The following is a 115,343-nucleotide window of genomic DNA, read 5'->3' on the forward strand; positions in this document are numbered from 1 at the left end:
GCCTTCTGATATTGATTGACGGGATACAGTCTTGGATGATCCGCCCCTTTAATACTGGACACTCCGTTAAGCAACATTCACACCGGTAGTTATTCGTAATTTATTAAGGTGGTAAGGTCACCGAAACATTAATCTCGATAGTCGAGTCAGCCTATTGCTAGCAAGCATCTGTTGCTCACTATTATGCGTATAATGTTTAGTAGTCTCGCAATAGCCTATAGCACACTAATTTAAATGATTTGGATAGTTATATTACTTATGATCGCGCTGTGCGTCTTCCTGCCGGGCCTGTGGGTCAGGCATGTGATGGACAAGTACAGACAGCCCACTGATCGCTACCGTGATAAGGGAAGTGGTAGTGAGCTTGCTCGCCATCTTTTGGACAGCTTTGGCTTGGGGAACGTTGATGTAGAGGAGACCGCTACCGGCGATCATTATGATCCGGTCGCTAAGGCTGTGCGTCTGACGCCGGACAACTACTCAGGATACTCACTAACGGCGGTGACGGTGGCCGCCCATGAAGTGGGGCATGCCATTCAAGATTCACGCCGCGAGACCTTGTTCCTAGCGCGGCAGAACCTCGTAAAGGCCGCCATGGTCGGTGAGCGTATTGCCGGAATGATGCTTGTGGCCGCTCCGCTTGTCCTAATGCTCACCCGCGTGCCGCAAGCGGGCGCGATAACGATATTGATTGGCGTTGTCTCAATGGCATTGAGTACTCTGGTACATCTGTTGACGCTTCCGGTTGAATTCGATGCCAGTTATGGCAAGGCTTTGCCAATTTTGCAGAAAGGTGGTTATCTGCATGAGGGTGATCTGCAGCACGCAGAGAAAATTCTTAAGGCGGCGGCGCTGACCTATGTCGCTGCCTCACTCACTAGCTTGCTAAACCTGGGGCGATGGATCGCGGTGCTTCGTCGCTAATGGTGGCGCGGTGGCGTTTGCTTTTTGTGGAGAGATTGCGCTATTGCGTTGTCTCAACGATCACACCGAGTGCCTGTGCCTCTCTCAGGGAGAGCTTATTAGTCACAACCGCTTGCAAGGCAGCCTCGGACATCAAAAACACTTGTCCTGCAGCGGTTGGCTCTGGCACATGGATATCGATGCTGCTGTTGGCGGTGACTTGCGACCATAAATGGCTATCCACCAAGTAAATGTAAGCTTTTTCTGGCAGTGTGGGCTCCTGATCCGCGATGAGTTGTAACCACCAGGTGACTCTTCTCAAGCCTTGATTACCCGGTAGGGCCTCTGGGTTCGCCAGTTGTCTACCAAGGACGGCATGTTGGGTGGCGATCGCGACTTCTATCGAGCCTGGATAGCTTTGGGTAAATGGGTTAGAAAATTGCCCATCATAGCTGCAAGCCCACGTCAGTGAGCTTGCAGTTAGGCTTGCCACTAGGGCAAGGGTCTTATTCATTTTTTTGACCTTACGGGGTTACGATGTTGAACCAGAAGTTGAATGTATCAAGCATCTCGACAAACTGCTGAAACACTTCGGGCTTGCCCTCAAGTTGAATATCACCATCAGCGATAGCCTTCTCTAAAGTCAGCTTTCCAAGCTGGATATCATCGAGGGTGGCCTTGGTAAGAGTCAGTGCGACATCGGACTCCGCGGCTTGCTTACGGGTGTGGTTAAGGACAGAATTTTCAACCATCAAGCTGTATTGTTCGTCGAGATCGGTGAAATTAACATTAATAACAAAGGTTTGCCCAGCGGCTTTGTCGGGTAATATACGCACTGCGAGGTAATCAAACAACATTTCAGGTGGCATATTACGGATGATATCGGGTGAGGCAGTGTTGGTTCCGCCCGCGCTCGGAGTACCGTTGCGCAGCTCAAACGCCCCTTGCAGGTAGACTGAGCGCCATGGGCCAGATTCTGCTTGGTAGCCCAATTGCTCATAGCTGTCAGCAAGCAGCGCTTTGCCCTTTTCGCTATCAGGGTTGGCGAACACTACGTGTTTCATTACCTCAGCGACCCAACGGTAATTTCCGGCGGCAAAGTCTTTTTGTGCCTTGTCTATAGTTGCTTGTTCACCCCCCATATACTCGACGTATTTAATCGCGGCTTCAGTTGGCGGAAGGTTGTTTAAATCGGAAGGATTGCCCGAGTACCAGCCCATGTATCTTTGATAGACTGCTCGACTGTTATGGCGCAAAGTACCGTAGTAACCCCGCGTGCTCCAATTATACTCGAGCTCATCAGGGAACTGGATGAGCTCAGAGATCTCAGAACCAATGTAACCTTGGTTCATCAAGCGCACGGTTTGGTCGTGGGTGTATTTGTACATGTCGCGTTGCTTTTTGAAGTAATCAACGATGTTGGCTTGTCCCCACTTCGGCCAGTGGTGGCTTTGGAACTTAACTTCAACTTCATCGCCCCACATCTCGATAGTTTCTTGCAGGTAGCTAGACCATTTGAGTGCATCACGGACCTGCGCCCCGCGCAGAGTGAGAATGTTGTGCATTGTGTTGGTGGTGTTTTCTGCCATCCACAAGGCTTTCTTGTCAGGGAACCAAGTGTTGATCTCTGTAGGAGCCTCAGAGCCTGGGGTGTACTGGAATACCATTCGCACACCATCAATCGTCAGCTCATCACCAGTTTGCTCAATGATATCAGTGGGTTTGATTAATGTTGCCAGCCCAGTTGAAGTTGTTTGACCCAATCCGCCATTCACTCCACCAAATTCGTTCCTTGGCAGCAGCGCGCCATACATGTACACGGCACGTCGCCCCATGGCATTGCCGGCAATCACGTTCTCCGATACGGCGTGCTCGGTAAAGCCATGGGAGGCGATGATTCTGACGTTGCCATCAAGGACAGCTTGTTCATCAACAATGCCGCGTACTCCACCGAAATGATCGATGTGGCTATGGCTGTAAATAACCGCGACAACAGGTCGCTCGCCAAGCTGCTCATTGATAAAAGTCAGTGCGGCTCTTGCAGTCTCTTGTGAAATAAGTGGGTCGAGGACAATCCAGCCGTTTTCGCCTTGAACAAATGTGATATTGGAAAGATCGTAGCCTCTGACTTGGTAAATACCCTCGGTGACTTCAAACAGTCCATTCAGCATATTTAACTGAGCATTTCGCCATAGACTGGGGTTAACACTGTTTGGCGCATCTGCTTCAAGAGTGATGAACTTTTTGTATTCTTCGAGATCCCAAACCACGTCATCTTGATCGTTGGTAATGGTCACGACACGTTGACTGGCGATAAAGCCCTTTTGCGCGTCTTCGAAGTCTTGTTGGTCATCAAACGGCAGCGTCGACAACAATTGCTGATTGTAGGCTTTGGTGACTTCGCTTGCAGGCTTCGGTGACTCAGCACAAACTCCAGCTGAGAGGCTTGCAATCACAAGTAGGGAGGTGATCTGCCTCATAGGGTTGCTCCTGGTTAATGAGTTAATTAGCAGTAGTATCAACTATAGATTGCTTTAGTCAGTCTGGATCACAACGGGTGGAAATTAACGATGAGTGAGATAGGGAAGGAGAGAATTGAACTTGATGGCAGCCAGATTAAGGCTGCCATCTCAGGCTAGATTAGCCAAGGAAAGTAATGTACCCCTGAAGAATAATCAGGTTGACAATATCAATGAAAAACGCGCCAACAATTGGCACAACCATAAAGGCTTGTGGTGATGGGCCAAAGCGATTAACGATGGTACCCATATTCATTACTGCTGTTGGCGTTGCACCAAGACCAAACCCACAGTGACCACCGGAAATGACCGCCGCATCGTAATTCTTGCCCATGGCTTTGTAAGTCACGTAGTAACAGAACAGACCCAATATAACCGATTGCACACTGAGGATCACTAGGAACGGAACTGCGAGGTCAAAGATGTTCCATAGACGCAGGCTCATTAGTGCCATCGCAAGGAACAGCGACAGAGATACCGTACCCAGCATATCTATGGTTTCAGTATCAAGTTTGCGTACCTTGGTAATTTCTAGGAAGTTGGTAATGATCACACCAATAAAAAGGGCATAAACAAAGTCAGGGATCATTAACCAGCTGATTTCATAGGTCGAAACCCACTGTTCAACATAGCGCGCACCGGTGACGCACAGCAGCAAAAAAAACAGATTCTCGACCACTTTTTTCGCCGTTACCTTGTCTTCTTCGTACTCATTGTACGTGACCAGCTCAGGGAATTTTTCGTGGGTATGAGTGCTGCAACCATACTCGGACTCGATCTTGTTTTTCTCGATCAAGCGCTGGGCAACGGGTGAGCCAATGATACCACCGATGATCAGGCCAAATGTGGCGGATGCCATGGCAATCTCGAGTACGTTCTCAAAGCCATACACCTCCTGGAAGGTTTGTGACCACGCGGCACCAGTACCATGTCCACCAGATAGGGTGATGGAGCCAGCGATCAGACCCATAAGCGGGTCAAGGCCGAGCAGGGAAGCCAGCGAGACCCCTACACCGTTTTGAATAATGATATACACCGATGCGACCCCAAGAAACAGGAACACCTTCGCGCCACCTTTCATTAGCTGGGTGTAATTTGCCGCCAAACCAACGGTAGCGAAGAACATCAACATAAAGGTATTTTGTAGAGGTAGATCGAATTCGAGGTCGACACCGTTGAAGTGCAGACCTGTGATGATACAGGCGATGATCAAACCGCCAACAATGGGCTCAGGAATGTTGAATTTCTTCAGGACAGGAAGCTTGGTGTTGATAAAGTGACCTAAGAACAGGACCAAGATTGCAATGAGAAATGACTCTAGTGCACCGACAGAAATTAGTTGATTCATATAACCTCTTTTTATTGTTGCTCGGTCATCCTCCTTAATGAATGAGCGTTAGTCTAATTTGTTCAACCGTATCTCGCATTATTTGTATGCGCCTGAAGCTAGTTTCTGCGCGTAGGTGGCGATGCTTTTTTGTGCCATTTTGATGCTGCAAAAACGTAAAAAAGAGCTCAGTGAGCTCTTTTGTTGCGAGAGTAAGTGTTTGTTATTAATAACCAAAGAGCCTAATCCAATCTCAATTCCGTGGAAGTTGGCACCCTGAGCGGCTGAACAAACATTTTTCCTCTGAGGCACATAGAGCACACGGTGGCGTTCACGCCAATCCTCTGCTTATGCGTTTAAAAATAGACCAATTCAAGCGCTTTTTCTTGATTCATCTGGACCCATCTCCTCAGAGAGCGCGGCACTATACCATATGATAACTGGTTTGACCTGATCGAATTGTTGCTAAGTGTTTGAGGAGGCTATTGCAATATCCCAGAGTGGACCGCTATACCGAGCAACGTCAGCGAATAGATCCGTCCAACTCGAGATCGATTTCACAATCGCTGCAGCTCTGCAGGGCAATTTCATGTTCAAACGCGGCTGTGTCGTGATCAGAGCCCATCAGCTGATTGATTTCATTCGCAACTTCTTGCTCATCTTCCGGCTCAATTTGAGCAGCAAGTTCGTCTTCTGAGTAACCGAAGAAGTTCAACAGCAGATACACGCGAGCCTCATCTTTGTCGCATGTGACGTTGACGGTAAGGTCAGGCTCAACATTACCTTGGCTGATCATGGTGTCGACCTGCGCTAGAACATCTTCTTTCATCGTGGCGGTTAGCCAGCCCAAGTCAGTGCTTACTTTGGTTTTCTTACAGTTAAAGCAAGGAAGTTGATGGAAGTAGTATTGAAAATCGTTCATGGTGCTTTCTTCTTTAGGAGTTTTCTTCAGTGTTAGACGCTACGATTATGCCGTTTTTCTTGCAAAATGCCATCCCGTTGCCTTTTTCACTCTGGGCAGATGTTTTTCAATTTGGCTACCAATTAGCTCAACAGTGCAGGATAACCACTCTGTCACAACCAAGAGCAAACCTGTGTACGGATCTCTGCTGCTTTTTGATTTGCATCAGTGAATTTAATTAGAATTGCGCCATCTTAATTTTAACCGTCGCTGGCTGTGGATAAAGTAAGAATCATGGAGTGTGGAGGGCTCGTTTTTACCATCTGCTCTTATGGGTCTATACCTAATTTAATGTGTTTTAAACGACCGACGGTAATATGACGCTCAAACAGATCCTTCAAATCGATAATGTTCGCTACTTCTTGATTTTTCGCAGCAGTTATTTTGCGCGCTTTTACTATCCCGTTTTTACCCTATTGTATTTAGATTATGGACTGACCCTGTCGCAGTTCGCCATGCTCAATGTCGTATGGGCGGCCACCATCGTGATTTCCGAGGTGCCCTCTGGGGCTTTTGCCGATACCTTGGGGCGCAAGAAGCTGGTGGTGCTTTCATCGTTTGCGATGTTTATTGAGATTGCCATGATTGCCTTTGTGCCAACCGGTAACCCGACTTTGGTGTTTGTGGTGTTTTTTATTAACCGTGTATTGAGCGGTTTGGCAATGTCTTTGGCCAGCGGTGCAGATGAAGCTCTAGCGTACGACACGCTCAAAGAGCAGGGGAAAGAGAACGCGTGGCCACAGGTACTGCAGATCCAGTTGCGAATTGCTTCGAGCGTGGGCATTTTTGTCACCCTGATCGGGGCGGCGATGTATGATGTGGATTTTATGGCAAGCGTGTTTTCTCTACTTGGACTGCCAGTGCCAGAGAGTACACAGGATCTGATGCGTATTCCGGTGATCGCCACTTTGTTTGTCGCGCTGGTGGCGATTTACGCCGCTTTCAACATGCAAGAGGACCAAAAGCACGTTGACAATGAAGGTGAGTACACCTCGAGTGCGATGGAGAGCCTCAAACTGACGATGGCGACATGTAAGTGGGTACTCTCGACCCCTTATGTGCTGTTTATCTTGCTGTACTACAGCTTATTTGAGCACACATCACGGATGTTTTTGACCATGAACAGCCAGTATTACCACGCAATTGACATACCAATCCTCTATTTCGGGTTCATTGGCGCTGGGATCAGTGTGCTGCAAATCCTACTTGCAGGTCAAAGTCGGCTATTGGCAGAGCGTATCGCTCCCAAGCCATTTATTGCACTGGCGGGAATTGCGACCATGGGCACCTACTATTGGATAGGTTTGGGCTGGCCGATTTATGGGGTCATTCCAGCGTTAATTTTAATCTTCATCATTATGACGATGAACATTTTTACCAGCTATCACCTCAACAAAAATACCGAATCGCATAATCGCGCCACGGTGCTCAGCTTTAAAGGCTTGATATTTAATTTAGGTTATGGACTTATTGGTATGCTATACGCTTATTACTATAAGTTGGTTTCGAGCGGTTACAGCGAAGTGGAGATAGAAGAGAACCTAGCATTTTTGGCCTCACTGTCGTCGTTCTTCTACTATTTTACATTGCTGTTTGTCGCTATTAGCGTGTTTTTCTATTTCAAGAACAAACAGTGCTCTGTGTTTTAGATCCGCCGTTACCAAGGGATGACTCTTCCTTCGTAGTCATAGCACAGCCCACTAGCGCGTTGGTCCCACTGGCAGATCAAACTGCACAGTTTATCGGCAACCCACTGGGGTGACTTGAGTTGTCCTTCAGGCAAGTGCCTTTGGAAAGGCTGCGATAGCGATGTATCTATGGTGCCTGGGTGAAAGGCCACCACACAGCATTGCGGGACTTTGATCTGCCACTCAATCGCGATGTTCTTTATTGCCATATTCAGCGCAGCCTTGGAGCAACGATAGCTGTGCCAGCCACCTCGTTGATTGTCCGAGATGCTACCTACGCGTGCAGAAAAACTGATCAAAAATGTTTTGTGTTTAGTATTAAGCTGGCGATGAAAATGCTTCGCCAGTAGCAGGGTGGGCAGGGTGTTATGTGCTATCGAGTTTAAGAATGCGTCAGGATTGAGCTGAGTGATCGTTTTCTCTGGCTTTTGCTCGCTGGCGTGTAGAATACCTACTGTGTTGATCAGTATGTCGATGGATGTAAAGTGGCTGGCGAGGCTCTCAATTTGATCCTCGCAGGTAACATCACACTGATACCACTGAATTGATGTAGTGCTTTTAGGCTTGCCGTCACAATCGGAAGTGCTTACAGGAGAGGTGTGATGATAGGTTGCGTGGACATCATAACCCATCGACATTAATGTGTTTGCCAGTGCCTGCCCAATGCCGCCGCTTCCCCCAACGATCAACGCAATCATAGTGAGTCCTCTTTCACACTTAATGCCCATTAACTACGCGCATTGGAGTAAAATGTTCAGGTTTGATTGCGGGCTTTAAACCAAATATTGCAGGGCTTGCTGATCACAAGCTGTTCCGCGTCATGACCGACGATACGTAGCCAACTTAATGGTTGCAGCTCTTGTCCTTTGAAGATTAATGCACCAGTGAGCAACAGTAGCTCGACATGGGTGAAGCTCTCAAAGGCTGGCAGTGATTGAAACACATCGATACTCACTAAGCCGACTTGCTCGCTATGATGTTGGTGTAAGACGATGGGAGTGTCAGTTGCGTCCAATTGCGTATACTGTCGGACAGACTCGGTATCATCCTGATTGATTTGATTGAGCTTGACGAATAACAAGCAGCCAGGTTGGCTATAGGGAGTGTGGTGACTGCCTGGTGGGTTTCTAAGGTAAGTCCCTGCTGGGTAATCGCCTTGTTCATCAGAAAAGACACCGTCGAGGACAAGGATCTCCTCTCCTTGAGGATGAAAGTGTTGACTAAAGTGGGAGCGGGGATCATAGCGGACAATGCTGGTGACATGGCCGACCTCGGCAGCCTCACGCTCAAGCGGCTTGCGCCATACTCCAGGCAGTGGCGATGGCTGCCAGTCGATTGAGTTGGTATCAATTGCGACCGATTGAGAAAAATTCATGTTGAGCATGATGTGAGCCCTTGTGTCACTCTATTTCTCTTAGCATCGGCGCTTCCGCTGTGTTTGGCAACTATGCTGTGCTGTAATGACCAGTGGAGGTTTAGGGCTGCTGCGATTGCTCTACTTGCGCTGGTTGTGGTGAGAACGGGTAGTTGGACTCTACCGTGCCAGGCTGAATGGGCTCCTGCGGACCAAGAAATCTGGGTTCAGTGTTGAAGATAAAGAGGTCGAGCACGGCCTTGACCCTCGCGAGCAACTCACGCACTCTCAGGCGAAAAGATGGCAGTTCCCCTGGGGTTTGTGCGGCAAAACACGCCGCGTCCATGCCGATATTATTGGCGATGAACAGGGCGCGCTCACAGTGGAACTGCTGAGTGATGATCAGGACTCGGTTAGTACCAAAGATCTTTTGCGCTCGAATCACCGAGTCGAGCGTACGAAAGCCAGCATAATCCAAGTGGATGAAATCTTCGCTTACTCCGTGTTTAAGTAGATCACGTTTCATTGTCCACGGCTCGTTATAGGAGCGGTGAGCGTTGTCACCACTAACTAGAATATGCTTGATCTTGCCGCTATCGAGCAGGGCATAGGTTGAGTCCATTCGATATTGATAATAGAGGTTTAATGTTCGGCCCAGGTACTTACTTGTGCCCAAGATCAAACCAACGTCGAACTCGGGGACTTGCTCGAGATCATGGTAGATGAAAGCTCTGTTTTTTTCGGTTATCCAGGCATCAATGCCAATGACCAAGGTGAAGGCAAGCGCTATCAGCAACAAGGCGGTATTTACAGCTTTTAGCACAGTGCCAAACATGAAATCAGAATCCTTTCCTTTAGACGTGACGATTATCTTGCGCCCACATGCCAATGATAATAAACGCCACGAGTATCGATGCAAGCATATACGGCGTTGGCATGGAAAGTAGTCCTTGTCTCAGATACGGAACGCATTTAACGATCAGCAGCCCATAGCCAAACGAGTTAATAAAAATAAAAATTAAAGTTCGTACGATGAAGTTTTGATCGCGTAGCACTTTGCGTAGAAAACGGTTGATTTCACCGCCGGCCATCACCAACAAACAGGCGATCATTGCGGTAGAGATATCATTGAGGTAAGGGACAACGCGATCCCCAACTGGATTAAGAAAATCTAACATACTTACCTAAAACAACTACTTGAAAAAAACGCCTGGGCAAATAAGCCGAGGCGTTAATAAGATTAAAATTTAGAACGAAGTACGCTTGTACTTACGGTAAACAGGTTGCCAGAAATGCTGATCAATTGCTTGTTCTAGTGCCTCATCAGTGATCTCGAGCGCAACACCTTGCTCAATCGCCTTTTTAGCCACCGCGAAGGCAATCTTCTTAGATACTAGGTGGATCTCTTCTAATGGCGGGAGTAAGGCACCCTTGCCATTTTTAGCCAATGGCGAGCAGGTGGCTAGCGCACGGCTTGATTCCATCAGCATCTCGTCGGTGACGCGATGCGCACCCACCGCCAATACACCCAGACCAATACCAGGGAAGATGTAGCTGTTGTTACACTGAGCAATCGGGTAAGTTTTGCCATCAATCACGACTGGAGCAAACGGGCTACCTGTTGCCACCAAGGCGTTGCCTTGTGTCCAGGTCAGAATATCTACCGGAGTGGCCTCAACACGGCTGGTTGGGTTGGAGAGTGGAAAAACGATTGGACGCTCACAGTGCTTATGCATCTCTTGGATGATCTCTTGGCTGAATAGTCCAGGTGCACCCGATACGCCCACCAGCACGGTCGGCTTGGCGTTTTTGATCACGTCAAACAGTGAGAAGCCGTTGTCGTCAGATTCCCAATTCGCCGTATCCGCTTTCTTTTGTACCAAGCGTTGCTGGAAGTCGAGCAAGTTAGGCATGCCTTCTTGCAGTAGACCCCAGCGATCGACCATAAATACCTGCGAGCGTGCTTGTTGCTCAGAGATACCCTCGGAGATCATTTGCGCTACGATAGCTTCGGCAATACCACAACCCGCAGAGCCTGCACCGAGGAAGGTGACACGCTGATCAGAGAGCTTGCTGCCTGCAGCTGAGCATGCTGCTAGTAGAGAACCAACGGTGACCGCCGCAGTGCCTTGGATATCATCGTTAAAGCAGCAGATGCGGTCTTTGTAACGCTCAAGCAGTGGCATAGCATTTTTCTGGGCGAAGTCTTCAAACTGAATCAAGGCATCTGGCCAGCGGCGCTGAACGGCTTGGATAAACTCTTCAACGAACGCATCGTACTCTTGACCTGTAATGCGCGGGTGACGCCAGCCCATGTACATAGGGTCAGCAAGACGTTGAGGGTTGTTGGTACCCACATCCAATACGATAGGCAGGGTGTAAGCCGGGCTGATACCACCACACGCGGTGTAGAGCGCAAGTTTACCGATAGGGATACCCATACCACCGATACCTTGGTCACCCAGACCCAAAATGCGCTCACCATCGGTCACTACGATGACTTTAACATTGTGGTTAGCAGCGTTGTTGAGCAGATCGTCGATGCGATCACGATTAGCGTAAGAGACAAACAGACCACGACCACGGCGATAGATGTTAGAGAAGTTTTCACACGCCGCACCCACTGTCGGGGTATAGATGATCGGCATCATCTCTGAGATGTGGTTTTGCACCAAGCGATAAAACAAGGTCTCGTTGGTGTCTTGGATGTTGCGCAGGTAAATGTGCTTATCCATATCGTTTTCGAAGTTGCAGTACTGTTGGTAAGCACGCTCTACTTGCTCTTGAATCGTCTCAGTATTCTCTGGTAGCAAGCCTTCTAAGTTAAAAGAGATACGTTCTTCGGCGGTAAAAGCACTACCTTTGTTTAACAGGGGTGTACTTAGAAGTGCAGGACCAGCATAGGGGATATAAAGCGGGCGCTTATCGTTATTCATCGGGTACCTTTCGTGGTTGTGGAGTGGGAGAACCTTAAGGTTGGTAAAGCTCGCTGTTGACAACGTCCAATATCATCAAAAAATCGGATAAATTTTAAATATATAGATAGCGAACTGCAACCCGCGTTACTGGGTTTAAGGACAAAAAAAGGTCAACTTTGAACCAAGTTGACCTGAAAGGTTAAGTTTGTAGCACAAAATTAAGTTAGCTAACTACAGAACCGCAGCGATACCTTTACACAGCGGTCCCATATTCGCTTTGGTCATCCCTGCCACACTAATACGGCCAGAGCCAACGATGTAGATAGCAAACTCTTGCTTCAGGCGATTCACTTGCTCTTTACTCAGTCCTGAGAATGAGAACATCCCATTTTGACGTTCGATAAAGCTAAAGTCACTGTCAACACCCTCGGCTTTCAGAGTGGCAACAAACAGCTCACGCATTTGCTGGATGCGATCGCGCATCTCAGCCACTTCTTGTTCCCACTCAGCACGTAGGTCCGCATCGTTGAGGATGTAGGTCACGACAGCACTACCGTGCGCTGGTGGGTTAGAGTAGATAGAGCGGATAATCGCTTTGACTTGTGAGAAAGCCGTGGTGGCGACGTCAGTGGATTTTGCCACCAAAGTAAATGCACCAACGCGCTCATTGTACAAACCAAAGTTTTTCGAGAATGAGCTAGCGACAAGGATCTCATCGCAATGCTTGGCAAAGATACGTAGACCTGCCGCATCTTCTTCAACGCCTTTAGCAAAGCCCTGATATGCAAAATCAAACAGAGGAAGAAGTTTCTTCTCTGCGACTAACTTTGCCAAGGTTTCCCACTCTTCAACCGTTGGATCGATGCCGGTTGGGTTATGGCAGCAGCCGTGTAGCAGCACGATGTCGCCCTCATTGGCATGGCTAAGGTCGGCGACCATGCCAGCAAAATCTTTATCTTTGGTTTCTGGGTTGTAGTAGCTGTACTGGATGGTTTCAATGCCCGCGGCGGTGAACACACCGTTGTGATTCGCCCAAGTTGGGTTGCTGATCCAGATCTTTACATCGCCCAGCTGGCGCTTGATGAATTCACCAGCCACACGTAATGCGCCCGTGCCACCGGGGGCTTGAGCTGTTTTTGCGCGCAGGTTAGTTACGATATCAGAGTCTGCGCCAAACAGCAGCTTTTGCACCGCAAGGCCGTACTCCGTGGTGCCTTCAATAGTGAGGTACGATTTGGTCTTTTCTGTTTCCAGTATTGCTGCTTCGGCTTTCTTTACCGTAGTCAGTACCGGAGTCTGACCGTCTTCGTTCTTATAAATACCGACGCCAAGGTTAATTTTTTCAGCGCGTTGATCGTTTTTGAACTCTTCGGTTAGACCAAGGATAGGGTCTGCCGGAGCTGCGATTACTTTTTCAAACATCAGTCTCGTCCTTGTAAAGAAGATTGGTTGCTTTTTTTATACCTTTTACGTGGCGAATAAACAACATAATCCGTCACTAAACTATCATTTTTAATCACTTTGCATAGATAGATATTGAGGTCCGTCCAATCTGATCTGAATGCCTGCTAAAAAGTGGTCCAATAATACCATAATCCTTCTAATCCTTGATGTTGTGCTCAGTTAACAAAATTGTCATCTCAAGTTGGTGCTGTATCACTAAAGCTTATGAATTTTATGACAATCCTGACTTAAACCTGATATCTCTAGTAGTAAAAGGGAAACACGGTTTTCTGAAAGATTACCGTTGCTATCTCTGTACTTTGCTATGGACATAACCGCCAAAAGTATTCACCCCGATTTGGGCAGCGGCATTTAATCTTCAGTTGCAAAGGAGCCCCCAATGACAGACAAAATATGGAATGGCCATTCGCATGGCTTTGTCGCCGATAAGCTGTCTGAAGTGGTCAAGGACAGGCAGCGTCGTCAGGAGTTGATGGTCAGGGTATTGGCGATTCTTGGTATTGCCTTCTTACCAGTATTCTCGATCAAGTCCTTTTGGGTCGACCGAGATGATATGGGCTTAGTATTGGCGGGATTCAGTGGGCTCGGGATCGTGACGCTGTACTTGCTCAGCCGTAGGCGACAGCTAGGACTCATTGGTTTGACAATGATCATCTACTCACTGTCCATCTACTTAATTGTGTCAGGTGGGCACGCCAATACCGGGGCGATGTGGGTATACCCCCTTACAGCAATTGCTATCTTCGTTAATCGTTTTCATCTTGGCGTTGTTGTTAACACTGCATTTTTAACTTCTGTGATCATTGTTCTTTATCATGATCTGGTGACGACGGAATATGCAGATGTGTTTAAGCTGCGCTTTATGTTGGCCTTGATGGCACAAAGTGGCATGTGCCATATCTTGATATTTTTCCAAGAGAGGGTTGATGACTATATCTTGCGCATGCATCAGGAGGATATTCACAAACTGGCCTATTTTGACTCTCTCACTCAGTTGGCTAATCGAGCGGCGTTTTGTTCCGTGTTGTGCAGAGCAAAACAGCACAGAAGTAAAACTTGTGGCGCACTGATCTACATCGATCTCGATAACTTCAAACAGATCAATGACGATTATGGTCATGACAGCGGGGATCGATTATTAGTCGAGTTCGCTGTTGCTCTACGTCAACTGGTCTCGGATACGCTTACCGTGCAACCCGGCCCATATAATATTGCCCGATTGGGCGGGGATGAGTTTGTCATTTATATCGATACCCTTAACACCAAAGCAGAGGTTCATCTGCTGAGCGGCAAGGTTGTTGAATTGTTTACTCGGTCTCGACTACCGATACTTGAGCGAAAACAACATAATGTCAGTGCCAGCGTTGGAGTGGCGTTTATTCCAGTGCATCATATGGACTTGGAACTCAGCCTCAAGCAGGCCGATCAGGCAATGTATCAAGCCAAGAGTGCAGGCAAGGGCGCGGTGAGAATTGCGTGTTGATAAGGGAAGCGCAAACGGGGCTAACGACATCGCCAACCCCAGCGTGGATCAAGCATTAAGCGTTCAGTGCTTGCTCTAAGTCAGCGATAATATCGTCAATATGTTCAATGCCGACCGAAAGGCGGATCATCTCAGGGTAGACACCCGCTTGGTTTTGCTCGGCCTCACTCAATTGGCGGTGCGTGGTTGACGCTGGGTGACACGCGAGTGACTTGGCATCACCAATGTTGACCAGGCGTTTAAAGATCTGCAATGCATCGTAGAAACGCACTCCAGCCTCGTAGCCATCTTTAAGACCAAATGACAGGATTGCCGAGGGTTTGCTATCCATGTATTTCTCCGCCAGAGGGAAGTGATCAGAGCTAGGCAAACCAGCGTAGCTTACCCAGCTGACCTTTTCATGTTGCTCAAGGTACTGAGCTACTTTGAGCGCGTTCTCTGTGTGGCGCTCCATACGTAGCGACAGTGTTTCCAAGCCTTGTAACAACATAAAGGCATTCATCGGTGACAGAGCGGAACCCGTATTGCGCAAAGGCACTGTGCGAGCACGGCCGATAAACGCGGCTGGGCCAAACGCTTCGGTGTACACCACGCCGTGGTAGGACGGCTCTGGCTTGTTGAGTACTGGGAAGCGCGCTTTGTGCTCTGCCCATGGGAACTTACCAGAGTCGATGATCATACCACCAAGGCTGGTGCCATGGCCGCCGACGTATTTGGTTAATGAGTGCACCACAATGTCGGCGCCAAACTCGATAGGCTTGCACAGGGCAGGGGTGGCGACCGTGTTATCGACAATGACCGGCACGCCTTGTGAGTGAGCAAGCTCTGACAGACGCTCAAGGTCAATAATGTTACCTGCAGGGTTACCAATACTCTCACAGTACACCGCTTTGGTGTTTTCATCGATAAGCTCAGCCAGGCTCTCCGGTTTGTCGTCTTTAGCAAAGCGCACCTCAATGCCTTGGTCAGGCAACATGTGCGCAAATAATGTGTAGGTGCCACCATATAGTTGTGGGGTTGAAACGATGTTGTCTCCCGCTTTGGCAATGGTCTGGATTGCATAGTTAATTGCCGCGCTTCCGGCGCTGACCGCGAGACCGGCGATCCCGCCCTCCAACGCCGCCATGCGCTTCTCCAACACATCATTGGTTGGGTTCATGATACGCGTGTAGATATTTCCAGGCACTTCGAGATTGAATAGGTCGGCACCGTGTTGGGCGTTATCAAACTCATACGCCACGGTCTGATAGATAGGCGTAGCCACCGATTTTGTCGTTGGGTCGGTCTCATAGCCAAAGTGGATGGAAAGCGTTTCGTCTTTCATGGGTCTTCCTTGAGCGTTGATTTAAAACTGACTCAACATGATGCCGAGAAATTGTGCGAAGTACTGAGGTTGAGGTCACAGATAAGTGTCATTAGGACGGGGAGAATAAAGAAAGCCCCGCGAGTGCGGGGCTTGGAATATAAGCGATGATAGAGTTCAGCGATTAGTTAGGTTGGTTCGCGTAGATACAACCTTGGTATAGCGCGTCACCAGTTTCACCTGCAGTATATGCTGGGTTTACAAACCAAGTTGAATCTTCACCGATGTTAACTGATTTGTGGATTGATGAGCGAGCACCTGCTTCAGCGCGTAGGATACAAATCTCTTTATCCTGAAGACGACGCCATAGTTCAGCACCTTCTTCGCTTTCGCGAGTATCAATCATGCTACCTTGGTTCGTGATGTTGCCTTTGCTGTCAACTTCACCGTACTGCTTGATGTACCAGTTGCTGTAGTCAAACTCAGAGCGGTCTAGTGTGCCGTGTGCTTCAACGTACTCAGTTAGCATGTCACGTACTGCGTATATTGGCTCGTTTGTTGACTGCCATAGGTTGTCTTCTTCAGAAATCCAACCTTTCGCTAGCATGGTTGTGCCGTAGCGGTAGTCGTTAACTGCTAGCACGTACTCAGCTTCTAGGTCAAAGTCAGTACCTGCAAGTTCAGTGATAGTAATGCGCTCACCTTCCGTGATACGGTTACCTTCAGAGTCTTCTACACGACCTTGCTTGCTTAGGTCAACAACGTACTTGATGCTGCCACCAAAGATGTCGTAGTTGAATGCAGGCATATCAGGGTTGAAAGAAACCGTGATGTCACCAGGAGTGTACTCGTTGAAGTAGCTGTAAGACCACTCCATGTAATCAAGTAGTTGTTTACCCTTGATCTTAACCGCAACTAGCTCGTTGTCGTACATGTATAGGTTAGCACTGTCTTTCTTCTTGTACTCTTGACCGTCGAATAGGTTAGAGCCATCAGAGAAGATTGCAGCAGCCGATACGTCAACCTTGATTGGGTTGTCGTTTGCATCTGTGCCTTTTTCTTCGATGTTCATGATTTGAATATCGTTGATTAGAGCACTTAGAGGCATATCAACTAGTTTAGCTGCGTGGATCGTGGTGTAAAGACGCAGGCCATCAGTGTTCAATACTTGCTCTTCTTTAGTTGCTTCATCCGCACCACCGTTAAAGGTGTTAGTGAAGTTACCGTCTACTGTACCGATCAGTGTGTTTGCATCTTCAACAGAAGCATCGTGAACGTACTGCATTTCGTTTTGTAGTGCTGCATCTTCATGAACTTCGTCCACTTTCAAGTTAGAAAGCGTTGTATCAACGATGTACCACTCGCCTTTGCTGTCTTTTTCAAGCTCAATCTCAGCTTTAGCAAGAGCCCAGCCCCAGTTACCCGGTTCAATCACTTTTACTTTAGTGTGGCGGTTCTTGGTGTTGTAAAGACCTGAAAGTGCTTTGTCTTCAAATTCAGCTTCGCCTTCAATTGAGATTTCAAGCATCTCAGCAGTGTAATCAGAGTCTTTCTCAACTTGTTCGATAAAGCGTGCGTGTTCGTGACCCATGAAGATTACGTCAAACTTGTCAGCAAGCTTAGAAGCAATTTGGTGTACACCCTCACCGTTCTCTTTACGGCCGTAGTGAAGAGCACCAATCACAACGTCTGGGTTGTGAGTTTCGATGGCTAGGTTAACTGCCGCTTCTACCGATTCAAACTCATCTTTGAAGTCTAGGTTACGGAAGTTGTCAGGTGATGCTGCCTGCCAAATTTTCACCCATGAAGGTGTAAGACCAACCACTGCGACTTTAGCGCCGTTGAAATCATAAATTTGGAAAGGAGGAAGGAAAGGTACTTCTTCTTTGTCGTGAGGTACTTTACAACCCGTTGCGTTTTCATCCCAGATAATGTTTGAAGAGATGATTGCGCCTTCGAAGCCCTCAAGGCTACGGAATAGGAACTCACGCTCAAAATCGAACTCGTGGTTACCTGGAACCCAAAGGTCGTAGTTCATGAAGTTCATGGTTTCTACAACAGGGTGCAGTGGTTCGTTGTTGAATAGTTCAGCTGAGTTACCTTGAACGGTATCACCAAGGTCAATCATCAGCATGTTGTCAGCTTTAGCGCGCTCTTCTTTCAACAATGTAGCGATTTTTGTGAAGCCTGCGTTCACATCTTCACCGTCTAGTGCGTAGTCGTAAGCAAAGATACGGCCGTGCATATCACCGGTTGCGCCGATAGTAATTGTTTGAGTTCGTAGATCAGGGTTATCAGCTAGAACGATTACTTCGTCAGTTTTTTTGTAAGTAATACACTCATTAATCGGTGCCGTACTTGCAGGTGGACGTGGTATGTCAGTTACTTTGTCATCGCTGCTGCTGCTGTTGCAGCCAGCAACAACTAGCGCTGCTGCAATCAGCGAAAGTGGTTTTGAAAATTTGTACATTGTTTTAGCGTCTGCTTAGTGGAAAGTCGCTGCGCAATATACTCAAGAAATTTTTTTGGAAAACCTTTAATTTAATCCATTTGTAACAAGGTGTGTAAAATGTAAGTTCTGAAACATATATCGATTGCGCAATCGTTTACATGTGTTTTTTTTGTGTTGTACTTTACACAGGTGTAACCAGCTAATCGGTTGCGCAATCGTCAAAATGAATGATTTATGTGATGCACATCACTATGTAGTGTATTTCATATACACAATTACATAAATACTGTGATGTGGTTCGCGTCACATTTTGACTTATTAAATTGCTTGAAGAATCTAGCTAAATGTAGCATGAAAAGAAAAAGCCCACCAAAAGTAGTGGGCTTTACGTGAGCTGGTATGGAGATGAAAATCAGTTAGCGACGGTAGATGTAGCTAGCAATAGCGACAGAAAATGGCACAGTGAGAATAAGACCGATACTACCCGCGAGGGCATGGATCATAGCGAGAGAGATCGCTGGGATATTCATAAACTGCATACTTGGCATCTGAAACCCCCAAACCATCATGATAGTAGTAAGGCTACTACCTACGAACGCCAAAACTAACGTATTCGTCATTGTTCCCAAAATATCACGACCAATTCGAATTGTTGCCCAAAGACGCTCGCGTTCACTTTGCTCTGGACTTGCTTCTCTTAGCTCGTGATAAGACGAGACCATTGAAATAGCAACATCCATGACAGCACCCAATGCTGAGATCATGATCGCAACGAAAAGCAGCCAGCGTATCTGGATTTGTGCCCCGCCACCCAAATAGAGCAAATCCTCCCCTTTCTCAAGATATAGACCATTAAGCTGAGCCATCTCACCGAAGAATTGAGCGGATATACCGGCAGCAACAACACCAGCAAGCGTCCCCAACATAGCAGCGAGTGATTTTCGATTCCAACCCACACAAAGCAGAAAGTTGACGATAATCTTGATAGACATCAAACCAAGCGTGACCGGCACAGGGTTGAGCCCGGCAAAAATGGCGGGAATCAGTACCCCAATTAACAAGGCGCCAGTGAAGTACAGTGACACGACAGAGTTAAAGCCTTGGAAACCGGCGAGACCGATGATCAGTGCAATAATTATCCCTAGCATCCAATATACCGCGTCGGCACGATCATGGTTAAAAGGCCAATAGATCATACCGCTCGCGCGCTCACGTAATAGGAGGATAAACTGATCTCCTGCTATGACATGGACATTGTGCAGGCGGCTGAGGCTATTCTCAACATCCACTTGTTCACCCGCTTGTTCACCTTCAAGAATGGTTACTCTCAATCTTTGGCGACCAGTTACCACACTTGGGACCATAGGGTCAGCATAGGTTTCTTCAATAAGCACCTCATCAACAACGGCCTTGACGAACGTTTGTGGGTTATAGGTTGAGGGTCTAAAGCTATCACTGATAATCGGCGACAGGTAAAGAATTAGCGTTGCAATGGCAATAATTGCACAAGGAAAAAGGTATCGATTCAATCTCATGGTCGAAAAATGTGGCTAGGAACTAGGGGGGCACATGATAACGATCACGAATAATAGTGCAATACCTAACCGATTTTTGAGATTTACATTTTTGTTGCAAAGTTTATGTGAGACGAGTCTGGTTTGGTTGGATAAAATGGTCGAGAATAGAGCTGCTAATTTAAAGCTACTGAATTTTGGAGAAAAATAAGCCTCATCGAAATGAGGCTTTAGGCGAAAAAAGGGTTAGCACTTAGTCTCGAGCAGTACTTTTAGCTTTATATTTTCGCACTTGTTTATGGCGAGAGTTTTTACTCACTGGCTTATTACCACGGCGCTTGCTCGATGAACGCTGGCCATCCGCATGCTCACCTTTATTCGGTGTTTTCTCACCCGCTGGCTTTGGTTTTTTCGGTTTCTTGGGCTTTTTAGCCTTGATAGGGCGGGTATCAAGCTTGCTTTCTGGTACGACGTTGACGGCTTTGTACTCGGGGTGCTCTTTTCTTGGTAGTAATTTCTGGATTAGACGCTCGATAGCAAACAGCTCAGCGCTATCATCGTTACACACCAGTGAAACCGCTTCGCCAACCGCGCCAGCACGGCCGGTGCGGCCGATACGATGCACGTAGTCTGCTGCGACGTGTGGCAGGTCGTAATTCACCACAAAGGGTAAGTGGGAGATGTCGATGCCGCGCGCAGCAATATCAGTCGCTACCAAGGTTTGGATTTCACCGTTTTTGAAGCCCTCCAGCGCTCGAGTTCGCGCACCTTGGCTTTTGTTACCATGGATTGCTGCCGAGGTGATGCCTTGTTTTTCCAGGTGGAAGCTCAGGCGGTTTGCGCCATGCTTTGTTTTAGTAAAAACAAGCACTTGATTCCAGCTATTCTCTTTAATCAAGCTTACCAGAAGCGGCGCTTTTTTACGTTTATCTGTGGTGTAAATTGACTGAGTCACGGTTTCTGCGGTGGTATTGCGCGGTGTCACCGAGATTTCGACCGGATTGTTGACGAGGCCTTTTGCTAGATCACGGATCTCATCAGAGAAGGTGGCAGAAAACAGTAAGTTTTGACGGTTTTTCGGCAGCAGGGCCAAAATTTTCTTAATATCGCGAATAAAGCCCATATCCAACATGCGATCCGCTTCATCAAGGACCAGTACCTCGAGCTGATCGAACTTAACCGCATTTTGCTGATACAGGTCCATCAAGCGCCCTGGCGTCGCAACCAAGACATCCACCCCTTTACGCATCGCCATCATTTGTGGGTTGATTTTTACGCCCCCAAAGACAACGGTTGAACTCAGATTAGTATAGCGGCTGTACTTATCTGCATTGTCCTGTACCTGTGCTGCCAGCTCACGGGTAGGGGTGAGTACTAGCGCTCGCACCTGATTACTGCGCACGCGCGGTCCGCTTGCAAGCCTTTCAAGGATCGGTAGAACAAAGCCCGCGGTTTTGCCCGTGCCGGTTTGCGCAGCAGCCATCACATCCTTGCCTTCAATAACAGCAGGAATGGCTTGAGCCTGAATTGGTGATGGCTCTGTGTAGCCTTGCTCATCAACTGCTTTGAGTAAGGGTGCGGATAATCCGAGAGAAGAAAAGCTCATATAAGGTGCTCTTAATAGGATAGGGCAGAGTCATTAAGCATACTCTACGATAATAAAGGCTGCGTATTGTGAAGATAGTCGACTGATTATGCAAATCTAACTGATGAATTTAGAAAGAAAAATAGCCAGCGTTACGGCTGGCTATATTCGATAGGGGGTTGTATTAGTGCTTACTGAGCAATCAAACCGTACTCTTTATCAAGCACATCGATGATTTCTTGTTTAGGGTTTGCACTTAGCACGATAGGCTGCCCGGTAATCTTCTCAGCAATGCCAGTGTATGTCTCTGAGATCGCCATCAAAGCATCAACTGGCAGCTGATTATCACGAGCCAGTGCCTCACGCTCAGGCATACGCTCTTTATTCAGTAGAATATCTGGGTCTGGGAAATGGTTAAGTAAGAACTGACGGAAGCCTTCTTTCGAGTTCTCAACGATATTGCCCTTTTGGTACTCCTTGGTATCCCAGATGCGTGATGAATCAGGGGTGCCAACTTCGTCCATATAAATCAGCTTCTCAACACCTTGAGAATCAGTGACATAACCAAACTCAAATTTAGTATCAACGAAGGTTTGCTCGACTTTCTCAAGTGCATCGCTGATCACGCCAAAGCCTTCTTTAAGCAGCTTTTCATACAGCGCGATGTCGTCCGCTTTAGAGAAATTGAAAGCCGCAAAATTGTCGACGATGTTGTCGCGCGTGATATTGACGTCATCCGCTTCAGGTACGCCAGGGATGCCTTTCAGAATACCCTTAGTTGAAGGAGTCATTAGTAGTTCAGGCAGCTTCTTATCTTTTTCTAGACCTTCTGGCAGCTCAATACCACAGAATTCTCGCTCACCTTTAGCGTATGAACGCCACATTGAACCGGTGATGTATTGGCGACAGATTGCCTCTATCATCACAGGCTTGGCTTTTTGTACAATCCACACAAATGGGTGAGGGATATCAAGGATATGGCTATCCGCTAGACCATTGTCTTTAAACAGTTTAAACCAGTGATTTGAGATCGCGTTTAGCGCTGCGCCTTTACCAGGAACACCCTTTAGGCCACCTTCTGCATGCCAGATGCAATCGAAGGCGGAGATACGATCGCTGATCACCATGATCGCCAGTGGTGCATCTTCTGCAACGTCGTATCCTTTTTCCTTAATTAGGCGACGGCTGTCGGCTTCGGTTAGCCAATAAACAGAACGCACCTTGCCACTGTGGACCGGTTTATCAGTGCGAATGGGAAGATCATCATTAACGGCTAGAACTTGATCAGCAAGGCTCATCTAGGGCATTCCTATCGTGATTTATTTCGCTCAAACGAAATAAGATGGTTAATCTGATACCCCAAATTCTTGATTGGGATAGTTACAACGCGGGAATAATACCAGAACCAAAATGATGTTCCAGAGAAAAAGCAAACGTTTGCCTTTTTCTCAACCATTCTTCTCCTAAACCAACCTTTCCTAAACCAATATTATTGCTGTCTGACTCATTTAATGGATAAAAAGTACGTCAATCATCACTCCTTTAGTGCACAGTTTCACCAATTACGGAGTAGCTACTTATGTCACTAAGAAAAACCAGCTGACAATGTGCGTCTTGAGCTAGATGGATCAGGCAGTTTTTCTCGACTTGGCTAAAGTGTCCTGAGCAGACAATAGCGCTCGCATTACCAGACTGAAGTGCTCTTGTGACGACTTCGAGCTCTGAATAGCGACACGAGTTCTTAAGCTGCATGACTTTATCAACATCTACGGCATGATGAAGGCACTCGCCATAGGTCGGGCGAGGGCATTGTGCGGTAAAGAATATCCACTGGTTAGATTGAGAGGCAGGAGACAGTCGAGCAAAAACAGGCTCAGGGATGTCACGTAGCGATTGGCGAGGTTCAGCGGTGTTTGAGTGATGCTGTGGTGCTTCCAAGTGATACATAATACTGTCTCCATATACATGCTGTATGAGTATACAGTAGTACTGTTTGCATAAGAGATCAACCCCTAATACCCAAGCAGTTTCAAGATTCAGTTTCTCGTCGACATTTTTGCCGTGCTTGCCTCGCGTTCGTTGACTCGAAATACAGACGCTGAAACGAAAAAACGCCCGAAAATCGGACGTTTTTAGTTGGTTTTGTTAGGCGTGGGATTCGGTTCTTGTCAGCGAGCACGTAGAAACTGAGACTGCCTAGCCGCGAGCCTGTTCTCTTAGCTGGCTTTTTTAAGTAGGCGCTCACGGTATGCTTGTTCACCTTGGTTGAAAAGCTGCACATCCAAGCGAGCAAGTTCCATGCACTCTTCACAGGAGTGGTGGTGTTTGCCATCCAAGTAGTTAAGCTGCTGTAATCGGCGACGTTGTTTACACCAATCGCAGGTGCCATAAGTCGTGGACATAAAAGTCTCCTTTTGAGGTTGAGCTGAGCGGCTTGCATAGAGCCGCTCTTTGTTGGTTCGAGTATGGCACTAACACGATTGAGTTTAGCGACAACTATGTGAACAAAATGTTAAATTTCAAATGTTGACACCAGTATAGAATAATCAGCGACTTAACAAGGAAAATATCAGCCTTATGTGCACGCTTGTGCATAATTAAGACGCAGTTGCATAATGGAGTGGGGCACACCTTGGTGTGCCGGTCACGCAGAGAACACTATTTCTCGAGCATTTTAGGCGCTTGGGCACCATTGATTGGGCGGTTGACGGAGACTGTGCGACCTTTTTTTAGCCCTTTCTCGTAGTCAGCAGTAATATTTTTCATTGCTTCCTTGAGTTGCTTTTTGAAAGTTTCACGGTCAATGTTTTGAAACTCTTTATCGATGTAGTCATTGATCTTGTTTGCTGACTCTTCATCAGGCGTGATCACTGGGAGTTTTTCAAGAGCGCCCTCGACCCAACCAGAGACAAAGCTATTTACGCGACGAGTGACTTCTTGGCTTGAGGTGCCGCTTCCGGAGAAACCATTACGAAACTGCCCAGTCTGCTCGTTCATCTCTCGGTAGATGATATCAAACGCAAAGGCCGCAAAAATCGCACGATCGGCCTCACCAATAAACTCGACTTTTTTAAGGCCTTTATGGTTGAGTAGCACCGCCTCAACACCAAACTTGGTATTGATGCCACGAATGATGCGCAGCAGCGTCGAGCTGACGTTGGCCGGCAGCAAGTGAGAAGATAAGGTCTTACCCAGCTTGATAAACTCGATATCATCCTTGTCCAGACCATACTTCAACATCAAACGGTGAGCCATTTTGATCGCATTGGCTGCTTCATTGACGTTAGCAGAATTGCCCAGCTCTAAACACTTTGCAATTTTCTTTAAGGCTTTTTGTTTACTCATGGAGACTTTACAACAGACAAAAATGAAAGCCGCTAGTCTACCTTTTTTTGTCATTAAACGGAAATATTGCCAGCAAAAACCTCGATTGCTATGGTAGTTGCTTGGCAGATATTCCGAATAAACTTCTGATAATTAGCTTATATTCCAAGTTCATCTAGAAGGTCAGCAGATTCTTCACGAACGTTGGACGCTACAGGCATTTCAACCGAAGATTCACTCTGCGCTTGCTCGATGATGGCGTCGGGGCAGATCTCGTCGTCGGCCTCAAACTCCTCCATCTGGATAAATTCGGTTTTATCCATTGCTAGCTCAAGATAGAAGATGTTGTTCTCCTCAGTAGAGAAGGTCACTCGACGAACTTGCGGGCGGTCTAGATTGGTATCGACAGAGAGGATGACTTGCTTATTGATGGCCAACATTTTCGGTTGGTTTTGGGTGATATTGGTGCGCAGTTCATTGCGAATTTTAACCGTAAAATCGCCCACCAGTTGGTTCATCAGCTCACCAAGCACGTCGCCGACATCGTCGGAAGTATGCAATACCGCCAGATCATCTGCTGGCATACCCATGTTGATCATATATTTGCGGTATAGTTCAAGTGCCGCTTGAGAGGTAAAGTTGATCACGACTAAGCCGGAAAAACCACCATCAAACAAGACAAAACAGCCCAGATCGGGTTTAAGCGCCGTTTTATGGATTTTTTGCACCATTGCGGAATAAGAAACATCGGATGATGTGGCAGAGGTAAAGACTTGAGAGACCGATTGGCAGAGTTTGAGGAGGATATCTTCAGTAGTTATAACTTTGTTTTTTCGCATTTTTCCGCTCATGTTCTACGGCGATGATTGCCGTTTTTATCCATTTTTCGTCGAGTTGACGTACATATTAATGACAAGATGCATTTTGGCATCGTAATAGTGTTTTGAACACCTTTTTAAATGTTGTAAAGTGACGGAAATCAACATTTAAATACACATGGAAGCTTGGACCGACGTGTGTCCAAGGAGCAGGAAGCCTATGTTACCCAGACTGGATACCCAAATTGATATCGACCCGTTCGTGATGTCGTTTCTCGAACAACTACAACAGCATGGTTTTAGTGGTGATATCGAATCCCACTACTCTAGCCGCCTTGCAGTCGCCACCGACAATAGTGTATATCAGCAACTCCCGCAGGCCGTGCTGTTCCCACGCACGACGACGGATGTCGCGCTGATCGGCAAGCTAGGTAGTCAACCTGAGTTCGAACGCGTGACTTTCTCCCCTCGAGGCGGAGGCACGGGTACCAATGGTCAGGCATTGACTAAGGGCGTGGTAGTGGATCTTTCTCGTCATATGAACAAGGTGTTGGAGATTAACCATGAACAAGGCTGGGTTCGGGTACAGACCGGCCTGATTAAAGATCAGCTCAACGACGCCGTTAGACCGCATGGTTTCTTTTTCTCGCCAGATTTATCAACCAGCAACCGAGCAACGATAGGCGGGATGATCAACACGGATGCATCGGGTCAGGGGTCGTTAAAATATGGTAAGACGTCCGATCATGTCTTATCGCTGCAAGCCGTTTTAGCCGATGGCTCAGTAATTGAGTCTGACGCTGTGTCTGGGCTTATCCCTGACCAAGATGGCTTTGCCTATCAAGCAGTGTCTGTCACCGAATCCATCTGCCGCGAGTATCGTCCACAAATTGAGGCCAAGTTCCCAGCTCTCAATCGCTTTTTGACTGGTTATGACCTCAAGAATGCTTTGGATGAGCATAACGACTTTAACCTGACACGAGTGTTGTGTGGTGCAGAGGGATCACTGGCATTTATCACCGAAGCCAAGCTCAACCTCACCCCAATTCCTAAAGCGCGTACCCTGGTTAACGTTAAGTACGACAGCTTTGACTCTGCACTACGTAACGCATCAGTCATGGTTGAAGCCAACGCATTGTCGGTTGAAACTGTCGATTCCAAAGTTCTTAATCTCGCCAAGCAGGATATTGTCTGGCATACCGTGTGCGATCTGTTTACTGAGGTGCCGGGGCAGGAGATGCTTGGCATTAATATGGTGGAATACGCCAGTGACAGCATCGAGGATAACCAAGCGCAGGTTGCTAAGTTGTGCGCCAAGCTTGATGAGCTGATGGCGGCGAATCAGGCCGGGATCATCGGCTATCAGATCTGCGATGATTTATCTGGCATAAACCGTATCTACAATATGCGCAAGAAAGCCGTCGGACTTCTCGGTGCTACCAAGGGTAAGGCGAAACCGGTGCCGTTCGCTGAGGACACCTGCGTGCCACCTGAAAACTTAGCGGACTTTATTGCCGAGTTTCGTGACTTATTAGACAGCCAGCAGCTCTACTACGGAATGTTTGGTCACGTCGATGCTGGGGTGTTGCATGTGCGACCAGCATTGGATTTGTGTGACCCGCGTCAAGAGGCCTTGATGCATGAAATCTCGGACCAAGTCGTTGCGTTGGTGGCGAAATATGGCGGTTTGATGTGGGGCGAGCATGGCAAGGGGTTTCGCTCTGAGTATGGACCTGAATTCTTCGGTGAAGAGCTGTTTACGCAATTGCGCCGCGTTAAAGCAGCGTTTGATCCACAAAATAAAATGAACCCTGGCAAGATCTGCACACCGCTCGATAGTCAAGCCGAGCTGGTTAAAGTCAGTGACACCAAGCGAGGGTATTTCGATCGTCAGATTGACGTGAAAGTACGTGACAGCTTCAAGGCGGCAATGGAATGTAACGGCAACGGGCTGTGCTTCAACTATGACGTGGCCTCACCGATGTGTCCGTCGATGAAGGTGATGGCCGATAGACGACATTCGCCCAAAGGACGAGCTGGCTTGGTTCGCGAATGGCTGCGTCAACTGTCTGAGCAGGGGATAGATATCCTTGACCTCGAGCAGCGCAGCCTAAATGCCCCAGTTAGCATCAAGAAAATGCTCAACCGGGTGCGCAATACTCTCAATAAACGCCATGAGTATGACTTTTCACATGAAGTTTTTGAGGCCATGAACGGGTGTCTAGCCTGTAAGGCGTGTGCCAGTCAGTGTCCGATCAAGGTCGACGTACCAAGCTTTCGCGCGCGTTTCTTGAATGCTTATTACACGCGCTATCAGCGCCCGGCCAAAGATTATCTAGTGGCGAATATCGAAGCCTTGCTGCCAGTAATGGGGGCGATGCCAAAGGTAACAAATACGGTGTTGCGTCAGCCATGGGTGCAAAAGCTCACAGAGAAATCGATTGGTTATGTGGACACGCCGCTGTTATCCGAACCGAATTTGAAACAGCGTAATCATGCTTATCAAGAGTTTGATCTTCAAGCGATCCGCAAGACGCCTGTGAGTGAGCGCGACAACTATGTTCTGGTGGTACAAGACCCGTTTACCAGTTACTACGATGCTGAAGTGGTCGAAGACTTGTGTCTGTTGATTAGGAAATTGGGTAAACAACCGGTGTTATTGCCGTTTAAACCTAACGGTAAAGCCCAACATATCAAGGGCTTTTTACGCCAGTTTGCTAATGGCGCACAGGACACGGCAAGCTTCTTACAAAGCCTATCGGGTCTAGGCATCCCGATGGTGGGTGTCGACCCGGCTTTGGTGCTTTGTTATCGCGATGAGTATAACGAGATATTAGGGGATGAACGTGGCGACTTTGAGGTACTTACGGCTCATGAGTGGTTGTTGCCACGACTAGAATCGTTCAGTCAGCATGTTGCTGCAGATGAGCCTTGGTACCTGTTCGCCCACTGTACCGAGAAGACCAAGCTGCCCAATGCAGAGAAAGAGTGGGGGACGATCTTTAGTCATTTTGGTGCGGCGTTGATATCCGTTCCGGTTGGCTGCTGTGGTATGGCAGGGACGTTTGGTCATGAGTTGGATAAACTTCAAGCCTCCAAAGATATCTTTGGCCTGAGCTGGCAGGGGCAACTAGAGCGCTTACCGAAAGATCGTTGTATGGCGACTGGCTACTCTTGTCGCAGTCAAGTTAAGCGTCTGGCGCACGCTAAGCTACAGCATCCAGTTCAGGCATTGCTGCAGCATCTTACTTAAGGCGTTCATTCTCAAAAACAATAACGCAAGCCGCTATCCGTCTGTAGCGGCTTTTCTATACTTGGAAATAACTCGTATTTAGTTAGGTATCAAAAAGGCCATTGGCACCTAACGCAGTCTGTCACCAAGCATCACGGCAATGGTAGCGACCTTTGCCTTGCCGGTGACTAAATTTCTAAGGATAGAATAATGAAGCAGCAAGTTTATTGGCTACCCGCCGTTTTAGGCCTGGGATTAATCGGTCCATTTGCTTTGGCGGAGGGCGTTTCCGTCGAGGCTCCACAAGCGAGGATTATTAGCGGCGAGGACGCCCCAGACAATGCCTATCCCTACATCGGCGCCCTAATATTTAACGGTCTCAGTGCGAGCAGTGGCTTGCGCTGTGGGTCGAGTTATCTCGGCGGTCGATATGTACTCACCGCAGCCCACTGTGTCGATGATGTCAGCGCCGATCAAGTGGATGTGCTTTTTGGCGTCAACGATTTGGACAGAGAGGCCCAGGGAACTCGTGTCTCGGTGGTTAACATCTATCTGCATGAGAACTTCAATGCCAGCCGCTTGTTGTATGATATCGCGGTATTGGAGCTAGAGCGCAGTCTGTTACCCAGTGAGGCAACACCGACCACTCTCTCCAATCAAGGCCGCCTGAATGAGTTGTATATGAACGGTGATGTGACTTTAACAGTCGCTGGATGGGGAACCACCACCCCTGAGGGGCCTACAGTGTTGCCCGACACTCTACAGCAAGTCGATGTCAAGTTAGCCAGTCTCCAAGAGTGTCGCAATGTGTTTGGCAGTGTACCAGAGCAGAATTTTTGTGCTGGTACGCCCACGGAAGGCGAAGATAGCTGTCGGGGAGACAGCGGTGGCCCGATTGTGGTCAAGGCAACAGGCGAGCAGTTAGGCTGGGTCAGTTGGGGTGATGAGCGCTGTGGCCGCGCGGGCACCTACGGTGTTTATGCTGATGTTGGGTATTTTGAAGACTGGTTGTCGCGCTTTCGAACTGGCCTGAGCTATACCCAAAGCGAACATCTGGGTTTTCAGAGCCTATCGTCTACTAACCACACTTTTGAATTTAGTAACATTGGCAATAGTGTTGTTGAATTTGAACAGTTCAATTTGAGTAGTGATGGTGAGGGGCAAGCGAGCATTACAGAGAACACCTGTGACACCTTCGGTTCGTTACAAGTAAATGAGAGCTGTCAGGTCGTGGTGCGGTTTGAAATTGATACACTAAGACAGTATCAGAATGAGTTGACGATCAATTATCAAAGCAATGGAGAAAGTTTTAATATTGCCAGTGCGGTGAGCTATGAGGGAGTTAGGGTTGCCGATCAGTCTCTCAAAGATTCAGTTGGGCAACTGGGCGAGCAGGTCTTTGTCAACGGTAACCCATGGCAAGCGGTTGAAAATGGTATGCAATCGGCATTGATTGGTGATAACCAAGAATCTGTTGTGGTGCTTGATGGACTGCCGATGGGGTACTTGAGCTTCGATGTTGACGTTTCGAGCGAGCTAAACCTCGACGAGTTAAACATTGATGTGAATGATTTCGAGCAATCCCGTCTCTCTGGAACGCAGCAAACTCGGCTTGAGCTGGACCTTCCTCGAGAGAGCAACTCAGTACGCTTTGCTTATCTCAAGGATGCAAGCGGTACGGTAGGTGACGACCGCGCGGCAGTGACCAATATAACTTGGAGTCGAACATCATCAAGCAGTTCTGGTTCGTCTTCGGGGGGTGGTGGAGGTGCCATCAACTACTGGTGGTTTATGCTCCTCGGCTTCCCAGCGCTGCGCAGAGTACGCGACTGGCGCAACAAGCAAGGATAACACAAGGGCTCCGAATCGGAGCCCTTGTGTTATGTGTTGGGGGGATGTTTAGTCAGTTTAGAAAAAGCAATTTAAGCGGCGTCGTCAACCTGAGCTAGAAACGCAGCTTTACGCTGATTAAAGCGCTCGACAAGCTCATCGACCAATTCGGCGCAATAGGGCTTTAGTCCGCTCGCTACCATACGTTTTTTCCCGCGACCGATGATCTGTTGATCTTCTTTAAAGGCAAAATTCATTGTGACAACACCGCGTTTGCCCTCAACGTCGAAGGTTGCACCGGTAAACTCAACCTCAGGGTGACTGATATCAAGGCGGTCAAATTCCACTTCCATGCTCTCGTAAATGACCAGTGGACGTTGGCAGTTGATCATCATCTTCTGCTGCTCCATTAGTGGCACCATGATATGTGGAAAATTCATCCCTGAGAACTTTACATAGCTTTTAATCACATGCTCGATCAGGTCTTGGCTGCGTGAGACCTCGCCACCGCGCGACATGTGCAGGTACTCTTTACCTTGTTTATCGACCAGTGAAGCGTCGTTATCACCTTTATCAACAACACTGAGTTCGACCCCGTCATTCACCATACCGGCAAAGTCGAAGCGCATCTTTTGGCTGATCCCTTCTTTTTGCAACAACACTGAAAACAGTAGATCGCCTGGCACACAAAAGCGCTTGTTATCCTCATCGTGGATTGGGTTAAAGTCCCCGGCGACGAGTTTGGCAAAGTGACTGGCTTGTTGGCGCGTGAAGACGACATTTTGGTCTTGCGTTGAAAAATAGGGCTCTAGAAACATAATCCGTTCGTATCGTTGTATTGTGACAGAAAGATTATAACCAGATTATTTCGGTAAATGGTCTATCCAGTAAGAGCAGAGGCGGGAGGCGAGATCGGGCTTTGCCCTGCGAGAGGCGAGGAGTGTGGTGTAGGTGGATAGTTTGTTTGAGCCTTGGAGTCTTACGTGCGTTGAGTATTTTTGCTGTAGAAAAGGAGGCTGGCGCCTCCTTTTCGGGGTGCTTGGGCGCTAATCACGCTTCCATAGCATGTGACAGAACTTATTCTCTGGGTCACGACTGACAAGCATACGAGCAAAGACGTCATCGAGCTTATCATCCGCCTCATTCACCAGGCCAATACGAACCTCGGCAAAAGTCTCATCGACCTCAAAGCCTACGTGAGCGACCCAGTCATCGCCGGTTTCGACGATTTCGGCTGCGCCGCGGTCATCGAACTGAGCGGTGAATAGGATCACGTCGGCTGGCTCAAGGTTATCAGGGGCCATCTCTAAGAAGATGTCGTAGGCGATGTCGATGACGTCATCGTAAGAAATCAGTTCGCTCATAAGATTAAGCTCGGCTCATGTATTTGCGTTCTGCCGTGTTGATCACAATGCGATCACCAGTAGCAATGTATTCAGGTACTTGTACAGTGAGACCCGTCGGTAGGCGAGCAGGTTTAGTACGTGCTGACGCTGATGCGCCTTTGATTGAAGGGTCAGTCTCTTCAATCACCATCTCAACTGAAGATGGCAGTTCAATCGCGACGGCATTACCATCAACGAGAACAATGTGTAGACCTTGGATCTCTTCGGTAATGAACAGTAGGTCATCAGCAATGTCTTCTTCTTTGAAGGTGTATTGAGTGTAATCTTCATTGTCCATAAAGATGTACTCGTCGCCGTCAACGTAAGAGAAAGCAGAAGCGCGCTTGTTCATCTCAACGGTATCAACCACGTCATCAGATTTGAAACGCTCGTCGACACGTGCACCTGTGTTTAGGTCAGTACAACGAAGCTTGTAGATCTTGGCGCCACCACGGCCACCAGGAGTGGTGACTTCGATGTCTTTAATCAGTAGGGTTTTACCGTTAGATTCGATTGCGAATCCTTTTTTAAGTTCACTTGCCCTTGGCATGGATATTACCTCTTGTTATCGATGGGCTAAGTATAACCCTGAGTATTAGCAATAGGAAAGGCTTGAACAAATAGCCTTTCTGATTCACCATTAATTACTAGTATTATTAGCCGCTTAGTTTGTTCAATGCTTGCTCAATCCCAGTTTACATTTCAACCAGAATACCAATCGGCTGTCGAAGACGCGCTGCGTTTTTTTAAGGCTGGGCTTGGGACCAATTTGCATAGCTTTTATGTGTACGGCAGCGTTGCGCGCCAGCAGGCCGTCGTGGGTCGCTCCAATTTGGATATTGTGGTGATCACCCATCGCCCCTTTGATGATCAGCGCACAACCTTACTTAACACTATCCAGTGGCGCTTTCAGCGCAGCTTTGGTCATATCAAAGGGCTCAACGTAAAGACAGTGTTAGCCAAAGAGGTGGTGAGTTTAGACAGCATCTTCTCTTGGGGGTTTCTGTTGCGCCATTGTTGTCAGTGCCTCTATGGTGAAAACTTGGCGGAGTGCTTTGGCGATTATGTCCCGAGTTGGGAAATAGGCAAGTTCTGGAATAATGATGTCGCTAGCTGGGTAAAGATTTATCGACAGAAAATCGCCCAAGCCAGCACTGGGGCGGCGCAAGCACAGGCGCAGGTCATGATCGCCAAAAAGTTATTGCGCGCGAGCTACAGCCTGGTTATGCATAAACACCAACGCTGGATTGATTCACCAGCCGAATGCGGCGAAGTATTCTTGAGCTATTACCCTGATAAGCAAGTTGAGATAGAGCGGTTGGGGATCTTGCTCTCTGGCAGAGTGATCCCCAAGCGGTCGGTGGTCGGGCTATTGGATAGTTTTGGTGACTGGCTCGTCAAAGCCTATCAGCGTACTGAGTTCAAAATTGGCTAGCCCTGAACATAGTACTACCAGCTTATTGTTCGCTACCAGCGTTAGAACAAGCCTAACTGTGGCTCACTAAGCTGCTTAAAGTCATAACCAACAAACGGCAAAATAGCATCGGCAACCGGTTTTAACTGCTTGTCGATATAGTGTTGGTAGTCAATCGCGCTTTCGAGATAATCCTTGGGCTCGGGGCCATTGATGGTGATGAGATATTCGATCCGGCCACGATTTTGATACTGTAACGGTCGGCCGAGCTGTGCATTTTTCTCATCGGCAATGCGCGCGGCTCTCACCTGTGGTGGAATATTCTTTTCATAATCTCCAAGCTTACGTCTCAGGCGCTTTTGATACACCAGTTGATGGTCAAACTCTCCAGCTTGAGTGCGCTCAACCATCTCTCGTACATAACTTGAAGGGTCCTGGTCGTTAAATACCATCATATACAGAGTGTGTTGAAAATCTTGTGCCAGCGGCGTCCAGTCAGATCGTGCACTCTCTAACCCTTTAAAGATAATTTCTGCTTTACCTTGCTTGTCGATAAGCCCAGCGTAGCGTTTTTTCGAGCCAGTCTCAGAGCCACGAATGGTGGGCATAAGAAATTTACGATAATGGGTCTCATACTCCAGCTCGAGATAGGAGCTAATACCAAAGCGCTGACTGAGTTCAGACTGCCACCAGGCATTGATCTCTGTCACCAACCGCTGGCCGATTTCATTGGCTTCAGGCTGCGAATAGGCACGATTAAGCGCAACAAAGGTTGAATCGGTATCACCATAAATCACCTGATAGCCGCGCTCTTCAATCAGGTGCTTGGTGGTTTTCATGATCTCATGGCCGCGCATAGTAATGCTTGAGGCGAGCCGGGTGTCGAAAAATCGGCAACCGGAGGAGCCGAGTACGCCGTAAAAGGAGTTCATAATGATCTTTAGTGCTTGAGAAAACGCAGGCTCGTTATTACGCTTGGCGACATCACGAGCTTGCCAAATCTGTTCCACCATCTTGGGTAAAAAGTGTTTTTCACGATGAAATTGACCACCCCGAAAGCCCTCGATTGCCGTATCAGGTTGATTGCCGATGTCGAGTTTAAGCCCCTCGATCAGCCCAAGTGGGTCAATTAAAAATGAACGAATAATGGAAGGATAAAGACTCTTATAATCGAGCACCAATACCGAGTCATACAGATTGGGCAGAGAGTCCATCACGTAGCCCCCAGGCGATGCGATCCAATTCTCGGGGTGCAGGTTGGGCGCCACATAGCCAGCACGATGCAGTTGTGGCAGATATAAGTTGGTAAACGCCGCCACAGAGCCGCCGAAGCGCTCGAGTTCAAGACCTGTGAGCCGAGCGCGCTCAATGGCGAACTCAAGAAGGTGCGTGTGAGAAAAAATGCGATTAACCAGCACGCAATCTTGCAGGTTGTATTTTGCCAGTGAGGGTTTGTCGTGGCGATACATATGATTGATCTCTTCCATGCGGTCAAACACGTTGTGGATCGCCTTTCCCTCTCCAAGTAGCTCCTGAGAGACCGACTCCAGTGACCATGAACGGAAGTGATAGGTGGCACTCTTGAGCATATCGATGCCATCAATCACGACTCGGCCCGGTATCGAGATGAAACCTTGTTGATTGTTGCCAGAGCGGAAAAAGGCCTTGCGACCGCTGCGACCGAGTGACAATGTCACGCTATTCCACTGTGCGCGTCGATCAAGCAGGCGAAAATCAAAATCAACTACGTTCCAACCGACGATAACATCAGGGTCAAATTGGGCAAACCAGCGATTAAGCGCATGCAAAAGTGCCTTTTCATCGGCGACCCACTCAATCGCTGTGTCAGCCGGCTCTGGTGTGCCGACCATGATCACACGGCTATCACGCTCACAGTCTAGCCCGATTGAGTACAAAAGACCTTTCTCCGAGCACTCGATATCAAGTGATACCACACAAAGGTCAGGCTTATAGTCACCACTGCGACACCTCGCTTGAGTGATCCTTTGATAGCCGTGGCGTTGCTGCCCATGGCCAGTAAACTCGATGCCGCCTTTGATAAACCGTTCCATAAGGTAACGTTCGGCAAGGCGAATATCAGACTCAAAAGTAGGGATATCGTGACTTTCAAGCTGCTGAGCCGCAGCTTGCGCTTGAGAAATAGTGCTGAAATAACAAGCGCAAAGAGTTTCGTCATCAAACGTTCGCAGTGCAAGTGGCTTAATCTCGCACTCGATGCCTTGTGCGGTAAACAGTGCGTCGGCATCCAAACGATGCACTTGGGTAATAAAAAACGTCGGTTTCTCACCCTCGATCTCGAGTTGGACAGGGCCGTTGGCAGTTGCGAGCCACAGCTCAATAATGGTTTGATTGCCGCGATCACGGGCTTGTCGGGTTAGCACGAAGCCTTGGTTGATGTTCAATCGTATCTCAAACTACACTTAGGGTATTCTCTTGGTGGATGGTATCAAAAATAATTGATCAAAAGCGATTTTTTGTCGGTATAAACAGCCCATACAAAACGAGTTTGTCGACACTTTTGCGCAGTAAAGCTTGCTAAAAAGTGCATTTAGGAGCATAGTCGATGGAAGCAAATTCTTTCCAATGGGTTTATATGGCGAACCAAACTGCCGACCATTCTTTGCGGTTAGCGGTGCCAAACCAAAGTATTAGTGTGGAGATACAAGAGTGATTAGTGTTTTCCTTGTAGATGATCACGAGCTGGTTCGCACAGGGATACGACGTATTATTGAAGACGTCCGTGGAATGAACGTAGCAGGGGAAGCTGAAAGCGGTGAGGAAGCAGCAAAATGGTGTCGTAGCAATCATGCAGATGTCATTTTGATGGATATGAACATGCCAGGAATCGGCGGTTTAGAAGCAACGAAGAAGATTCTGCGCTTCAATCCAGATGTGAAAATCATTGTTCTTACCGTTCATACAGAAAATCCGTTCCCAACTAAGGTCATGCAAGCTGGTGCTGCAGGATACTTAACCAAGGGAGCGGGGCCAGACGAAATGGTCAATGCGATCCGAGTGGTGAATAGTGGTCAGCGCTATATCTCGCCAGAGATCGCACAACAGATGGCGCTGAGCCAATTTTCTCCAGCGTCGGAAAATCCATTTGAGGATCTGTCTGAGCGTGAGCTACAGATCATGATGATGATCACCAAAGGGCAGAAGGTGACTGATATTTCGGAGCAGCTCAATCTGAGCCCGAAAACGGTCAACAGTTATCGCTACCGATTGTTTAGTAAGCTAAACATTGGTGGTGATGTTGAGCTGACCCACCTTGCCATCCGTCACGGCATACTGGATGCTGAGACGCTGTAGTATTAAATAACGACCGCTATTCCTAGCGGTCTTTTTTGTTAAACGACCCAACCAATGTCTGATTCTCAATCCTCACCTCAAGCCAATCTGCCATTTGACTCGACTGCGTTTTTAAAAACGGTCACCAGTCAGCCGGGCGTCTATCGTATGTATAACCTCGATGCTGAGGTGATTTATGTTGGTAAGGCAAAAGACCTTAAAAAACGCCTATCGAGTTACTTTCGCGCCAAGATCGACAGCGAAAAAACCCGTGCTTTAGTCAGCCATATCGCCAAGATTGATGTAACAATTACCCATACTGAAACCGAAGCGCTAATCCTCGAGCATAACTACATCAAGCAGTATCTGCCTAAGTACAACGTCCTACTTAGGGACGATAAATCCTATCCATTTATTTTTCTTAGTGGTCACCAACATCCGCGGGTATCGATTCACCGCGGCGCCAAAAAGAAAAAAGGCGAGTACTTTGGTCCCTACCCAGATTCTGGTGCAGTGAGAGAATCCCTCCATCTGGTGCAAAAAATCTTCCCAGTGCGTCAGTGCGAGGACACGGTTTACAGCAATCGCACCCGGCCTTGCTTGATGTATCAAATTGGTCGCTGCGCTGGGCCTTGTGTGTCATCGGTGATCTCCACTGAAGATTATCAGGAGTTGGTCAGCGATTTAAGGCTGTTTTTGCAGGGCAAAGATCAGCAGGTACTCAGTTTGCTGGTGGATAAAATGGAGAAAGCCAGTATGGCGCTGCGTTTTGAAGACGCGGCGCGCTACCGCGATCAAATCCAGGCAATCCGTCGAGTGCAGGAGCAGCAGTTTGTCTCTGAGGACTCGAGTGAAGATATGGATGTGCTGGGCTTTGCGATTGAGAGTGGCGTGGCGTGTGTGCATATCTTGATGATTAGACAAGGTAAGATCCTTGGTAGCCGCAGTCATTTCCCCAAAATACCCGCCAATACCGATCGCAGTGAGGTGTTTGATAGCTTCCTGACTCAGTACTATCTCGCTCACAATGAGGCGCGCACACTACCTACTCGAGTGCTGCTTACCTCAGGTTTGAGTGATGATATTGATTCCATTTCGCAAGCGGTGAGTGAGATTGCGGGCCGCCGAGTGTATTTTCAGGTCAACCCAACAGGAACGCGTGGTCGTTATTTAAAGCTGGCCAATACCAATGCACTGACTGCGATTACCACTAAGATTAATCACAAAATGACGATTAATCAGCGTTTTACTGAGTTGCAAGAGGTGTTAGGGACAGAGTCACTCACCCGTATGGAGTGTTTTGATATTTCCCATACCATGGGAGAGAGCACCATCGCTTCATGTGTCGTCTTTAATCGTGAGGGGCCATTGAAGCAGGAGTACCGCCGCTACAACATCACCGGGATTACCGGTGGAGATGATTATGCCGCGATGGCGCAGGCGCTTGGGCGCCGTTACTCAAAGCAGCTTGATGTTGATAAAATTCCTGACGTGATTTTTATTGATGGCGGTAAGGGTCAGCTGAATGCTGCACTGGATACGATTGAAAAATTTTGGCAAGACTGGCCGAAACGTCCAAGTTTGGTGGGTATTGCTAAAGGGGTAACGCGTAAGCCAGGGTTGGAAACCTTGATCACCGATCATGGCGATGAGTTCAATCTGCCATCCGATGCGCCCGCTTTGCACCTAATGCAACACATCCGCGATGAGAGCCACAACCATGCGATTGCAGGTCACCGAGCCAAGCGTGGAAAAACGCGCCGAACCAGTGCGTTAGAGGGCATCGAAGGAATAGGCCCGAAGCGTCGTCAAGCGTTGCTGAAATACATGGGCGGTTTGCAAGAGTTAAAACGTGCAACTGTCGAAGAAATCGCCAAAGTGCCGGGGATCAGTCATTCTTTGGCAGAAAACATCTATCAGGCATTGAAACAATAACGAAAATCTCGCACCATAACGCGAAGTTGATAAGAGCCCAAAAAAATTATGCGTTTAAATATTCCTAACATTCTGTCTTTACTACGACTCTTTCTGATCCCAGTATTCATTGTCGCTTTCTATCTGCCTTACAGCTGGGCGCCGTTCGCTGCAGCGATGATCTTTCTAATCGCGGGAATAACAGACTGGTTAGATGGTATGTTGGCAAGAAAACTTGGCCAAACCTCTCGTTTTGGTGCTTTTATCGACCCGGTTGCTGATAAAGTCTTGGTAGCCGCCGCGCTTATCTTGATCACAGAACACTACCACTCAATCTGGGTGACCATTCCAGCTGTTACTATGATTGCCCGTGAAATTATTATCTCAGCACTACGCGAGTGGATGGCAGAAATAGGCAAACGCGCTAGCGTCGCGGTCTCATGGGTAGGTAAGGTTAAAACGGTCTCACAAATAGTGGCCCTGTTGTTCCTGATCTGGCGATTCGACGAGTGGATGGTTTGGATTGGCTACGTCGGCCTCTATGTCGCCACCGTCCTCACTTACTGGTCGATGTTCCAGTACTTAGCGGCAGCGAAGGATGATTTGCTGAGCGAAGAGAATATGTAAAAAAGCGAGCCGAGATGGCTCGCTTTTTTATTCCCCTTTGGGGAAGAGGCGAGAAGCGAGATCGCGTTGCTGCGAGAGGCGAGGGGTACTAATCTCGATTCTCGGCTCTCGCTTCTCGACTCTCAAAAGTGTTTTCCTCCACACCCACAGCGCCCGCTAACTGTAGGTAATTCAAGCAAAATGTGTGATTTTTATCACTTTTGATTGGATATTGTTCAAACGGATAAAAAAAACAAAAAAACGTTTGACTCGAACCGCGGTTTCCGTAAAAATGCATCCCGTACCCAAGAGGAGCGGTTAAGTTTCTCGAAGCGGTTTGAAGGCGTGTTGGCAGAGTGGCTATGCAGCGGATTGCAAATCCGTGGACCTCGGTTCGACTCCGGGACGCGCCTCCATTTGCGACACTAGCTCAGTTGGTAGAGCGCAACCTTGCCAAGGTTGAGGTCACGAGTTCGAACCTCGTGTGTCGCTCCAATTTTGTATTGGAGTGGATAAAGCATCACTTCAATAATGATAGCGATTCCCATGAGGGTCGATATCAAGGATGGTGTCAACCATCGCAAGACAGAGTTTTGCGTGCCCTGGTGGTGGAATTGGTAGACACAAGGGATTTAAAATCCCTCGACGTTCGCGTTGTGCCGGTTCAAGTCCGGCCCGGGGCACCATCTTACAAATTGGCCATACAATTTGTACCAAGCATTTATGCGACACTAGCTCAGTTGGTAGAGCGCAACCTTGCCAAGGTTGAGGTCACGAGTTCGAACCTCGTGTGTCGCTCCAAATCTACAAAAAAGCCCACTCGTTTGAGTGGGCTTTTTTGTTTCCTGTGGAAAGAGGCGAGATCGTTGCACTGCGAGAGTCGAGAAGCGAGTGTCGATGCGGTTGAGGTTTGCTCTCTCCTTATAGAGAGAGCATCTCGGTTGGTTAGAATCTGTAGCCAAGTGTGAAGGAGAGTGTATCGAGATCCTCGTTCTTCGTTGCTTTACTATCAAAGCGGCCATCAAAATAAAGGTTTTGTTGCCACCAGCGGAAACCAAAACCAAAGTTTACGGCTGTTTTCGTATAGTCATCTTGTTCACAAGTGTAGTTCCCACAAATCAACTTTCCTTCTACGTTCATTGATGTAATGCTAATAGCTGCATACGGCTTGATTTGTGAGCCCTGAAGATCGAAGACGTAACCGATATCGCTACCAACGTCTATCATACGTACGTCGAGAGTTGCTTTACGTGAGCCGCCCTTCTCTTCTTTATCTAAAAAGCCAATGCTTCCATATAGGCCAAACACTCTGTCTAAGTCGTATCCGACTTCTAGCTTAAATCCAGTGTCTAAGGCTTCACCATCGATTTCTCCGGTGTTAAAGCCGCCTCCCAAACGAAGTCCGTCGATTGCTAGTGCTGGTGTAGAAAGGACAGAAGCAACGACTAAAGTTATTATGCGGTTTTTCATCATCATCCCATTGATATTTAGAAATATGTTAAACATATAAAAGCTTTATGCTGAATGTACTGACGATATATCGGTATTTTGCTAAGGATCTTTATATTAAATTTCTATAAAACAGATGTTTACGGCGTTTTATGAGCTTCAAGGTAGGCTGTTGATTAGCTAAAGACGATGAACATAAGTCAGTAGGCCGTGGCGTTAATTAGGAGCGAGAGAATTTTTCGCCATAGACGGTGAGCTGAGTGTAGTAAGTTCCTTTTCACCTATTACAGAAATATTTTTCCTTTAACCCGCTCTATTGGTGCGGTTTTAATCGAAATGACATTGGATTTCTAGACGTCTTTCGCTACTATGTACAGCTACTTGAAAAACCGGAAATCCCTACGGGGAAACGTGGGTCAGGGCACTCCTGGCTGACGGACACTACCACTTATGCCTATTTGATGATGGGTGTAGGTAGATGAGGAAACGATGCAACATCTAGAAGAGATCATTGCTAATGCGGGCGCAGCAATCGACGCTGCTGAATCGCTAGTCGCACTTGATGAAGTGCGTGTTCAGTATCTAGGTAAAAAAGGTGAGCTGACGGCTCAACTTCAAAGCCTAGGTAAACTACCACCAGAAGAGCGCCGCAGTGCTGGTCAAGAGATCAACAAAGCGAAAGGCGTGGTTCAACAAGCGATTGCAGCGCGCAAAGACGCCTTGCAGCGTGCTGAGCTTGAAGCGAAACTGGCAGCAGAGACGATTGACGTGACGCTACCAGGTCGCCGTATCGAGAACGGTGGTCTTCACCCTGTGACTCGCACGGTTGAGCGTATTGAACAGTTCTTTGGTGAGCTAGGCTTTAACACCGAATCAGGCCCTGAGATTGAAGATGCATTCCACAACTTTGATGCACTGAATATCGCAGAGGATCACCCAGCGCGTACTGACCACGATACCTTCTTCTTCAACCCAGACTTGATGCTGCGTACTCACACGTCAGGCGTGCAGATCCGTACGATGGAAAATGGCAAACCACCATTCCGCTTCATCGCACCGGGCCGTGTATACCGTAACGACTACGATCAAACGCACACGCCAATGTTCCACCAGGTGGAAGGCATGCTGGTTGATGAGAACGTTAACTTCGCCCAGCTAAAAGGTATTCTGCACGACTTCCTATGTAACTTCTTTGAAGAAGAAGTTGAGGTGCGTTTCCGTCCTTCTTACTTCCCGTTCACTGAGCCTTCGGCTGAGGTTGATGTGAAAGGTAAGAACGGTAAATGGCTAGAGATCCTTGGCTGTGGCATGGTTCACCCAGAGGTACTACGTGCCGTAGGCATTGACCCTGAGAAATACTCTGGTTTTGCATTTGGTATGGGTATTGAGCGTCTGACTATGCTGCGTTACGGCGTAAACGACCTACGTGCGTTCTTCGAGAACGATCTTCGTTTCCTAAAACAGTTCAAGTAATCCAGAGGGTTCATCACAATGAAATTCAGCGAATCATGGCTTCGTGAGTGGGTAAACCCGTCTGTATCAACTGACGAGCTTACGCACCAAATTACAATGGCTGGCCTAGAGGTAGACGACGTTCTGCCTGTGGCGGGCTCTTTCACTGGCGTTAAAGTCGGTCAAGTGGTTGAGTGTGGCCAACACCCAGATGCAGACAAGCTGCGCGTAACGAAAGTCGATGTTGGCGCAGAAGAGCTGCTAGACATCGTCTGTGGCGCTTCTAACTGTCGCCTAGGGCTAAAAGTTGCGGTTGCAACGGTTGGCGCAGTTCTTCCAGGTGATTTCAAAATCAAGAAAGCAAAACTGCGTGGTCAACCATCACACGGTATGCTTTGTTCCTTCTCAGAGCTTGGCATCGATGTAGAATCAGATGGCATTCTAGAGCTAGCAGAAGATGCGGTTATCGGCACTGATTTTCGTGAATTCCTGGGTCTTGACGATGTGACTGTCGATGTTGACCTTACGGCTAACCGCGCAGACTGCTTCAGCATCCGTGGCCTTGCACGTGAAGTGGGCGTACTTAACCGCGCTGACGTAACCGAGCCAGCAGTAGCAGCAGTAGCGAACACTATCGAAGACACTGTGTCTATTGATGTGAAAGCACCTGCAGCGTGTCCACGTTACCTAGGTCGCGTGGTGAAGAACGTCAACGTTCAAGCCGAAACACCACTGTGGATGCAAGAGAAACTGCGCCGCTGTGGTATCCGCTCGATTGACCCTGTAGTTGATATCACCAACTACGTGCTGCTAGAGCAAGGCCAGCCAATGCATGCCTTCGATCTAGCGAAGATTGAAGGCGGCATCGTGGTACGTATGGCAGAGCAAGGCGAGAAGCTGACTCTACTAGACGGCAACGAAGTTGAGCTAAACGCAGGTACACTGGTTGTGGCTGACCACAACAAAGCCCTAGCTATCGCGGGTATCTTTGGTGGTGAAGAGTCTGGTGTAACCACTGAGACAAAAGATGTACTGCTTGAGTGTGCGTTCTTCGCACCAGACCATATCCGTGGTCGCGCACGTAGCTACGGCCTGCACACTGATTCATCAATGCGTTTTGAGCGTGGTGTGGACTTCGCACTGCAAGCGAGCGCTATGGAGCGTGCAACAGAGCTTCTAATCGAAATCTGTGGTGGTGAAGTGGCGCCAGTGGTTGGCGTTGAGTCAGACGCAGACCTACCAAAAGCGAACACTGTTTCTCTACGTCGCACTAAGCTAGATAGTCTACTAGGTCACCACATTGCCGATAGCGACGTGGTTGAGATCCTAGAGCGTCTGGGTCTAACTGTTGAAACAACCGACATGGGCTGGAGCGCAACTGCGCCAACATGGCGTTTCGATATCGCGATTGAGCAAGACCTGATTGAAGAAGTGGGTCGTATCTACGGTTACGATAACATTCCTAACCAGCACCCAGTAGCTGCACTCAAGATGCACAACCACGTTGAAGCGGACCTGCCACTTAAGCGTGTGCGTAACCTGCTGGTTGATCGTGGCTACCAAGAAGCAATCACTTACAGCTTCGTTGAGCCAGAGCAGCAGAAACTAGTTGTTCCTGGTGTTGAGCCATTGATCCTGCCTTTCCCAATCTCAGTGGAAATGTCAGCGATGCGCCTAGGTCTAATCCAAGGCCTGCTTAACACAGTCGTGCACAACCAGAAGCGTCAGCAGCCACGTGTTCGTCTGTTCGAATACGGTTTGCGTTTCATTCCGTGTGAGTCTGCAGAAAACGGCATGCGTCAAGAGCCGATGTTGGCGGGTGTGATTGCCGGTACGCGCAGCGAAGAGCACTGGGACATCGAGACTAACACGGTTGATTTCTTTGACCTTAAAGGTGACCTAGAAGCGGTTCTAGAGCTGTCTGCAAACGAAAAAGCCTACTCGTTCGCAGCGACTAAGCACCCAGCACTTCACCCAGGTCAATCAGCGGCAATTATCGTTGATGGCAAAGAAGTGGGCGTGATTGGTACGGTTCACCCTGAGCTTGAGCGTAAGTTCGGTCTTAACGGCCGCACTATCGTGTTCGAGATCGAGTGGTCAGCAATCAACACTAAAGTGATCCCAGAAGCGGTACAGCTGTCTAAGTTCCCTGCCAACCGTCGTGATATCGCGGTTGTAGTTGACGAAGCAGTGGCATCAGGTGACATCGTTAAAGCGTGTCTAGAGCAAGGCGGCGAGTTCCTAACCGACGCTAAGCTGTTTGACGTGTACGTTGGTAAAGGCGTTGAAGAAGGTAAGAAGAGCCTAGCTATCGCCCTGACTCTACAATCACTTGAGCGCACGCTTGAAGACGCAGATATCGCTGGTGCGGTTGATGCTATCGTTGCACACGTTTCAGAGAAGTTTGGCGCATCACTGCGTGACTAGACTTGACTCATAATGTAGTGACTAAGCCCAGAAGACTCTTCTGGGCTTTTTTTGTAGGCAATGGAAAGGGCAGAAAGATGTTTAGCAACCATCAAGAGTACTATGAAGAACAATATAAGGCTGAGGATGCTTCGGGGTTAGTATTGCGAGATGTAGAGTTTGAAGAGTGTCAATTTATCGATTGTGACTTGTCCAACAGTGAATTTATTAACTGTAAGTTCGTTAACTGCGATTTTTCACAATGTAATTTGAGCCTGGTTAGGCTGACCAATAGTACGCTGTTTGGACTCAATTTTCGTGACTGCAAGCTTGTTGGGGTGGATTGGACCCGAGCATCATGGGCAAGCTATCATGTTGACTTTGAGTTGGCATTTACCCGCTGCATTCTCAATGACAGCTCGTTCTTTGGTCTGACACTCCACGATCTTTCCTTAGAAGAATGCAAGGTGCATGACGTTGATTTTCGCGAGGGCGATTTTTCTCAATCAAGCATGACACTCAGTGATTTTAGTCACAGTCAATTTATGCGCACCAACTTATCTAGCGTGGATTTTTCTGATTCACACAGTTTTGCTATCAATGTATTAGAAAATCAGCTCAAAGGAGCGCGCTTTACCCGCTATGAGGCTTTAAGTTTGCTCGAGGGACTTGGTATAGACTTAGTAGATTAAACTGGTCGATAAACTACTTCACTTATCCCTTCAATGTCATCTTAGCCAATGGAAGTGTCAAATATCCGCTGTTAAAAAGGGCGTGATAACACGCCCTTTTTAAACGTTTCTGACTGCTTGACGGCTACATATGGGCACCGGCGATCAATACCGTTGACGCCGCCATAATCGCATTCGAGATAAAGTGCACCCAATGTAACTTAACAAAACTCTTTTCGATAAACGCCTGTGCATAATAACGGCAGAATGAGAAAAAATAGCCTGCGGTTGAGATCAGCAACAGCCTGTGAGCCCAATCAGCATGGTGAATGGCAAGATCGAGTGAAGCCCACGTCTGAAGGAAAAAGACCAAGGTATAGGCGCGCAGCAAATCCCTTCCCTCAGTGAAGTTCGGATAGACAATCATCCACACCAGCACACAAATCGAAATGATAAATGCAGGTATGCTTAGCTCGATTCCATTGGTGACATCATGATAGATCAAAAGCCATAGTGCAGCGCTGCGGCAGAAGCTGGCAATGACCATTAGGTAAAACGTCGCTGAGATGATCGCTTTACGGCGACGGAAAAAAATAAAGAACTCACCAGCGGTGTTGAGCAAAAATGAGATCTGTACTAGACGCTGATAGGTGCTAGGCTCGGCAAACAGTTCTATGCCTAAGACAAGCAGTAGCCAGCAGCATGCGCGAATGCTCGCTAGTTTGATCAATGATTTCTCGCGCTGACCATATTGACCAAAACAGTAAACCAGCGAAAGTGTTGCGTATAAAAACGAAATAGCCAAACCCATGAGCTTCTTTTACATCCTTGTTTGAGTCGCCCTAGTTATAGATAATCACCTTTACGGTACGAGTGCAAGAGCCTTGTTGGCAAACGAGAAATGGTTCTCAGAGATATTTAAAGTGTTGTAATTGCTGTGTAATCTTGTCGTACAATATGTTAAATGATTGTACTGATTGCACCAGTGTAGATCACGGTTATTACCACAAAGAAAAAGGCTCAGCAATTGCTGAGCCTTGAATACCATACCTTGAAAGTGGTACGTGAGCGACAATTAGAAGTTGGCGCTACGAGGTGTACGTGGGAATGGGATCACGTCGCGAACGTTGCCCATACCTGTTACATAAGACACCAGACGCTCGAAGCCTAGACCAAAGCCAGCGTGTGGCACTGTGCCGTAGCGGCGTAGGTCGCGATACCAGCTCATGTGCTCAGGATCGATTCCCATATCACGCATGCGCGCATCAAGCACGTCTAGACGCTCTTCACGTTGCGAGCCACCGATGATCTCACCGATACCTGGTGCAAGTACGTCCATCGCTGCGACCGTCTTACCATCGTCATTCATACGCATGTAGAAAGCCTTGATGTCTTTCGGGTAGTTCTTAACGATAACCGGTGCTTTGAAGTGCTCTTCAGCTAGGTAACGCTCGTGTTCAGACGACATATCGATGCCCCATTCAACTGGGAACTCGAACTCACGACCAGAATCTAGCAGGATCTGAATGGCATCGGTGTAATCCACTTGAGCAAAATCAGACGCCACAAACTGCTCTAGGCGAGTGATTGCTTGTTTGTCGATACGCTGAGCAAAGAATTCAAGGTCATCACGACGCTCTTCTAGAACCGCCTTAAAGACATACTTAAGCATGTCTTCAGACAGCTTAGCCACGTCATCAAGGTCAGCAAACGCAACCTCTGGCTCAACCATCCAGAATTCAGCTAGGTGGCGGCTGGTGTTTGAGTTTTCTGCACGGAACGTTGGACCGAAGGTGTAAACCTTGCTTAGTGCACACGCATAAGTCTCTGCATTCAGCTGGCCAGAAACGGTTAGGAACGTCTCTTTACCGAAGAAATCTTCGTTGTAATCGACGTTGCCTTCTTCAGTGCGCGGCAAGTTCTCCATATCCAGCGTCGATACGCGGAACATCTCACCAGCGCCTTCCGCATCTGATGCAGTGATCAGAGGTGCAGATACCCAGATGTAGCCTTGCTCGTGGTAGAAGCGATGAATTGCTTGAGATAGGCAGTTACGTACGCGAGCCACAGCGCCAATTACGTTAGTGCGAGGACGAAGGTGAGCCACTTCACGTAGGTACTCAATTGAGTGGCGTGTTTTTGCCATTGGGTAGGTGTCTGCGTCTTCAACCCAGCCGACAACCTTGACGCCAGTTGCTGCAAGTTCAAAGTCTTGCCCTTTAGCAGGAGATTCAACAACCTTACCCGTTACTTCAACAGAGCAGCCAGTGGTTAGCTTCAGCACTTCGTCTTCGTAATTATTAAGATTATTAGGGACCACGGCCTGAATCGGGTCGAAACAAGAGCCGTCATAAATGGCAAGGAAAGAGATTCCAGCTTTGGAATCACGACGTGAACGGATCCAGCCGCGTACAGTCACTTCACTGTCGACCGCGAGCTTGCCGCCAAGTACGTCTTTAACAGGCGCGTAAGTCATGTTGATTTCATTCTCCATTAAGGGATGCATATTAACCAGATGCCTTGCTACAAAAATCACCAGTTATTGGTTGAAAAATAGGCAAAACATCAAGTTAGATTAAAATTTTGAATCAAACGACCATATTACCTAGCAAATCCTCAGCTTCAAGCCCTTATTGGCTTATCCGTTAGGATTTTTTTCCCCTTGAGTAACAGGTGAGCTGAGATTCGGTTTAGATTTAAGAATAGCAACAAATTTACTGCGTGATGAACTTGTGATCAGGCCGAGAGCTGCATAGAATTGCGCTCTTTTAACGTTTCTAGGTAATAAAATGAGATCCGAGCTGTACAAAGAATTTATGTTCGACGCTGCACACCATCTACCACATGTGCCAGAGGGTCACAAATGCGGTCGTCTTCATGGGCATTCGTTTTTAGTTCGTCTGTACGTCGAGGGGGAAGTTGACCCTCATACAGGTTGGGTGGTCGACTTTGCAGAAATCAAAGCCGCATTCAAGCCAATTTATGATCGTTTGGACCACTACTACCTAAACGATATCGAGGGTTTGGAGAACCCAACCAGTGAGGTTCTGGCAAAATGGATCTGGGACCAACTCAAGCCCAGTTTACCGTTGCTGAGCAAAGTAGAGATCAAAGAGACCTGTACTGCGGGTTGTATCTACACAGGCTAATTGCGCTTTTCTTAATCGAAAAAGCCAGTCAATGTATAAAGGTTAATCTAGGTTAACCTTTATACATCCAATCACACTCTTGATGACCGAACTTATTCCAAGGTCTGTTACTGGGTTTGTCCATAGCGCGACCAGAATAACTCAACGGTTTGCTGAGCGAGCATACGAGCGGCTTTTTCATCAAGCGGATCACAGATACCCATCAGTTGAGGCCAATAGGCCGTACCTTTCAGCAGGCTGTGCAACTGCTCAGATGCCAGTGAGACTTCGTCTCGCGCTAAGGCGATACGCTTGTGTTTGCACTGGTGATCTAGCCACTGGTAAATCACACTTTGTTGCTTGTCGATGGCGGCTACTTGCAGCTTAAGCTCTTCAGGTTTGAACAGATAGTGACCAAACGCCACTCGTGACAACTCAACATAGCTTGGGTCACTAATTGTCATCACTTGCTCAAAGATAACATCCGTCAATTGTAGTTTTAAATCGGTATCTTGGGTCAGATAACGCTCCGACAGTGCTTGAGGATTGCTCCACAGACATGAGAGCAGTGCTACGACTAGCTGCTCTTTAGAAGAAAAATGATTGTATACGGTGCGTTTTGAAACACCCGCCAAGGCTGACACCTTATCCATACTGGTATTTGCTACGCCAAACTCTAGAAATGACGCTCTTGCAGCCTCTAGGATCGCTTCTCGTTTTAGTTCACTGCGACTTTTTTTTGTCACCGTCATGTCATTCGTCCGTCTCATAGGTTTGCGAAAATCCATTCTACACTAGCCGGTTTACTTTTGGTATTCCTGTGTGTAAACTGTCCAGTGTAGTTTACTTGTATTGACAGTGATTACTTGTTTACCTCTTGCTACTAGGAGCGAAAATTATGGCGTTAACTCAAATGTCTTGTGCAACTGCAGGTGATGCGGTTTCAGTCCAGTTACCGAAGAAATTCAAAAATTCGGAAATGGTGTACAAGTCGGGTCTAAAGAATCTTTACGACATCACCAAGATGTATTTGACCGCACAACGAGACGAGCCAGAGCCAAGCTTTGATTTACCCGTTATGTCGATGAGTCGTGAACAAGTAGAAACCGAGCAAAAAAACAGTGTGTTTCGCCTTGGGCATTCCAGCGTGCTGTTGAAACTTGATCAACAATTAGTGCTGACCGATCCGGTATTCAGTGACCGTGCCTCACCCGTGCAGTGGGCCGGACCAAAGCGATTTCATCAAGCACCAATAACCGTCGAAGAGTTACCCAGTATCGATGTGGTGGTAATAAGCCACGATCATTATGATCACCTTGATAGAACTGCAGTCAAGCAGTTGGCAGCCAAGGTCTCACTGTTTCTTGTACCGCTTCGAGTTGGCAAACATCTGCGTAACTGGGGCATTGAAGAGGATAAAATTGTCGAGTTGAGCTGGTGGGAGTCGCATGTATTCAATGGCATTGAGTATACGCTCACCCCAACTCAGCACTTTTCTGGACGTACCGGGTTGGATAGAGACCACACATTATGGGGAAGTTGGGTAATTGCAGCGACCAGCCAGCGTGTTTTCTTTAGTGGAGATTCTGGTTATTTCTCAGGTTTTAAGCAGATTGGTGACAAGTACGGCCCGTTTGATCTGACCCTGATTGAAACCGGTGCCTACAACCAAGCATGGTCACAGATCCATATGTTCCCAGAGCAGAGTGTCCAAGCGCACCTAGACCTCAAAGGCAAGGTAATGTTCCCCATCCACAACAGCACATTCGACTTAGCTATCCACGATTGGCAAGAGCCGATCAACCGCGCACTTGAACATGCTAACCAACAAGGCGTAACTATGGTATTACCACAAATGGGCGAGCGCCTGATTATTGGCGAGAATCAACCACTCAGTTTTTGGTGGCAGAAAAAATAATCAGGGGAGGGAAGCGAGTAACACTTCTTTTCGAAGAGCGAGTGGCCTACCGCGTCAGCTGCCTCGCCTCTCGCTTCTCGTCTCTCAATTATCGTTGCTGACCAAAACCCATTTCAGCGCACCATTGAGTTCAAAGTCATTGTCGGCTTGGCACTCAAGTAAGTGGTTGGCGGTCTCAATGATAGAGCCGAGTGAGTACTTTTGCCCTTCGTAGTAGCAAACGCGCTGGCTCATCTGAGCATTATCGACGACAACGACTGGGCGATTGGCGGAGTTTCCCACTGACGCTCGGGTTACTGTAGAGTTAGCAAGGGCAGAGCCCGAATATACACACGCGGCAATCAGCGCCATTGTTGCTGAGCGTTTAAATCCTACCATGTTGATTTAACTCCATATTCACGTTGGTATCTAGGTAACATGCTCTCATTTCCTAGAATACCACCTTGGTGAATATAGAGAAGCTCTCGATCGTGATTTGCAGCCCAGCATTGTTGTAAACATCGCCACATCAGTGGATCATACAGCAGATCGAATTCAACTCGAGTCTGCTCTTCTAGCTGGCACCAGATCTCGTAATCATCAGGGTTTAAACGGCCAAAATGGTGCTTGTGGTCCAACTCAAGAATGGTTGGATGATCATCCTCACCTAGCTGACGAAATTGCTCGGTCAGATACTGAGCATCACCAACACACGCACAAGTGAGTACTTCGATTCCAAAAGGTTTCAGGTGTTTATGCAGATAGAGTGCCGTGGTTCCAGTCCCGGACGGAAGAGCAACGGCAAATGGTTTTCTTTGGCAGCAGGTGTATTCAAGGATCTCTTGCGCGAGCTGTTTTATGCCTTCTTCTGCCAGCGGAGAGTGCCCACCTTCGGGGATCACTAGGCAGCGCTCATTGGGCTGGCGGATCTGACGAATATACTCAGCAGGATGCAGCGCATGCTCGCTTTCGTTGACGGGGATGATCGTCGCATCAAGCTCGAGTGCCCCACGATAATTACCGATTGGCTGCCTTTTAAGCCAATCAGGAATGTTATGCACATAATACTCTAGTGACCACCCATGGATCTTGGCGAGCCCTGCTAAAGAGTAGAGTGAATTAGCCTGAGCTGAGCCGTACGAGATGATGGTATCGATATTGGCTGGCGGATTGCTAAGTAAGCGACTGAATTTACGTGCCTTGTTACCACTAAAAAGGGGGTGGAGCTTATCATCTCGCTTTAGATGAAAAGACAGACCATCAAATTGATGCAGGGTAACCGGGCTGTGTTTTAGTTTCATAGTGCTGCACAGGGGCATATCCACCCCTCAGAAAATCGGCCGCACATCATAGCGATCAACCAAAAAGATCTCAAACCCCGAGCAACAAAAAGTGTTTTTCACCGATAGGTACAGCGACCACAATCAACTCGCCTCTCGACTCTTTATTTAACGCCTGGCGCTTTACTAAAGTGGCTCTCAATCAGCCTTTGAGTCACCGGATGTTGTGGATGAGCGAAAATCTCTTGCGTATCCCCGGCTTCAACCACCTCACCATCGTGCATCACCATCAATTTATCGGTGATGTGTTTGACGATACCGATATGCTGAGACACATAGACAAACGCCACACCCATCTCTTCTTGCAGCTCAAGAAACAGGTTAATGATCTGCGAGCGCATCGCCATATCCAGACCGTTGAGGGCCTCATCAGCGATGATCACTGAGGGTTGTAATACCAAAGCGCGCGCGAGACAGACACGCTGCTTTTGGCCGGCTGCTAACATTTGTGGGTAAAAATAGGCGTGCTCTGGCAGCAGTCCCACCTTAAGTAAAGTGGCCTTAACGCGCGCCATCCTGGCTTCTGGTGACATGCTAGTGTTGCGTTTAAGCGGTCCCTCCAGGATCCGGCCAATCTGAATGCGTGGGTTGAGGGAGGTGTTTGGGTCTTGAAAGATCATCCGAATGAGCTTGCAGCGGGTAGAGAAGTCCTTGTGAGCCAACTCCTCACCATTTACCGAGATGGCACCAGATGACGGCTCGACTACACCCGCTAGCATCCGAGCCAAAGTAGACTTGCCTGAGCCGTTTTGACCGATAAAACCTATGGTTTGACCTGCTTCTAAAGTGAAACTGACTGGCTTGACCGCGTGCTTGACTGATTTGCGAAAAAAACCGGAGCGGTTGGTGAAGTGTTTGGTTAGCTCTTGAACCTCAAGTAAAGCGCTCATGCTTTCTTCTCCATTTTCTTTTCGATATTGAGCGGGAAGTGACAAGCGAACTTGTGGTCACGCAGGTGAGTTGTACGTGGCATCTCGACACAATCACGCTGAGCATAAGGGCAGCGTGGTCCTAGGCGACAACCGATCGGTAAGTGTTTCAATGGCGGGATTGAGCCAGGCAGTGATTGCAGCTTCTGCTTATGGGGCACCCACTGACTAAAGTCAGGGATCGCATTAAGCAAAGCGACCGTGTAAGGGTGCTTAGGCGCCTGAGTCAGGCGCTTGGTGCTGGCGGACTCAACGGATTGACCACAGTACATCACCGTGATGCGATGTGCCCACTGAGTAATGGTGGATAAGTCATGCCCAATCAACAAGATTGAGGTATTTTGCAGTTGGTTCATCCGGCTTAGTAAGCGCAAGATCTGCGACTGAGTGATGGGATCGAGATCGTTGGTTGGTTCATCAGCGATCAGCAGCTTAGGTTTGTTGGCGATGGCCATCGCGATCATGATCTTTTGGCACTCTCCATCCGTGAGCTGATAGGGGTAGCTGTCCATGACGCGCTTGTGATCCTTGATACCTACTTTGTGTAGCAGAGCGACCGCTTGCTTACGTCGCCATTGAAAGCGCTCCCACCAGCGTCCTTCAAACATGCGTGAAGGGATAGACTCAATCAACTGACGACCAATACCCTCGGATGGGTCCAAACAAGTAGAGGGCTCTTGGAAGATCATTGCGACCTCACGTGCGATCACTCGACGACGTTCACGTGGCGTCAGTTGCAAAAGGTCGATATCACCCAGGCGCATTCTATCGGCGGTCACGCGCCAGTTTTCCTTACACACGCCAACAATGGCTTTGGCGACCAAGCTTTTACCTGAGCCTGACTCACCCACCAGGCCGCGGATTTCACCCTCTGAAAGGGTTAAACTCATGCGATCAACCGCGCGCACTATCCCTTGTGGAGTTTCGATCTCTATCGTTAGGTGTCGAATATCAAGTAACGGCATTATTCAACTCCAGCGTTGAGGGCTTGGCGAACACCATCGCCCACCAAGTTAATCAAGATTACAGTAAACATGATCGCAAGTCCTGGCAGGGTCACTGTCCATGGAGCGATAAAAATCAGTTCCACCGAGTCACCCAAGATTGCGCCCCACTCAGAACTCGGTGCCTGAGCCCCAAGTCCTAAAAAGCCCAGTGCGGTGATATCTAATATGGCCGCAGACAAAGCAAAGGTAAACTCGGCGGCAAACACGGGCAGGATATTGGGCACGATAGAGTTGCCAAGCAAGTAGAAGTGATTGGCCCCGTCAAGGCGCGCGGCCATCACGTATTCTTTTTCCATCTCATTGTGCACTGAGATATAGACTGAGCGGATAAAGCGTGGGATCAGTGCCAGCCCTATTGCTAGGAGGATGGTTACCTCACCAAAGCCGAGAAACGCGCAGAAAATCACCGCCAGCAGCAGAGACGGGATAGACATCACGGTATCGAGCAAGTGGTTTAGTGTACTCGAGAGCAGGCCAGAAGTCATTCCGGCCAGCACCCCAATCAGTGAGCCAGCGATGGCGGCAATAACAGTGATCGCGACTGCGCCACCAAAGGTCAGTTGTGCCCCTTTGATCAAGCGTGACAAGATATCGCGACCGAGATCATCAGTGCCCAAGAAGTAGTCGATGGTCCCCTCAGGGCTCCAAGAGGGTGGTAACAGCAAAAAGCCAGACTGAGCTTGTGGATCGTGCGGTGTCAGCCAGTTAGCACCGAGAGTAATAATGCTGATAAATAGCAAGCACCACAGACTGAACATCGCCAGGTTGTTGGCGCGGTAACTACGCCAAAAGCGCTCAAACTGGGTTGGGATCTTCTCTTCTTGATAGATATTACTGCTTAGCATCCCATTCCTTCCTTACCAGTGGATTGATCATTGCGCCGAACAAGTCAGAGAGGATATTGGCACTGAGTACAAGGGTGGCGATGACAATTACACCGGCTTGAATGGCGACAAAATCTTGATTGTTCAGTGCCTCAAGGAGCCAACGCCCGATACCTGGCCAGTTAAAAATCGTCTCAGTGATGATGGCTAACGTCAGCATGCTCGACAGGTGGACGCCGACTTTAGGAATAATCGGTGGAATCGCGTTACGTAAGACATGTTCAGTGATGATCTCATAAGCAGAGAGACCCTTGATCCGCGCTGCGCGAATGTAGTTTTTCTTCATCACCTCAGCGACCGAGGCACGCATTAAAACGATGACTTGCATAGTAGGGGATAAGGACAAAACCAGACCTGGCAAGATCAAGTGGTCGACCACACTTTGCAAGGCATAAGCGCGATACTCACTCTCCATCATGAATGCATCGAGGATCGCAAATCCGGTCACATGTGGGATCTCATACAACAGGTCATAGCGCCCAGAAACGGGAAACCATTGCATATTCAACGACAGCACCATGATGAGTAGCAGGGCAACCCAAAAGACGGGCGCGGATTGGCCCGCCATGGCTGAAAATGAAATTGAGATATCCTGCCACTTTCCTTGACGCATACCGGCCAGAGTGCCGAGTGGGATCCCGACCACAAGCGCTAAGATGAACGCCATCAGGCACAGCTCGATAGTGGCTGGGAAAACAGTCGCTAAATCTTCGGTGATCGGCACGCCGGTTTTACTCACACCAAAATCAAGCTGAATCAGCTCGCCAAGATAGCTTTGCCAACCGGACCAAAAGTCGGCCTGACTCCATGGCGAGAGTGGGTCAAGGCGCAAGATACTGAACCCCACCATGGTAATGATCATCATGGTGATCACGAACAAGTTAAAGCGACGAATGGTGTAGATAAACATTACTTGACTCGCTCCACTGCATTGAAAGGTTGGACATTAAAAGGGCTCATACGAAAACCTTGCAGTGATTGATGGTGCGCTTGAAAGTGCATGCCGTGCGCGATTGGGATCACCGGTACCTCTTGATTGAGCAGGTTTTGTACCTGACGGTAGATATTAGTGCGATAGCGTGGTTTATCGACTTCGAGTGCTAGGTTAATCAAAAAATCGAAATCCTGATTGCACCATGAAGAGAGATTCACCCCGGCCTGTTTTGCGTCACAAGAGAGTAGTGGGCGTAAAAAGTTGTCTGGATCGCCTGTATCGCCAATCCATCCTGTGAGCATCAAATCGAAGCGTCCCGCTTGCGCAGTATCACTGCGCCCATAGCGCTCATCGGTGATGATATGTAACTCAACCCCGATATCAGCAAAATTGGCTTGGATAAGCTCGGCCGTTTTTCTGGGGCTTGGGTTATAGGCTTTGGGCTCAAGTGGTACTGACATAACCAGAGTCAGCCCACTCTCGTAACCAGCGTCGCGCAACAAGCCAAGGGCATAGTTACGATCATAACGCACCTGCACGCTATCCTCTTGATAAGCCCAAGAATTGGGGGGCAAAAGAGTATACGCCTGGGTACCTGTGCCGTAATAGACTGAATCGAGGATGTTTTTACGATTGATGGCTAGGCTCAAGGCCTTGCGTACACGTGGGTCGCTGAGCGCTGGGTGTTGGGTATGCACTGAGATGTAGGCCACATTCATCGCAGGCTTGGTTTCTAGGACTAACTCATCTTGCTGCTCTATCACGGGTAGCTGACTTGAGATAGGAGAGGTCAGTACGTCGCACTCTTTACGCAGTAATTTTGCTAAAGTACCGGTGCCGCGCACTGAGATATCAAACACCACTTGTTCCATCTTAGCCGGACCGTTCCAATAACCATCGTGACGCTTGAGGCGAACCAAGTCATTGATCTGATGGTCGTCGAGATAAAATGGACCGGTACCAACCGGATGGCTGTCCAGTTGGTGTTTGTTGTCAGTAATCTCAAGTGTCCGTGCGTACTCCTCAGAGTGGATCACCGCAAATGAGGTCGCAATATTAGACAAAAAGGCATTATCAGGGCGGCTCAGGCGAAAAATGACCGTGTGCGAGTCGAGCGACTCAACCGAGTTAACCAAACCGGCAAAGTTGATACTACTGAACCAAGGGTAGAGCCCGCCACCGGTATAATGAAACGGGTGCTGACTATCAAAGATACGTTCAAAACTAAACACCACATCATCTGCATTGAGTGGCCGGCTTGGAGTGAACCACTGGGTGGTTTGAAACTCAACATCCTCGCGCAGGTGAAAAATGTACTCGGTGCGATCGGCGTTGGTGCTCCAGTGAGTAGCAATATTCGCTCTTGGTTGATAAGACTCGGCGTCGAGGACCAGCAAGGTATCAAACAGCTGCGGGCTGATCGCTTCGGCAGTGATGCCGTGATCAACCAATTGTGGATTGAAGGTTTCAGGGATCCCTTGACCACAAAAAGTAAATCCTTGTTGGCGGATTTTAGTGTGTTCGATTGGCTTCCCGCATCCAGCGAGTGTGCTGGCCCCAACTAGGGCGAATGTCAAACGAGTCAGTGCTTTCATAGCGCAAACAGATAAAAATGAGATAAGTGATCGATTATGCCCTAATCATTTGAGGAAAGGCTAACAAATTTGTTACCTAACCTTAGTTTTTGGTTATGACACAAACAGTTGGGCTTAGGACTGGCTGACTTTACTCAAGCCGTGCTTTCTTACCAAGCCACGTATTTGATCATAGCTCAAACCGAGCAGACTTGCTGCTTGTCTTTGATTAAACTGGGATTTAACCAATGCTTGCTTGACTAACTGATACTCTTTTTCCAACAAATGAGCCTTCAAGTTGATGGGTAGCACGGTGTCTGTAGTGTCGGTGACCACCACTGCGCGTTCGGCGGGTTGTCCATTGGTAGTGGGTGCTTGATTCGACGAATTCCGATCAGGCGGTTGTTCAGCCGTTACCCACGGTGAGTGAAAAGGGTCAAGTACGAGGTTGGAGACAGGCGCGCTCGCATTACCATGCTGGTAGATGGCGCGCTCGATAACATTTTTTAGCTCGCGCACATTGCCCGGCCAAGGATAGTCAAGTAACTGGCTTTGCGCGCTGGCTGAGAAACCCGTGAAATAGGCCAGCCCCAGCTCATGACACATCTTGATCGCAAAATGCTCAGCAAGCTCAAGGACATCATCTTGACGAACACGCAGCGGCGGAAGGTGAATCACATCAAACGCGAGCCGGTCGAGTAAATCGGGACGAAACTCTCCGTCTTGACACGCCTTGGGCAGATCGGCATTGGTCGCGCAGATCAGGCGCACATCAGCGGTCATGAAACTTGAGCCACCGACTCGCTCATACTGGCCATATTCAATCACACGTAATAGCTTCTCCTGCACCGTCAGTGGCATCGTGCCCAGTTCGTCAAGGAACAGACTGCCTCGCTCAGCACGCTCAAAGCGACCCATATGGCGTTTACTGGCACCAGTAAAGGCGCCAGCTTCGTGGCCAAACAGCTCAGAGTCGATGAGCCCATCCGAGAGGGCAGAGCAGTTCATTGATACCAGAGCTTGATCCCAGCGCTTAGAAAGGTAATGCAGACGTTGAGCCACCAACTCTTTACCGGTGCCACGCTCGCCAACAATTAACACTGGACGATCTATGGTTGCTAGGCGTGAAACCTGATCGAGCACCGCCAAAATAGCGCTTGAACTACCGCGAATATTAGGAAGCATGAATTAGCCTTTTTGAGGTTATTTTAACCAATAGTAGGTAAAATTTACCAGATAGGGTAGGGTGTGAGCGTCTTTTTTCTAGTTAAGTTGCTGTATTAACGAGCATAAAAAAGTTGGCATACTTCTGGCTAAATCAACAGCAGGTATCAAGGTTATCTACTCAGTGACCTAGAGGGTCAACAGCAACAAAAAGGGGAACCACTATGGGCATTTTTTCACGATTCACCGACATCATTAACTCTAACATTAGTGCCTTGCTCGATAAGGCAGAAGATCCAGAAAAGATGATCCGTTTGATCATTCAAGAGATGGAAGACACTTTGGTCGAGGTGCGCAGTAATCTAGTCAAAGCGATTGCTGACAAAAAAGAGCTCAGCCGCCGCATTGAGATGGTAGAGGCGCAGGTCAGTGATTGGCAGGCTAAAGCGACCTTGGCACTGACCAAGAATCGTGAGGACCTCGCTAGAGCGGCGCTAATGGAAAAGCAGAAAGTCACCGAGGTGCACAAAACGCTACTTGATGAGCAACTGCTTGTTGATGAGAACATTGATAAATTGAAAACCGAGATTGATAAGCTTGAGAGCAAAATCACCGAGACCCGAGCCAAGCAGCAGGCACTGCTGATCCGAGTGAAAACGGCGGTCAATCGCAAAGACGTTCAGCAACACTTGAACTCGCGTAAAACCCGAGAGACGATGGATAAGTTCGAGCAGTTTTCTCGTCGCATCGATGAGCTTGAAGCGGAAGCGGACTTGCACTTAGATACGCAGTCGTCACGTGATCTCGAACAAGAGTTTATGGAGCTTCAAGTCGAGGATGAAATTGAGAATGAGTTGGCCAAACTCAAACAAGAATTAAACGAGAAGGAGTCAAAATAATATGAGTTCATTTTTTATCTCAGCGCCACTGGTTCTGTTTATGATCTTTGTGGCTCCTTTGTGGCTGTTTCTTCATTACCGCAGTAAAAAACACACGGCGGAAGGGCTATCGAGTGATGACCTTGAGCAGCTACAGCAGTTATCGCACAGAGCCGATAAACTCAAGCAACGAGTCTCTTACCTTGAGCGTGTGCTCGACAGTGAGACGCCGGAATGGAGGCGACGTTATGATGCGTAAAGAGCTGTACCGTGACCCGATTAACGGCAAACTGACCGGTGTGTGTGCCGGTCTAGCCAATTACTTCAACGTTGAGGTGTGGTTAGTACGAATTGTTGTGATCACGATGGCCCTATTAGGCGCTGCTTTTCTGGTGTTAGTCGCGTATGTTGCCATGTCACTGATGATTGAGAAGCAGCCAAGCGGCTTTCAATCCCACTGGGAAGAGAAAAAAGACCACACGCTAAAAAGCAAAGCCTGGCAGCGCGGCACCAACCCAAGCGATCTGCTGCGCACCGTCGCCCGAGACCTAGACTCCGTCGAGCAACGAGTCACTGAGATTGAGGGTTATGTGACGTCAGATCGATTTAAGTTTGATCGGGAGTTTTCCAAGCTTTAAAAGCAGAAGCGAGAGGCTCTGCAGAGACGAGAATCGAGATTGGGCTCTGCCCTGCGAGAGGCGAGGGGGAGTGTGTTGTACTGTCTGGTGAAAAAACAAGCCTCTCAAGTTATTTCAATCATCGGTATGAAAAGAGGTTGACATGGTTACGTCAATCCCGAACGCTTTTCTCGCCTCTCGCCTCTCGCCTCTCGCCTCTCGCCTCTCGCCTCTCGCCTCTCGCCTCTCGCCTCTCGCCTCTCGCCTCTCGCCTCTCGCCTCTCGCCTCTCGCCTCTCGCCTCTCGCCTCTCGCCTCTCGCCTCTCGCCTCTCGCCTCTCGCCTCTCGCCTCTCGCCTCTCGCCTCTCGCCTCTCGCCTCTCTAAGTTACGGAATCCCTGAGAAAAGTAACAGGCCGTTAACTAGATAATACCCATTTGCGCGTCTATCTTTGTTGGGACAAGGATATAAACAAAGATTGGACCGGCCATGTTGAAAAAGTATTTTTTGCTGGTGGCGAGTTGCGCAGTTGCCATCGGTTGCGGTAAAGAGTTACCCCCCGTTCCTGAGCCTGAATCTCGCCCCGTCAAGATGACGGTGGTTTCAGTGGGAAATAGTCGTTTTGAGCGCAGCTTTCCGGCCGTCTCAGAGGCAGGGGATCGCGCGGTACTGGCTTTTCGTGTACCGGGGCTTCTGATGAGTATCGATGTGCTGGCCGGGCAAGAGGTGAAAAAAGGCGATGTTCTCGCTCAGCTTAACCCCGATGAATACACCCTACTTGCAAAGCAAGCACAGGCCAATTTTAACCTGGCCAATGTGCAGTTTCAGCGTAATGCTAAGCTGCGCGAAGATAAAGTAGTCTCAGAGCAAGACTATGACGAGGCCAAAGCGAATCTCAATGTCGCGCGTGCCACTCTCAATCAAGCTAAGGCCAACGTCGGCTACACCAAGCTGATGGCACCTTATGACGGCACGATATCGATTGTTCCCGCCGAAAATCATGAATTTGTTGCTGCCCAAGAGGGGGTGATGAATATCCAGACCAACCAGCTACTCAAGATCGTTTTCCAACTACCGGACCAACTGCTCAGTCGTTATACCCAAGGCGCGAATATTGAGTCGACAATGCGCTTCGACGCATTTCCCGATGCGACTTTCCCGGTAACTTTTCAGGAAATAGACACCGAGGCTGACCCCACAACAGGGTCATACAAGGTCACTATGGTGATGGAGCGCCCCGATGACATTGGCATTTTACCGGGTATGGCAGGTAGCGTCACTCTAGTCGCGCCGCAATCGTCCGCCAGTCGGGTTCCATTGACCTCCATTGAAGAGAGCGGTGGAGAAAACTATGTATGGCGAGTGAATGACAGTGGCATTGTTAAGCGAATACCAGTGGAGTTGGATGCACGACGTCACGTGATATCGGGCCTCAATGATGGTGATCAGATAGTGGTGTCCGGTATTGCGGGCTTAGAAGATGGGATTAAGGTTCGCCCATGGGTTAAGGAGCGAGGATTGTAATATGAACTATACGTCTATTTGCTCAGTCTTGGCGGTCTGCGCTGTGCTAGTGGGGTGCGAGCGGCCTACCGTTGAACCACGCTTGTTCATACCTAAGGTCTCAGTGGTTGCCGTTGGGCTTAACCAAGAGATTGATAACTTATACTTTCCTGCTGTAGCGCATGCAGCGGATCGCTCTCATTTGAGTTTTCGTGTTGCTGGTGAGATAAGCTCTCTTGCTGTCAAGGAGGGCGACTTAGTCAAGGCGGGCGATGTGATTGCCATGATTGATCCCACCGACTACAAGATTGATGTCGACAATGCCAAGGCGCGTTTTGCGGTGATCGACAGTCAAGTACGGCGCTCAAGACCTCTTGTTGCAAAAGGCCTTTTGGCTCAATCTCAGTTTGACGAAATCGCCGCAGAGCGCCAAATTGCCAAAGCTGAACTTGATTTGGCCGAACTGCGTCTGTCTTTTACAACGCTGCGTTCGCCGATGGAAGGCATAGTTTCGCGCGTGTCGGTCGATCAGTTTGAGAATATCCAGGTGGGTCAGTTTATTGTCAATGTCCACAGTATTGATACCGTTGAAGTGTTGATTCAACTGCCCGACCAGCTCTATCAGAAAAAGCCCACCACAGAGGTCCTGAGTCGTATCCAAGCCCAGGTACGCGTGCCAAGTGGCAACGAGTATGATGCGCGGGTCAAGGAGTTCACCACCCAGCCCGACCCTGATTCTGGCACCTTTTCCGTGACACTCTCTTTGCCGATGCCAGATGATGAGGTGATCTTGGATGGGATGGCCGTTGAAGTGACCTCAGATGCTCAGGAGACCTCGCTTAACCTCAATGCAGGCTTAAAAGTGCCGATTGAAGCGGTGTTTAATGCCGATGGTGATAGCCTAGATCGCGCCAACAAGTTTGTCTGGGTGCTAGAGGGCGATAGTGTGACCAAGCGTCAGGTGGTGGTAGGCAATGCATCGCAGAGTAATCTACAGATATTGTCTGGTCTAACCCAGGGCGAGCAGATCGTGATAGCGGGGCTATCGCGACTGCGTGATGGAATGAAAGTCGATGTGATCGAACCACTAAAGCAGCGGGAGGCTGGTAATGAGTGAGGAGAGTTTGCCCAAGCAGGCGATGGAAGGGGATGATCAGGTTACTGGCATAGCGGCGTATTTCATTCGCAACCGTGTGATCAGTTGGATGATTTCGTTGATTTTTCTCATTGGTGGCACGGCGGCTTTTTTCGGTCTTGGCCGACTCGAAGACCCAGCATTCACCATCAAAGATGCCATGGTGGTGACCTCGTATCCCGGAGCAACACCTCAAGAGGTGGAAGAGGAGGTGACCTATCCAATAGAGAAGGCCATCCAGCAGCTCTCTTATGTGGATGAGGTCAATTCAATCTCCAGTCGAGGTCTGTCTCAGATCACGGTTACGATGAAGAATAACTATGGACCGGATGATCTACCCCAGATCTGGGACGAACTGCGGCGTAAGGTCAATGATCTAGCACCGCAGCTTCCCCCCGGGGTTAATGATCCCCAGGTGATTGATGATTTCGGTGACGTGTTCGGTATCTTGCTCGCCATTACCGGTGAAGGCTACTCCTATAAAGAGCTGCTCGATTACATTGATTATTTGCGGCGAGAGCTGGAACTGGTTGATGGGGTGAGTAAAGTTTCGGTCTCAGGCGATCAGCAAGAACAGGTGTTTATTGAGATCTCGATGAAGAAGATGAGCACCTTGGGCCTAGCACCAGACACAGTGTTTAATTTGCTTGCCACTCAAAATATAGTTTCCGATGCAGGGGCAGTGCGCATTGGCAGCGAGTATATACGTATTCACCCAACGGGTGAGTTTCAAGATGTTGATCAACTTGGGGATTTAATTTTAACCGGGGGTAGCTCGGATGGCCTGATTTATCTACGCGACGTTGCAGACATCAAGCGCGGTTTTGTCGAAGTACCCTCGAACATAATCAGTTTTAATGGTAAAACCGCGCTCAATGTCGGGATCTCTTTTGCTCAAGGGGTCAACGTGGTTGAAATTGGTAAAGCATTCGACCGCAAATTGGCTGAACTGAAGTTTCAACAGCCGGTAGGTATTGAGATTGATAGAGTTTACAGCCAGCCGACTGAAGTCGACAAATCAGTAAGTGGTTTTGTGATCAGTCTGGCTCAAGCTGTCGGTATCGTGATCATAGTTTTGCTGTTCTTTATGGGGCTGCGATCGGGGATCTTGATCGGGCTTATCTTGCTCCTCACGGTATTAGGCACCTTTATCTTTATGCAGTACCAAGGGATTGAGCTACAAAGGATCTCGTTGGGTGCATTGGTTATCGCGCTGGGGATGCTGGTGGATAATGCAATTGTGGTGGTAGAGGGTATCTTGATCGGTACGCAAAAAGGCAGAACTCGACTTCAAGCTGCGACCGATATCGTTACTCAAACTAAATGGCCTTTACTAGGCGCTACCATTATTGCCGTAACCGCGTTTGCACCAATCGGTCTTTCTCAAGATGCGACGGGCGAATACTGTGGTACCTTATTCACGGTACTGCTTATTTCCCTGATGTTGAGTTGGTTTACTGCTATTTCACTAACACCATTTTTCGCCGATATGTTCTTTAAAGGGCAGAAAGTACCTGAGGCGTCCGAGGATCACGATCCCTATAATGGGATGATTTTTGTGGTGTACAAAAACTTCCTCGAGTTCTGCATGCGACGAGCTTGGGTCACGGTGATTGTGCTTTTGGCAGGTTTAGCTGCGAGTATCTACGGCTTCACTTTCGTCAAACAGTCGTTTTTCCCTTCTTCGACCACACCGATGTTCCAAGTGGATATTTGGATGCCTGAGGGTACAGACATCCGCGCGACCAACGATCAGCTACAGGCGTTAGAGGAGTGGATCGCCAACCAAGATCACGTTGAGCACATCACCACCACAGCAGGTAAGGGTTTGCAGCGATTTATGCTGACCTACGCGCCAGAGAAAAGCTATGCAGCCTATGGCGAGATCACGACGCGTATAGACGACTATATCAACCTTGAGCCCTTGATGGTGCGATTTAGAGAGCACGTTGAACTTAATTACCCGCAAATCAACTACAAGCTCAAGCAAATCGAATTAGGACCAGGTGGAGGCGCTAAGATTGAAGCGCGGATTATTGGCTCTGACCCTACAGAGCTGCGCCGTATCGCAGCACAAGTTGCTGATATTATGCATGCCGATCCGGGTGCGACCAACATTCGCCACGACTGGCGTGAGCGCACCATGGTATTAGAGCCTCAGTTCAACGAGAGTCAGGCTCGTCGTTACGGCGTCACCAAATCAGATGTTGATGATATCCTCAATATGTCGTTCTCGGGTAAAGCGGTCGGTATCTATCGTGACGGCACCACCTTGATGCCAATAGTCGCGAGGCTGCCAGAGAACGAGCGCGTAGATATTCGCAGTGTTGAAGGGATGAAGATCTGGAGCCCGGCTCAGTCGGAGTATATCCCGCTTCAGCAAGTGGCACTGGGTTATGACACCTATTGGGAAGACCCAATTATCGTGCGTAAGAACCGAAAGCGTATACTCACCGTGATGGCAGACCCTGACTTGCTGGGCGAAGAGACGGCCGCGACCTTACAAGCACGTCTGCAACCGCAAATAGAGGCAATTGAGTTACCTCCGGGTTACTCGTTCGAGTGGGGAGGAGAGTATGAATCATCGGGAGATGCGCAAGAGTCCCTATTCACTACTATGCCGCTCGGCTATCTGTTTATGTTCTTGATCACAGTGTTTTTGTTTAACACGGTTAGAGAGCCAATTATCGTATGGTGCACGGTGCCACTGGCTCTGATTGGGGTAACGACCGGTTTGCTGGTGCTCAATACTCCGTTTGGCTTTATGGCGCTACTCGGCTTTTTGAGCCTCTCAGGCATGATCTTAAAAAACGGTATCGTCTTGCTTGATCAGATCAATATAGAGATAGAGTCGGGCAAGGAGCCGTACATTGCGGTGGTGGATGCAGCGCTAAGTCGCGTGCGTCCTGTGTGTATGGCCGCCATCACCACCATTCTCGGTATGGTGCCGCTGCTACCCGATATCTTCTTCAAGCCCATGGCGGTGACCATCATGTTTGGGTTGGGTTTTGCTACGGTGTTGACCTTGATTGTGGTGCCGGTTCTTTATCGCTTGATGCACAAGGTGAAGGTTCCCGTATCTGCGTGATACTATGCCGGCATCGTTCGCGCAATCAAGCGTTTAGAAGTAAATAGGACAGTACAATGAAACGATGCCAGTGGGTAGATGAGAGTAAACCGGATTATGTGGCATATCACGATAATGAGTGGGGGCGTCCAGTAACCGACGATCGACGTTTGTTCGAGTTTCTTGTGCTCGAATCGGCGCAGGCTGGGCTCAGTTGGTACACGATTCTCAAGCGTCGCGAGGGCTATCGCCAAGCCTTCGCGAACTTTGACCCTCGATTGGTGTCCAAATTTGATGAGCTTAAAGTAGAACAGCTGCTGCAAAACACCAGCATTATTCGTCACCGCGGTAAGATTGAAGCAGCCATCAATAACGCCCAGCAATTTCTATTGGTGCAGGAAGAGTTTGGCAGTTTTGCTGACTACCTGTGGGGATTTGTTGACCACCAAATCGTGGATAATCGCGACAGTGAAAACTTCCCCCCAGCCACCACTGGCTTGTCAGATATCATCGCCAAAGACTTAAAGAAGCGCGGATTTAAGTTTGTTGGCAGTACTATAGTGTATGCATACCTTCAGGCCGTTGGGGTGGTCAACGACCACGATCTTGAGTGTTTTTGTCGCTCCTAGGTTTTTGCTGACAGTTTAATGGCTTTAGGCTGCTTTACTTGGCTCATAATTGCGTATGATTAAGTAAGTAAACAAAATTAAGAGGTTGCGTGATGCTACAATCACTCAAAAAAATGTCTATCGTCACTATGGCGTCTTTGGTCGTCGCTGGGTGCGCGTCAAGTGTTGCCACTGACTACAACGCAAGTGCCAACTTCGCCAGCTATCAGACCTATCAGTTTGAAGATGCCGGCGGCGAGCCTTTGGGGCTTGATGGTCGTCGAATTCAACAAGCGGTAGACAAAGAGTTAAGCCTCAAGGGGCTCGAGCGCACTGATGACAGTAATGATCTGATGGTGCGCTTTGATATTTTAGAGGCGTCAGAGCTGCGCGCTGACGGTCCAACATTCAGTGTCGGTGTCGGCAGTGGCAGTCGCCGCAGTGGTTTTGGTTACGGCTTTGGTGCAAGTACACCAACGCGCGTCACTGAGATTAAATACGGCAAGATCGCCGTTGACCTAGTCGATAGTGAAAGTAATGAGGTCGTGTGGCGCTCAGTCTCGCAACGTCAACTCAGAGAAACTATGAAGCCCGCCGATAGAGAAAAGTTCATCGCCGAGCAAGTGCAAAAAATGTTCGAGCAATACCCTGGGAGATAAATAAAGGGTGCGAGTAGCGAGGACGGGCTTTGCCCTTCGGGGAGCGAGGGGTTCTGCGTTGTTGGTTGGTAGTGCAGAACCAATGCGACCGACCGCCTCGCTGAAATATAGAGGTTCCGAGGGGGACCTGAATGGTTGGTTAGGTACGCAGACCCAACATCAACCACTAAACCCCTCGCACCTCGTAGCGCAGCGTACCCGCGTCTCGAACCTGTTTTTACACGGCAGCCATGTCTTCTAGGATTACCGCATTGTAACGTTCTAGGCCCTTTTCTAGGTCATGTAGCAAGTCTTCGACATCTTCGAGGCCGATGTGGAGGCGGATTAGGGTGCCGGAGAAGTTGGGGTTGGCGATGGTGCGTAGGCTGTTAAAGCTTTTTGGCTCGTTAGCTAAGATCAAGCTCTCGAAGCCGCCCCATGAATACCCCATGCTGAAGTGCTCCATACCATCGAGTAGGGCAGTGGTTGCCTTGCTGTTTGATGTGTTGAGTACGAATGAGAATAGACCATTGCCGCCAGTGAAATCTCGCTTAAAAAACTGGTGACCTGGACACGTCTCAAGTGCAGGGTGACGAACATGATCCACCTCTGGGCGAGAGGCAAGCCATTGGGCGACCTTCAAGCTGCTCTCAGCATGCTGTTTAAGACGCACGTCCATGGTACGTAGGCCACGCAGACCCAAGTAGGCATCATCTGGTGACACGCATTGACCTAACAGATAGCTCTGCTCACGCAGTTGATCCCAGTATTTCTCTGACGCCACTGCCGTACCAAGCATCACATCCGAGTGACCAACAATATATTTGGTTGCCGCTTGGATAGAGATATCCACGCCGTGCTCAAACGGTTTAAAGTTCACACCCGCAGCCCATGTGTTGTCTAGCATAACAATAATGTCGTGCTCGTGAGCAATACTGGCTAGAGTCGGAATGTCTTGGACTTCCATCGTGATTGAACCAGGAGATTCGGTAAACAGAACCTTGGTGTTGGGCTTGATATAGTCGCGGATGCCAGCGCCCACTTCAGGTGGGTAATAGCTGGTCTCAACTCCCATCTTTTTGAGCATCACTTCGCAAAAATCGCGTGTAGGCTCATAGCAGGTGTCAACCATCAAGATGTGATCGCCACTCTCAACAAAAGACAGAATTGCAGAGGTGATCGCAGCCGTGCCACAAGGGTAAAGGGCACAACCTGCACCGCCTTCAACCTTAACCATCGCATCTTGCAGCGCGAAGTGAGTCTCGGTGCCACGGCGTCCATAGAACAATGTCTTATCGGTGCGCTTGAGTGCAGCCTGTTGCTTCTCTGCAACCGATTCAAACACAATGGTCGAAGCGCGCTGAACAGGTGGGTTGACTACACCATGAGTCCATTTTTTGTCTCTTCCTGCGGTGACGAGTGTCGTTTTTTTGCCTTCAGACATTGAAATTCCTTTATTCACTTGAGGTTACTTATAGTCAGCACCTTCTCATAAAACCAAAATAATGCAAGCTCTGGCTACAGAAGCGGGTTGAACAGATAAAAGAACCGCTCAAGTAAGCGATGCATGATTGGGCGCTTTTGCCACTGCATCAAGTCCACTTGGTAAGACTGCTCAACGTAACTGTCTTGTAGTTGATGCATCTTTTCAGTGAACTGAAGATCTTCAATCGCAAGTGACACCTCGAAATTGAGCCAGAGACTGCGCATATCCATATTGACGGTACCCACGATACAGAACTGATCGTCCACCACGACCGATTTGGTGTGCAGGAGGCCACCATCAAATTTGTGGATTTTGACCCCGGCGGCGAGCAGTTCAGTATAAAAGGCTCGTGAGGCCCACTGTACCATGATGGAGTCATTCTTGTGCGGAATGATAAGCTCAACATCAATGCCACGTTGGGCGGTCATTTTTAGTGTGTCAGTGAGATCGGCGCTGGGAACAAAATAAGGCGTGGTAATACGCACTCTTTGTCTAGCTTGGTGGATTGCCAAAGTTAAGACTTGAGAAATCAGGGTATCTGGCATCCCAGGACCTGAGGGGACAACCTGAATTGGCAGGGGCCTCTCAGGCTCAATTAACGGGCACTCAGGGATATTCGGCATTGAGCGATCTCCCGTTTCGACTTCCCAGTCCCAACTATGAATAGCTGAGAGCACGTTGACCGTTGGGCCACTGACGCGCACCATCATATCAATCCACTGTCCGACCCCAGAATTTTGCTTAAAATAGCGCGGGTCAACGAGGTTCATCGAGCCTGTGTAGGCGATTTCATCATCAATCACAATGATTTTACGATGTTGGCGTAAATCAAGTCGGCGCAGAAAAATACGCCACGGCTTAACACCAAGCGCTTGTTTTACCTCGATGCCTGCTTCTTTCATCATCCGATACCAAGAGCTGCGGAAAAAGCGTGGACTGCCAGCGGAATCAAGCATAACTTTGATATCGACCCCCCGTTTTCTGGCTTGAATTAGCGCACTAGCAACCGCATCCGCCATCCCGCCCGGGTGCCAGATATAAAACACCATCTTGATAGAGGTCTTAGCTTGGTGAATATCATCAATGATCGCTTTTAAGATCACCTCAGGGTCAGTTTTCAGTTGCAGATTGTTACCACAAAGGGCTGGGATCCCCATGCGGTGATTACACAACTTATCAATCGAGGTGATATGATCATTCATTTGCTCGGGGACATGCGCCTGACACTCATTGAGCAACTTAAACCACTGCTCAAATGGAGTGAACATCTCACGTGTACGCTCAGCCCGTTTGCGACCCAAGTTGAGCTCGCCAAACATAAAGTAGGCAATCACGCCAACAACTGGAACTATGTATATGATCATCAGCCATGCGAGCGAGACACTAACGGCTCGGCGTTTAAGCACGACGCGTAAGGTAACACCGGCGACAAGAAACCAATAGATGCCAATCAGTGAAAAGGTAAAAAAACTGTAGAAAGTGCTCATGAATCCCTGCAAGCCAAAACGCGACCCTCATAATATACTCTATTCAGCCAAGATAAGAATGACTTTTACGTGCTCATTCAGCGGTATATATATATACTCCACAACCCAGTTCGAGAGGGTTTATGTTTGATATAGTTTCTGAAACAGCGGATTTCGTTGTTATCAACAAGCATCCTAATGTATCGGTGCACAAAGATGACGGAGAGACCATGCTGGTGGAATCCGTTGCGACCGCGTTAGGGTGCTCAAAGTTATTCCTTGTCCATCGCTTGGATAAGATGACCTCGGGCCTGTTGCTATTGGCAAAAACCAGTCAATCAGCAGCGGCACTGGCTGAGCTGTTTGCCAAGCGTAAGGTAGAAAAGTTCTATCTGGCGATCGGAGATAAAAAACCCAAGAAAAAACAGGGGCTGGTGTGCGGTGATATGAGCCGCTCAAGACGTTCGGCGTGGAAACTCAACACCAGTCAAGAAAACCCAGCAGTGACGCAGTTTTTCTCAAAGCCAGGCGAGCCTGGTCAGCGGGTGTTTTTGTGTAAGCCGTATACGGGCAAGACTCATCAAATACGTGTGGCACTGAAGTCAGTGGGATCAGCGATTGTGGGCGACCCTATTTACGCGCCAAGCAGTCAGGCTGACAGAGGTTATTTGCATGCTTACAGCTTGGGGTTCGAATACCTTGGTGAGCAGCATCGTTTTCACGTTGACCCGACTCAATATTCGCTCGGTGAATTGTGGCGAACTGAGCCAGTAAAAAATGCGCTTACAGAGTGGCAGCAGCCATGGCAACTCCCTTGGCCAACACTGCCTCAATCCATAACAGGTTAAAAATATATGCAACAACAGAGTATCTCTACCTTTATTAACGTCACCCAACAAGCTCTGGTGAGTGTGCCTAATGAAGTGCGCCGCTTGTTCCATGGTCGTGGCAAACGTTTCGAGGGGCTTGAGCAAATCACCAGTGATTGGTTAGCGGGTCAGTTAGTTATCAGCCTTTTCAAAGCGGTGGATGAAGGTTTTCTCGCCGAGTTACGTCGCCAGTTGTTGATCCTATCCGAGAGCGAGGTGTGGCAAAGCCAGCAGGGGCGCTGCATCCTTCTTCAGCACCGTTACGAATCGGGTGCGCCGGCAGAGGTGGTATGGGGTGAGCTTGAGGCAAATCCTGTGGTAGAAGAGGCGGGTTTAAAATACCAACTGCACCTTGGTGCGAACCAAAACTCAGGGTTGTTTTACGATATGCGCCTTGGGCGCGAGTGGGTTGGTGCCAACGCAAAACATGCCAACGTGTTGAATTTATTCTCCTATACTTGCGGTTTTTCAGTGGCGGCGATTGAAGGTGGTGCTGATCAAGTGGTGAATGTCGATATGGCACGCTCATCGCTTAATAAGGGGCGCGAAAACCATAAGCTTAATCAGCATAACCTGCAGCAAGTGAAGTTTATGGCTCACGACATTTTTAAGTCGTGGGGCAAAATAAAAAAGAGTGGGCCTTATGACTTGGTAATCATCGACCCGCCGTCCTTTCAAAAAGGCAGTTTTGCCCTAACGAAGGATTATAAGAAGATCCTTCGCCGTCTGCCTGATCTATTGACTGAGTCTGGCAAAGTGATGGCATGTGTCAATTCACCAGTGGTTGGCAGTGACTTTATTATCGAGTCGATGCAGGAAGAAGCGCCACAGATCACGTTCGTTGAGCGTCTGGATAACCCTCCAGAGTTTGCTGATGTTGACTCAGAGGCTAGCCTAAAAGTGATGCTGTTTGAGCGTGAACACGCAAAATAGACCAGGCATAGAAAACCTCGCTGCGGGCGTTTGAAACACCAAGCGGCGAGCTTTTCAATGTGATCAACTAATTTAGTTCACCCAGTCGCGCAGGTTGAAGGTTAGGGTGTGAAGACCGTTGGTTAGCGTAAGTTGCGTGTCGGTGAGCGTCACATCGCTCCACTCCATGAGCGTTTGTGACATCGCTTGTTCAATTTCCATTTGTGCATCGGGACACATTTTCATAGTCATACCCATCTTATCAATGCGCAGCTGATTGTCTTTAAGCTCAGCCTGACCGAAAAAGTTGTTACAGCCAGCATAACCATTGGCTGTCATATTCTCGCCAATCTCTAAGCGAGGGGCTTTCATATTATCGGTCAGTTCAATGTCTTGGCCGTCAATTTGGGCAAGCTCCCAATTGTGGTGCTGAAAGTCAGTAGCCGTCATTTGTTTAGTTTCACCGTTAGATTGGCAAGCCGCTAGGAGCATAGGTAGCGTGATTGCAGCAAGTAGGTTTTTTGAACTAATCTTCATAATACAGAACTCCATTGGGGGTGATAGTATCACACGGCTTACAGCTCGCGCTTATCGCGAGTTGCTGCCAAGTAATAGATTGAATTATATGAAATAAACGTGTCTTATTGTTAGTTTAGCGTTATGGGCGCTAAACACAGGGTAAATTTGTTGTCATTATTGCGAAGGATTAGAAGCGCTGTCATGATGAAAAACCAAGGACACGAAACAGGATGGTGAGCATGGAGCAATTAGAGTTTTTTCGCATTCCCAACCCGTGCGTCGGTGTGTGCACTACCGACGAGCGTGGCTATTGCCAAGGGTGTATGCGAAAACGCGAAGAGCGTTTCCAGTGGCTCGAGTTCACACCCAAGGAGCAAAAGCACATCATCCAGCTTTGCCGTCAGCGCTATCGGCGCAAAATCATGAAGAACCGTGCTAACCAATCCAGGCCAGAAGAGCCAACCAGCCCACAACAATCTCTCTTTGATTAAACACAGGTACGAGGCTCGAGGACGGGCGTTGCCCTACGAGATGCGAGGCGTGCGGTGAGTGGTGTTAGTAGTGAGGAACCAATAGGTTTTTGGCACCAAAACAATAAATACCTAAGTTCAGTTGTGGCGTAGAAATGCCCAAGATCAATGAAACTCCTCGATACCCGGAGCGGAGCGTCCTCGAACCTCGCTCCTTAAACAACGAAACCCTCGCTTTTGGAGGGTTTCGTTGTATTAACAAAATCAGATGAGCTTATTGATTCCCATCCCACATATCACTCACCCAACCACCTGCTTGCTCGTCAAAGTGCAGGCCGTTGTAGCGGGAGGTATTCTCAGCGGCTTTGTCCACATCGGGTCTCTCTTCCATCAGGTGGTGGATATAATTTGCCATCGGATCGTTTGGACGCACTCCTTGCGTTTTTAAAGCGGCTTCTTTAATTAACTGCAAACGATACGCAGAACTCGCACGTCTCATAACCATCTCCTGAATGTTTTGGTGGGCTGAGACTTAAACTTAGATGGTGGTTTTTTGACCGTCAAATGCGCTAGCACACAAAAATGACCTTAAGTTACACTTGTGTGAAACTTAGGCGATAAACAGATGAATGTTAGATGAAATTTATTTTGTGAAATATTTATGAATCGAAAATATGGCGCCACTGTGAAGCTGCTGAAAAACAACAAACTTTAGACTAATTGGGTATACTATGTGCCTCTCTAATCCCAAGGTAGTAGGCTTTGATGGCTATCAGTAAACATTACATAGATTTAGTGCAAACACGCCGCTCGGTACGAAAATACGACTCCAGTGCTGATTTTAATCACGATGACGTGCAGCATGCCTTAGAGCTGGCACTCATGAGCCCAAATAGCAGCAATATGCAGTTATGGCGTTTTCATCGCGTGATCGATAGTGAAAAGCGGGCACGCTTGGCTGACTATTGTATGGGCCAAAACGCCGCTAAAACGGCTAATGAGCTGGTGGTTGTCACTGTGACCCCCCAGTACTGGCAACAGCGGGCCAAGATGAATGCTGAGCAGGTTCGTCGTGCCTTTGCAGGAAGAGAAGATGCAACCGCTAAGCGGGCACTCAAATACTACGAAAAGTTGATCCCAACCCTGTACAACAATGATCAGTTTGGCGTGCGTGGTTGGATACGCAAGGCGTTTACCTGGTGGATTGGACGTAAAAAACCCATGGTCCGTGAGGTGAGTAAGCAAGACTTGCGAGTCTGCTTGCACAAGAGTACGTCGCTGGCTGCGATGACGTTTATGCTGGCGATGCGTGATATGGGTTATGACACCTGTGCAATGGAAGGATTTGACTCAAAGCGAGTGAAGTCACTGCTTAGTTTAGACAATCATGATGAGATCACCATGATCATCTCTTGCGGGGTGCGCGCTGAAGATGGCATCTATAGCGAGCGCCACCGCGTCGATAATCAAGCAGTGATCACTTGCCATTAATTTAATTGAATGGGTTGGGTAACCTCAGGTTGCGGCTCTGATGGGGCCGTAATTGAGCGTGCTAGGCGCTCAAGATAAGACATGCGATATTGCTTTTCGCACCACGATTTAGATAATCTGCGGCGGTTAAACTCAGCCCCAATTGCCGCTTTAGTTTGCGTCGTAGGGCGGCCAAAGTAGAGCGTCTCACACAGCTGCATGTTGCTCATGTTCTGTGGGTAGGCATAAATCACACTGCTGCGCATGCCCATTTGTGCCGATTGGCTGTTTGAGCAAGCAGTAAGAAAGAGTAGGGCACCAGTGGCCAGAAGTTTATTTTTGAGCATTGTGAGAGTATCGATTAATTGACGCTGTAACCTAGTTTGCGTGTCATTCTACTACAGGAATGTGTCATTTGTTATTAGTCTCAGGCCATTCTCAGCGCTAGTGCACAACAAAGTGAGTAAAAAACTTCAGCCCGCAAAATCGAGGGCTGAAGCAGTTATATTCGTTTACTCGGTGTGGAACTGCTCACAAGCAATAATGGTATTCTCTATTAAGCTTGCCACGGTCATCGGACCCACCCCACCAGGCACAGGTGTGATAAAACTTGCGTGCTGCTTTGCAACATCATACTCAACATCACCCACCAGTGATCCGTCATCAAGGCGGTTAATGCCAACATCGATCACAACCGCACCAGGTTTGATCCAATCACCCGGGATAAAATTGGGTTTGCCCACCGCTACGACCACGATATCGGCTTGGCGCACGTGATGCTCAAGGTTTTTAGTAAAGCGGTGACACGTGGTAGTGGTGCTGCCGGCCAATAAAAGCTCCAAGCTCATTGGGCGACCTACGATGTTCGATGCTCCCACTATCACAGCATGCTTGCCGCGCGTTTCAATGTTGTAACGCTCGAGTAGGGTAATAATGCCTTTTGGCGTGCATGAACGCAGCTTAGGAATACGTTGTGCAAGTCGTCCAATGTTATAAGGATGGAAGCCATCTACGTCTTTTTCAGGCGTGATGCGCTCAAGCACCTTAGTGCTATCGATGCCAGCTGGAAGCGGTAACTGAACCAAAATACCATCGATTTCCGGATCGTGATTTAGCTGCTCAACAAGCGCTAGCAGGTCTTGCTCACTGGTCGTGACTGGTAGATCAAAAGATTTAGACACAAAACCCACTTCTTCACATGCGCGGCGCTTACTACCGACGTAAACTTGTGAAGCCGGGTCTTCACCGACCAATACAACCGCCAGTCCAGGCGCACGCAGTCCCGCATCCAAACGTGCCTTCACACGTGCGGCAACTTCTGAGCGAACCGTTTGAGAAATCAGTTTTCCATCAATATTTTGAGCAGACATGGCATTCCTTTCGATTATGGTCACATTTCGCCGCGTATTGTGGCAGATCTAATTGTTAACTTCTACAGGCAAACGTTTGCGTTGTGCTGAAATTAAGCAACCAAAGCAAACGTGATTTAAAAGTAAGCACTTGAATCCTAAAGTTGAATAAATCCATTGATTTACTGATTTATCGCCTTATACTACTGCCCTGTAACGCGCCCTTAGCTCAGTTGGATAGAGCACGTGCCTTCTAAGCATGTGGTCGCAGGTTCGAATCCTGCAGGGCGTGCCATATTCCCGATAAAGCCCTGATAAATCAAAGATTTAGCAGGGCTTTGTTGTTTCTGTGGTGCCTCTGTGGTGCCGCTGGAATCAACTTTCGTTAACTTTCCTCAACTTTCGTTAAACTTTCCCGATTCGTTTTTCCCGAAAAATCCCCACTTTCTGTAAGTGCTCGATCCCGATTTTAATTCAAATAGAGTGCGTAGCCATCCCGACTTGTTTACAGTACTTATTCCACTAGTTTAGTTACGGATGGGTGCATTTGTTTCGAGATAGGCAAAAAAGGGATTTACAAGGTCTTGGGCTTTGTGAGGAGCAGATTGCGGCATGCGAGGGAATCATTGCTAGCATTCCAGCTCATTTAGACCTAAAGCTTGTTACGAACACCGCCAAGCTAATTGTTCAAGCTCAAAGCGCTATTGACAAGATTGAGGTGAAAGACCCCCGTTTTTATCATGAAATCACCGAAAGGCTGAGTAGCTGTGTGAACTGGTCACCCAACTTGTTGAGCGACATAGCTAGGGTCCTCAATGATGTGGTTACTCATCAAGATGGGGTGCATGTGTCAAAGCTCGAACTAGACACCAACAAGGCTACGATCAGTGTGACTACACCTAAGAGCAAGAACTTCTACCGTTATGACTCGTTAACGGCTCTTTGGAAGGCTTGGGGCAGGGAGCCGAGCACTTCTAAAGAGTCCGAGTTTATAAATTTCCTGACAATATGTTTAGAAGATGGCTTTTCATTGAAGGGTGCGAATCGAATCCGGTCGCATTACCTTCGTTACTACCAAGGGCAACAGGTTGAAAATTCAATGAATGAACGGCTGAACGATATGAGGGTGGAAATCAAGACCACATCTAATGACAAACTCGGGCCAGTAGTGATGACTGGTGAACTGAATGTGCCCAATTCAGCTAATTTGGCTAAGGACTTAGCGAAACTAAAAAAGAAGCGGAGCTAGCTGAGTAATTTACAGAGTCAAGCAAACTCATTTTGTTTTAGGTGCTTTCTAGTTGATTTTGGTTGCGTTTGTGCCTCAATTAAACGAGTTTGGGGTGTGCCGTTACTCAAAATACTGAGGTGCGGTTTGCGCTACTTTTATTCATATGTTGCAGGTGTCTAGAGAGTCAGAGCCACATTAACTCATCATACTGGAGATTGTACTTTTCGTATAGTGACACGATGCATAGAAGCTTCAATTTTTCTCTGAAAAAGTGAATGATATCGCATTGGGCTGTACTCGTTACATTGGTTGAATGGAGTCTAGGTCGCTGACTGATTTATAGTTGGCAATATGCATTATATTGAGATGCATGTTTGATTGAGTCGCTTGATAATCTACTAAAATGTAGGGATTATGTTGATGTAGGTTTGATTTTGTTGGTGGGTTAGGTGGCGATGCTCAAGGGTATTATGCGGCAGGTTACCGCATAATAAGCGTTAGCTTTCTCGAGGATAAATATGGAATTCACAGATACAAAAATCATTACAGCGGTAATTGCTGGGACGGCTGGTATCTTAGGCGCTGTGATTGGTGGTTATTACAAAACGCTATCCGCGAAGCAGAAAATCTTAGAATTAAACCAAAACTACAACCAAAAGCTTCAGGATAACTATCTCGAAAAAGCGAGAGAATATACTGAATCAGTTTATGCGCCGTTAAGTATAGCGTTAGCTAAGGTGTCATATGCCTTTCGGCAGTATCAAATTAATACGGGTAAGAGTGATGAAAACGAGTTATTGACTCAATTTTCAACAGCAATTGTAGAATTCAATTCTGTCGTAATGGAGTTAATGTCAAAGGGTGCAGGCGCTTTTCTTACCACTGAGCTCGATGAAAGGTTGCAATCATTTGGTGCATTCTTAGATGCATCAAAAAATGCTGAGCATGCAACTTTGAAAATGATCTTTGGTTTTGCACTACCTTTTTTTGGAAGTGGTTTCCAAGAAACAGAAGGTAGACTTTCAGGTCGATTTGCTCGAACTTTATGGAGTCCACGACTGGCTATTTCTTTGGGGGGGCTTGGTATTAGTTACGAAGCAAAGGAAATTTTGGCAGCTCCGCTTAGTAGTCGTGACTTTGAAGAGCGTTTTGTCAGGGACTCTCATATTATTAACGTATTAATAAAAGAAGTTACACTTGGCGCCAAAGCAAAGCACACTTTGGAGAGCAAAAGCTAACAAGCGTTCATGTTTGTTATCGGTCTCTCGATAGAGGAGCCAGCGTTTAAACGAACTGTTACATAGAAAGCTTTAGTTGCAGCTAAAGCCTGGGTCTAACTTTACCTGATTGGAGTGGTTATTATCCATACAAAGCATTTAAGAGTGATTCGCAATGCTTGGCAGTTTCGCTTTGCTCAAGTATAGCCAAGCGTCGCTCACACCTTAATGCGGCATTATGTCTCCGAGTACCCCACGTTTAGAAGACGCTTTACTTAGCTAAGTCGAGTATCTAATTGTAATTTCGTAGTTCTTTGACTTTAATTTATGTTGCCGCTCGTTTGAGAGGGTTGATTGCAAAGTTAAAATACGTTCTGGGGGCTAACATGGATGTTGAAAGTTAGTCGATACTGCTACATTACCCGAAGCTAGCAAATCTAGATGAAAACCTTGAAAATTTAGATGAAGTTGGCGTCGCGCTGATAAGGAAGTATGTTCACGGGAAAAAATCTAAAGCTGCGTTTTACTCATCGGGAATGTATGTATATTACAATGAGAAAAATCACTCTTTAAGCTCATGCTTCAACAGCAAAAAATCTCAATTGTGGCAGTGTATAAAGAATGAGTTTTATGACTTGTTTTGTACAAATAGTAAAACATACGCTGCGGTAAGAAATAGAATGACTAAGGCTAATGGCGCCGCTCTGGCAGCGATTTCCACAGCTGCTGCAATTGCGATTTCAAAAGCTATTTGCGTTTCCTTTGGGGCTATCATAGGAGCAGTCATAGCATTAGTTTGGGCAATGTTTTCTGTAGGGAAAAATGCGTTTTGTAAGCTCGTTGACAAATAGACATAACAAGCGGTTCAAGTGGATTCGTAACGCTTGGCACTATTGGCTTCAACTTTAGCTTGTGTGATTAGGGTGCATAATTTTGGTTCGGTGGCGCGTTACTCACCACTTAACCGGGCGTTAGGTGGTTCAATAGTGTCGTAAGTCAGTTGATAAGGTTTAGATAATGAGTACAAAAAAAATATATTATCCGAATAGTTGCTCTATAAAGGCAGTCTTAAAATTTTGCGCAGATCTAGACTCATCAAATAATGTAGAAGAATTGATTGTAGACTTTTCAAACATGGGAAGAGTAGAGCCATTTGCCATGTTGTTTGTAGCTCGTAGATTGCGAACTTTCGAGGTTGATAATCGCCAAGTTAAAGTAAGTTACCGAAATTATGAAACTCAATCGTATGTCGGTCATATGGGCTTTTTCAAATCATTTGGTCTGGATTTTGGAAAAAAACCGGGTGAGGCTTGTGGAAATAATACTTATCTCCCGCTAACCATTTTGCGCACACAAAGTATACGTGATGAAGCAAATAAAGAATGGAAAAGCGAACAAGATATAATTGAACGTAGAGCTGAAGAGTTAGCCGTGATTCTCTCTCAGCAAAAAGATGGTAACTTAGTTGACGTATTTACATACTCAATCCGCGAAATCGTAAGAAATGTTGTAGAGCATAGTGGTTCAAAACAAGTCGCATACTGTGCCCAATATTGGCCAGCCTATAAAAAAGTAGAAATTGCTATATTAGACGCTGGCGTAGGATTGAAAGAATCCATATTGCAAAACCCTTTCGTTGAAGTTACCTGTGATTCTGATGCTATACAACAAGTATTAATGCCGGCCATCTCTAGTAAAAACTATAAGGGTGCAATCATTGATACTGATGATCCATGGCATAACTCAGGTTTCGGTTTATACATGACAAACCGTTTGTGTCGTAATGGCGGTGAATTTTTTATTTGCAGTGGAGATCACGGTATCTTGCTAAATGATAGCGGAAAACTGCATATTGATTTGGGTTTTCACTATGAGGGTACGGTTGTCAAATTGGTTCTCAATACGGAAAAGTTAGACGAGCTAAAAACCATGTTGAGCCAATTCCAAAAAGACGGTTTCGAGGTAGCTAAACAGATAAAAGGGGTTGGTGTTTATAATGCGTCAGCGGCTTCCAAAATGTTATCTAGAGACTTTAAAACCACCGCCGAACAAGGCGTTTAACAGCGACCAAAACCGCATGGGATTTTTACTAGGTGAAAATCCCATGGTTTTTGGCTCGTTAACTTTGGTTTATTACTCACGGATGAGATACTGCATGTGCTGCATGATTTCTAATTGTCATACTATATGTTGTGCCTTTGGGTGGTTTGACGCTTTTTATCTTGATATGCATCACAGAACTATGCGGTAAATTTTACTAGATTGGAGTGTGTCACATGTTGTGACATCAAATTGACTGATGTGGGTGAATAATGAACTTTCAACATTATGATTTAGGTCAGCTGAGGCAAGGTGCAACAGTCGAAATTACTTTGCAAGGCCATGCGGCTAATGTTCAACTTATGGATTCAGCAAATTTTCAACGTTATAAAAACAGGCAACGTTATGAGTATTTCGGGGGCCATGCTACCACCTCTGTGACTCAACTAGCTGTTCCACGTACGGGGCACTGGCATGTGGCAATTGACTTAGGTGGTAATGGAGGACAAGTTCGTTCAAACGTGCAAGTTTATGGATGATGAAAGACCATTGTAGCAAGCAATTTGAGCTGTCCTAAACACATGGAGTTTTTGTTTGGGTCAGCTTTTGTGTTTATTAAGTAATTGTTGAGGTAACTAGTAGTGTTCATAGTCTGAGTGAACAGTAGCCAAGTCTAAAATAGAAATAGGTACTCATAATATGGCAATGATAGATACGTATCGTAATAATGTTACGAGGAAGCAAAATGAAATTGCTCGCTTCACTGTTCAGAAAGCAAATGAGCAAGCCAAAATCGCTAATATAAATAGAAAAATTCAAACTGCTGCACGTCAAATGAACTCTTCCAAAAATTTTAATACTATACAGAGTCGTCAAAAAGATATTTATCGCTGTCAGGAAGATATAGCTAAAGTCGAGAAGAAAATTGCTAATTTAGAGTCTAGAATTGCAAAGAAAAATATTGATTTACAAAATGATCTAAAGAAACTAGCTAATGAAGAAATAAAAGAACAGAAAAGAGTACAAAAAATGCAAGACAACTTTCAAAGAGAGCAATCTAAAGCATTTAGTCAAGTAAATCAGAAATTGGTGGAACATTCGGAAGCAATATCTGAAATTCAAGGGTTACCTGATGAAATTACGGTACTATTTTTTGCTTCAAACCCTAGAGATCAAGCCCAATTAAGCCTTGATGAAGAAGTTCGAACCATCAAAGAAATGATCATGAAATCTAGGCACCGTGATGTGGTGAAGTTTGAATCATGTTGGGCTGTGAGGCCTGGTGATATTCTACAATATATTAACCAATATCAGCCTACAGTGGTTCACTTCAGTGGCCATGGAAGTAGTAATGATGAACTAGTATTAATGGATAATAATGCCAATACTAAACTTGTGTCTTTGAATTCTATTGTACAGGCAATGAGTGTTGCAAATGATAATCTGAGATTGGTTTTTTTCAATACTTGTCATTCAAAAAATCAGGCTAATAAGGTAACTGAGTACATTGAATGCGCTATTGGTATGAATACATCAATAACGGACAATGGTGCTAAAGTATTTGCAGCGCAGCTTTACTCCTCGTTGGGCTTTGGCCTTTCTGTTGAAAAGTCATTTAACCAAGCGAAGGCAGCGTTGATGCTTGAGGGTATTGAAGAAGAGAATACTCCAGTTCTATTTGTAAATAATGATTACGAACCAAGTGATATTTATATTGTATCAGAGGGTTAGTAGGTATGCCTAACTCATGATTATCGCGAAGTGGGTTATAACAATGCAATCAAGGTTATGCCTTTACACTAGGCATTTTTGTTATCGAATTTAGTGCGCTTGATTGGTTCAGAGGGGCACACCTCATTGCAGGCGTTAAGCGACAAGGGTGAAATATGATAGAAATCGATGTTGAAAGTGTAAAGCCAGTCGTAAGTAAGACAGTGACAGACACTGCTGAAAAAATGGAGTCAATTCATAGCTCATTTTGGGACACAAGGATAGATGTCTGTAAAGCATTACTCACGATTACTAGTGCAGTACTTGTTGGTACTATTTCATTCTCTGGTTCGTTAATAGCTCCGGGTAAAGAAGAAATGGTTTGCTATCAAGCTTTAATTGCCTCTTGGGGCTTTTTTGTATTATCGATTATTGCGGCTGTATTAAGTCTCTGGTGTTCTTACCACCTTAACTCTTACAAGGTCCTTTTTTTCAATAGTAAAGGCATTATCGGGGAAAGGCTCAGGTCTATAGGTCCCCAAGAAAATAAGAAAAAACTAACTGGAGCTCTTGACGAAGCTGTACTTGATTTAACATCGCAAACAATCAACTCCTTGAAAAACTATGATAAGTGGTCGCACTATTCGACAGCTACGCAACTGTTAATGTTTGTTCTTGGGGTCATTTCTTTTCTGGTTTTTGGCGTTGTACAAGTCGTTTAACAACCGTCATTCCGCACCTAATTTTAGAATTAAAATAGTGTGATCCAGTGAACATTTAGCAGTGAAAAGGATGATAACATCTTGACCGCGATCTGCAGGTTTGATCTATTACTGTTATTTGACGGTTTTAAACTATGCCTACTCAGCAACCTGTTATTAAGCGTTTGGATCACCTCGGGCTCATTGCTGCATTTTGTCACGAGATTGGCCTATCAAAAATGATAGATTCAGTCATTCCCAAGTACTCTAATCACAACGTTTCCCATGGTGATGCAGTCTTAGCCATGATTCTCAATGGGTTAGGCTTTCACAGTAGAACATTGCATATGTTCTCTGACTTCTTTGAAACCAAACCCATCTCTAAGTTGCTTGCTAAGGATATTGAAGCGCACCATCTCACCGATGATGTACTCGGCCGAACCTTGGATGCGCTGTATGAGGCCGATGTCTCAGCGCTTTATCAGGTCATCGCCGAACGTGTGGTCGATAAACTTGGCCTCGCTAGCGACTCTGTACACCTTGATATCACGAGCTTTCACGTTGATGGTGAGTATGCGCACGAGGAAGATACCAAGGCAATCAAGTTAGTGAAGGGCTATAGCCGAGATCATCGTCCTGAGCTCAATCAGGTGGTTCTTGAGCTCATTTGTGAAAACCAAGCTGGCCTTCCTGTTTATATGCAGGCGCTTAGTGGCAACACCAATGATGCCAAGGCATTCGCTGAAGTCACTAGTAATCATATCCATTGCTTAAAAGCGGCACAGAATAGTCGATACTTTATCGCTGATGCAGCCCTATACACTGAAGAAAGTATCTGCTCACTTGATGAGCAAAAACAAAAGTTCATTACCCGTGTTCCAATGACTATCAAGCAAGCAAAACAAGCACTACTTAGCCTAGAGCCAGAGCAGTTAAGTAAGATTGTAGATGGCTATTCAGGATGTTGGGTAGACTCAAACTATGGCAAGGTTGCTCAGCGGTGGTTGTTGGTTCACAGTGAGCAAGCAACTAAACGAGAAGAAATTACCTTCTACAAGAACTTAGAGAAAAACATCGCCAAAGAAATCAGAGCGTTGAACAAGCTCAGTAAAAAGCCATTTGCATGCGATACTGATGCTGAGCATGCGCTTAAGGAGTTCAAGGCGCAGTGCCTGTTACTAGGCTTTGAACACTCCGCTATCGTCAAAGCTGCTATTTATGCCAATCCAGGTCGTCCGAAGAAAGGCGATGAACCCTCAGGATATCAGTATTTTATAGAGGCCGTGCCGTACACCGACCTAGAAAAAGTGAAGCTAGCAAAGCTCAAAGTAGGCATGTTCATTCTAGCCACTAATGACATCGGCAACGAAAGTCTGACAATGGCAGCACTTCTAGATCACTACAAGTCTCAACAAAAGGTTGAGCGTGGCTTCCGTTTTCTAAAAAGTCCCGAGTTTTTGACCTCTTCAATATTTTTGAAAAAGCCCCAACGCATTGAAGCGTTACTCATGATAATGACATTGAGTCTGCTAGTTTATGCCAGCTTAGAGCACAAGATCAGAGAGCAACTGGGACAAACCGAGGAGTTTTTCCCGAGTATGGTTAAGAACAAGCAAACATCGAAACCGACTGCACGCTGGGTCTTCTTGAAGTTCGAGGGAATAGATACCTTAGATATTAACGACCAACGATTCATTACAGGGCTTCAAGAGCACCAAACTCGGCTGCTTAGTTTACTGGGTAAGTTCTATGAAGCGGTTTATTCCTGAATAAGGTGCGGAATCTCGGTAACAAGTCACTAAAGTGGATGCCATGGAGTGACGTATTTTTGGTTTGTAGAACGGTGGGCTTTGTGGCTTGGGTGTCCGGCACCACTTAGTTCAGCGTGAGAGACTCTGGTCAATGATATGTATATTTTCGATACTGAAAGTAATCCGTAATCTTCTAATTTAGCAAATCCTATAAAATGCTTTTGTCCAAAAATGTGCCGATGGAGTGATATAACGTCATAAAGGACACACTCTACAAAAATGCTTGCGGAATTGTTATTTCTAGCCCGCAGGAAAGTTCTGTCAAAATAGCGGACGCTTGGCAACGAAGGGTCACTATCAACAGTGCTGTTGATAATATCTCTTCATTTCAGTTAAATTGAGAAATCTTTGTCCGACTTCCTCATTGACACAAGGCTTACAAAGTAGCCCTTTTCCATAAATACCTACCCGAAGCCCACAACGGGCGCATAAACTCTGATCAGAAGAATGAGCTGGGGTATTGTCGATATCTTCCCTAGCTATATTGGCTTGATCTGTACATGTGGAGTCTTCTATTTGCTCAGTCGGCAGTTCAAGGTCTGGACCTCGCTCAACAGTCACCCAATCTTCCCAATGCTCAAGCAATTGTTCGAATATTTCTTCGGCACGATAAAGCACATTAGGAGTGGTCTTAGAGTATAGGTCACGGCTCATAGCATGAGTATCGATACGTAGTATCAAGTCGAACTCTGTGGAACACTCATTGAGATCGTTACCTTGATCATTGGCAAAGGGTATCTCAATGATTGCCGTTCGCATAGTAGTCGGGTCTAGTGCATACGCGTCGACTCTGACACCGTTTTTTAATACATCGATTTCCCACTCAGGTACGTCGAAGTCCCAACCGTTGAGATTGAATGACCTCAACTCAGAAAGTTGCTGACGGATAATAAGTGCAATGGCGGTTACGGGTGAGAATCGGCATTCTGTAGCAGTTGAGTTTTCATTCACTCGATGACTAAAGTGCCACTGGTTAATATTGGCTTGCCTTGCCGTCACAGGTGTATTGCAACATAGACAGCGACAATCGCATTTATCGCCTCGTTCTACTTGCTCAATACCAATGATCTTTCCCGTTTTATTGCTCCGAGCAAATGGCATTTTTACTAGAAGTTCAGGCACTAGTTGGTCTCCCTATCCATGGTTTAGCCAACAAAATATTAGTATACATTTGGTGCCCCAAATTTACTATCCGTACTCAGTTTATTCCAATAAATTCAATGGCTAGGGTAGTGTCTGCGTTATCTTGCTGTTGAAACCCGTACCCCCAATCCAATTGTGATCAACTTCAGTCCACTTTAAGTTAAACCTGTCCAATCGGGGCATAACTTAGAAAGGAAGATTAACAATGATTAATAGCAATTCAACTTCGAAGTTTGGTAACAAACTTAATCGCAAAATGGCGGCTGAGTATCTAGGTGTGACTGAGGGCACTCTCGCAGTGTGGGCGTCGACAGGCCGTTACAAACTGCCGTTCATCAAGGTCGGTCGCAAGGTGTTTTATACCGTTGCTGACTTAGATGCATTTCTCGAAAGCCGTATGTGCACACAGACCGCATAGTTTTATTGATGAACCAGTACGGAGAATAGTATGAGTAACTCAAACAGAGAGGCTCTTGTACAGTCAAAGCCTAATCGATCCCAACAGAATAAGTGCCGAGACAAAATACCAACGGAGTATCCCGATCTCGACGCAAGCTTAAAGCCTTTGGGAACGTCCAGTAACTTAAAGGTGGTGCTTTCCAACGCTAACCTAGAAATCGCTGTAAACTCAATGAACACCGAAATTGAACTATTCGAGAACGGAATTCTGGTAGATAAGAGCCAAGACCACAAGCGTAGTCGCCTATTAGACGAATGCTACAAAGCGGGTTTTAAAAAGACCTTGATTGATGACCACCTTATTGCATTAGCTGAGAGCAATAAATACCACCCGTTTGCCGATTACCTAAAAGGTGATAGCTGGGATGGAATAGGGCGGATTGACCAACTCATAGAAGCCATGAATGCCAAAAACAGACCATTGGCCCATAGCGTGATGAAAAAGTTCTTTATCGCAGTGGTTGCTGCGGTCTATCAGCCCAACTTCAGCTCTAAGTTGATTCCCGTGATTCAAGGCGATCAATCATTTCGCAAAACCGCGTTTATCAGACGTTTTGCTAATATGCTTGATGGTGCTTTCTTAGAAGGTCAAGAGCTGAATCCGGATCAAAAGGACTCAGTGCTTAGCTGCATCAAATCCATGATCGTTGAGCTAGGGGAACTTGAACGAACGTCGAGAAACAGCCAGGGTGGCTTGAAAGCTTTCTTCACCAAATCGATTGATTCTGTTCGCCCCCCTTATGGACAGAAAGATATCAAAAAGCCACGGCAAACCTTGTTCATTGCCACCGTCAACGGCACTGACTTTTTCCGCGACGAAACAGGGTCTAGCCGTTATGCCGTAATTGAGCTGGCCGAACGTGTCGATATGGACAGGGTAAACGACATTTTAGGCTGGGACTATGACAATGGCCGCTTAACCTTGATTGAGCCATACAGGCTTAAGCAGTTCTGGCTTGAAGCCTATCAGCTGTATAAAGCAGGTGAGTCATGGGAGCTGTCAGAAGATGAACTGGCAATGGCGGCAGAAGCCAACAAGAGCCATGATTTCAAAAGCTCGTATTATGAGATCCTCCGTGACAAGTTTATCGATGTTGATATGGATAATCGGTCATTTGAAAACATGACCGCTACGGCTGTATGCGAGTATGCCAATATCCCAACTTCCAATGTGAGAGCGGTCGGAAAGGCTTTAAAACGCTTGGTCACAGAAGGCTTGTTGGAAAGCAAGCCGGGTAGGTCGAACAAGACCCTCTATAAAATGCCAACCATTAGTTGCTTTTCTTAACACTTGTGGGCAAAAGTGAAGCGGAGTAGTTTGCCAAGTTAGGTCTGAATTAGTACAGATTACATGGTGTTTTAAACGATGATACAAAGTAAACTCTTGAGCGATTCATCATAGTGAAGGTTTCAATATTCATTAACCCTTTAACCCGATGTTGGTTAAAGGGTTAATGAAATGCTCAAAAGCCTGATAAACATTCAGCTTAATAGGTTACGTAAGCCAGCATAAGCTTAGTACTTAAACTGGCTTTCAACTTTGCTGAAGCCTTTAAATACGTGGCTTCCTCCGGCTTAAGCCACGTTACTAAATTGATGATTTGTTGAGCTAATCTATTAGGATGGTTCTAGGTGTACGCTGTTAGTCAAGTAAGCCCAAATCTCCTGTTTCTCACACTGACTCAAGCCATCAATCTCTGCTTTCAACTTCGCCAGCTTGTCCGGCTCGGAACTAGGCAACATATAGTCTAACGTTTTCTCCAATGCTTCACGGACACCATCGACAGAGAGGTGAGCATAAACGTTACTGGTTATGCTGATGTTTGAATGACCGAGTAGCTTGCTGGTTGCTTGGAGAGAGCCACCAGAGGTTACCTGATAGGTTGCTAGTGTGCGGCGTAAGTCATGTACCGTAAGATGCTTTTCCGGGTCTTTGGGATCATACATATCGATTCTTGACGTGATTCGGTGCCAGAATCCACCATAGCCGCTTTTATCTGTGATATGCCCTGATGCACTTCTTACGCTGGGGAAAACAAACTCCTCGTTAATTTCCGCCTCCTGAGCGCGACGATTCAATATATTCATAGCTTCTGAAGTAAGCGGTACCACGTGCGGTTTTTTGCTCTTATTTTTGCTGTTTGGAATCGTCCAGAGTTTTGCATCATGGTCGATCTCTTTCCACTTCATCGACAGCACCATCGACTTTCGCTGTCCGGTTATGAGTAGTAACAAGATACAGTCCTGATAGATTTGTTTTTCTTGGCCCAGTGACCACAGAAACTGTTTTAATTCAGGCTTGGACAGGGTGCGATTACGGCTGAACACCGACTCATCAATCTTCTTAATCTTGTCGAATGGGTTGTTCTCGATGTAAGCCCGGTTGTACATCGACTTGAGTATGGTCAGAGCGTGGTTGTGCAGGCTGTAGTTCTTCTGAGCAAGGATTTTCTGTAGTAGGGCACGGGCACTGGCTCGGTCGTAATCGAGCGTCGACTTTTTACCAATCAAGGGTTGAAGATGGAGACGGTAAAGGGTCTTATTTGAGGTGAGGCTACTTTCACGCCGTTTTCCGGCCTTAATATCCAGCTCAAAGTTGGCGACATAGATAGCAAACAGGTCATCAAAGGTTTGGCTGTCTCTGGCTTCTTGCTTTTGTCGATTTGGATTAATCCCGGCAGCAATATCGGCTGCGGCTTCTCTGGCTAGCGTTCTGGCTTGTTCAACGGTGATTTCTGGAAAGTGTCCAAAGGTGACCTTGATATTCCTGCCGTTGACCTTCTTCTCGAAGCGAAATACTTTGTTTCCGGACACCATGGCATCGAGCACCAGCCCCTTAACGCTATGGCTGCCACCGATATCCCTATACCTTGTGCGACGTTTCGGTTTTTCCAACGCTTCCAAGGCTCGTTTACTAAAACTGAATCCGGTTTTCATCGTTGCTAGCCTCCAAATCCTGTGGTGCCTATGTGGTGCCGACGGTGTTCATTCAGAGCTATTTTGATAAAATCTGGTTAAAGGGTCAAGTCGGTAATATTGAAGTTAAGTATATGAATGTAAAGAATAATTAAGCGTAAGTAAATTTTATTAAACTCTCAAAACACTGCCTGCAGGGCGTGCCATATATTCCGAAAAGCCCCGATAGCTCAATGAGTTGTCGGGGCTTTGTCATTTTGGTGACGTCTCGGTGACGCGAGTAATAGCTTTGACCTTTAATAATTGTTGGGCTGAACTCAGAGTCTTCTGGGGCTGCGAGACGAATTGTGCTCCCAATTTGAGTGCAGGTCTACTAAGCCTACCAACGACCTGAATGTGTGAAATTCTGTACTTCCATAGAAGCACAAAACAGCTAAAGCTCTTTCTTCATAAAGTTTAACACCACAGTCGTCATCACCAATTTTGGCATGATTGGTAGTGTAGCCCAAACTTTCTCAGAACGAATTGCTTAAACATCTATCACGAACTGTTCGATGGTCACTCAACCATTGTGTTAAATTATCTTTATTGTGACTTATATCAATAATGGGATATTTTATTGATATATCATACTGTATGTTCAAAAACTAATAACAACGTTGAACATGGCTAGAGCCCCTCAAGTGATCTTCTTTGAGGGGCCCCCTTAACTGGGTCAAAATGCAGATTGTCCATACTAATTACAAAAGTGTTACTATGGATACTTTAGTAAGCTAATTTTGCTAGTGCAGAGACGCGTTACAGATCGTTTGGGACAAAAGCACCTTGGACACTTGTTTTACCGTGTGCCCTCAAAGTATATCTGTAAAGGCAAAATCTCGAACGTCATTTTGCTCGAGCAAGATCGTTTTAACACCGTATACCCTTTGCAATATGTCGGGGTCAATATGTTGGCTCTGACCCGAATAAGCGATATTGCCATTATGTAGTAAAAGAATGGTGTCGACATGTTGCACTGCAAGATTAATTTCATGCATGGTACTAATGATGATCATGTCTTCAAGCTCTTTCATTCGGTTGATCAAAATAATTTGATTACGAATATCTAAATGGGTACAAGGTTCATCAAGAAGTAAAATTTTAGGTTGTTTAATTAAGCACTGAGCAAGTAACACAAGTTGTCTCTGACCGCCGCTAAGTTCGTTGAGCTTCTTTTGTGCTATATTGTCTACACACAATTGTTTTTCTAGCATATCGATAGCTTCATTAATGCGTAAATACTGCTTTCTAGTGACTCGCCATTTTAATTCGTTATACAAACCCATTGATAATGTTTGCTTTACAGTTAAGGCTGAATTACAACCATTAATTTGAGGAAGGTAGCCAATGTTGTCTTTGATGAATTGAGCATCTAACTTATTTTTATTAAAGCGAATGTCGCCACTCCATTTAAAGTCAGTTTTATTTCTAATTGCATTGAGCAATGTGGATTTACCTGCTCCATTTTTTCCTAATAAGCCGTAGATTCCCGGAGTAAATTCATGGTTTATTGATGTTAACACATTTTTACCATCAAACTGAACATTAATATTTTTGATTGTTAGTTCCATAATTCACCTCGATTATGCACCAATACTGCAAGCATTAATGGCACACCAACTAATGCCGTCACAATACCAATCGGGAATATTGCCCCTGGATTCAGAATCTTGCTCAAGATTGATGCCGCAACCATCGTGTTAGCTCCAATCAGCATTGAGCTAGGAAGCAAATAGCGATGATCTTCCCCAAAGAGGCTGCGAGCTAGGTGGGGCGAAATTAGTCCTATGAAACCGATAATACCAACAAATGAAGTTGCAATTGATGTTAACAAGGAAGCAACTAGAAAGAATTGCAATCGAGTTTTTTTTAATGGGACTCCATTAGCCTCTGCTCTTTCATCGCCTTGTCTCAAGCCTGTGAGAGACCATACTCGTGGAATGGTAAAAAGTAAGCAAATTATAATAACCAAAGTAACAATCAATACTGTGCTGTAACTAGCCCTTTCCAACGATCCAAACATCCAGAAAGTTATTTGTGCCAAGTCTTCTGGGGATGCATAAAACTGTGCAGCTGAAAGTCCTGATTGGAAAGTAAAGCTAATCAAGATTCCTACAAGTATTAATGTCGCCCCATTAGCTTGAGTCTTTGATACAAACCAATATAAAATTAGCGAAGATAAAGTCGCTGCGATAAATGCCCCAAAAGCAATAGTTAAGCTTGAAGACAAGAGTGGTATCGAAAATGAAGTTAGAATTGCCATTGCCGCACCGAAAGCAGCAGCAGAGGACACTCCTAAGCTAAATGGACTTGCCATAGGGTTATTGAGTAATGTTTGTAACAAACAGCCAGCCATTGCGAGGGCTGTACCTACGACAATAGCCATAAGTGATTTTGGTAACCTAATTTTTTCAATTATTAGTGCTTTCTGAGTGTTTTCTTCGATACCAACCAGCGTATGAAGTATGTCCTGTGGTGATATATCAAACGTACCTATTTGCAAATCGAAGGAAAATAGGATGAGCAACAGGGAAGATAGAAGAAGCAGCCCAACTATTGAACTGCTATCGAATTTATTTTTTATCATTCTTCACTACTAAAATTGAGCCTTAAATAACCAAGTGCCTTGATATTTGACAGGTAAGAATTTCTCATGGAATTTGATAAGATTTTTCTCCGGGTCAATTCCTTGCATCTTATCTGGATAGAATTGATTTGCCATAAATTGAATAGCTGCGAAATCCATCAAGCTTCGAGCTAAACCGTGGTGTAAGCCGTAAACTTGACCTGACTTAAGCGCGGTTATGTCAGCCCAGCCTAAGCGGTTCTTATAAGAAATAAGGATGTTATTTGCCTCTGATTGGTCAATACCATAACCCATTGATAGCGCGTCTGGGTTTTTTACCCAATGTGAACCAGTAATGAAGATATGTTGAGGGCTGCGAAAAAGAACTGTCTCTGCCGTCAGAGTACCATTCTTACCTGCCTTAATTACGCCGTCGGCAATATTAGAGCCTCCAGCAGTATCTCCCATTTGCCCCCATACCACTTTTGACCATGTCTCATCCTGATATAAGGCTCCTTTTTGTCCTTTCTCAACATAGTAAGTAGGCTGTGGTTGTAAATCAGCAACACGAGATGTAACTTCGCTAATTTGCTCTCGGTAAAAAGAAACAATATCTCTTGCTCGGTCCACTTTATCGATAGCATATCCAATAGCAAGTGTACTTTTTATATGACTTTCTAATTGTTGACTTGCGTAATCTGTGACAACAAGCTTAATGTTTGCCTCTTGAAACTGCTTCTTTTGTACATTAGATATCGCTTCGTACTGCCACATAGGTAGGATTAATACGTCTGGTGTAAGGGTTATCGTTTGCTCCATATGAAAGTCACCATAGCGAAGCATACCAATATCTGCAATTTTCTCTATTTCTGGGCAGGCTTCCGTATAGTGATTCCAAATGCCGTTGCGCCATCCATACCATGCTTTTTTGCCAATCCCAACAACACGTTTAAAGCACTCATCACCAGCAACTGCCGCATAGTCGGTGTAGTTGTACAATATGGCAATTTTTTCGGCTGGCTTGTCTAAGGTAATCTCTCTATTTGCAGCATCTGTAAACGTTATTGAACTTGCTGTGCAATTCATACTTACAGACGCTATTAGGAACGCTAGCGCTTTATTGAACATTAAATTCCCTTTTCTTTAGTCGCTATCAATTAGTTGTCTGATGCATCATTGGTTCACTGTGCACTCAATCCAATTTTTGTGGTGTATTTTTTCTTTCCATCATTTTAGTTAAATCTGTTTTAAATTCAATGGTTTGGTGGTAATTTAGCTGTGGGCCAGTATTCATTTATACCCAATCAACTTGAAGATGCGGGTTTAAGTACCTGAAAATTATCGTTGATTCGAGACGTCAACGAGCCTGCTATCTCTGGAAGAGTTACAGTAAAGAATCGAGCAATTGCTTCCTTGAAGTCTCGTTTACTTTTAAAGTAAACGTTATTCCTCGACTTCTCGTTCATCACCTTCCAAAGCCGTTCTATCGGATTGAGGTTTGGACTGTAAGGTGGCAGGTAATGCAATTCAATATTAAGAACTAGTGCCGCGTCTTTAACTAAATCACAGCGGTGATACCCAGCTCCATCTAAGATAATGTGGAGCTTGTGGCTCAAAGGATAGCTCTCTCTGAGCTTACAGAAAAAGCGAACAATGTTCTCACTGTTAATGCTCTCGTAATCACTAACAATTGTCCCTCCGATATCCGATAGATTCAGTGCACCAACAAGATTCAAACGACTGCGATTACCTGTCGTTTCTAGCACTTTGTCTTGACCAGTGCGTATCCACCCATGAGAGATTTTGGTCGATAATGTTGGGTGTACGCCATCAATAAACACTATCGATTCATCCTCTCCACAACTCGACTTTAGAGCGTCATAAGCTTCGATGAAAGCTTGCTGTTTAGCCTCATCAAACTTGTGAGGAGTGCCCTTTAGTTGCTTGTAGCTAAAACCATTGTGGTGAAGCCACTTATTCATGCCTGAAACCGTATAGCTAAGGCTAAATTCCTCTTTTACATAGGCGACAATTTGATGAGTATGAGAATAGGTATTTTCAGTCAAATGTTCGATGAGGTGCATGGTTTGAGTAGCAGACAGTTTACTTTGGCTACCCCCATTTTCAGGCTTAAGTTTCTCTGAAAGAACATAGTCGCTGAGATGGCGAGCTACAGTTGATTCATGGATGCGAAGGGCTTGGGAAATCATAGTCTGACTCCAGCCTTCAGAAGCAAGTAACACAGCTTAATGCGGTCACGCACTCGTCCGTCACGAGTTGAGTCGTGCATCTGTTCAAGTTGCTGCTTTTGCTGAGAAGTCAGTGTAATTTTCATGGTCCATAGCATGATCCTGATTTCATCAAAAATCAAGCAACTTCAATGATCACAGGTATAAGGCGGGGTTAAATCTTATCGCAGCATTACAATGCAACAGCAGTGTAATAATTGATTAAGCGATGAGAGGTGCATCTAATCATTTTATTTGCAGGATCTTTTATTTATTAGCTGTACATATAGTTAGTACATGTTTGGTGTTCAGTGACTGTGCTCTATGAGTAAATGCTTGGTGAGTTTTAGTTGTGGAATAGTTTATGCTTATTCTTATCGATTGGGCCTATTGGCTCCACCTATTCTACTCGCATCTTTAATCTTATTGTTCGCGATTGGAGTGTATGATTCTCGAATAAAGCTTGCTATTTCTATGTGGCTAGCGTTTGGCATAGGCTTCTATCTGACGTCACTCTACTGGGTGAAGGAGTACATTCTCGATGAATATAATACGGGTTGGATTAATCAGTTAACATTAGTCTTTCTCATTCTTTTGATATTGTCACTCAGTTACTTACTAGTTCCTTTATTGTTGAGTATGGTTAAAGATGAGCATAAGTTTATACTGTTACCAGTTGTATTAGTCTGTATAGATATTCTTCGTGAATATAGTTCATTGTCTTTCCCCTGGCTTCAGCCGGGTTATGTCGCGCTAAATCTAGGTTTAAAGGGATGGTATCAAACATTTGGCTCACATAGTGTTAGTCTCATTTTTTATACAATGGCAAGTTATATTTCTTGGCTAATTTACGCTAAGAGAAGTAACTTCAGGGTTTGGTTATTGCTTGGCATTATTGTGTGTTTTTTTCCTGTATCTAGCTTAGTACTTGGCACTCTATCTAAGACTCGGACTATCGAAACGGCCAAAGTTCGTGTTGTCCATGGTTATTTTGATAGTGCAAGTAAGCTGTCTAAAAATGATGTGATTCAACGTGCAGCTAAATATGTCTCCTTATCATTGCAAAAACCAACGCCAGATCTGGTCGTATGGCCAGAAAGTAGTGTGTCATTCTCTGCGCAAGAGATGCGCCCTTTCTTAAGTGAACAATTCGACAGGCTTAGTCACAAGGAAGTATCAACACTTTGGGGGGGCTCACATCGGCAGGCTGATGACCAATACAATGCGATTTTTAGTGCCTTGGATCGTCCTCCTGTCTACTTTAAAACAAAGCTGGTTCCTTTTGGGGAGTATGTGCCGCATTGGTTTGCTGCTTGGTTTGATGACCTGAGCCTTTCTGGAGAGTACAGACTTAACTTGGGAACAGAAAAACAGTCAAGTTATGCAGTCAGTAAAATCGTTGCGGTTTTTGGTGTGTGTTATGAGGCCCTCTTCTCGGATGTGTTTCGAAAGCAAATCGATGGTCCCAATACTAATTTGGCGATTTTGATTAGCGATGTTGCTTGGACCGATGTCAACTGGCTAAAGAAACTGATGCTTAACGTAGCGCAAGCTAGGTCATTGGAAATTGGCAAAAGTACCATTCACTCAACCAATGCTGGGATCACTGCTGTTATATCTCCAGACGGTAAGCTGCTCTCTAAAACTAATACTAATCAAACACAAATAATAGATTATAACGTTCCATTAATGCTTGGTGAGACAATGTTTTCTAAGTTTGGTGGAATGTTATTTCAAGTTTTATTAGGTATGGCTTTAATTTTGATGGTGATGAATGGATTAACATCAAAAATAGTTAACTTATCAAAAAGCTAAGAGTGGGGCAGATATGAAGATAACGGTATGTTTGGCTGTGGGCCTTACTATGGGTTGTATCATTCTAGTGGCTATGAAGGCTAACGAGACAAGTAAGTTTCAGCAAGCTGCAATAAGATCTTATGGCGAGGTTAATAGCTCTTTAGATACAGAAGATACAGAATTTTTAAAATCTATGGATAGTGATGATAGTCTTCACGAATCAGAAGCACCGATTTCAAAAAAAACTAATCAATATCCTGACCAGATCATAGTTCTAGAGGAACTCAATGAAATTGATGTGGGAATACACAAAGCCCAGGTTGAAATTGAAACGGAACTTGTTAGCGAGATAAAGAGCCTACCTAAAGCAGAAATTATTTTGGCAGAGGCAAGCTATATGTTGTCAGAGCTTGAACAACAGGGTGTCGAGGTTACTTATGATCCGGTGTTACTTAAATCAGCAGTATTAACTCCTGATAGAGTAGAAGTTAATCAGGCGATAATAGAAGTAGAAGAACAACTTATCGATATTGAGAATAAATTTAGATCTTTGAGTGACGATTAATTGGGGAGATCCAATCATGAACTTAATCAAGATTATTATCCAAGCTGTCTTCTCAGTTGGGGTGCTATTAGTTCACTTTGATATTTCTGCACGCTCGGTTGGTGAACTTAACTCAGTTGCCAGTGTGGTTCAGGGTAAGGCGAATTATCACGTGAGCATTGAGTTACCCGATGGAGTCAATGGCCTGACGCCGGAGCTGGGGATTCGATATGTGCAGGGGGCTAGTAACACGACTCTAGGTCTAGCATTTGATCTCACCGGATTATCAGTGATTACCCGCTGCACTCAAACCAAGCAAGTGGATGGAGTTCGAGGTGGTATAGGGTTGAATGAAAAGGACGTCTACTGCCTTGATGGCAAAAGGCTACATTTGATTTCCGGCAAGTTGGGCAAAGGCGGTAGTCACTATCTGGTAGACGATCAGTGGCAGACTAAAGTTGTTGCAATCGGCAACCAAGCTTCAGGTCCAAAGAGTTGGACAGTTTACTCCTCTAGCGGCTTTATCACCCACTATGGGACCTCAGTACATTCTAAGCAAGATGTGGAGGGGCACGGGTTAGTTTGGAAAATCTCAACTCAAAAGGATAGGTTTAACAATCAGATAAACTATAGCTATGAGGAGCGTGAGGGCTTTTTATACCTCAAAGGGCTGGAGTATTCGGATGTGGATATTACGTTCCGATATGTCTCGCGCCCGGATGTGATGACTAATCATTATTTTGGTAAGGCATCAACGCTGGATCGGCTACTTGAGGCCATCGTTGTCAAGCGGGCGGGTCGGCAATTTCGTGAGTTTAAACTCAGTTATGATACGGCCAAACTGCAGGGAAAAGCGTGGAGCCGCCTTGCCTCAATAAAGGCATGCAGTCAGTTAGATTGCACGCGACCGCATTTGTTTGAATGGGCAGAGCCGGAACGGCATCACTCTGAGCCTGTTGAGAAAACGCTGTTTTTACTCGATGAATTTAGAGGCTTCATAACTGGGGATATAAATCGTGACGGTATGAATGATATTTGCTACCTCACCGATGAGCTGTATTGTTCACTCAATCAAGCTAATGCAAGCTTCTCAGCACCAAAGCGTTGGAGTAGTGATTTCTCTGGCAGTGATTGGAGTCAGCCTGAGGATGTCGCTTCACTCGCTCTGATCGATATCAACCACGATTCCTATGTTGATGTGTGTGGGGCTAACCAACGTGGGTATTACTGTGCCTTGAATGCAAAACGTGAGGGGTTTCTTCCTGGCCGGTACTGGACTGAGCAGTTCAGTATTTCCGACTATTTAAGGCTTGTCGATATTAACACCGATGGACTGATCGACCTTTGTAACCTGGACAGCAAGCAACTCTCCTGCTTGTTTAATACTGGAGACAAATTTAGTCAAGGAGCTGTATTGTCGCGAGCGGCATTTACCTTAGAGAAAGTATATCAAAGCGCAAGTTTTCTATCGGCTATCGAGGACCTAAACCCAGTTAAGATGCCACAAGTACCATTGGTTGATATTAATAAAGATGGTTATCCCGACTTTTGTGGTGTTGAACCAACGGGTGACTTTAACTGCTTATTGGGTCATAGAGACGCAGAAGGCCAATTAAAGCTATCTGATAAAGTTACTTGGGCACAAAGGTTGCCAATTGGGCTGATAATCGAATCCGAGGCTTATGTAACGTGGGATGAGTATAATTCCGACAAGGCTAAAGTAGAAGCCTTGCAACGCACGCTTAAGGTTGTTGATATCACAGGCGATGCCTTGCCCGATCTTTGCTACCGTCTCGGACAAGAATATCATTGCCGCGTTAACCTCGGCGATCGCTTTGGTGCGGCACAAGTATGGTTGCGTTTAAATCACCAGCATTGGAATTCAAATCACTTGAAACCAGCACGAGAAGGAAGCATGCGTCTAGTAGACAAAAATCACGATGGTTTAGCGGATTTGTGTTACATCGTCGCGGACAAGGTATTTTGTGGCTATGGCAATGGAGAGCGATTTAATAGGGTAACCGAATATACGACGATTACCCCCGACTTAGACAAGCTGTACAAAAAGGTCAAATATTCAGAGAACTATGTAAAAAAATTGTTTGGGATCAAGACGACCGTCCACGCATTGGCTGTTAACAACGTTTATGGCCCCTACAAGCAAGGTGTTGATTTAACCAAAGACGGTGTAGCAGGAGATTGTTATCGCTCTATTAAGGGCCTCACTTGTATCGACCAAGAAATAACACCGCTTGCCTTATTGAGTCAGGTAAGTACTGCGTTTGGAAAGTTGACTAAGTTTCACTATGAATCGACAAGTGAAGAACATGTCTTTCAACCAAAAGATTTTGATGCCCCACTGTATGGTGTAAGGCCAAGTATTACTGTTGTTTCCGAGTTAGAGCGGAGTGATGGTGTAGGGGGACTGAATCGTTTCACGTATTCTTACTTCGGCTTTGCCGCTCACCCTGAACACGGGTTGTTGGGATTTAACGAGATCCATGTTGATGACGTCCTCCATCAGAAAAAACAGATATCTCAAAACAGCTATGATCCTATGTGGTCGCCTTATTTGTCAAAAACGGAAATATGGACCGAGGGGATTAAAGTCGGCCAAACCGCTTTTCGCTATCAATCGACACCTTCACCTATACTTGATCGATTTTGGTTTCACCTAAAAGAAAAGCAACAAATCAGTTGGGGTTTAGGTGGTGAGCTCTTAACTCGCAAGACAACCCAGTATAAAGAATATGATCGCTACGGCTACCCGAAAATTACCAGAGTAAGAACAGAAGATCACAACGGGGACCTGTTTGTAGAAACAACCAATACCGAGTACCGGCATCTACCTTATCGATGGTTGCTGGGTAAACCAAGCAAAATCTCAGTGACCAAATCGAATGGTTATGATGCCCAAACAAGACATACTGAGTTTGATTATGATCCTAAGACAGGGGCGCTAATAACCCAAACCATTGCCCCCGGTCATCCACTGGCTCTTAGAACCGACTTTACATATAACTCTCGGGGGTTTAGGGTCTCAGAAGTCACCTCTGGTGCTGGAGGTGAGAGGGGGTCAAAGACTCAATATGACAACCAGGGCCGGGTCATCAGACACACCAACCCACTCGGTCATTCGGTGGTGACAAAATATCATCCGTTATGCGGTCATCCGAGTTCAGTGACCGATGCGAATGGCTTAACAACTCGGTTCAAATACGATGATTACTGCCGCGAGACCAAACAGCTTCTCCCTGATGGAAGTTGGCTCGAGACCTGGTTTGAATGGTCTGATGGAGCTGATGTGGGCATCGACCCCTATGGCCTAGCGTTGAGTGATCGAAGTATCACCATGGTGACCAAACAGACATCGAATGGAAGCTCAATGCGCATCTATTACGATAGGTTTGGCAGAGAAGTGCGCAGGGTGACCGTAAACGGTGAGGGGAATGACCTCGTCGTTGATAAGGTGTTTGATAGTCAAGGACGGCTAGTCGCTGAGACGCTGCCGTATATTCAGCATTCATCCTACCATGAACCCCAATACTGGGTTAAGCATACCTTTGACGGTTTGGGTCGTCCGATAAGCCACTCAAGGCCAACAATAAATGGCGATGAGATAGTCACTGAGCTTGCCTACCATGGGTTGGAATTACGGATTATTGAGCCTGGCGGTCGTGAGAGGCGTGAGAGAGCCAATGGTCTTGGTCAACGTGTTGAGGTAGTGGAGAATGAAAGTTCGGTCATTGAGTATCAATATGATGCCTTTAGTAACCTAATTAGAACCAACGTAAACGGATTGGTCACGCAAATGACCTACGATAGCCTCGGTAATAAGGTTGAAACGGCCGATCCTGCGATGGGTACTTGGCGTTATGGTTACAATGCATGGGGTGAGCTAACCTGGCAATTGGATGCTAAGCAGCAGCGAACGGAGTTCCTTTATGATCAAATTGGTCGAAAAATTCAAGAGAAGCGCGGTGAGCGAGTATCAGGTTGGCAATATGATCAGGCGTTTAAGGGAAAGCTGGATAAGCGTTATACAAAAGGCAATTCGCGTGGTTATCGCTACGATAAGCTAGGGCGGACGTCATCGATGACGTTAACGATTGATGGCAAAGACTATTTAACACGATATCAATATGGGGAAGGCAGCCGCCTAAACCGCGTGACTTACCCATCGGGAATGAAGGTTGATAGGCAGTATGATATTAATGGGTATCTAAAACGCTTGAGTATTCCTAAGTCTGATATCTGGGATAGCCAATACGTTCAATTAGAGCTGGCCTTGGAAGAGACGTCAGCACGCATTGCACAGCTCGAGATGCGTGCGTATGAGTTAGAAAATAAGGCGCAGTTTTATATTCAAGAGTCTGAGCGGCTGCGCCAAGCCGCACAGCAGCTCTTTAAGCAAAGTGACAAATATGAAAAGCAAGCGATGGAACTGAATGGTCATGCTCGTTCACTGTTCAAGCTTGCCTCTGTTAACTTGGATAAAGCCTCCAGATACCGCGAGAGTGCTAACTATTATTGGCAAACCTTCGGTAATCGCGTGTTCAATTTTTACAAAACCGAGGGAGGCTACGCTCATTACAAATATGAAAAGTGCAAGAAAAAAGACTTTAAGGGAAATTGTAAGAAGAAGGAATTTTTTACCTCACAAGTACCCGTCTGGATGGTTAAGACTGGGTATTGCATTAACTTTAAGGGAAATAGTCATTGTTATAGTGGCCCGCGTCGTAGTGTCAATTTGACCCATACCTACAATCAGTGGGCGGATCATTATCAAGCGCTGGCAGATTCACAGCAGGCCGAGGCGCGCAAAGAGAAAGCCAAGGCGAAGACAAAAACTCAGCAGGCTAAGTTTGCATCAGAAAAAGCAGCGAAGATGATCGCAAAAGCCAGACAAGTTGCAAATCTGGCTAAAAATCAAACTAAGCTATTAGCCAAGTTGACCAATGAGCTTGATAGTTTGATCAAAACCGAAAGTGCATTGCAGCAGATTTTGGATGATCGTTTAAAAGATGAAACTGAGCAGGTGATCTGGCTAGCAACCAAGCGTGATAATTTTGGCCGAGTATCGGGTGAGTTATTTGGCAATGGTTTTGTGACGCTAAAAGAGGTGGATCATGCACAAGGTAGAGTGGTCCGTATCAAATCAAGCCTAGGGAAGAACAAGCGCTATGATGTTCGATATACGTATGACCGCAGGGGAAATGTGACCAGTAAATCTAACCTCTATTTACAGCGCGAGCAGTATTATCAATACGACGCTTTCAACCGCTTGGTCAATTGGGAGTACGCTGATAGCAAGCAGAATACCTATTATTCCAGGGGCTATCAGTACGACGTATATGGAAACTTATTATCTAAAACGGGCCAAGAGCAGTTTGAAGTTGAACCAAGTGGGTTGCTAAAAGGGAAAATGGTCTATGATGCTAATGGAAACTTAATTTCAGGCAAGGGAAGAAAGATTAGATGGAGCCGATTTAATAAGGCGACCTATATTAATGATAATGGCGATGTAGTTCGGTTTGAATATGGTAGCGAGCAAGAACGCGTAAAACAGCGCACAGGTCAAACAACCACGATTTACATCAGTTCGGAGTATAAAGTGGTAACCTCAGTTGATGCTAAAGGAAGAGAGATAGTGTCAATGCATCACCGATTCTTGGCTGATAACCAAATGGTTGCAGAACATATCAAAACGCTTATTTCTGACCAGAAGCAGATTGACAAGACAGCTTACTTTCATACCGACGCGTTGGGGAGTGCAGAGCTTATCTCTGATACCAATGGTGTCATTCAAATTGAGCGAGGTTACACACCGTTTGGTGAGCAATTAGCTGAGCTCGAGTTGAGTTCTCCACCGTTGTTTTCTAGTCGTCAGATGCGCGGGTTTACCGGGCACGAGAATGTTGCTGTTGGCACGTTGGTTAACATGAATGCGAGGCTGTACGACCCGCAGCTAGGGCGATTCCTTAGTGCCGATAGCTTTGTTCAAGACCCCAGTATGAGCCAAAGCTACAACCGGTATTCATATGTGTTGAATAACCCGGTTAAATACACCGATCCCACTGGGCACTTCTGGGAGTTAGCAGCGATAGGTTTCGCTATTTTTGTTGGCTCTCAGACGTTTGGTGACCCAACTATTCAGCAGGTGGGTGCAATTGTTGGTACGACGATAATGGCGTTTGGGGCAAATGGTATCTTCAGTAAACTTGGAGAGATGGCCCGGTATGCAGCGAGTGGTGCCTCGACGTCATTTGTCTCCAATATAGTGGTAACTGGGGATATTGAGAGTGCGGCCAGCTCAGCTGCGATAGGTGGTGCTTCCGCTATGATTACACACACATTGGCTCACAATACCTCGTTAAGCCGTTTTGCCGATGGACAGCAGTGGCATGCCGCTTTACCGTTTGCACATGGTGTCGCACAAGGTGGCATTCATGAACTACAGGGTGGAGAGTTCAAGCAGGGCTTCATTAGTGGTGTCGTTGGTAAACTGGGTGGCCAGGTAGTACATAGCAGGTTTGACCGATCTCAGGTATATGAACAGATGGCTGGAATGGCAGTGGTTTCAAGTATCGCCGCAGTAGCCAGTGGTGCGAATAGTCGTGATGCGGTGTTGAGGTCTGCTGTGAGTACTGTGACTATATATCTCTACAATGATATTGCTCGAATGAGGATAATGAACAAGAGAGCAGAGAATGATGTAGCATTAGTAAAGTCTATAGAGTGGAAAAAGACAATGATGTTCATCTCAGAGACCTCCGCCTACATTGCGACTGTTTGCGTTTGGGCTGGTAGACTGGAATGTGTGGCAATATCAGGCACAATTAGCACAGGTACTGCTTTCGTTGCCCTTACAATTGATGTGTTGGATGGTGGAGATATTGATGAGGTATCAGTTGCTGGACTTACGAACTCTTTAGCTACAACGCAAGTTTCTAATCGAGCAGTTGAACTTTTGCCATTGCAATATGAAATGCCTGTAAGAATTATCTTTGACTCTTATGGACATGTATCTAAATTTCTTTTTGATGAGGCATCAGAGAATGCAAAAAAACAAGATAAATAAAGGTAAAGCTATTCCTGAGAAGGTTATCTGTACATCTGCATTTGGAATATATGCACCAATGCTAGTTTTAGCCTTGGAAAGCGGTGAATTTATGATTTATATTGTTTCAATGGTTTGTATTATAGTGTGTTTTGGGCAAAGTTATATCTGGGTTGTATTTAGGCAGAGCACAGTATTTAGACAGTATTTAGTGATTCATCAAGCTGCTTTATGGTGTCTGAGCGTATTAATGAGCCCGGCTCTAACTATAGGAGTTATGCTCATACCTACGTTTTTATTGTCACGATACGCAATCAGGTTAGCCGATCTTTAAAGAGACAAACTTTGTAATGAGTAATGTCAGTTACCACGGACAAAGCTGAAGTACTTAATATTACCAAGTGAGTGAAGTTAGGTATTGATAGTTAGTTTTCAATTGTTTTTAAAGATGAGACAACTGTAATGTACTAGTATTGAGTTTTTTATATTGTCTAAGTTATGTAATTTGACCTTTGGAGTATAGTAAGCTAACTAGGTTTAAAAATTCATACTAAATATCATCTGTCTCATTATTTGAATATGCACATCCAAGCGTAGTCATCTATTACTATCAAAAAGGTGGACGTTTACACCTTTAGTTTAATTTCCTCAGGCACAAGGATGATAAAGATGGATATACGTTGGATAGCTGCGATTGTCGCGACCGGATTGTTAGCGGGGTGTCCGCTAGAGAGTAGTGACTCTGGTAGTTCAAGTAATGGCTTCACAAATAGAACACTGAACGGTACTGCGGTAAAAGGAACGTTAGAAAACGCTCGCGTTGCGGCGTGTTTGGCAACCTCTGATCGCTGCCGTACAGCAATTCTAGCTGACTTTTTAAATGCACCAGTCCCTGGCCAATTGGGTGAGTTTGCCACGACGGATGTCAATGGTGATTATGAGATCACAATCTCAAGTGAATATGATGGACATCCGATTTTTATTAGAACTTTTGCAACCAGTGAAACAAAAATTGTGAATTGTGATTTTTCATCTTGTCAAAGTTTTGAGGGCGCACTTGAAGGACTGGAACTGAACACGATAACTAGAATGGGTGGTGCAACGCCGGTAACAGCAAATGCTAACTCGCTAACGACGGTAGCTGCGAACTTGTTCATAGAGTCTGTCGTGAAAGCGGATGACTTCCCTGAGGGGGAGGTGGATGAAGACTCGTTCTACTTAGCGATGCAAGCGGCCAGTGATAGCGTTAGCTATCTTCTCAGCCTCGATATGTCATCAGGCGACGGCTCAGAGAAATTCAGTCTATTCTCGATGGATCTCCCTAGCGCAACCAGTGAAAAACTGAGTGAAATGGAGATGCAAGAGGTTGATGGCGTTACCGTACCGCATCGCCTTATCGAAGAGCTTTCACTCGTCAATGCTTCGTTTGGTGAGTTATGTGCTGAGTGTCGAGATACCCTGCATGATTTCTCCAATGAGATTATTGAAATTGTACAAGACACGGCTGCAGGTACTGATTTAGATACAGCCACTCTGACGTCAATTCAAAACCGATTGGATACCGCACAGCTGGAAATTGATACAAACGCTGGCTTGATAAAAGAGGTGATTGATGATCTTTCCGTGCCGAGCATAACTCAAGATATCAACGCCATATTAGATGACCTTGTGTACCAATTCCCAAGAGTTTTCTCACCGAATGGCAGTGATACAGGCAGTTCATCTGGCACTGGCGGTACCGGTGGTACGGGAAGCGGCGGTGCGTCTGGTGGAGGCACTGGTAACTAGATGCAAATAATTAGCTCCCTGCTGTATTTCAATAGAAGTACTATTCAGGGAGCTTTTTTGCTCAACAGAGCAAGGTAGGCTCAACGATGGCAAAGCATGCCATTTGCTTCAAACTATGCTTACCTTGTTTGTGTATCGATCTATTACTAACTTTTATAACTAGGCATCGGCAGAATCTCAAAATCGACGCTGAAATCATCAAGAACAGAGATCAGCTTTCTCAAGATATCGGCATCTCCCTCGATAGTTGCTTGCTCAAACTTAATCATATCGGCAAACGAGAGGCAACCTTGGAGAACGCGGGTCAAAACAGCGCGGTCAATCGTGACCGTCATATCAAAGTTTTGCATTGGTTGGTGGACTTTGAGCGATGAAAGGTTGGCATTGGCACTCTTCGCGTAGTACACCTATAAGCAACTGCTTGGCCTACAAACCAATGAGCTCCCGTTTAATGGTGACAACATCAACATTTATATGCTTTGGCACAAGGTCATTAAAGCTGAACCTGGTCGTCAGTGGCTTCGAGAGCGGATTGCATTGATTTATCAAAATTGATTGACTGTTAGAAATAAAAAAGCCATAGGTTTCAATCCTATGGCTTTTGATTAGAGCAGTGAGTGGGATAAAACAAAGCACCTGGGATACAGATCCCAGTCGGTTTTGCACTAGCAGACGGGTTCAGCTTCTGGCTGTGGTTTCGTCGCTTGTGCGGTTTCTTGGCAGTTGCATTTCAGTCCAATCACACTGTTGCAAGCTGCGCACATGGCAATCTCACCATCATCGGTGAAGTCGCATTTTCTTTTTTCCATCCAGCGATAGTCAGTTTGGGAGCCACCGCAGTAGGTAAACTTTTCTGTCATAATGTGTTCTCCTTTTCACCTGTAGCTTTGACCGATGATATCGCCTGTTCATCGAGCCTTAATCTTGCCTTACGCATTTATTGTATAGGGCAAGAGCGGAGAAAAACGAGGGCAGGGACTGTGTTTGACTAAAGTCTAATACCTTTTTGTACCGGAGCTTGAATGTGCTACTACACTCATTTCTCCATGGCTTGGATGATGTGATTTCAGTAGTTTTCACAAAAAATATGGTTTTTCTCCTGTGATTAAGGTTGGTCAGTTCTTCGCAGAAGCAAGTCGCTCAACCATGCGGTAGACGGCGCTGACCTGCGGCGAGCTTTTTGAGAAATAGTCCGGGCTGGCTTCAGATGGGGAGGTGTAGCCCCAAAAGTCCCAACAGCCTTTTGGATTGTATCGCTTACTGGTTGAGGGCCGTACTTGAGGATAAAGCACGATCAAATTGTTCGCATCGGCCATTTCATTGTACCCTGTGCCACTGTAGTATTTGTCGCCAATCAGTTCCGCACCTTGCTGGCAGCCATGGAAAACCACATGAATTGAGCATGCAGCTTGCTGGCATTGCTCGGGTATATACACATACCCTGTATCACTCATACTGGTGAAGTCGTGATCGATAAACTCACGCTGATCAAATGCCATTGGCTCTGAGCTTAACTGGGTCATTGGCTCATTTAATCCTGGATAAATATGGTTGAGAATGCGTTTGGATTGGTCAATATCGCAGTTATTGATATATGGGGGTTCAGTCTTACTACATGGGTTGTCGTCGGCCTTATTCGTGACAAAAGCATGGCCTGCGTTAGTCCAGTGGTTATACCAAATTGCAGAGTCTTTCACCCCTAGCTGTTGGTAATATTCGAGTGTTTTATCCATCACCAGTGTACTGACCGTGGTATCTTCTTTACCGCTAAATAAATAGATCCGTGCATTAGAGATATGGTCGATATTATCAATATCACCTGAGTCAGAGAGCTCTTGAGTCTTCTTAAGCAGCAGTGGGGTATTAGGTCCTGTTGAAGACGTAAAAGGGTTCATGCATGTGGTCGTGGCGTTTTGAAAGTACGTCATGTTCGGCCAAGACTGCGCACACAGGTAAGGCCCTCCTGCTACAATGCCTGCCCCTTTCATTATTGAAGAATGAGCAACAAAAAACTGGCTAGTCATAAACGCGCCCGATGATAAGCCTGATACCGAAGTATGATCGAGCTTGGCCTGAGCGCCTGGTAGCGGAGGGGCGGCATTTAAAGAATAGCTGGATAGCATGGTTAGAGTTAACGCCAAGTTTAGTGGTTTCATTGTCATGCACCATTGTGGCCTACGATAACTGCTTTATTGTAGTGGTAAGATTTGGACGAGACATTTTATACGCTTGTTATTTGATCTCTAGCAAGATTGATTGTGCTTGCGCTGAGTGTTACTGAAAATAGGTGAGATCCACATCAAATATTTGTCAGCTCAATCTCTTGAGTAATAAGCAGATAACCTTGATGGTCGAGGCATTATAGAGATTGATGAAAAACCAGTGGTGGGGAATAGAACTTGTGCCTATTTTGTACCAATGCCTTTCGATCTGTGCGCGATTAAGCAGTATTTGAAATGACCAGTGTAAAGTACTGTCTCCAATGTAGAGCAGGCGAGGTCAGACAGAGTGACCAATAGGGTAAAATTGTCTTTAGAATTGCTGATAAATCGGCCGATTCAGAAATCCAATTAACCTCCGATGTGATGTATGTTTTGTTTTAGTGATGATTTCACAAGCGAATACAGACCCCTGTCAAGAATGAGGTTTTTTGGTTAAACAGTCGATTGTTTGGCTTAGATGATAACGGTATATTGGCCCTGGGGCTTAGGATCTTTGCTTGGAAAAAGCCAATGTGACACAGATTGAGCCCTGAGTATCGGGTTATGATTTGTGGTAAGGGCCCCAGTATGCAGCGTGATATTGACAGAATCCCGGGGCTTGTGCCCCCCAGTAATATAGGCTTTACATCGACTCAAGCAGCTTCTGAACACTACGTTCAGTCGGCCGAGTTCGGTGTGTTGAGTGCTTCCATACTGGTTCTTTTATCTCTCATTAATGTTCCAAGCTTCATCCAGCGAATTCATGCCTTGCTAAGTGCATTACCTACAGGCCTAAACTTTTCATTTCACCGCACGATCGACCCGATAAAAAGTAAGTACACAATAACAGTTTTAAGGCAGCCCGCTACGAATTAGCGTTCTGCTGTAAGGATTAGTTTTGATCAACGAATAGCAACAATAGTCAAAAATCTACCCTACAAAACATGGAGTACTACCATGAGAAAATTGAAATTACTGACACTGTCGACGGTTATCGCCATGGGCTTTTCTACGGTTGTTAATGCTGCAACTGAGATCCGAGCCGCATTTAACCAATCAGACAAACACCCTCAATATCGCGCACTGCAAGAGTTTGGTGAGCAGCTAACTGAGGCGACACAAGGTCGCTACAAGCTCAATATTTTCCCCAACGAACTGCTTGGTGATCAACGTGCGTCCCTCGAATTGGTGCAGAACGGGGCTATCCAAATGGCGGTCGTGGCAAATCCTCTGGTCGAGAACTATAACACCAACTTTAGCGTGATTGGTTTGCCCTACATATATAGTGGCTATGATCACCAGCAGCAAGTGTTTACCTCGGGCGCGCTAGACAGCCTATTCAAAGAGACCTCTCGGCTAGGTTTTGAAGTGGTTGCAGCCTACACTGGTGGCGCGCGCAGTATGTATAACAAAGCTGGACCGATTACCTCAATGACGGATATGCAAGGTAAGAAAATCCGTGTGATGCAATCTGATACCATGCTGAAAACCCTGTCTTGCATGGGGGGACAAGGGGTGCCAATGGGGCAAGGCGAGGTTTACTCGGCTATCCAGCAAGGGGTGCTTGATGGCGCTGAGAATAGTGAGATCACTTATTACGACTTGAAGCAGTATGAAGTGGCGCCATTTTATTCAGCCACGCGTCACCTAATGGTGCCAGACTTGGTGGTCGCGAGCAGCATGTTCCTTGATTCGATGTCCAAAGATGACAGAGCCACGTTCGAGAGATTAATCAAAGACAGCACCAACAACCAGTTTGATCTGTGGAAGAATCAAATCGAAGTGTCAAAGCAAGCGGCTATTTCTGAAGGGGCTCAGTTTAACGAGGTTGATATTGAGCCTTTCCGTCAAGCGTGTATTCCACTTCAAGAGCAGTTGATCAAATCTCCTGTACAAAAAGAGCTCTACAACAAGATTGTCTCTCTTCAATAGAGACCCTATTGAGACCAACGCATTGTTGGTCTCATTTTTATTGGATTAAGGGTAGGGGATCGGGATGTTTAGAAAACTTGTTTCCGGTATCGATTTTTGCAAAATGGTGGTCGACAAACTCCTGTCGCTGCTGCTAATTACTATCGTTGGTTTGATGACAATCCTCGTCACCTACCAAGTTGTCACCCGCTATGTATTTGAAAGCCCAAGTGCGATTAGCGAAGTCTTATCGCGCTACTTGTTCGTTTGGCTGGTGCTGTTTGGCAGTGCCTATGTGTTTGGTTCACGTGAGCATATGGCGATTGCTTTTGTGAAGGACAAATTCAGCCCCAAGATCCGTTTGCTGATTGATATGTTGATTGAGCTGATCACCGTGGCGTTTGCATTAACTGTAATGATTGCTGGTGGATATAACAGCGCATTGAGGCAAATGTGGCAGATGGACTCAGCACTGCAAATACCCATGGGTATGATCTATGCCGCGATCCCGATTTCCGGTGTCTTGATGTTGTTCTATTTCCTGTGCAACGAAGTTAGGCTCGTTAATCACTTTATCAACCTTGGGGAATTAGCCGAAGAGCAAGGAGGCGACTAATGGATATGGCAGTCACCGCAGCACTGATCATGCTAGTTGGCATCGTTGTGCTGCTGATTCTTGGTACACCGATTGCGATCAGTGTTGGTATCTCTTCGTTTGCTGCAATGACGGTGATTTTGCCCTATCAAGGGGCAATCACTACCTCTGCTCAGCGAATGTTTGTCGGTTTAGATTCGTTTGCGCTGTTGGCGATTCCATTTTTTATCCTCGCTGGCAACATCATGAACAATGGCGGCATCGCGATACGGCTGATTAACTTTTCTAAAATAGTCAGTGGCTTTTTTCCAGCGCCTTTGGCCCAGACCAATGTCGTGTCTAATATGCTGTTTGGCTCCATTAGTGGTTCGGGTGTCGCGTCTTGCGCAGCAGTAGGCGGCATCATGAGCCTGATTCAAAAAAAAGAGGGCTATGATCCTAAGTTCTCCACCGCAGTGAATATCGCCTCGGCGCCAACGGGGATGCTGATCCCACCCAGCAACGCCCTGATAGTCTATGCGACCGTCGCAGGCAGCGTGTCAGTATCAGCGCTGTTTATGGGCGGCTATGTTCCCGGGATCTTATGGGGGCTTGGGGTGATGATAATGGCGGCCATCATGGGCAAGCGGCGCGGCTATATCGGCAAGCACTCAATGACCCTAAAACAGTGCCTGCAAGTGACCTTTGAAGCGATACCGAGTATGTCGCTGATCGTGGTTGTGATTGGGGGGATTTTGGCGGGGATATTTACCGCCACTGAGGCATCAGCTATTGCGGTGGTTTACTCGATGATACTGGGCTTTTGCTACCGCCAGCTCAAGATAAAGGACCTACCGGGGATCTTCCTCAACACAGCCAAGATGGCATCTATCGTCATTTTTATGATTGGCGCTTCATCGATTATGTCTTGGGTGATGGCTTTTACGCAACTGCCGGGCATGATAGCCGATACCTTGCTTTCACTGACTAGCAACCCCATCATGATCTTGCTGATCATCAATATTGTGTTGTTATTCATTGGTACCTTTATGGACCCGACGCCCGCGGTGTTGATATTCACGCCGATATTCCTACCAATTTGTGTCGGGCTAGGCATGCATCCAGTGCAGTTTGGTATTTTAATGGTATTTAACTTATCACTTGGGACGATCACTCCACCCGTTGGGCCAATTCTATTCACTGGCTGTAAAGTGAGTGGGATCAGTATTGATTCGATTGTGAAGACGCTACTACCGTTTTTCTTTGTGATATTTTGTGTGTTGCTGTTGGTAACCTATATTCCGCAGGTGTCGATGATGCTGCCTACATTAGCGGGTTTGGTTCGTTAGGTGTTGAGCAAACTGCCAGAGCGAGGCTCTGGCAGAGATTGTCTCACTCTGTGAGATGTTTACAGGTAACGATTGTTTAAATGCGCTTGGAAGAACTGTGCATTCAGCGTCTCGCCCGTCGCCTGTTTGACTAACTCGTCAGTAGTAAGCAAGCTGCCTTTGGTCCAAATATTATCAGAAAGCCATGTGAAAATAGGTGAGAGATCGGCATTGGCGATAGCCGCATCAACATCAACCTGCTGACGCATCGCAGCCATAAATTGTGTCGCATACTATAAGACGGGAAGTAGCCAAAGGCACCATCTGTCCAGTGGAGAATGTCATCTGCATGGTAAGGCACTGATTAATTTGAGTAAGTATTGGTGCCAATTGACTGTAATAGAACTGAGAGGGGTTATACCAGGCAGAGCAGTGAAAGTTTATGTGTTAGCCTATAGTTATATTTACATGGTAGTGAAAGAAGCGGCGTTTTTTTTACCATGGATTTGTCAGGCGTAGGTAGTAACATCATGGATGAACTTAGTGTTATAGATCAGAAGATATCGGTACTTAAATCAGAGCTGTCACTGCTTGAGAATAAAAGAAAGCAGCTCATATCTTCGAAGAGTATCGAGCCTTCAGTCTTTTGTAATACTATGTCACCTGAGCTAAAGATTGAGCTATTTCAACGCTACTTTCGTGGAAATTCCAGTTGCTATGCGGTTCGCTGGCAAAATAAGCAAGGGTGTTCGGGGTATTCGCTTGCGTGCAACAATGAATGGCAGCAAGGGCTTTGCAACAAGCCCAAAGTCAAATGTCTAGATTGTCCGAACCAATCGTTCAAGCCTCTTGATAAAAGAGCCATATATGATCATTTATCAGGGAAATCTATCGTTGGTATTTACCCTATGGATGCTGACAGTGACTGCTGGTTTCTAGCCGTTGATTTCGATAAGAAAGACTGGAAAGAAGCTTCACTGGCCTATGCTGAGGCATGCCGACGAAATGAGATAGACTTCCTGCTTGAGCGCTCTCGTTCAGGAAATGGTGCTCATGTATGGATTTTCTTCGAAACTAAAGTGGATGCAGCCAGTGCGCGAAAGCTGGGCTTTATGCTACTTGATCAAGCTATGCAAATCCATGGTGCATTGTCGTTTGAGTCCTACGACCGTCTATTCCCCAATCAAGATGTGTTGCCTGTAGCTGGAATAGGTAATTTGATAGCTCTGCCACTTCAAAAAGGTGCAAGAGCAGATGGTAATTCTGAGTTTATTGATGGAGAGGCTTCATCTTATCAAGATCAATGGCAAATACTGGCTTCAACCAAAAAGTTGACAGTTACTGCCCTGACAAAGCTAGTAGCATCTTATGACTCAAATCAGTCTTCTGATAATGTTACAGCGGATTCCACATTGCCGCCGTGGGAGAGAAACTTACCAGCAATTTCTTCCGTGATATCAGGATGCCCAGACAGTATTAAAATAACGTTGGCGAATAGAATCTATATGCCTATCGAAACATTACCTAATGCTCTGATTGCCAGATTAAAAAAGTTGGCATCGTTTTCGAATCCCAAGTTTTTTAAAGCTCAGGGATTACGCCTATCTACCAACGGGATATCTAGATATATATCGCTGGCTGAAATCGATAGTGGGTATCTTGTTTTACCAAGAGGCTGCATTGATGATATTTGTGAGTTACTTGAACAATGTGGTATCAGTTTACTTTTTGACGACAAAAGAAAGTCAGGAAACCGACTTAGCAGCATCCAATTCAGTGGCAAGTTGAGGAAGGAGCAAAAGAAAGCAGTGGATACGGTTTCTAAATTTGATATTGGTGTTTTGCATGCGCCTACAGCATTTGGAAAGACTGTAACGGCAATAGGCCTGTTGTGTAAAAGAAAGGTCAATACCTTAATTCTTGTTCACAATAAGCAACTCGTAGAGCAATGGCAGGAAAGGCTAAAGGCATTTACGACAGGTATTGAGGTAGGAGTGATTACAGGCTCAAAGAAAAAGCCGACAAAGACTGTTGACGTGGCAACCTATCAAAGTTTGCTTAACCGCAGTGACAATACGGTGAATGCTGTTGTCCATGAATATGGCCAGATCATCATAGATGAATGCCACCACCTCTCTGCACCGCAGTATGAAAAACTATTGGGAGAGATTTATGCTAAATATGTATTGGGTATCAGTGCGACGTTGGAGCGTAGAGACGGTCATCAACCAATAATTTTTATGCAGGCGGGGAGGGTAAGGCATACCATTGCTTCGTCCAGTTCAGTGAAGTTTATTCAGTCCCTTCAAAAGAAGGAGGTTCTTTTCGAACCACCGCTTCAACTAACAACTTACGACCCAAGGCCACATATCGCTGATGTGTATAGGTGGCTGATTGAGCATGAAATGAGAAATCTGCTAATCGTCAGTGACATTGAAGTAGAAGTGAAACAAGAGCGTGTTCCTATCGTTCTTACAGAACGTCGAGAGCATGCGAAATTGCTCAGTGAGATGCTAACGCAGAGGGAGATTCAGAATGAGGTGTTAGTTGGAGCAATGAAAAAGAAAGCACGCGACCAGGTTAATCAAAAGCTAGCGACGACTCAGGTATTAGTAGCAACTGGACGGTTTATTGGGGAGGGTTTTGATCTACCCAGACTTGACACGTTAGTACTGGCATTGCCAGTATCCTGGAAAGGAGCGCTTGTTCAGTATGTTGGCAGAATACAGCGGGAGTATGATGGTAAGACGGATATCCGCGTTATCGATTATGTAGATATGAGAATTCCAATGTTGGCTAGAATGTATACCAAACGCAGTCGTGGCTATAAGGCATTGGGTTTCGATGAGCCTAGTGCGGTCAAGCAGGAGAACTTGGCTTTATGAATAGATACGAACTTGATTCGTCGGAAACACGCTATGAGTCCGGCTCGCATGACAAAGTGCTAGCCAACAAATTAGGAATCACAAACACTGATGAGATGGACGATGTTGAAGCGATTTTGTTAACCAAGCTATATGAGAGAGTCTTTGAGGAGGAAAATACGCAACTGCAACTGAATTTTTCTGATATAACCAATTGGCACAGGCAGTGGTTAGGAAATGTCTATGAATGGGCAGGTTTAGTTAGAAATGTAGATATGGGAAAAGCAGGTTTTCAGTTTACTTCTCCACTGCAGATAGGACGTTGCATAGATCAATTTGAGCGGAGTTATTTGTCAATATTTGAAAAGATTCCAGGAATGAACACAGAAGAGTTGGTATCTTACTTGGCTCGGAGCCATGTGGAGCTCATATTGATCCACCCATTTAGGGAAGGGAACGGTAGAATTAGCCGATTGGTTATGGATGTTATGTGCAACAAAGCAGGACTAGGTTTGCTAGATTACAGTTTGTGGGATAGACATAAAGACTTCTACATTGCTTCAATTCAAGCTGGCGTCGCTCATGAATTTCAGCATATGGAGAGGCTAGTAAGAGATATAATAATCAAGTAGCCAGTGACAATGCTCCGTACTTGCGCTTATTGGACTTGAGGCGCTGCTCGATCTTCTTGACAGGTACTCCAGTTTCGATAGCAGTTGAGCTTGCAACAGCTCGATAGATCATTTTTTGAGTGATTTTCTTCTTTTTCATTTTATCATTCCAATTCACGCACTACCTATAAATAGATGCTACATCACATAACGGAGTTTAGCAATTCCAGAGGATGCATCTAAGCTCTGGAGGTCAGAGATGTGAGCAGTTTGTGCTTCACTGCTCACATGCAGGGGTATGTCTAGAGGTAACGAGCTTTCAAATGAGTTTGGAAGAATCTTGTATTCAAAGTCTCGCCTGTCGCTGCCCTAACTAGCTCATTGGTAGTCAACAAGCTGCCCTTGATCCAAATATTATCAGAAAGCCATGTGAAAATAGGTGAGAGATCGGCATTGGCGATAGCCGCATCAACATCAACCTGCTGACGCATCGCAGCCATAAACTGCGCCGCGTACATAGCACCTAGTGTATAAGACGGGAAGTAGCCAAACGCACCATCTGTCCAGTGAATATCCTGCATACAGCCATTGGTGTAGTTGTCTTTAGTTGAAAGACCCAGATAGGCTTGCATTTTTTGATCCCACAGCTCTGGCACGTCGGTGTGTTTGATATTGCCATTAATCAGATCACGCTCGATTTCATAGCGCAAGATCACGTGCGCAGGGTAGGTGAGCTCATCTGCATCGACTCGGATATAGTCTTTCTTGACGCGGGTGTAGAGCTTTTGGAAGTTGTCGAAGCTAAATAGGCTTGGGTCATGTTGGGTAAAGGTGTTACCCGCCATTTGCGCCAAGTGTTTGATAAAGGCGTCGCTGCGACCTACCTGCATCTCAAAGAACAATGATTGTGACTCGTGGATGCCCATTGAGCGCGCTTCACCAGCTGGCAACCCTGCGAGCGCTTTTGGTAAGCCTTGCTCATATCTGGCATGCCCAGTTTCATGGACAATGCCCATGAGAGACTGGACAAACTCGCTTTCATCGTAGCGCGTCGTGATACGTACATCACTTGGAACCCCGCCACAGAAAGGGTGCACACTCTCATCAAGACGGCCGTGGTTAAAGTCGAACTGGAGTAGCTTCATTACTTCAAGCCCAAGCGCCTTTTGCTGCTCGGTGGTAAAGCTGCCTTGGGGCTGGATAAATTGATCGCTGCGCTGCTTGTCGATCGCCTCATCAATCATCTCAGGGAGCCAGCTTTTCACATCAGCAAAAAGCGTATCGAGCGCGATCGATTTTGTGCCCGGCTCATAGATATCGAGCATGGCATCGTATGGTGTCAGTCCTGTGGCCTCAGCGCGGATCTGCGCTTCTTGTTGAGAAAGGCTCACCACCTCTGCCCAGTTTTTCTCAAACCCTTGCCAGTCGTTTTCACCGCGTTGCGTGCGCCAAGCATGTTCACACTTAGAGCCCGCTA

The 115,343-nt window shown here is 46.6% G+C and carries 98 protein-coding genes, 5 tRNA genes and 2 pseudogenes (2 of these 105 running past the window's edge); 52 read left to right on the plus strand and 53 right to left on the minus strand.

From position 1 onward, the window contains the following. Window positions 1–19, plus strand: partial view of a GFA family protein gene (locus tag ACZ5R2_RS08175; protein WP_464901795.1) — the 3' portion only. 395 nt of this gene lie to the left of the window's left edge; 19 of the gene's 414 nt are visible here — the last part of the coding sequence; its start codon lies beyond the left edge, outside the window; the stop codon is at window positions 17–19. Window positions 20–234: 215 nt separating this feature from the next. Continuing rightward, the gene (locus tag ACZ5R2_RS08180) at window positions 235–924 is read left to right on the plus strand and encodes a zinc metallopeptidase (RefSeq protein ID WP_464901796.1); all 690 of its coding nucleotides are present in this window, start codon (window positions 235–237) and stop codon (window positions 922–924) included. 40 nt (window positions 925–964) lie between these two features. Here ACZ5R2_RS08180 and ACZ5R2_RS08185 read toward each other — a convergent pair whose 3' ends face one another. From ACZ5R2_RS08185 to ACZ5R2_RS08200, 4 genes are all read right to left on the minus strand, one after another. After that, entirely contained in the window at window positions 965–1,417 is a 453-nt protein-coding gene (locus ACZ5R2_RS08185) for a hypothetical protein (RefSeq protein ID WP_464901797.1), read from the minus strand. A 10-nt stretch (window positions 1,418–1,427) separates the two neighbouring features. After that, window positions 1,428–3,383 carry an alkyl/aryl-sulfatase gene (locus ACZ5R2_RS08190; protein ID WP_464901798.1) on the minus strand — a complete coding sequence of 652 codons (1,956 nt, stop codon included), beginning with the start codon at window positions 3,381–3,383 and terminating at the stop codon, window positions 1,428–1,430. Window positions 3,384–3,543: 160 nt separating this feature from the next. Beyond that, the gene (gltS, locus tag ACZ5R2_RS08195) at window positions 3,544–4,770 is read right to left on the minus strand and encodes a sodium/glutamate symporter (RefSeq protein ID WP_464901799.1); all 1,227 of its coding nucleotides are present in this window, start codon (window positions 4,768–4,770) and stop codon (window positions 3,544–3,546) included. A 502-nt stretch (window positions 4,771–5,272) separates the two neighbouring features. Next, on the minus strand, window positions 5,273–5,671 hold the full coding sequence (locus tag ACZ5R2_RS08200; RefSeq protein WP_464901800.1) for a hypothetical protein: 399 nt from the start codon (window positions 5,669–5,671) through the stop codon (window positions 5,273–5,275). 356 nt (window positions 5,672–6,027) lie between these two features. Between ACZ5R2_RS08200 and ACZ5R2_RS08205 the strand changes: the two genes are divergently transcribed. After that, window positions 6,028–7,359: an MFS transporter gene (locus tag ACZ5R2_RS08205; RefSeq protein ID WP_464901801.1), complete on the plus strand. Its 1,332-nt coding sequence runs from the start codon at window positions 6,028–6,030 to the stop codon at window positions 7,357–7,359. 8 nt (window positions 7,360–7,367) lie between these two features. Here ACZ5R2_RS08205 and ACZ5R2_RS08210 read toward each other — a convergent pair whose 3' ends face one another. The 6 genes from ACZ5R2_RS08210 to ACZ5R2_RS08235 form a co-directional block, all read right to left on the minus strand. Then, a complete protein-coding gene (locus tag ACZ5R2_RS08210; protein WP_464901802.1) occupies window positions 7,368–8,096 on the minus strand; it encodes an SDR family NAD(P)-dependent oxidoreductase in 729 nt (242 codons plus the stop codon). A gap of 56 nt (window positions 8,097–8,152) precedes the next feature. Then, a complete protein-coding gene (locus ACZ5R2_RS08215) occupies window positions 8,153–8,782 on the minus strand; it encodes a cupin domain-containing protein (RefSeq protein ID WP_464901803.1) in 630 nt (209 codons plus the stop codon). A 91-nt stretch (window positions 8,783–8,873) separates the two neighbouring features. After that, complete coding sequence (locus ACZ5R2_RS08220; RefSeq protein WP_464901804.1) at window positions 8,874–9,587, minus strand: SanA/YdcF family protein; 714 nt, start codon at window positions 9,585–9,587, stop codon at window positions 8,874–8,876. Window positions 9,588–9,606: 19 nt separating this feature from the next. Then, on the minus strand, window positions 9,607–9,930 hold the full coding sequence (locus ACZ5R2_RS08225) for a DUF3392 domain-containing protein (RefSeq protein WP_464901805.1): 324 nt from the start codon (window positions 9,928–9,930) through the stop codon (window positions 9,607–9,609). A gap of 69 nt (window positions 9,931–9,999) precedes the next feature. Continuing rightward, window positions 10,000–11,688, minus strand: a complete 1,689-nt coding sequence (locus tag ACZ5R2_RS08230) for an NAD-dependent malic enzyme (protein WP_464901806.1) — start codon at window positions 11,686–11,688, stop codon at window positions 10,000–10,002. Between the two features lie 213 nt (window positions 11,689–11,901). Next, window positions 11,902–13,092, minus strand: a complete 1,191-nt coding sequence (locus tag ACZ5R2_RS08235; protein ID WP_464901807.1) for an amino acid aminotransferase — start codon at window positions 13,090–13,092, stop codon at window positions 11,902–11,904. A gap of 421 nt (window positions 13,093–13,513) precedes the next feature. Between ACZ5R2_RS08235 and ACZ5R2_RS08240 the strand changes: the two genes are divergently transcribed. Further along, a complete protein-coding gene (locus ACZ5R2_RS08240) occupies window positions 13,514–14,617 on the plus strand; it encodes a diguanylate cyclase domain-containing protein (RefSeq protein ID WP_464901808.1) in 1,104 nt (367 codons plus the stop codon). Window positions 14,618–14,672: 55 nt separating this feature from the next. On the opposite strand, the gene ACZ5R2_RS08245 is transcribed toward ACZ5R2_RS08240, so the two are convergent. The 9 genes from ACZ5R2_RS08245 to ACZ5R2_RS08285 form a co-directional block, all read right to left on the minus strand. Beyond that, window positions 14,673–15,941 carry an O-acetylhomoserine aminocarboxypropyltransferase/cysteine synthase family protein gene (locus tag ACZ5R2_RS08245; RefSeq protein ID WP_464901809.1) on the minus strand — a complete coding sequence of 423 codons (1,269 nt, stop codon included), beginning with the start codon at window positions 15,939–15,941 and terminating at the stop codon, window positions 14,673–14,675. Between the two features lie 163 nt (window positions 15,942–16,104). Next, complete coding sequence (locus ACZ5R2_RS08250; RefSeq protein WP_464901810.1) at window positions 16,105–18,390, minus strand: bifunctional metallophosphatase/5'-nucleotidase; 2,286 nt, start codon at window positions 18,388–18,390, stop codon at window positions 16,105–16,107. Between the two features lie 398 nt (window positions 18,391–18,788). Then, window positions 18,789–19,901 (minus strand): YibE/F family protein, encoded by a 1,113-nt coding sequence (locus ACZ5R2_RS08255; RefSeq protein ID WP_464901811.1) that lies wholly within the window; start codon window positions 19,899–19,901, stop codon window positions 18,789–18,791. Between the two features lie 238 nt (window positions 19,902–20,139). Further along, the gene (locus tag ACZ5R2_RS08260) at window positions 20,140–21,492 is read right to left on the minus strand and encodes a DEAD/DEAH box helicase (RefSeq protein ID WP_464901812.1); all 1,353 of its coding nucleotides are present in this window, start codon (window positions 21,490–21,492) and stop codon (window positions 20,140–20,142) included. 170 nt (window positions 21,493–21,662) lie between these two features. Continuing rightward, entirely contained in the window at window positions 21,663–22,769 is a 1,107-nt protein-coding gene (locus ACZ5R2_RS08265) for a phosphoribosylaminoimidazolesuccinocarboxamide synthase (RefSeq protein ID WP_464901813.1), read from the minus strand. 244 nt (window positions 22,770–23,013) lie between these two features. After that, window positions 23,014–23,418: a hypothetical protein gene (locus tag ACZ5R2_RS08270; protein ID WP_464901814.1), complete on the minus strand. Its 405-nt coding sequence runs from the start codon at window positions 23,416–23,418 to the stop codon at window positions 23,014–23,016. Window positions 23,419–23,687: 269 nt separating this feature from the next. Then, window positions 23,688–23,873 (minus strand): hypothetical protein, encoded by a 186-nt coding sequence (locus ACZ5R2_RS08275; protein WP_464901815.1) that lies wholly within the window; start codon window positions 23,871–23,873, stop codon window positions 23,688–23,690. Between the two features lie 256 nt (window positions 23,874–24,129). After that, on the minus strand, window positions 24,130–24,816 hold the full coding sequence (locus tag ACZ5R2_RS08280; protein ID WP_438460060.1) for a DUF2786 domain-containing protein: 687 nt from the start codon (window positions 24,814–24,816) through the stop codon (window positions 24,130–24,132). A 137-nt stretch (window positions 24,817–24,953) separates the two neighbouring features. Beyond that, window positions 24,954–25,634: a DUF3334 family protein gene (locus ACZ5R2_RS08285; RefSeq protein ID WP_464901816.1), complete on the minus strand. Its 681-nt coding sequence runs from the start codon at window positions 25,632–25,634 to the stop codon at window positions 24,954–24,956. A 199-nt stretch (window positions 25,635–25,833) separates the two neighbouring features. Between ACZ5R2_RS08285 and ydiJ the strand changes: the two genes are divergently transcribed. Together ydiJ and ACZ5R2_RS08295 are read left to right on the plus strand one after the other, a co-directional pair. Further along, window positions 25,834–28,866, plus strand: coding sequence for a D-2-hydroxyglutarate dehydrogenase YdiJ (gene ydiJ / locus ACZ5R2_RS08290; RefSeq protein ID WP_464901817.1), 3,033 nt, complete (start codon window positions 25,834–25,836; stop codon window positions 28,864–28,866). 189 nt (window positions 28,867–29,055) lie between these two features. Continuing rightward, window positions 29,056–30,696: a trypsin-like serine protease gene (locus ACZ5R2_RS08295; protein ID WP_464901818.1), complete on the plus strand. Its 1,641-nt coding sequence runs from the start codon at window positions 29,056–29,058 to the stop codon at window positions 30,694–30,696. A 71-nt stretch (window positions 30,697–30,767) separates the two neighbouring features. Here ACZ5R2_RS08295 and ACZ5R2_RS08300 read toward each other — a convergent pair whose 3' ends face one another. The 3 genes from ACZ5R2_RS08300 to yeiP all read right to left on the minus strand — a co-directional run bounded on the left by ACZ5R2_RS08300 (window position 30,768) and on the right by yeiP (window position 32,610). Beyond that, a complete protein-coding gene (locus ACZ5R2_RS08300) occupies window positions 30,768–31,493 on the minus strand; it encodes a DUF3581 domain-containing protein (RefSeq protein ID WP_464901819.1) in 726 nt (241 codons plus the stop codon). A gap of 228 nt (window positions 31,494–31,721) precedes the next feature. Further along, window positions 31,722–32,039 carry an HI1450 family dsDNA-mimic protein gene (locus ACZ5R2_RS08305; RefSeq protein ID WP_438460075.1) on the minus strand — a complete coding sequence of 106 codons (318 nt, stop codon included), beginning with the start codon at window positions 32,037–32,039 and terminating at the stop codon, window positions 31,722–31,724. 4 nt (window positions 32,040–32,043) lie between these two features. Further along, window positions 32,044–32,610, minus strand: coding sequence for an elongation factor P-like protein YeiP (gene yeiP, locus ACZ5R2_RS08310; RefSeq protein WP_438473488.1), 567 nt, complete (start codon window positions 32,608–32,610; stop codon window positions 32,044–32,046). Window positions 32,611–32,736: 126 nt separating this feature from the next. Between yeiP and ACZ5R2_RS08315 the strand changes: the two genes are divergently transcribed. Further along, window positions 32,737–33,495: a nucleotidyltransferase domain-containing protein gene (locus tag ACZ5R2_RS08315; RefSeq protein WP_464901820.1), complete on the plus strand. Its 759-nt coding sequence runs from the start codon at window positions 32,737–32,739 to the stop codon at window positions 33,493–33,495. Window positions 33,496–33,536: 41 nt separating this feature from the next. Here the strand turns inward: ACZ5R2_RS08315 and ACZ5R2_RS08320 are convergent, their stop codons facing one another. Further along, on the minus strand, window positions 33,537–35,897 hold the full coding sequence (locus ACZ5R2_RS08320) for a DNA polymerase II (RefSeq protein WP_464901821.1): 2,361 nt from the start codon (window positions 35,895–35,897) through the stop codon (window positions 33,537–33,539). A 265-nt stretch (window positions 35,898–36,162) separates the two neighbouring features. On the opposite strand from ACZ5R2_RS08320, the gene uvrY reads away from it, so the two are divergent. The 7 genes from uvrY to ACZ5R2_RS08355 all read left to right on the plus strand — a co-directional run bounded on the left by uvrY (window position 36,163) and on the right by ACZ5R2_RS08355 (window position 40,107). Beyond that, complete coding sequence (uvrY, locus tag ACZ5R2_RS08325; protein ID WP_438460081.1) at window positions 36,163–36,807, plus strand: UvrY/SirA/GacA family response regulator transcription factor; 645 nt, start codon at window positions 36,163–36,165, stop codon at window positions 36,805–36,807. Window positions 36,808–36,861: 54 nt separating this feature from the next. Further along, window positions 36,862–38,721: an excinuclease ABC subunit UvrC gene (uvrC, locus tag ACZ5R2_RS08330; RefSeq protein ID WP_464901822.1), complete on the plus strand. Its 1,860-nt coding sequence runs from the start codon at window positions 36,862–36,864 to the stop codon at window positions 38,719–38,721. Between the two features lie 48 nt (window positions 38,722–38,769). Further along, window positions 38,770–39,327, plus strand: a complete 558-nt coding sequence (gene pgsA, locus ACZ5R2_RS08335) for a CDP-diacylglycerol--glycerol-3-phosphate 3-phosphatidyltransferase (protein WP_464901823.1) — start codon at window positions 38,770–38,772, stop codon at window positions 39,325–39,327. A gap of 321 nt (window positions 39,328–39,648) precedes the next feature. Further along, window positions 39,649–39,722: transfer RNA gene (locus ACZ5R2_RS08340), tRNA-Cys, on the plus strand. A gap of 3 nt (window positions 39,723–39,725) precedes the next feature. Then, a tRNA-Gly gene (locus ACZ5R2_RS08345) sits at window positions 39,726–39,801 on the plus strand. Window positions 39,802–39,905: 104 nt separating this feature from the next. Further along, window positions 39,906–39,992, plus strand: a tRNA-Leu gene (locus tag ACZ5R2_RS08350). Window positions 39,993–40,031: 39 nt separating this feature from the next. Continuing rightward, window positions 40,032–40,107 (plus strand) — tRNA-Gly (locus tag ACZ5R2_RS08355). A 144-nt stretch (window positions 40,108–40,251) separates the two neighbouring features. On the opposite strand, the gene ACZ5R2_RS08360 is transcribed toward ACZ5R2_RS08355, so the two are convergent. Then, window positions 40,252–40,812 (minus strand): porin family protein, encoded by a 561-nt coding sequence (locus tag ACZ5R2_RS08360; protein WP_464901824.1) that lies wholly within the window; start codon window positions 40,810–40,812, stop codon window positions 40,252–40,254. A 432-nt stretch (window positions 40,813–41,244) separates the two neighbouring features. Here ACZ5R2_RS08360 and pheS point away from each other — a divergent pair, with 432 nt between their 5' ends. From pheS to ACZ5R2_RS08375, 3 genes are all read left to right on the plus strand, one after another. Beyond that, complete coding sequence (pheS, locus tag ACZ5R2_RS08365; RefSeq protein ID WP_464901825.1) at window positions 41,245–42,228, plus strand: phenylalanine--tRNA ligase subunit alpha; 984 nt, start codon at window positions 41,245–41,247, stop codon at window positions 42,226–42,228. Window positions 42,229–42,246: 18 nt separating this feature from the next. After that, complete coding sequence (gene pheT / locus ACZ5R2_RS08370) at window positions 42,247–44,634, plus strand: phenylalanine--tRNA ligase subunit beta (protein ID WP_464901826.1); 2,388 nt, start codon at window positions 42,247–42,249, stop codon at window positions 44,632–44,634. A gap of 77 nt (window positions 44,635–44,711) precedes the next feature. Continuing rightward, window positions 44,712–45,305, plus strand: a complete 594-nt coding sequence (locus tag ACZ5R2_RS08375; RefSeq protein ID WP_464901827.1) for a pentapeptide repeat-containing protein — start codon at window positions 44,712–44,714, stop codon at window positions 45,303–45,305. A gap of 124 nt (window positions 45,306–45,429) precedes the next feature. Here the strand turns inward: ACZ5R2_RS08375 and ACZ5R2_RS08380 are convergent, their stop codons facing one another. Both ACZ5R2_RS08380 and asnS read right to left on the minus strand, forming a co-directional pair. Next, window positions 45,430–46,095 carry a hypothetical protein gene (locus ACZ5R2_RS08380; RefSeq protein WP_464901828.1) on the minus strand — a complete coding sequence of 222 codons (666 nt, stop codon included), beginning with the start codon at window positions 46,093–46,095 and terminating at the stop codon, window positions 45,430–45,432. Window positions 46,096–46,359: 264 nt separating this feature from the next. Then, window positions 46,360–47,760 (minus strand): asparagine--tRNA ligase, encoded by a 1,401-nt coding sequence (gene asnS / locus ACZ5R2_RS08385; protein WP_464902338.1) that lies wholly within the window; start codon window positions 47,758–47,760, stop codon window positions 46,360–46,362. A gap of 313 nt (window positions 47,761–48,073) precedes the next feature. Here asnS and queD point away from each other — a divergent pair, with 313 nt between their 5' ends. Then, window positions 48,074–48,433 carry a 6-carboxytetrahydropterin synthase QueD gene (queD, locus tag ACZ5R2_RS08390; protein WP_464901829.1) on the plus strand — a complete coding sequence of 120 codons (360 nt, stop codon included), beginning with the start codon at window positions 48,074–48,076 and terminating at the stop codon, window positions 48,431–48,433. Between the two features lie 107 nt (window positions 48,434–48,540). Here the strand turns inward: queD and ACZ5R2_RS08395 are convergent, their stop codons facing one another. Beyond that, on the minus strand, window positions 48,541–49,164 hold the full coding sequence (locus ACZ5R2_RS08395; protein WP_464901830.1) for a TetR/AcrR family transcriptional regulator: 624 nt from the start codon (window positions 49,162–49,164) through the stop codon (window positions 48,541–48,543). Between the two features lie 146 nt (window positions 49,165–49,310). Between ACZ5R2_RS08395 and ACZ5R2_RS08400 the strand changes: the two genes are divergently transcribed. Continuing rightward, the gene (locus tag ACZ5R2_RS08400) at window positions 49,311–50,330 is read left to right on the plus strand and encodes an MBL fold metallo-hydrolase (protein ID WP_464901831.1); all 1,020 of its coding nucleotides are present in this window, start codon (window positions 49,311–49,313) and stop codon (window positions 50,328–50,330) included. Window positions 50,331–50,414: 84 nt separating this feature from the next. Here the strand turns inward: ACZ5R2_RS08400 and ACZ5R2_RS08405 are convergent, their stop codons facing one another. The 8 genes from ACZ5R2_RS08405 to pspF form a co-directional block, all read right to left on the minus strand. After that, window positions 50,415–50,708, minus strand: a complete 294-nt coding sequence (locus ACZ5R2_RS08405) for a DUF1496 domain-containing protein (RefSeq protein WP_464901832.1) — start codon at window positions 50,706–50,708, stop codon at window positions 50,415–50,417. Next, window positions 50,702–51,610: a 1-aminocyclopropane-1-carboxylate deaminase/D-cysteine desulfhydrase gene (locus ACZ5R2_RS08410; protein WP_464901833.1), complete on the minus strand. Its 909-nt coding sequence runs from the start codon at window positions 51,608–51,610 to the stop codon at window positions 50,702–50,704. Before ACZ5R2_RS08410 ends, ACZ5R2_RS08405 begins: the two co-directional genes overlap by 7 nt. A 143-nt stretch (window positions 51,611–51,753) precedes the next feature. After that, window positions 51,754–52,539, minus strand: coding sequence for a peptide ABC transporter ATP-binding protein (locus ACZ5R2_RS08415; RefSeq protein ID WP_464901834.1), 786 nt, complete (start codon window positions 52,537–52,539; stop codon window positions 51,754–51,756). Continuing rightward, complete coding sequence (locus tag ACZ5R2_RS08420) at window positions 52,536–53,543, minus strand: peptide ABC transporter ATP-binding protein (protein WP_464901835.1); 1,008 nt, start codon at window positions 53,541–53,543, stop codon at window positions 52,536–52,538. Before ACZ5R2_RS08420 ends, ACZ5R2_RS08415 begins: the two co-directional genes overlap by 4 nt. Next, complete coding sequence (locus ACZ5R2_RS08425; protein ID WP_464901836.1) at window positions 53,543–54,430, minus strand: ABC transporter permease subunit; 888 nt, start codon at window positions 54,428–54,430, stop codon at window positions 53,543–53,545. Before ACZ5R2_RS08425 ends, ACZ5R2_RS08420 begins: the two co-directional genes overlap by 1 nt. After that, a complete protein-coding gene (locus ACZ5R2_RS08430; protein ID WP_464901837.1) occupies window positions 54,417–55,379 on the minus strand; it encodes an ABC transporter permease in 963 nt (320 codons plus the stop codon). The genes ACZ5R2_RS08425 and ACZ5R2_RS08430 overlap by 14 nt, the downstream gene beginning before the upstream one ends. Then, window positions 55,379–56,998, minus strand: coding sequence for an ABC transporter substrate-binding protein (locus ACZ5R2_RS08435; RefSeq protein WP_464901838.1), 1,620 nt, complete (start codon window positions 56,996–56,998; stop codon window positions 55,379–55,381). Before ACZ5R2_RS08435 ends, ACZ5R2_RS08430 begins: the two co-directional genes overlap by 1 nt. A 114-nt stretch (window positions 56,999–57,112) precedes the next feature. Then, on the minus strand, window positions 57,113–58,162 hold the full coding sequence (gene pspF / locus ACZ5R2_RS08440) for a phage shock protein operon transcriptional activator (protein ID WP_464901839.1): 1,050 nt from the start codon (window positions 58,160–58,162) through the stop codon (window positions 57,113–57,115). Between the two features lie 203 nt (window positions 58,163–58,365). Here pspF and pspA point away from each other — a divergent pair, with 203 nt between their 5' ends. The 8 genes from pspA (at window position 58,366) to ACZ5R2_RS08480 (ending at window position 66,607) form a co-directional block, all read left to right on the plus strand. After that, window positions 58,366–59,040, plus strand: coding sequence for a phage shock protein PspA (gene pspA / locus ACZ5R2_RS08445; RefSeq protein ID WP_464901840.1), 675 nt, complete (start codon window positions 58,366–58,368; stop codon window positions 59,038–59,040). A gap of 1 nt (window position 59,041) precedes the next feature. Continuing rightward, entirely contained in the window at window positions 59,042–59,278 is a 237-nt protein-coding gene (gene pspB, locus ACZ5R2_RS08450) for an envelope stress response membrane protein PspB (protein WP_438460104.1), read from the plus strand. Next, window positions 59,268–59,657, plus strand: coding sequence for an envelope stress response membrane protein PspC (gene pspC / locus ACZ5R2_RS08455; RefSeq protein ID WP_464901841.1), 390 nt, complete (start codon window positions 59,268–59,270; stop codon window positions 59,655–59,657). Before pspB ends, pspC begins: the two co-directional genes overlap by 11 nt. A 467-nt stretch (window positions 59,658–60,124) precedes the next feature. Beyond that, a complete protein-coding gene (locus tag ACZ5R2_RS08460) occupies window positions 60,125–61,159 on the plus strand; it encodes an efflux RND transporter periplasmic adaptor subunit (RefSeq protein ID WP_464901842.1) in 1,035 nt (344 codons plus the stop codon). Between the two features lies 1 nt (window position 61,160). Beyond that, window positions 61,161–62,255, plus strand: a complete 1,095-nt coding sequence (locus tag ACZ5R2_RS08465; protein WP_464901843.1) for an efflux RND transporter periplasmic adaptor subunit — start codon at window positions 61,161–61,163, stop codon at window positions 62,253–62,255. 22 nt (window positions 62,256–62,277) lie between these two features. Beyond that, a complete protein-coding gene (locus ACZ5R2_RS08470) occupies window positions 62,278–65,361 on the plus strand; it encodes an efflux RND transporter permease subunit (RefSeq protein ID WP_464902339.1) in 3,084 nt (1,027 codons plus the stop codon). Between the two features lie 56 nt (window positions 65,362–65,417). After that, window positions 65,418–65,969, plus strand: coding sequence for a DNA-3-methyladenine glycosylase I (locus tag ACZ5R2_RS08475; RefSeq protein WP_464901844.1), 552 nt, complete (start codon window positions 65,418–65,420; stop codon window positions 65,967–65,969). A gap of 92 nt (window positions 65,970–66,061) precedes the next feature. After that, window positions 66,062–66,607 carry a DUF4136 domain-containing protein gene (locus ACZ5R2_RS08480; RefSeq protein ID WP_464902340.1) on the plus strand — a complete coding sequence of 182 codons (546 nt, stop codon included), beginning with the start codon at window positions 66,062–66,064 and terminating at the stop codon, window positions 66,605–66,607. 217 nt (window positions 66,608–66,824) lie between these two features. Here the strand turns inward: ACZ5R2_RS08480 and ACZ5R2_RS08485 are convergent, their stop codons facing one another. Together ACZ5R2_RS08485 and cls are read right to left on the minus strand one after the other, a co-directional pair. Next, window positions 66,825–68,030 (minus strand): cystathionine beta-lyase, encoded by a 1,206-nt coding sequence (locus ACZ5R2_RS08485; RefSeq protein ID WP_464901845.1) that lies wholly within the window; start codon window positions 68,028–68,030, stop codon window positions 66,825–66,827. Window positions 68,031–68,104: 74 nt separating this feature from the next. Beyond that, window positions 68,105–69,559, minus strand: a complete 1,455-nt coding sequence (gene cls / locus ACZ5R2_RS08490) for a cardiolipin synthase (protein ID WP_464901846.1) — start codon at window positions 69,557–69,559, stop codon at window positions 68,105–68,107. Window positions 69,560–69,681: 122 nt separating this feature from the next. Here cls and ACZ5R2_RS08495 point away from each other — a divergent pair, with 122 nt between their 5' ends. Further along, window positions 69,682–70,386: a TIGR01621 family pseudouridine synthase gene (locus ACZ5R2_RS08495; protein ID WP_464901847.1), complete on the plus strand. Its 705-nt coding sequence runs from the start codon at window positions 69,682–69,684 to the stop codon at window positions 70,384–70,386. 6 nt (window positions 70,387–70,392) lie between these two features. Further along, a complete protein-coding gene (locus ACZ5R2_RS08500) occupies window positions 70,393–71,340 on the plus strand; it encodes a class I SAM-dependent methyltransferase (protein WP_464901848.1) in 948 nt (315 codons plus the stop codon). 72 nt (window positions 71,341–71,412) lie between these two features. Here ACZ5R2_RS08500 and ACZ5R2_RS08505 read toward each other — a convergent pair whose 3' ends face one another. After that, a complete protein-coding gene (locus ACZ5R2_RS08505; protein ID WP_464901849.1) occupies window positions 71,413–71,856 on the minus strand; it encodes an META domain-containing protein in 444 nt (147 codons plus the stop codon). 221 nt (window positions 71,857–72,077) lie between these two features. On the opposite strand from ACZ5R2_RS08505, the gene ACZ5R2_RS08510 reads away from it, so the two are divergent. Continuing rightward, window positions 72,078–72,329 carry a DUF1289 domain-containing protein gene (locus tag ACZ5R2_RS08510; RefSeq protein WP_464901850.1) on the plus strand — a complete coding sequence of 84 codons (252 nt, stop codon included), beginning with the start codon at window positions 72,078–72,080 and terminating at the stop codon, window positions 72,327–72,329. Between the two features lie 253 nt (window positions 72,330–72,582). Here the strand turns inward: ACZ5R2_RS08510 and ACZ5R2_RS08515 are convergent, their stop codons facing one another. After that, entirely contained in the window at window positions 72,583–72,807 is a 225-nt protein-coding gene (locus ACZ5R2_RS08515; protein WP_464901851.1) for a hypothetical protein, read from the minus strand. A 266-nt stretch (window positions 72,808–73,073) separates the two neighbouring features. Here ACZ5R2_RS08515 and ACZ5R2_RS08520 point away from each other — a divergent pair, with 266 nt between their 5' ends. Continuing rightward, window positions 73,074–73,799, plus strand: a complete 726-nt coding sequence (locus ACZ5R2_RS08520) for a nitroreductase family protein (protein WP_464901852.1) — start codon at window positions 73,074–73,076, stop codon at window positions 73,797–73,799. Here the strand turns inward: ACZ5R2_RS08520 and ACZ5R2_RS08525 are convergent. Together ACZ5R2_RS08525 and folD are read right to left on the minus strand one after the other, a co-directional pair. Then, entirely contained in the window at window positions 73,796–74,125 is a 330-nt protein-coding gene (locus tag ACZ5R2_RS08525) for a hypothetical protein (protein WP_464901853.1), read from the minus strand. The genes ACZ5R2_RS08520 and ACZ5R2_RS08525 overlap by 4 nt on opposite strands. A gap of 165 nt (window positions 74,126–74,290) precedes the next feature. Further along, entirely contained in the window at window positions 74,291–75,148 is an 858-nt protein-coding gene (folD, locus tag ACZ5R2_RS08530) for a bifunctional methylenetetrahydrofolate dehydrogenase/methenyltetrahydrofolate cyclohydrolase FolD (protein ID WP_464901854.1), read from the minus strand. Between the two features lie 197 nt (window positions 75,149–75,345). Between folD and ACZ5R2_RS08535 the strand changes: the two genes are divergently transcribed. The 9 genes from ACZ5R2_RS08535 to ACZ5R2_RS08575 all read left to right on the plus strand — a co-directional run bounded on the left by ACZ5R2_RS08535 (window position 75,346) and on the right by ACZ5R2_RS08575 (window position 83,795). After that, a tRNA-Arg gene (locus tag ACZ5R2_RS08535) sits at window positions 75,346–75,422 on the plus strand. Window positions 75,423–75,674: 252 nt separating this feature from the next. Next, the gene (locus ACZ5R2_RS08540; protein WP_464919401.1) at window positions 75,675–76,376 is read left to right on the plus strand and encodes a hypothetical protein; all 702 of its coding nucleotides are present in this window, start codon (window positions 75,675–75,677) and stop codon (window positions 76,374–76,376) included. A 500-nt stretch (window positions 76,377–76,876) separates the two neighbouring features. Then, window positions 76,877–77,596, plus strand: a complete 720-nt coding sequence (locus tag ACZ5R2_RS08545; RefSeq protein WP_464901856.1) for a hypothetical protein — start codon at window positions 76,877–76,879, stop codon at window positions 77,594–77,596. Between the two features lie 659 nt (window positions 77,597–78,255). Then, window positions 78,256–78,426 carry a hypothetical protein gene (locus tag ACZ5R2_RS08550; protein WP_464919402.1) on the plus strand — a complete coding sequence of 57 codons (171 nt, stop codon included), beginning with the start codon at window positions 78,256–78,258 and terminating at the stop codon, window positions 78,424–78,426. A 166-nt stretch (window positions 78,427–78,592) separates the two neighbouring features. Beyond that, a complete protein-coding gene (locus tag ACZ5R2_RS08555; protein ID WP_464901858.1) occupies window positions 78,593–79,636 on the plus strand; it encodes a hypothetical protein in 1,044 nt (347 codons plus the stop codon). Window positions 79,637–79,887: 251 nt separating this feature from the next. Next, window positions 79,888–80,154 (plus strand): DUF1883 domain-containing protein, encoded by a 267-nt coding sequence (locus ACZ5R2_RS08560; protein ID WP_464901859.1) that lies wholly within the window; start codon window positions 79,888–79,890, stop codon window positions 80,152–80,154. A 160-nt stretch (window positions 80,155–80,314) separates the two neighbouring features. After that, complete coding sequence (locus ACZ5R2_RS08565; RefSeq protein WP_464901860.1) at window positions 80,315–81,346, plus strand: CHAT domain-containing protein; 1,032 nt, start codon at window positions 80,315–80,317, stop codon at window positions 81,344–81,346. Between the two features lie 155 nt (window positions 81,347–81,501). Beyond that, a complete protein-coding gene (locus tag ACZ5R2_RS08570) occupies window positions 81,502–82,047 on the plus strand; it encodes a hypothetical protein (RefSeq protein ID WP_464901861.1) in 546 nt (181 codons plus the stop codon). Between the two features lie 134 nt (window positions 82,048–82,181). Next, a complete protein-coding gene (locus ACZ5R2_RS08575) occupies window positions 82,182–83,795 on the plus strand; it encodes an IS1634 family transposase (protein WP_464899543.1) in 1,614 nt (537 codons plus the stop codon). A gap of 339 nt (window positions 83,796–84,134) precedes the next feature. Here the strand turns inward: ACZ5R2_RS08575 and ACZ5R2_RS08580 are convergent, their stop codons facing one another. Beyond that, the gene (locus ACZ5R2_RS08580) at window positions 84,135–84,959 is read right to left on the minus strand and encodes a competence protein CoiA family protein (protein WP_464901862.1); all 825 of its coding nucleotides are present in this window, start codon (window positions 84,957–84,959) and stop codon (window positions 84,135–84,137) included. 226 nt (window positions 84,960–85,185) lie between these two features. Between ACZ5R2_RS08580 and ACZ5R2_RS08585 the strand changes: the two genes are divergently transcribed. Both ACZ5R2_RS08585 and ACZ5R2_RS08590 read left to right on the plus strand, forming a co-directional pair. After that, window positions 85,186–85,398, plus strand: coding sequence for a helix-turn-helix domain-containing protein (locus ACZ5R2_RS08585; protein ID WP_464901863.1), 213 nt, complete (start codon window positions 85,186–85,188; stop codon window positions 85,396–85,398). A 30-nt stretch (window positions 85,399–85,428) separates the two neighbouring features. Beyond that, window positions 85,429–86,727, plus strand: coding sequence for a VapE domain-containing protein (locus tag ACZ5R2_RS08590; RefSeq protein WP_464901864.1), 1,299 nt, complete (start codon window positions 85,429–85,431; stop codon window positions 86,725–86,727). A 329-nt stretch (window positions 86,728–87,056) separates the two neighbouring features. Here the strand turns inward: ACZ5R2_RS08590 and ACZ5R2_RS08595 are convergent, their stop codons facing one another. The 5 genes and pseudogenes from ACZ5R2_RS08595 to ACZ5R2_RS08615 form a co-directional block, all read right to left on the minus strand. Continuing rightward, on the minus strand, window positions 87,057–88,376 hold the full coding sequence (locus ACZ5R2_RS08595; RefSeq protein WP_464901865.1) for a tyrosine-type recombinase/integrase: 1,320 nt from the start codon (window positions 88,374–88,376) through the stop codon (window positions 87,057–87,059). Between the two features lie 830 nt (window positions 88,377–89,206). Further along, complete coding sequence (locus ACZ5R2_RS08600; protein WP_464901866.1) at window positions 89,207–89,965, minus strand: ABC transporter ATP-binding protein; 759 nt, start codon at window positions 89,963–89,965, stop codon at window positions 89,207–89,209. Continuing rightward, a complete protein-coding gene (locus tag ACZ5R2_RS08605; RefSeq protein ID WP_464901867.1) occupies window positions 89,956–90,981 on the minus strand; it encodes a FecCD family ABC transporter permease in 1,026 nt (341 codons plus the stop codon). The genes ACZ5R2_RS08600 and ACZ5R2_RS08605 overlap by 10 nt, the downstream gene beginning before the upstream one ends. Before the next feature lie 9 nt (window positions 90,982–90,990). Next, window positions 90,991–92,088: an ABC transporter substrate-binding protein gene (locus tag ACZ5R2_RS08610; RefSeq protein ID WP_464901868.1), complete on the minus strand. Its 1,098-nt coding sequence runs from the start codon at window positions 92,086–92,088 to the stop codon at window positions 90,991–90,993. A gap of 176 nt (window positions 92,089–92,264) precedes the next feature. After that, window positions 92,265–93,295: pseudogene (locus tag ACZ5R2_RS08615) on the minus strand (IS630 family transposase). A gap of 217 nt (window positions 93,296–93,512) precedes the next feature. Between ACZ5R2_RS08615 and lnt the strand changes: the two are divergent. The 5 genes from lnt (at window position 93,513) to ACZ5R2_RS08640 (ending at window position 104,377) form a co-directional block, all read left to right on the plus strand. Continuing rightward, entirely contained in the window at window positions 93,513–95,003 is a 1,491-nt protein-coding gene (lnt, locus tag ACZ5R2_RS08620; RefSeq protein ID WP_464901869.1) for an apolipoprotein N-acyltransferase, read from the plus strand. 13 nt (window positions 95,004–95,016) lie between these two features. Further along, window positions 95,017–95,550: a hypothetical protein gene (locus ACZ5R2_RS08625; protein WP_464901870.1), complete on the plus strand. Its 534-nt coding sequence runs from the start codon at window positions 95,017–95,019 to the stop codon at window positions 95,548–95,550. A 16-nt stretch (window positions 95,551–95,566) separates the two neighbouring features. Then, window positions 95,567–102,610, plus strand: a complete 7,044-nt coding sequence (locus tag ACZ5R2_RS08630) for an RHS repeat-associated core domain-containing protein (RefSeq protein WP_464901871.1) — start codon at window positions 95,567–95,569, stop codon at window positions 102,608–102,610. Then, on the plus strand, window positions 102,588–102,923 hold the full coding sequence (locus tag ACZ5R2_RS08635; RefSeq protein ID WP_464901872.1) for a hypothetical protein: 336 nt from the start codon (window positions 102,588–102,590) through the stop codon (window positions 102,921–102,923). The genes ACZ5R2_RS08630 and ACZ5R2_RS08635 overlap by 23 nt, the downstream gene beginning before the upstream one ends. 335 nt (window positions 102,924–103,258) lie before the next feature. Beyond that, the gene (locus ACZ5R2_RS08640) at window positions 103,259–104,377 is read left to right on the plus strand and encodes a hypothetical protein (RefSeq protein ID WP_464901873.1); all 1,119 of its coding nucleotides are present in this window, start codon (window positions 103,259–103,261) and stop codon (window positions 104,375–104,377) included. Between the two features lie 146 nt (window positions 104,378–104,523). On the opposite strand, the gene ACZ5R2_RS08645 is transcribed toward ACZ5R2_RS08640, so the two are convergent. The 3 genes from ACZ5R2_RS08645 to ACZ5R2_RS08655 all read right to left on the minus strand — a co-directional run bounded on the left by ACZ5R2_RS08645 (window position 104,524) and on the right by ACZ5R2_RS08655 (window position 106,533). Next, window positions 104,524–104,784, minus strand: a complete 261-nt coding sequence (locus ACZ5R2_RS08645; RefSeq protein ID WP_464901874.1) for an alkyl sulfatase C-terminal domain-containing protein — start codon at window positions 104,782–104,784, stop codon at window positions 104,524–104,526. A gap of 258 nt (window positions 104,785–105,042) precedes the next feature. Next, a complete protein-coding gene (locus ACZ5R2_RS08650; RefSeq protein ID WP_464901875.1) occupies window positions 105,043–105,237 on the minus strand; it encodes a hypothetical protein in 195 nt (64 codons plus the stop codon). A gap of 255 nt (window positions 105,238–105,492) precedes the next feature. Then, window positions 105,493–106,533: an extracellular catalytic domain type 2 short-chain-length polyhydroxyalkanoate depolymerase gene (locus ACZ5R2_RS08655; RefSeq protein ID WP_464901876.1), complete on the minus strand. Its 1,041-nt coding sequence runs from the start codon at window positions 106,531–106,533 to the stop codon at window positions 105,493–105,495. Window positions 106,534–107,535: 1,002 nt separating this feature from the next. On the opposite strand from ACZ5R2_RS08655, the gene ACZ5R2_RS08660 reads away from it, so the two are divergent. From ACZ5R2_RS08660 to ACZ5R2_RS08670, 3 genes are all read left to right on the plus strand, one after another. Next, on the plus strand, window positions 107,536–108,510 hold the full coding sequence (locus tag ACZ5R2_RS08660; protein ID WP_464901877.1) for a TRAP transporter substrate-binding protein: 975 nt from the start codon (window positions 107,536–107,538) through the stop codon (window positions 108,508–108,510). A gap of 64 nt (window positions 108,511–108,574) precedes the next feature. Next, window positions 108,575–109,105 (plus strand): TRAP transporter small permease, encoded by a 531-nt coding sequence (locus ACZ5R2_RS08665; protein ID WP_464901878.1) that lies wholly within the window; start codon window positions 108,575–108,577, stop codon window positions 109,103–109,105. Next, window positions 109,105–110,412 (plus strand): TRAP transporter large permease, encoded by a 1,308-nt coding sequence (locus tag ACZ5R2_RS08670; protein WP_464901879.1) that lies wholly within the window; start codon window positions 109,105–109,107, stop codon window positions 110,410–110,412. Before ACZ5R2_RS08665 ends, ACZ5R2_RS08670 begins: the two co-directional genes overlap by 1 nt. Window positions 110,413–110,471: 59 nt before the next feature. Here the strand turns inward: ACZ5R2_RS08670 and ACZ5R2_RS08675 are convergent. Next, a pseudogene (locus ACZ5R2_RS08675) lies at window positions 110,472–110,728 on the minus strand (carboxypeptidase M32); the annotation flags it as partial. Between the two features lie 193 nt (window positions 110,729–110,921). Here ACZ5R2_RS08675 and ACZ5R2_RS08680 point away from each other — a divergent pair. Both ACZ5R2_RS08680 and ACZ5R2_RS08685 read left to right on the plus strand, forming a co-directional pair. Beyond that, the gene (locus ACZ5R2_RS08680) at window positions 110,922–113,276 is read left to right on the plus strand and encodes a TOTE conflict system archaeo-eukaryotic primase domain-containing protein (protein WP_464901880.1); all 2,355 of its coding nucleotides are present in this window, start codon (window positions 110,922–110,924) and stop codon (window positions 113,274–113,276) included. Next, window positions 113,273–113,887 (plus strand): Fic/DOC family protein, encoded by a 615-nt coding sequence (locus tag ACZ5R2_RS08685; RefSeq protein ID WP_464901881.1) that lies wholly within the window; start codon window positions 113,273–113,275, stop codon window positions 113,885–113,887. Before ACZ5R2_RS08680 ends, ACZ5R2_RS08685 begins: the two co-directional genes overlap by 4 nt. On the opposite strand, the gene ACZ5R2_RS08690 is transcribed toward ACZ5R2_RS08685, so the two are convergent. Continuing rightward, window positions 113,880–114,026 carry a hypothetical protein gene (locus ACZ5R2_RS08690; RefSeq protein ID WP_464901882.1) on the minus strand — a complete coding sequence of 49 codons (147 nt, stop codon included), beginning with the start codon at window positions 114,024–114,026 and terminating at the stop codon, window positions 113,880–113,882. The two genes, ACZ5R2_RS08685 and ACZ5R2_RS08690, sit on opposite strands and share 8 nt — an antisense overlap. 142 nt (window positions 114,027–114,168) lie before the next feature. Then, a protein-coding gene (locus ACZ5R2_RS08695; RefSeq protein WP_464901883.1) for a carboxypeptidase M32 crosses the window boundary here: on the minus strand, window positions 114,169–115,343 show its 3' portion. 307 nt of this gene lie beyond the right edge of the window; the window shows 1,175 of its 1,482 coding nt (coding positions 308–1,482); its start codon lies off the right edge, out of view; the stop codon is at window positions 114,169–114,171.

It is taken from the genome of Vibrio sabulosilitoris (assembly GCF_055391395.1).

Coding starts and splice junctions, on each gene's coding strand:
- ACZ5R2_RS08180 (WP_464901796.1), top strand. CDS start 235: ATGATTTGGATAGTTATATTACTTATGATCGCGCTGTGCGTCTTCCTG.
- ACZ5R2_RS08185 (WP_464901797.1), bottom strand. CDS start 1,417: ATGAATAAGACCCTTGCCCTAGTGGCAAGCCTAACTGCAAGCTCACTG.
- ACZ5R2_RS08190 (WP_464901798.1), bottom strand. CDS start 3,383: ATGAGGCAGATCACCTCCCTACTTGTGATTGCAAGCCTCTCAGCTGGA.
- gltS (WP_464901799.1), bottom strand. CDS start 4,770: ATGAATCAACTAATTTCTGTCGGTGCACTAGAGTCATTTCTCATTGCA.
- ACZ5R2_RS08200 (WP_464901800.1), bottom strand. CDS start 5,671: ATGAACGATTTTCAATACTACTTCCATCAACTTCCTTGCTTTAACTGT.
- ACZ5R2_RS08205 (WP_464901801.1), top strand. CDS start 6,028: ATGACGCTCAAACAGATCCTTCAAATCGATAATGTTCGCTACTTCTTG.
- ACZ5R2_RS08210 (WP_464901802.1), bottom strand. CDS start 8,096: ATGATTGCGTTGATCGTTGGGGGAAGCGGCGGCATTGGGCAGGCACTG.
- ACZ5R2_RS08215 (WP_464901803.1), bottom strand. CDS start 8,782: ATGCTCAACATGAATTTTTCTCAATCGGTCGCAATTGATACCAACTCA.
- ACZ5R2_RS08220 (WP_464901804.1), bottom strand. CDS start 9,587: ATGTTTGGCACTGTGCTAAAAGCTGTAAATACCGCCTTGTTGCTGATA.
- ACZ5R2_RS08225 (WP_464901805.1), bottom strand. CDS start 9,930: ATGTTAGATTTTCTTAATCCAGTTGGGGATCGCGTTGTCCCTTACCTC.
- ACZ5R2_RS08230 (WP_464901806.1), bottom strand. CDS start 11,688: ATGAATAACGATAAGCGCCCGCTTTATATCCCCTATGCTGGTCCTGCA.
- ACZ5R2_RS08235 (WP_464901807.1), bottom strand. CDS start 13,092: ATGTTTGAAAAAGTAATCGCAGCTCCGGCAGACCCTATCCTTGGTCTA.
- ACZ5R2_RS08240 (WP_464901808.1), top strand. CDS start 13,514: ATGACAGACAAAATATGGAATGGCCATTCGCATGGCTTTGTCGCCGAT.
- ACZ5R2_RS08245 (WP_464901809.1), bottom strand. CDS start 15,941: ATGAAAGACGAAACGCTTTCCATCCACTTTGGCTATGAGACCGACCCA.
- ACZ5R2_RS08250 (WP_464901810.1), bottom strand. CDS start 18,390: ATGTACAAATTTTCAAAACCACTTTCGCTGATTGCAGCAGCGCTAGTT.
- ACZ5R2_RS08260 (WP_464901812.1), bottom strand. CDS start 21,492: ATGAGCTTTTCTTCTCTCGGATTATCCGCACCCTTACTCAAAGCAGTT.
- ACZ5R2_RS08265 (WP_464901813.1), bottom strand. CDS start 22,769: ATGAGCCTTGCTGATCAAGTTCTAGCCGTTAATGATGATCTTCCCATT.
- ACZ5R2_RS08270 (WP_464901814.1), bottom strand. CDS start 23,418: ATGTATCACTTGGAAGCACCACAGCATCACTCAAACACCGCTGAACCT.
- ACZ5R2_RS08275 (WP_464901815.1), bottom strand. CDS start 23,873: ATGTCCACGACTTATGGCACCTGCGATTGGTGTAAACAACGTCGCCGA.
- ACZ5R2_RS08280 (WP_438460060.1), bottom strand. CDS start 24,816: ATGAGTAAACAAAAAGCCTTAAAGAAAATTGCAAAGTGTTTAGAGCTG.
- ACZ5R2_RS08285 (WP_464901816.1), bottom strand. CDS start 25,634: ATGCGAAAAAACAAAGTTATAACTACTGAAGATATCCTCCTCAAACTC.
- ydiJ (WP_464901817.1), top strand. CDS start 25,834: ATGTTACCCAGACTGGATACCCAAATTGATATCGACCCGTTCGTGATG.
- ACZ5R2_RS08295 (WP_464901818.1), top strand. CDS start 29,056: ATGAAGCAGCAAGTTTATTGGCTACCCGCCGTTTTAGGCCTGGGATTA.
- ACZ5R2_RS08300 (WP_464901819.1), bottom strand. CDS start 31,493: ATGTTTCTAGAGCCCTATTTTTCAACGCAAGACCAAAATGTCGTCTTC.
- ACZ5R2_RS08305 (WP_438460075.1), bottom strand. CDS start 32,039: ATGAGCGAACTGATTTCTTACGATGACGTCATCGACATCGCCTACGAC.
- yeiP (WP_438473488.1), bottom strand. CDS start 32,610: ATGCCAAGGGCAAGTGAACTTAAAAAAGGATTCGCAATCGAATCTAAC.
- ACZ5R2_RS08315 (WP_464901820.1), top strand. CDS start 32,737: ATGCTTGCTCAATCCCAGTTTACATTTCAACCAGAATACCAATCGGCT.
- uvrC (WP_464901822.1), top strand. CDS start 36,862: ATGTCTGATTCTCAATCCTCACCTCAAGCCAATCTGCCATTTGACTCG.
- pgsA (WP_464901823.1), top strand. CDS start 38,770: ATGCGTTTAAATATTCCTAACATTCTGTCTTTACTACGACTCTTTCTG.
- ACZ5R2_RS08360 (WP_464901824.1), bottom strand. CDS start 40,812: ATGTTTAACATATTTCTAAATATCAATGGGATGATGATGAAAAACCGC.
- pheS (WP_464901825.1), top strand. CDS start 41,245: ATGCAACATCTAGAAGAGATCATTGCTAATGCGGGCGCAGCAATCGAC.
- pheT (WP_464901826.1), top strand. CDS start 42,247: ATGAAATTCAGCGAATCATGGCTTCGTGAGTGGGTAAACCCGTCTGTA.
- ACZ5R2_RS08375 (WP_464901827.1), top strand. CDS start 44,712: ATGTTTAGCAACCATCAAGAGTACTATGAAGAACAATATAAGGCTGAG.
- ACZ5R2_RS08380 (WP_464901828.1), bottom strand. CDS start 46,095: ATGGGTTTGGCTATTTCGTTTTTATACGCAACACTTTCGCTGGTTTAC.
- asnS (WP_464902338.1), bottom strand. CDS start 47,760: ATGACTTACGCGCCTGTTAAAGACGTACTTGGCGGCAAGCTCGCGGTC.
- queD (WP_464901829.1), top strand. CDS start 48,074: ATGAGATCCGAGCTGTACAAAGAATTTATGTTCGACGCTGCACACCAT.
- ACZ5R2_RS08395 (WP_464901830.1), bottom strand. CDS start 49,164: ATGACGGTGACAAAAAAAAGTCGCAGTGAACTAAAACGAGAAGCGATC.
- ACZ5R2_RS08400 (WP_464901831.1), top strand. CDS start 49,311: ATGGCGTTAACTCAAATGTCTTGTGCAACTGCAGGTGATGCGGTTTCA.
- ACZ5R2_RS08405 (WP_464901832.1), bottom strand. CDS start 50,708: ATGGTAGGATTTAAACGCTCAGCAACAATGGCGCTGATTGCCGCGTGT.
- ACZ5R2_RS08410 (WP_464901833.1), bottom strand. CDS start 51,610: ATGAAACTAAAACACAGCCCGGTTACCCTGCATCAATTTGATGGTCTG.
- ACZ5R2_RS08415 (WP_464901834.1), bottom strand. CDS start 52,539: ATGAGCGCTTTACTTGAGGTTCAAGAGCTAACCAAACACTTCACCAAC.
- ACZ5R2_RS08420 (WP_464901835.1), bottom strand. CDS start 53,543: ATGCCGTTACTTGATATTCGACACCTAACGATAGAGATCGAAACTCCA.
- ACZ5R2_RS08425 (WP_464901836.1), bottom strand. CDS start 54,430: ATGCTAAGCAGTAATATCTATCAAGAAGAGAAGATCCCAACCCAGTTT.
- ACZ5R2_RS08430 (WP_464901837.1), bottom strand. CDS start 55,379: ATGTTTATCTACACCATTCGTCGCTTTAACTTGTTCGTGATCACCATG.
- ACZ5R2_RS08435 (WP_464901838.1), bottom strand. CDS start 56,998: ATGAAAGCACTGACTCGTTTGACATTCGCCCTAGTTGGGGCCAGCACA.
- pspF (WP_464901839.1), bottom strand. CDS start 58,162: ATGCTTCCTAATATTCGCGGTAGTTCAAGCGCTATTTTGGCGGTGCTC.
- pspA (WP_464901840.1), top strand. CDS start 58,366: ATGGGCATTTTTTCACGATTCACCGACATCATTAACTCTAACATTAGT.
- pspB (WP_438460104.1), top strand. CDS start 59,042: ATGAGTTCATTTTTTATCTCAGCGCCACTGGTTCTGTTTATGATCTTT.
- pspC (WP_464901841.1), top strand. CDS start 59,268: ATGATGCGTAAAGAGCTGTACCGTGACCCGATTAACGGCAAACTGACC.
- ACZ5R2_RS08460 (WP_464901842.1), top strand. CDS start 60,125: ATGTTGAAAAAGTATTTTTTGCTGGTGGCGAGTTGCGCAGTTGCCATC.
- ACZ5R2_RS08465 (WP_464901843.1), top strand. CDS start 61,161: ATGAACTATACGTCTATTTGCTCAGTCTTGGCGGTCTGCGCTGTGCTA.
- ACZ5R2_RS08470 (WP_464902339.1), top strand. CDS start 62,278: ATGGAAGGGGATGATCAGGTTACTGGCATAGCGGCGTATTTCATTCGC.
- ACZ5R2_RS08475 (WP_464901844.1), top strand. CDS start 65,418: ATGAAACGATGCCAGTGGGTAGATGAGAGTAAACCGGATTATGTGGCA.
- ACZ5R2_RS08480 (WP_464902340.1), top strand. CDS start 66,062: ATGCTACAATCACTCAAAAAAATGTCTATCGTCACTATGGCGTCTTTG.
- ACZ5R2_RS08485 (WP_464901845.1), bottom strand. CDS start 68,030: ATGTCTGAAGGCAAAAAAACGACACTCGTCACCGCAGGAAGAGACAAA.
- cls (WP_464901846.1), bottom strand. CDS start 69,559: ATGAGCACTTTCTACAGTTTTTTTACCTTTTCACTGATTGGCATCTAT.
- ACZ5R2_RS08495 (WP_464901847.1), top strand. CDS start 69,682: ATGTTTGATATAGTTTCTGAAACAGCGGATTTCGTTGTTATCAACAAG.
- ACZ5R2_RS08500 (WP_464901848.1), top strand. CDS start 70,393: ATGCAACAACAGAGTATCTCTACCTTTATTAACGTCACCCAACAAGCT.
- ACZ5R2_RS08505 (WP_464901849.1), bottom strand. CDS start 71,856: ATGAAGATTAGTTCAAAAAACCTACTTGCTGCAATCACGCTACCTATG.
- ACZ5R2_RS08510 (WP_464901850.1), top strand. CDS start 72,078: ATGGAGCAATTAGAGTTTTTTCGCATTCCCAACCCGTGCGTCGGTGTG.
- ACZ5R2_RS08515 (WP_464901851.1), bottom strand. CDS start 72,807: ATGAGACGTGCGAGTTCTGCGTATCGTTTGCAGTTAATTAAAGAAGCC.
- ACZ5R2_RS08520 (WP_464901852.1), top strand. CDS start 73,074: ATGGCTATCAGTAAACATTACATAGATTTAGTGCAAACACGCCGCTCG.
- ACZ5R2_RS08525 (WP_464901853.1), bottom strand. CDS start 74,125: ATGCTCAAAAATAAACTTCTGGCCACTGGTGCCCTACTCTTTCTTACT.
- folD (WP_464901854.1), bottom strand. CDS start 75,148: ATGTCTGCTCAAAATATTGATGGAAAACTGATTTCTCAAACGGTTCGC.
- ACZ5R2_RS08545 (WP_464901856.1), top strand. CDS start 76,877: ATGGAATTCACAGATACAAAAATCATTACAGCGGTAATTGCTGGGACG.
- ACZ5R2_RS08550 (WP_464919402.1), top strand. CDS start 78,256: ATGACTAAGGCTAATGGCGCCGCTCTGGCAGCGATTTCCACAGCTGCT.
- ACZ5R2_RS08555 (WP_464901858.1), top strand. CDS start 78,593: ATGAGTACAAAAAAAATATATTATCCGAATAGTTGCTCTATAAAGGCA.
- ACZ5R2_RS08560 (WP_464901859.1), top strand. CDS start 79,888: ATGAACTTTCAACATTATGATTTAGGTCAGCTGAGGCAAGGTGCAACA.
- ACZ5R2_RS08565 (WP_464901860.1), top strand. CDS start 80,315: ATGGCAATGATAGATACGTATCGTAATAATGTTACGAGGAAGCAAAAT.
- ACZ5R2_RS08570 (WP_464901861.1), top strand. CDS start 81,502: ATGATAGAAATCGATGTTGAAAGTGTAAAGCCAGTCGTAAGTAAGACA.
- ACZ5R2_RS08575 (WP_464899543.1), top strand. CDS start 82,182: ATGCCTACTCAGCAACCTGTTATTAAGCGTTTGGATCACCTCGGGCTC.
- ACZ5R2_RS08585 (WP_464901863.1), top strand. CDS start 85,186: ATGATTAATAGCAATTCAACTTCGAAGTTTGGTAACAAACTTAATCGC.
- ACZ5R2_RS08590 (WP_464901864.1), top strand. CDS start 85,429: ATGAGTAACTCAAACAGAGAGGCTCTTGTACAGTCAAAGCCTAATCGA.
- ACZ5R2_RS08595 (WP_464901865.1), bottom strand. CDS start 88,376: ATGAAAACCGGATTCAGTTTTAGTAAACGAGCCTTGGAAGCGTTGGAA.
- ACZ5R2_RS08600 (WP_464901866.1), bottom strand. CDS start 89,965: ATGGAACTAACAATCAAAAATATTAATGTTCAGTTTGATGGTAAAAAT.
- ACZ5R2_RS08605 (WP_464901867.1), bottom strand. CDS start 90,981: ATGATAAAAAATAAATTCGATAGCAGTTCAATAGTTGGGCTGCTTCTT.
- ACZ5R2_RS08610 (WP_464901868.1), bottom strand. CDS start 92,088: ATGTTCAATAAAGCGCTAGCGTTCCTAATAGCGTCTGTAAGTATGAAT.
- lnt (WP_464901869.1), top strand. CDS start 93,513: ATGAGTAAATGCTTGGTGAGTTTTAGTTGTGGAATAGTTTATGCTTAT.
- ACZ5R2_RS08625 (WP_464901870.1), top strand. CDS start 95,017: ATGAAGATAACGGTATGTTTGGCTGTGGGCCTTACTATGGGTTGTATC.
- ACZ5R2_RS08630 (WP_464901871.1), top strand. CDS start 95,567: ATGAACTTAATCAAGATTATTATCCAAGCTGTCTTCTCAGTTGGGGTG.
- ACZ5R2_RS08635 (WP_464901872.1), top strand. CDS start 102,588: ATGCAAAAAAACAAGATAAATAAAGGTAAAGCTATTCCTGAGAAGGTT.
- ACZ5R2_RS08640 (WP_464901873.1), top strand. CDS start 103,259: ATGGATATACGTTGGATAGCTGCGATTGTCGCGACCGGATTGTTAGCG.
- ACZ5R2_RS08650 (WP_464901875.1), bottom strand. CDS start 105,237: ATGACAGAAAAGTTTACCTACTGCGGTGGCTCCCAAACTGACTATCGC.
- ACZ5R2_RS08655 (WP_464901876.1), bottom strand. CDS start 106,533: ATGAAACCACTAAACTTGGCGTTAACTCTAACCATGCTATCCAGCTAT.
- ACZ5R2_RS08660 (WP_464901877.1), top strand. CDS start 107,536: ATGAGAAAATTGAAATTACTGACACTGTCGACGGTTATCGCCATGGGC.
- ACZ5R2_RS08665 (WP_464901878.1), top strand. CDS start 108,575: ATGTTTAGAAAACTTGTTTCCGGTATCGATTTTTGCAAAATGGTGGTC.
- ACZ5R2_RS08670 (WP_464901879.1), top strand. CDS start 109,105: ATGGATATGGCAGTCACCGCAGCACTGATCATGCTAGTTGGCATCGTT.
- ACZ5R2_RS08680 (WP_464901880.1), top strand. CDS start 110,922: ATGGATGAACTTAGTGTTATAGATCAGAAGATATCGGTACTTAAATCA.
- ACZ5R2_RS08685 (WP_464901881.1), top strand. CDS start 113,273: ATGAATAGATACGAACTTGATTCGTCGGAAACACGCTATGAGTCCGGC.
- ACZ5R2_RS08690 (WP_464901882.1), bottom strand. CDS start 114,026: ATGAAAAAGAAGAAAATCACTCAAAAAATGATCTATCGAGCTGTTGCA.